Here is a 111,977-nt window from a genome sequence, read left to right on the forward strand (position 1 = left end):
CCGCCCCGCCCCCCCTTCGACCCCGCGCCGGGGGGGGGGGCCCCCCCCGCCCCCCCCCCCCCCCCCCCGGGCGCGGGGGCGCCCCCCCCCCCCCCCCCCGGCGGGCGGGGGGGGGGGGGGGGGGGGGGGGGGGCCCCCCCCCCCCCCCCCCCCACCCCCCGCGGGCCCGGTACCCGTCCTGCGACGGAACCTTCAGGCGGACACCTCCGAGCGGTCCCCGCCCCACAACGTGTGGAACGACCCGTCACGATCGGTCCGCCGGTACGTGTGCGCACCGAAGAAGTCCCGCTGCCCCTGCGTGAGCGCCGCGGGCAGCCGCTCCGCACGCAGCGCGTCGTAGTAGGCGAGGGCCGCGGAGAAGCCGGGCACCGGCACGCCCTGCCGGGTCGCCGCGACGATCACTTCACGCCAGTCGTCCTGGGCGTCGGCGATCTCCCGGGCGAAGGTGTCGTCGGAGAGCAGGCTCGGCAGGTCCGCGCGGGTGTCGTAGGCGGCGCGGATACGGTCGAGGAAGGCCGCGCGGATGATGCAGCCGCCCCGCCAGATCGAGGAGACCGCGCCGAGGTCGATGTCCCAGTCGTACTCCTCGCGCGCCGCCGCGATCTCGTGGAAGCCCTGGGTGTACGACACGATCTTGGAGGCGTACAGCGCCTGCTCGACCCGGTCGGCGAAGGCACCCGCCTCGGCCTCGCTCAGCGCGGTCGCCCTGGGCCCGGAGAGCCCGCGGGAGGCGTCGCGCAGCTCGGCGTGACCGGAGAGCGAGCGGGCGAAGACCGCCTCCGCGATGCCGGACACCGGGACACCCAGGTCGAGGGCGATCTGCACGGTCCACCGGCCCGTGCCCTTCTGCTCCGCCTGGTCCACGACCACGTCCACGAAGGGCTTCCCGGTCGCCGCGTCCACGTGCGACAGCACTTCCGCCGTGATCTCGATCAGGTACGAGTCCAGCCGGCCGGTGTTCCAGGTACGGAAGATGTCCGCGATCTGCGCGGGCTCGTACCCGGCGACGTCGCGCAGCAGTTGGTAGGCCTCGCCGATCAGCTGCATGTCGGCGTACTCGATGCCGTTGTGCACCATCTTCACGAAGTGCCCGGCGCCGTCAGGACCCACGTGGGTCACACAGGGCGCCCCGTCCGCCGCCTTCGCGGAGATCTTCTCCAGCATCGGACCGAGCGAGTCGTACGACTCCCTGGGGCCGCCGGGCATGATGCTCGGCCCGTTCAGCGCGCCCTCCTCGCCGCCGGAGACGCCCATGCCGACGAAGTGGATGCCCTTCTCGCGCAGGTCGCGCTCCCGGCGCCGGGTGTCCGCGAAGTGGGCGTTGCCGCCGTCGATGATCATGTCGCCCGGTTCGAGAAGCGGGGCGAACTCCTCGATCACCGCGTCGGTCGGCTCACCGGCCTTCACCATGACGACCAGCCTGCGCGGCCGCTCCAGCGCCGCCACGAAGTCCTTGGCGGTCTCGGCCGCGATGAAGGTCCCCTCGCTCCCGAACTCCTCCACCAGGGCGTGCGTGCGGGACGCCGTCCGGTTGTGCAACGCGACCGTATAGCCGTTGCGAGCGAAGTTGCGGGCGAGATTGCGGCCCATGACCGCGAGTCCCGTGACGCCGATCTGGGCTGAAGTGCTCATACGGTGTGGCTCCTCAAGGATCCCGGGGATCCGGTTGTCGGTGGTGCCGTTCGTGCTCGCCAGTATTGCCCTTGTGGCCATCCTGACGTGCCGGTTCGCCGACCGCACGTCCGAGGGTGTGCGGCCGTTCCGCAGGCAGATACGCACGGAGAGCCCCACCTGCCTCAGCGCTCGCACAACCGCGATTGATTCCCGGTCGCCCGGGACGGCAGTGCGGCCGATTGCCGCCTTGTGGTGGCCTGTTCGCAGCGCTTACTTTTGCCCCTCCTGACGCATGTCGAGGGGGACTTCATGCCCATACGCGGCCGGCACCGCCGGTATCAGCCGAACAGGATCAACCGTGCCTCACTGACCGTCACGGCGGGCGGCGCCGGCATGGCGATCCCGTTCATCGGCGCCGGTGGCGCCGCGGCCGCGGACGTGGAGACCTGGAACAAGGTCGCCGCGTGCGAGTCGACCAACGACTGGAACATCAACACCGGCAACGGCTACTACGGCGGGCTCCAGTTCACCCAGTCCACCTGGGAGGCGTACGGCGGCACGCGCTACGCGCCCCGAGCCGATCTGGCCACCAAGGACCAGCAGATCGCCGTTGCCGAGAAGGTGCTGGACGGACAGGGCCCCCAGGCCTGGCCGGTCTGCTCGCAGCGGGCCGGGCTGACCCGCGACGGGAAGACCCCGGACATCAAGCCGTCCGCCACCCCGGACGTGAAACGGGCCTCCACCCCGGACGTGCAGCCGCAGACCACGCCCCAGTCGCGGGCCGGGACCGCCGAGATGTACACGGTCGTCCGCGGCGACTCGCTCTCCGCGATCGCCGACGCCCAGCGGGTCAGGGGCGGCTGGCGGGGGCTCTACGAGGCCAACCGCAGGACCATCGGCGCGGACCCCGACCTGATCATGCCCGGACAACGGCTGAAGGTCAGCGGCACCACGAAGACCGCCGGCAACAACACCAGCACGAGCACCAGCACCAGCACGACGTCCACGCCCGACAAGACCACCGAGGAGAAGGCGACCAAGAGAGACTCCCTGGTCGCTCCCGTGAACGCCTCCGCGGGGACGCCGTACCGCAAGACGGGATCCTCCTGGTCGAAGGGCTACCACACCGGTGTCGACTTCGCGGTGCCCACGGGGACCTCGGTGAAGGCGGTCGGCGCGGGCAAGGTCGTCACCGCCGGATGGGCCGGCTCCTTCGGCTACCAGGTGGTGATCCGGCACGGCGACGGCCGCTACACCCAGTACGCGCATCTGTCGGCGATCTCGGTGAAGAGCGGGCAGACCGTCGGCGGCGGCCAGCGCATCGGACGCTCTGGGTCCACGGGCAACAGCACGGGCCCGCATCTGCACTTCGAGGTGCGGACGGGGCCCGGCTTCGGTTCGGACGTCGACCCGCTGGCCTATCTGCGGGCCGGCGGGGTCAGGATCTGACCCGGCGGGGTCAGGATTTGACGCGGGACCGGTGCCGGTCGATGAGCGGCGCCGGGATGTAGGGACCGCCGTAGAAGGGGCCGTAGAGGTTCAGGGAGTCGTCGGGGATCGACGGCTCCCGGTCCTCGGGGGCGTTGTCCGCGGCCGGAGCCGGGATGACCACCCCCTCCGGGACGGTCGCCGGTGCGGACGACACGAGCACGGCGTCGGGCGCGGGCACGGTGTCGAGTATCGGCGCGGGCACCCGCAGCGCGTCGGACGGTGACGAGGGCACAAGGACCTGGTCGGAGGCCGGCGAGGAGATGATCACGCTCGCCCGCAGCGCCGCCGTCTGCTGCTCGGGCAGCCGGGCGAGGAGTTCCTCGGCCAGATGCTCGGCGGAGACCGGCTCGGTCCGCGCCGGGACCGTCTCGTCCTCGGCGTGGGTGCGCGAGATCCGCTCGGTGGTCAGCAGGATCAGGCCGCCCGCCGCGACCACGCCACAGGCGAGCGCCAGCACGGTGCCCGTGGTGCCGTAGCGGAAGGTTTCGCCGAACATCGTGATGCCGACCGCGGCCGCGACCACCGGGTTCACGACCGTCAGGGTCGCCAGCGGGGCCGCGAGGCCGGCGCCGCGGTAGGAGGCCTGGGACAGCATCATGCCGGCCGTGGCCAGGACGCCGATCACCGCCAGGGACGGGATGTCGCCCGTGGTGACCCCGCCGGTCCAGTCGACGGCGACGGTCTTCGTGAACACCGAGGACATGCCGAACGCTATGCCGGAGGCGGTCGCGAGCAGGATGCTGCGCACCGCGGGGTGGCGGTGCGCGGCCCGGCCCGCGATCATCAGCGCGATCACGGCACCCGCGGTGACCACGGCGACCAGCACCCGCTGGGCGGTGTCCAGCGACTGCGCGTCGGAGGCGCCCACCAGGGAGAGCAGACCGGCCAGACCCACCGTCGCCATGATCGCGCCCCGCCAGGCGGTCGCCCCGGCCCTGCGGCCCACGAACACGGCCGCCATCGGCAGCGCGAACACGATCGTCAGGGCGCCCAGCGGCTGTACCAGGCTCAGCGGGCCGTAGGCGAGCGCCACCACGTGCAGCAGTCCGCCCAGGCCGTTCAGCGCGACCGCGGCCCACCAGGCCGGCCGGCGCAGCGGAGCGTACTGTTCGTCGGGGTCGGACACCGCGACCTGCTCCTGCACGATGGCCCCGGCCGCGTAGGCGACCGCGGAGACCAGCGACAGCAGCACGGACAACGCGAGGGCACTCATGAGCTGCTCCTCTGCGTGAGGCGGGGGCGGTCTGCCCGTCGCGACGAACGGTCGGCTTCCATAGCCAACACGATGCCCGGAAAATTCCTTCCCGTCGTCGTACCTGAGCAGGCAATGAGTCCTACTGCCGATGGAGTACGACGGGTCCCGTGTCCTCCCCAGGATGGGTGACACCCCTGAGGGGCGCACCTCCTTTTCCTTGGTACTACTGCTCTTCGTGGACCTCGACCCCCAGCTCGCAGCCCTGCGGCCCCTCGGCGGCTTCTTCGTCCTACCCACGACCGGAACCCCGAGACCGCCCCTGACGACCCTGGCACGGGCGTACGAGGACGGGGCCTCGGGCGGGGACACAGGCGCCCTGGCCTTCCGTGTCCGCAAGGTCGCGACCGCCCTGCACGCCCCCGAGGAGCGCGTCGCGGCCTCGATCGCACAGCAGGGACTGGCGGCCCGGCTGTGGTCGGTGACGCTCGGCTGCGCCGCCCTGTACGGCCGGGTGCCCGACCTCGACCCCCGGCTGCTGCACTGGGACCCGGACGGCAGCGCCCCCGACGACCTGTGGCTGTCCGCCGTACGACCGCTGCCGGCGGACCCCTCGACCCTCGCGGACCTCGTCCTGCACGCGCACCTGGAGCCCCTCGCGCGAGCCCTGCGCGCCCGCCACCGTGTCGCCCCGGGACTGCTGCGGGGCAACGCGGCCTCCGCGCTCGCCGGCGCCGCCCGTCAGCTGGCCGGATGGGCGCGCGCGAACGGCCGCGAGGAGGCCGCCGCCCGCGCCTTCGACCTCACCTCGGACCTGCTGGGCCACCCCCTCCTCGCCGGCACCGGCACCCTCACCGGAACCACCTTCCGGCGCCGCAGCTGCTGCCTCTACTACCGGCTGCCGGGCGGGGGCGTCTGTGGCGACTGTTGCTTCCCACGACCCCCGCGCTCTTCCCCGCGCGCCGCATCTGGGTGACCATGAAGTCCGAACAGCTGCTGAGAACAGGGGGTTCCGGGTGCGAGTGGGCCTGTTGACCCGGGAGTACCCGCCGGACGTCTACGGCGGTGCGGGTGTCCATGTCGAGTTCCTCGCCCGGGAGTTGAGGTCCCTCGTCGATCTGGACGTGCACTGCTGGGGTGAGGTGTCCCTGGCGGAGAAGGCGGCCGGCGTGATCCGCCACCGGCCCTGGTCCACGCTGGACACCGCCAACGACGCGCTGCGCACCTTCTCCGTGGACCTCGCCATGGCCGCCGGCCTCGAAGGCCGCGAACTGGTCCACTCCCACACCTGGTACGCCAACCTCGCCGGCCACCTCGGCAAGCTCCTGTACGGCATCCCGCACGTGATGACCGCTCACTCGCTGGAGCCCCTGCGCCCCTGGAAGGCCGAGCAACTCGGCGGTGGGTACGCCCTGTCGAGCTGGGCCGAGCGCACCGCGATCGAGAGCGCCGACGCCGTGATCGCCGTCTCCGGGGCCATGCGCGAGGACATCCTCGGCTGCTACCCGACGCTGGATCCGGCCAAGGTCCACATCGTGCACAACGGCATCGACACCGCCCTGTACCGGCCCGACCACGGCACCGACGTGCTGGACCGGATCGGTCTCGACCGCGGCCGGCCCATCGTGCTGTTCGTCGGCCGGATCACCCGCCAGAAGGGCGTGCCCCACCTGCTGCGCGCGGTACGGGACATCGACCCGGCGGCCCAGGTCGTGCTGTGCGCGGGCGCCCCCGACACCCCCGAGATCGACCAGGAGTTCCGGGAGCTCTTCCAGGAGCTCGACCGGGTCCGCGAGGGCGTGCACTGGATCCCGCAGATGCTGCCGCGCCCCGAGGTGATCCAATTCCTCACCCACGCCACGGTCTTCGTCTGCCCCTCGGTGTACGAGCCGCTCGGCATCGTCAACCTGGAGGCGATGGCCTGCGGAACGCCCGTCGTGGCCTCCCGGGTCGGCGGTATCCCCGAGGTCGTGGACGACGGCAGGACCGGGGTACTCGTCCCGGTGGACGACGACTTCGAGGCGGGCCTCGCGCGGGCGCTGGACTCGGTGATCGGTGATCCGGAGAAGGCACGGCGGATGGGCGAGGCCGGAAGGGAACGAGCGGTGGGCGAGTTCGGCTGGGAGGCCGTCGCCCGGCGCACGGTGCGGCTCTACGAGGAGATCGTCAAACAGGCGTAGGGCGACCCGCACAGGGGCAGGCATGGGTCAAACCAGGGTGAGGGGAGCGGCCATGCGTCGTGGTGGTCCTTCAGTGCTCGGAATCGTACTCGCGGGCGGCGAAGGCAAACGCCTGATGCCCCTGACCACGGACCGCGCCAAACCGGCGGTCACCTTCGGAGGAACGTATCGCCTCGTCGACTTCGTGCTCTCCAACCTCGTCAACGGCGACATCCTGCGCATCTGCGTGCTCACGCAGTACAAGTCGCACTCGCTGGACCGGCACATCACCACCACCTGGCGGATGTCGAGCCTGCTCGGCAACTACGTCACACCGGTCCCCGCCCAGCAGCGCCTCGGCCCGCGCTGGTACCTGGGCAGCGCGGACGCGATCCTGCAGTCCCTGAACCTGATCTACGACGAACGCCCCGAGTACGTCGCGGTGTTCGGCGCGGACCACGTGTACCGCATGGACCCGCGCCAGATGCTCGCCCAGCACATCGAGTCCGGCGCGGGCGTCACGGTGGCCGGTATCCGCGTGCCGCGCGCCGAGTCCCCGTCCTTCGGCGTGATCACCCCGGGCTCGGACGGCCTCACGGTGGAGCGGTTCCTGGAGAAGCCGGCCGACCCGCCGGGTCTGGCGGACGACCCGGAGTGCGTGTTCGCGTCGATGGGCAACTACATCTTCACCACCAAGGCCCTGATCGAGGCGCTCCAGCGGGACTCCGAGGACGCGAACTCCGTGCACGACATGGGCGGCTCGATCCTCCCGCAGCTCACCGACCGGGGCGAGGCCCAGCTCTACGACTTCAGCGCCAACCACGTCGCCGGCGAGACCACCCGCGACCGCGGCTACTGGCGGGACGTGGGCACCCTGGACGCCTACTACGACGCCCACATGGACCTGATCGCCGAGCGCCCCGCCTTCAACCTCTACAACCGGCAGTGGCCCATCTACACCCACTCCGGCCAGCTCTCCCCGGCCCGCTTCAACGCCGGCGGCATCGCCAGCGAGTCCATCATCAGCGCCGGCTGCCTCATCCGCGGCCAGGTCACCCGCTCGGTGCTCTCGCCCGGCGTCGTGGTCGACCCGGGAGCCGTGGTCCAGGGCTCGGTGCTGCACGACAACGTCAAGATAGGCCGCGGCGCGGTGGTGCGCGGTGCTGTCCTGGACAAGAACGTCGAGGTGCCTCCGGGCGCGACGATCGGCGTCAACCCGGAACGGGACACCGAGCTGTACACCGTCTCCAAGGGCGGGGTGATCGCGCTGGGCAAGGGTCAGCTGGTGTCGTAGCGATTGGTACGGTCCAGGGGCCTCCGGGTCCCTGGACGTGCGACGGAATCCGTGTTGTCATGCCAACTTCAGTCCATGACAACGTTGTTGTGGAGGTTTCCGTGCGCACCAGACGTCTCAGAGGCCGACTGGCCTTACTCCTCACCGCACTCCTGGGCTTCACCAGCCTCACCGGCCTGACCGCCACGCCTGCCTCGGCCGACGATCCCGTCGAGCCCCGCGGTCTCAAGGGCGAGTACTACACCCAGTCCGCACCCGGCGCCTTCGACTTCCACGAGCTGAAGGCCACCACCTTCGATCCGACCCTCGACTTCGACACCCTGGAGCCCCGCCTCGCCGCCGCGACCGGACGCTCGGACGACGTCAGCGTCCGCTGGACCGGCAGGCTGGTCCCGACGGCGACCGGACCGCACACCTTCTCGGTCATCGGCGACAACGGCTTCCGCCTGTGGATCGGCGGACAGCTCCTCATCGACCACTGGGTCGACGACTGGGACCGCGAACAGACCGCGGAACCGGTCGAGTTGACCGCCGGTACCGCCTACGACATCAAGGTCGAGTACTTCGAGCACTACGGCGGCTCCAACCTCCACCTCCGCTGGACCCCGCCGGGCAGCGCCAAGGAGGCCGTCCCGCAGTCGGCGTTCCGCCTTCCCGAGGGCTACGCCTACGACGGCCCCGTCGCGACCACCGTCCTGGGCACCGGCCGTACCGTCAGGCTCGACTTCGCCCAGCCCCTCGCGGCACCCCCGGCCGGCCTGACCGGCCACCTCGAAGCGGTGATCGGCGGCGCCAAGTGGCCCCTGGACCGCGTCACGCGGGACCCCGCCGACCCCCGGTCCCTTCTCGTCGCCCTCGCCGAACCCGTCGTGGGGAACAAGACCGGCACCGCGCGCGGCAGCGCCGACCTGCGCTACGACGGCGCCGGCGGACTGACCGGCGCGGACGGCGACGCCGTCGGGGCGTTCTGGAGCAGCGGACCCAACCGCTCGACGTATCAACTGCGCACACCGTGGGCCGACGAGGTGGGCGCGGACAACGCCCACCCGGAGTATCCGCGCCCGCAGCTGACCCGCACCGAGTGGCGCAGTCTCAACGGCCGCTGGCAGTTCGCCGCCGCCGAGGCGGGGGAGACCCCGCCCGTCGGCCGCACCCTGCCCGAGCGCATCCTCGTCCCGTACCCCGTGGAGTCCCAGCTCTCCGGCATCGAACGGCACGAGGACCGCATGTGGTACCGGCGCACCTTCACGGTCCCCGCCGACTGGCACATCGGATCGGACCGGCGGCTCCGGCTCAACTTCGGCGCGGTGGACTGGCGGTCCGAGGTCTACGTCAACGGCACCAAGGTCACCGAACACCGGGGCGGCTACGACAGGTTCAGTGCCGACATCACCGACGCGCTCAAGCCCGGCCGGACGCAGGAGCTGATCGTCGGCGTCCACGACCCGACGGACGCCGCGAACGGCGAGAACCCGCCCCTCGGCAAGCAGCGCCTGGACCCGAGCGGCATCTGGTACACCCCGTCCTCCGGCATCTGGCAGACGGTGTGGATGGAGCCGGTGGCCCGCGACCACGTCGACTCGCTGAAACTCACCCCGGACCTCACCCGCGACCGGGTCGTCGTGGAGGCCAGGGGAGTGCGGGACGGCGTACCGATCACGGCGACGGCGTACGACGGGAAGCGCCCGGTGGCCACGGCCCGCGGCCGCACCGGCGGACCGCTCACCCTGACCCTCGCCGACCCGCACCTGTGGTCGCCGGACGACCCCTTCCTCTACGGCCTGAAGGTGACCGTCGGCACCGACCGCGTCGGCAGCTACTTCGGGATGCGGTCCATCGCGGTCGAGCAGGTGAACGGCGTGCCGCGCACGGTCCTCAACGGCGAGCCCGTCTTCCTGATGGCCACGCTCGACCAGGGCTTCTGGCCCGACGGCCTGCACACCGCGCCGACCGACGAGGCCCTCGCGTACGACCTGAAGGTCCACAAGCGGCTCGGCTTCAACTCGGTGCGCAAGCACATCAAGGTCGAGCCGGACCGCTGGTTCTACTGGGCCGACCGGCTGGGCCTGCTGGTGTGGCAGGACATGCCGTCGATGACCGCGGGGGTGAACCCGAGCGCCGAGGCGCGGGCCCAGTACGAGCGCGAGATGAAGGAGATGATCGACGAGCACATCAGCAGCCCGTCCGTCGTGATGTGGGTGACCTTCAACGAGGGCTGGGGCCAGTACGACGTCGGGCGGGTCGCCGAGCAGGCGAAGGCCTGGGATCCGACCCGTCTGGTCAACAACCAGTCGGGTCTGAACCTGGGCGCCGACGGGGGCGCCGGCGACCTGATGGACGAGCACGGCTATCCCAGCCCCGCCCTGCCGCCCCGCCCGGACGGCAGACGCGCCCTGGTCAGCGGCGAGTACGGCGGCCTCGGTCTCGCCGTGCCCGGACACGCCTGGTCCGTGCAGCAGTCGTACGTCGACGTCGACCCGGCGACCTACACCGACGACTACCTGGCCAAGCTGGACGAGGTGCGCGCCCTGGTCTGCCGGGGCAGCAATGGGGCCGTCTACACGCAGATCGCGGACGTGGAGGGCGAGCTCAACGGTCTGCTCACCTATGACCGGAAGGTCCTCAAGCCGGACGTGGGCCGGCTGAGGGCCGCGCACGAGGCGCTGATCCGGGACGCGTCCCGGGCCACCCCGTCGGGCTGCCCGGCGGACCTGCGCTGATGTGATCTCTGGCGCCCCATGAGTCCCGCCCTTCCCGGCAGTGTCCCGAGGGGCGGGACTTAATCTGCTGTTAACTGTGCGTAGCTTGATCGTACTTGACCGTAATCGCCTGAGGGCGATTGACTGCTTGCTCACCCGTCGTCGACGCGAGGCAAGCCATTGACGTCCGACCTGCTCGCACCACTCGACCTGGCGTTCTGGAACATGGAATCCGCCGAGCACCCCATGCACCTGGGCGCGCTCGGCGTCTTCGCGGCCCGCTCACCCACCGCCGGCGCCCACGCGGCCGACCTGCTCGCCGCCCGCGCCGCCGCGGTGCCCGGACTGCGGATGCGGATCCGGGACGTGTGGCCGCTCGGCCGGCCGACCGCCTTCGGCGGAGCCGCCCGCGAGCCCGCCCCCGAGTTCGACCCCCTCGACCACGTCACGCTGCACGCCCCGACCGCGGACTTCCAGGCCGAGGCCGGCCGCCTGATGCAGCGGCCCCTGGACCGCGAACGGCCGCCCTGGGAGGCCCACGTGCTGCCGGGGGAGGACGGTGTCTCGTTCGCCGTCCTGTTCAAGTTCCACCACGCCCTGGCCGACGGCCTGCGCGCGCTGGCCCTCGCCGCCGCCGTCCTGGACCCCCTGGACCTGCCCGCGCCCCGGCCCCGGCCCGCCGAACCGCCCCGCGGACTCCTCCCGGACGTGCGCGAACTGCCGCGACTCGTGCGCGGCGCCCTCTCCGACGTCGGACGGGCCCTCGACATCGGCGCCTCCGTCGCCCGCTCCACCCTGGACGTCCGCTCCTCGGCCGCGCTGACGGCCCCGTCCACCGGCAGCCGCCGCACCGCCGGGGTCGTCGTCGACCTCGACGACGTGCACCGCGTCCGCAAGGCCGTCGGCGGCACCGTCAACGACGTCCTGATCGCGGTCGTCGCCGGCGCCCTGCGCCGCTGGCTGGACGAGCGCGGCGACGGCAGCGACGGCGTCGCGCCCCGCGCCCTGATCCCCGTCTCCCAGCGCCGCCCGCGCACCGCCCACCCGCAGGGCAACCGGCTCTCCGGCTACCTGATGCGGCTCCCGGTCGCCGACCCGGACCCGCTCGGCCGCCTCGCCACGGTCCGCACCGCCATGGACCGCAACAAGGACGCGGGACCGGGCCGGGGCGCCGGCGCCGTCGCCCTGCTCGCCGACCACGTGCCGGCCCTCGGCCACCGGCTCGGCGGCCCGCTGGTCGGCCAGGCCGCCCGGCTCTGGTTCGACATCCTGGTCACCAGCGTGCCGCTGCCCAGCCTCGGCCTGAAGCTCGGCGGCAACCCGGTCACCGCGGTCTACCCCTACGCCCCGCTGGCCCGCGGCCAGTCCCTCGCGGTGGCGATCTCGACCTACCGCGGACAGGTCCACTACGGCCTCGTGGCCGACGCCGGAGCCGTACCGGACCTGGACCGGTTCGCCCGGGCCCTGTCCGAGGAGGTGGAGACGCTGATCACCGCCTGTGAGCCTTGACGGTCACGGGTTTTGGAGGACCGGCCCGGCGCTCCGTAGAATTCCCCGTTCGACAGCGGGTGCGATCGGAGCGCCGCTCGGGTGATCAGGGAAACGGCAGCGCGATGACGGTGACAGAGGACGGCTCGGCGGCCATGGACGAGGTCGTGTACGGGCCCGGCATCGACCCGGAGCGGCTCGCGGTCTGCCTCGCCGTGCTGGAGGAGCTCGACAAGCTGGAGGTCGACCACCCCGACGCGATCGCCGTGCGCCGGGCCACCGCGGGCGTCTACCGCACCGTCAAGCAGCGCCGCCGCCAGGAGCGCCGGGCCGCCAAGACCGCCCACGACAAGGCGGTCACGGAGGCCACGGCCACCGGCTCCGCCCAGCGCATCGACGACGAGACCGAGGGCATCCTGCCGTCGTCGGTCACCGAGGAGGGCCGCCTCGCGGGGATCCTCCAGCGGCCGCGCTCCTGCTACACCTGCAAGACCCGGTACGTCGAGGTCGACTACTTCTACCACCAGCTCTGTCCCGACTGCGCCCGCCTGAACCGGGGCAAGCGCGACGCCCGCGCCGACCTGACCGGCAAGCGCGCCCTGCTCACCGGCGGCCGCGCCAAGATCGGCATGTACATCGCGCTGAGGCTGCTGCGCGACGGCGCGCACACCACGATCACCACGCGCTTCCCCAAGGACGCCATCCGCCGCTTCAAGGCCATGGACGACTCCGGGGACTGGATGCACCGCCTGGAGGTCGTCGGCATCGACCTGCGCGACCCGGCGCAGGCCGTCGCCCTCGCCGACCAGGTCGCCGAGGCGGGCCCGCTCGACATCCTGATCAACAACGCCACCCAGACCGTACGCCGTCTGCCCTCCGCCTACGCCGCCCTGGTCGAGGGCGAGAGCGCCCCGCTGCCCGCCGGTGAGCTGCCCGCCCACCACGTCATCGGCGCCTTCGGCTCCGGCGCCGTCGACGGCCTGGCCGCGCTGCCCGTCGGTATCTCCGGCCTCGACGCCCAGCAGGTCGCCGACCTCGCCCTGGTCGCCGGCAACGCCAGCGTCGAGCGGCACCTCGACGGCACCGCCATCGACGCGGGCGGGCTCGTGCCCGACGTCGTCGACACCAACACCTGGGTGCAGACCATCGAGCAGATCTCCCCGGTGGAGCTGCTGGAGACCCAGCTGTGCAACTACACGGCGCCGTTCATCCTCATCAGCAAGCTCCGCCCGGCCATGGCCGACGCCGCCGGGAAGGCGCCGAGCGGACGCGCGTACGTCGTCAACGTCTCCGCCATGGAGGGCGTCTTCGGCCGCGGCTACAAGGGCGCGGGGCACCCCAACACCAACGCCGCCAAGGCGGCCATGAACATGGTCACCCGGACCAGCGCCCAGGAGATGTTCCAGTCCGACGGCATCCTCATGACCTCCGTCGACACCGGCTGGATCACGGACGAGCGCCCGCACTACGACAAGCTGCGCCTGGCCGAGGAGGGCTTCCACGCCCCCCTCGACCTCGTCGACGGCGCGGCCCGCGTCTACGACCCGGTCGTACGCGGTGAGGCGGGTGACGACGTGTACGGCGTCTTCCTGAAGGACTACGTGCCGGGCAAGTGGTAGCGGCTGCGGGTCCTACGGGGTGATCCGTGCCCTGCGGACGTTCGTCCCGCCGTCCACCAGCAGGTCCGCCCCGGTGATCCACTCCGCCGCGTCGGAGCACAGCCACAGCACGGCCCGCGCCACGTCCTCGGGTTCGCCGATCCGTCCGAGGGGCAGGCCGGACGCGATCTCCGTCTCTCCCGGCTCCCACACGAACCGTGCCATCTCGGTCCGTACGAGGCCGGGCGAGACCGAGTTGACCCGTACCCGGGGCGCGAGTTCTCCCGCCAGTTGCCCGGTGAGGTGCAGCAGCGCGGCCTTGCTGGTGTTGTAGGCGCCGATGCGGGGGCCGACGTGCCGGGCGCCCTCCGTGCAGATGTTGACCACCGAGCCGCCGTGCTCGGCCATCCAGCCGCGCCACGCGCACTGCACCAGCCGCAGCGGTGCCTCCACGTTCACGGCGAACGCCTCGCCCCACTCCTGCGGGTCGATGTCCATCAGCGGGCCGTACGGCTGGTTGGTCGCCGCGTTGTTGACCACGATGTCGACCCGGCCGAACTCGTCCAGCGCGAGGTCCGTGAGCCGTCGCAGGTGGTCCGGGTCGGCGACGCTGCCGGCCAGCCCGACCCCGTCCAGGCAGGCGGCGGTCCGGCGTACGTCGTCGGGGTCCCGGGCGGTGACGCACACCCGTGCTCCGGCCGCGGCCAACTCCCCGGCCACGGCGTACCCGATACCGCGGGTGCCCCCGGTGACGATGGCGGCCCTGCCCTTGAGGTCGTACGACGACGTCATCGGCGTACCGTCTCATGACGGGCCGTCAGTCAACAGACTCCAGGCGGGAGTTGCGTCCCGCGACCAGCTCCAGGACTGTGCGCCAGTCCTCCAGGACCCCGGCGTCGAAGGCGGCGGTGCGAGCCTCCTCGACCGCGTGGCGCAGGCGCAGCAGGTCGTCGTCGGCGGGGCCGGGGGCGGAGTGGTCGCGGACCAGGCGGGCGACGCGGCCGCCGAGCAGGGGGCGGACGGCGTCGGCCGCGCGGTGGGCGTGCCGGGCCTGGTCGCCGGGGCCCAGCAGCGGGCCGATCGAGTGGACGAGACCCGCCACCTGGAGTTCCTTGTCGGCCGGACGGGACCGGCGCAGCAGCGCGGCGGTCCGCAGCGCCCCGCACTGGCCCCGGCAGACGTACAGCAGATCCATCAGCTCTTCGACACTGCGCAGCTCCATGCGCCAGTCCTCCCGCCGGACAAGCCCTGCCGTCCGGAAGCAGATCATGGCCGGCTTTCCATTCGGCCAACGGGACCTGAACTGCGTCGTCTGTTCGCCGGCGTAGGCCGAGCGGAGGAATCACAAAAGCGGCATCATGAGGCGAATACTGACGATTCAACCCAGCTGAACACGGACGACTCCGGATAGTTACCCTTTGTTTTCAGCCCGATCGAGCGCACTCGCGCTCATTTGGTTAATCTGTAGCGGACGGACAGCAGTACGGGGTCCTACCCAACACCCACGGTCCGTCATGGGACTCGCCCGTTCACCACGGCCTGTTCTCGTACGAGGAACCGGCGCCACCGCGTCCGAGCTGTCTCAAGCAAGACCCGAGCGGGCGTCGACGACCAGGCCGGAGCATGGGCAGGTACGCCCCGAGGGTGACCCGACACATAAGGAGTGCGCGGTGACACCGGAGAAGACGAATCGCGAACAACGCCCCAAGGAACGCACGGAGCGTGCCGGCCGCAGGCCCGGGGAGATCGGCAGCCTCGACGTGTGGGCCCGCTCCGCCCCGATCCGCCTGGCGGGCTACGAGGACGACCTCGTCGAGCCCCACATCCTGCCCAGCGTGGACTGACCCACCGAGACCCCCGGGGCACCCCGAGGGGACCTGTCGCGATCGCCGACCGCATGGGCGTGCGAAACTCACGCCCATGCAGATCAGAGAAGCCGTGGCCGAGGACTGGCCGCGGATCTGGCCCTTCTGGCACCGGATCGTCGCCGCCGGCGAGACCTACACCTGGGACCCGGACACCTCCGAGGAGGCGGCCCGGGCCCTGTGGATGGCCCCGGCCAAGCGCGTCTACGTCGTGGAGGACGACGGCGGAGCCGTCGTCGCCTCCGCCTACCTCACCCCCAACTACGGCGGGCCCGCCGCCGGTATCGCCAACGCCGGCTTCATGGTCGACCCCGACCAGGGCGGCCGGGGATACGGCCGCGCCCTCGCCGAGCACGTCCTGGCCGCCGCCGCGGCCGCGGGCTACCGGGGGATGGTGTTCAACGCCGTCGTGGAGACCAACCCGGCCGTGAAGCTGTGGACCTCCTTCGGCTTCACGATCCTCGGCACGGTCCCGGACGCCTACGACCATCCCCGGCACGGCCGGGTGGGCCTGCACATCATGTACAAGGCCCTGTAGTCGGCTACAAGGCCCTGTAATCCGCGCTCCCTTTGCCCTGGCCCTCGCCCTCAGTCGAGCGGTGCCGTCCGCCGCCACGGGTGCCGCTGCTCCAGCTCCGCCGCCACCTCCAGCAGATCGGCCTCCGACCCCGGGCGCCCCACCAACTGGACGGCACAGGGCGCGCCGGAGGGCAGGGTGCCGAAGGGGACCGCCATCGCGGGCCAGCCCGTCAGGTTCCACGGCGGGGTCAGCGGCGAGTAGGTGGTGTTGGCCAGCAGATTGCGCAGCCAGCCCCGCTCGTGCCAGGGCGCGGCCTGCGGGGAGCGGCGGGCCAGCGCCGGGGTGAGCAGGATGTCGTACTCCTCGAAGAACGGCTCCAGGCGCCGGCGCAGCGCCTCCCGTCCGGTGCCGGTGCGCACGGTGTTCACGAAGCGGCGCCCGACGGCCGCGTGCACCCGGGTGCGCCGCGTCAGCAGCCGCCGGTCGAGGGCGTCGGCGTCCACGGCGGTGCCGGCCGTCCAGTGGGCGAACGAGGTGAGGCTCAGCGACATCGGGTACGGCGGATCGGCCCGGCGCACCCGGTGCCCCGCCCTCATCAGCACACCGCCCGCCTCCCGGGCCGCGGCCGTGTAGGGCCCGGTGACCGCCACGCCCGCGATGGGGCTGCGCAGGGAGACGGCGACGCGGTGCGTGGTGTCCGTGTCCCGCGGGGCGAACGAGGCGTCCGCGATGACCGACAGCACCAGGCGGGCGTCCTCGACGGTCGTCGCGAGGGGCCCGTTCTCCGACATGCCGAACCAGGTGCTGGTGCCGGGCGGCACCACGTCGGGCCCCGGCTTGATGGTGACCAGGCCGCAGTTGGCGGCCGGGATGCGCAGGGAGCCCATGCCGTCGTTGCCGAGGGCGACCGGCACCAGGCCCGCGGCGACCGCGGCCGCGCTGCCGCCGGACGAGCCACCGGCCGTGCGGGAGGTGTCCCAGGGATTGCGGGCGGTGCCGTGGACACCCTCCGAGGTGCCCCAGACGCACAGCTCCGGCACGTTGGTCAGGCCCACGACCACCGCGCCCGCCGCCCGCAGCCGGGCCACCGTGGGATGGTCCTCGGCGGCCGGTGCCTCCGGGGTCGCGGCCGACCCCACGCGCATCGACTCGCCGCGCACCGCGAGGTTGTCCTTGACGGCGACCGGCACTCCGGCCAGGGGCAGTTCGCCCAGATCTCCGCGGGCCGCCACCGCGTCGGCCTCGGCGAGCGCCGCCTCGGCCCGCACCGTCCGGAAGGCACCCACCCGGCCGTCGAGCCGCTCGATCCGCGCGAGGTGCTCGGCCACCACCTCCCGGGGCGTGGCCCGCTTCTCCCGTACGGCTGCGGCGATCTCGGCGGCGGTCCGGCCTGCCCAACTGGTCACGGGCGCTCCTTACTGGCGAGTAATCCTTCAGGGAGAACTGTGCCGCACTCCTTGGATATTCGGACCGCTCTTGTTGGACTTTTGCCGCGGCTGCCCCGAGTGTGCACCCACTGAACCGCAGGTCATCCGATCAATAGCCCAACTCCCGCCTCTTCGCATCCCATTGACAGTCCCTGGAGGCCGCTCAATCATCAGCCATCCGATGATTGGGGGCCCACTCTTGAACACGGGCAGAAGAGGATGGCTGCGGTCGATCGGGATCGCGGCGCTGCTGACCATGGGCGTGGCGCCGACACCGGCCGTCGCGCAGGAGGAACAGAAGCCGCCGGTCACGGTGCCCGCCCTGACCGACTGGGCCCCGGAGTCCGGGACCTACGCCTACCGCAACGGGACCCGCATCGTCGCCGACACCGGTGCCGAACGCCGGGTGGCCGGCACCCTCGCCGACGACCTCCGCGCGGCGGGCCACGGCACGGTGCCGGTGGTGCGCGGCGGGGCCCGCGCCGGTGACATCGTCATCGACGTCCGGCCCACCGAGTCCGCCCTCGGCACCGAGGGCTACGCACTCCACGCCGGCAAGCGCCTGTCGGTGACCGGCGCGACCGAGACCGGCGCCTTCTACGGCACCCGCACGCTCTTGCAGCTGCTGGCCCAGGGCGACCGGATCCCCGCCGGACGGACGGTGGACGTGCCGCGCTACAAGGAGCGGGGCGTGGGCGTGTGCGCCTGCTACATCCACGTCTCCCTGCCCTGGCTGGAGAACCTCGTCCGGGAGATGGCGTACCACAAGCTCAACCAGCTCCTGCTGGAGCTGAAGGTCAAGAGCGACGCCCATCCCGAGGCCAACACCTGGGGCTACTACACCAAGGACGAGATACGCCGGCTCGTCGCCCTCGGCGAGAAGTACCACGTCGAGATCATCCCGGAGATCAACTCCCCGGGGCACATCGACCCGTGGATCGAGAACCGTCCGGACCTCCAGCTGACCGACTCCGACGGCACCAAGCAGCCCTCACGGCTCGACATCACCCAGCAGGCCGCCTTCGACTACTACACGAGCCTGATGGACGAGTACGCCCAGGTCTTCACCGCGAAGTCCTGGCACATGGGCGCCGACGAGTACATGCTCGGCTCCGACTTCGCCAAGTATCCGCAGATCCTGAAGTACGCCCAGGCCAAGTACGGTCCGGACGCCACTCCGCAGGACGCCTTCGTGGACTTCGTCAACCGCGTCCACGACCACGCGGCGGGCAAGGGCGTCGACCTGCGCATCTGGAACGACGGACTGACCGGCGCCAACACCGTCCCCGTGAAGACCGACACCACGGTCGAGCACTGGCTGAACGTGGCGGTCAAGCCCGGTGAACTCGTCGCGCGGGGCTACCGGGTGATGAACGCCGCCTACTCGCTCTACCTCATCCGCGGCGGTTTTCACAGCGACACCGCGTCGCTGTACGACCAGAGCTGGGACCCGCGCAGTTTCGAGGGCGAGAAGCTCACCTCCGCGCAGGGGATCACCGGCGCGAAGATCAGCCTGTGGCCGGACAACGGGCGCGGCGAGACCGAGAACGAGGTCGCCGTCCGGCTCTGGCCCGCCCTGCGGCACATCGCCCAGGCCACCTGGGGCGACCCCCACCCCGACGCCACGTACGCCGGGTTCGTGGAACGCGGCACGGCGGTCGGGCACGCGCCCGGATGGCGGGACCTGACCCGGGTGCCGGTGGCGGACGGGACGTACGCCTTCGGGAGCTCCTTCACGGCCTCGGTGCACCGCACGGCGGACGGCTACGCGACCCTGCGGTCGGCGGCCGGCTGCCTCGCGATCAGCGGCGGCAGGCTCACCCTCAACGTCCCGCTCCAGCCCGGCGTCGAGGCGACCTGGGACACCTGCGACGCCACGAACACCCTGCAGCGCTGGGAGGTGCAGTCCGCGGCGGGCGGCGGCTACCGGCTCGTCAACGCGATCACGCGGATGGCGCTCACCGTCACGGACGACGGCCGGATCGCGCAGTACCCGCCGGACCAACGCCCGCCCGCCGTCTGGCACCTGACCTGAGGAGAGTCCCGCCATGACCGTCTCCAGACGCCTCTTCGTCACCGCCGCCACCTCCCTCGCCGTGACCGCCGGCACGGCATCGCGGGCCTCCGCCGTGCCCTCGGCGGCGGCGGAGGACCCCCGCTACCGCATCCCCGTCTCCCCGGACGACACCGAGGCCGACCTCGTCCGCAAGGCCTCCCAAGTCCGGCCCACCGCACGGCAGATCGCCTGGCAGGCCCTGGAACGCACCGCGTTCCTGCACTTCGGGGTGAACACCTTCACCGGTCTGGAGTGGGGCACCGGCGACGAGGACCCGGACGTCTTCCAGCCGGCCCGCCTCGACACCGACCAGTGGGCGCGCGCCCTGAAGGACGGCGGCTTCAAGCTCGCCATCCTCACCGTCAAGCACCACGACGGCTTCGTCCTCTACCCCTCCCGCTACACCAAGCACACGGTGGCATCGAGCAGTTGGCGCGACGGACACGGCGACGTGCTGCGCTCCTTCGCCGACTCCATGCGCCGCCACGGTCTCAAGGTCGGCGTGTACATCTCGCCCGCCGACGAGAACCAGTACCTGCACGGCGTCTACGCCAACGGCAGCGCCCGCACACCGCGCACCATCCCCGCCCTCGTCCTCGGCGACGACCGTTCGCCGGACCGCTTCCACACCCTCGACGCCACCGACTACGGCGCCCACATGCTCAACACCCTGTACGAGGTGCTCACCGAGTACGGGCCCGTCGACGAGGTGTGGTTCGACGGCGCCCAGGGGCACATCCCGCCCGACAAGGTGGAGAGCTACGACTGGGACAGCTGGTACACCCTCGTCCGCGCCCTCGCCCCGGACGCGGCCATCGCCGTCACCGGACCCGACCTGCGCTGGGTCGGCAACGAGAGCGGCATCGCCCGCGAGGACGAGTGGAGCGTCATCCCGGTCAAGGAGAACCAGTACGGCCGCACCGACTGGGCGCTGTCCTACGACACCCCCGACGAGGGCAGCCGCGCCGCCCTGGTGAAGGCGCGGCCGGCGACGGACCACCTCCAGTGGTGGCCCGCCGAGTGCGATGTCTCCATCCGCGACGGCTGGTTCTACCACGCCGACCAACAGCCCAAGTCCGTCGACTGGTTGACGGAGATCTACTTCGGCTCGGTGGGGCGCAACGCCGTGCTGCTGCTCAACGTCCCACCGGACACCGACGGTCTGCTGCACGACACCGATGTGGTCCGGCTGCGGGAGTTCCGGGAACGTGTCGAACGCGAACTGCCCGAGGACCTGGCCGCGGGCGCCCGCACGCTCAGGGAACCGGGCCGCGTCACCGTCGACCTCGGCGGCGAGCGGGAGGTGGACCGCATCCGGCTCGCCGAGGACATCCGGCACGGCCAGCAGGTGGAGGGCTTCGTCGTCGAGGCGTGGCGCGACGGCGCCTGGACGCAGGTCACGTCGGCGGGCACGATCGGCGCGAGCCGGATCCTGCCGCTGCCGTCCGCCGTGCGCGCCCGGCGCTGGCGGCTGAGGGTGACGCGGGCCCGAAGTGCCGTACGGATCAAGGAGTTCGGCCTGTACCGCTCGCGGGTCTGAGGGACCGGGTGGTCACCGGGGCGCGTCGGCGATCCGGTGACCACCTTTCAGCGCAGATGCTGGGCGAAGAAGGCCATCGTGGTGTCCATCGAGCGCCGCCACTGCGGATAGAAGGTGTGCCCCTCGCCCTGGTAGGTGCGCAGCCGGACATCCTTGCCGGCCTTCTCGAACGCGGCCGCGGTCTGCCGGGACCAGGCGATGGGGCAGGTGTCGTCGGCGGTGCCGTGATGGATCAGCAGGGGCTCGGTGACCCGGTCGACGTAGGTGACGGGGGAGGCCTCCCGCCAGAACTCCGGGTTCTTCTCGGGCGTGCCGTGCGTGGCGTCGATCCGGGCGACGAGCGGATCGCCCTCGGCACGCTGGAAGTGGTCGATGTTCTCCTCGGGGCGCGAGCTGACCGGCGCGAAGGCGACGGCCGCGTCGAACAGGCCCGGGGCCACCACCAGCGTGTTGTAGACGACCCCGCCGCCCATCGACCGGCCCAGCAGCCCGACGCGGTCGGCGTCGATCTCCGGGCGCCCGGACGACTTCAGCGCCTTCGCCGCGCCGATGACGTCCTCGGTGTAGCCGAGCCGGAGGTTGACGTCGTTGTCCGGGTCCTTGTCCGAGCGGGCGTGGTTGCGGTAGTCGGTGTGCAGGACGATGTAGCCGTTGCGGGCGAGGAGGTCCTGCTCGCGGTTCAGGCCGCGGCCGGTGGTGTAGACGGCCGGGTCGATGTAGCCGTGCGCGAGGACCAGCGCCGGGAACGGCCCCCTGCCCTCGGGGATGTTCATCAGCCCGGAGATCGTCAGCCCGTTCGCCTCGTACGTCACCTCGTAGCTGGTGTAGTCGGAGGTGCGGGTGATCACGTCGCCGAGCTTCAGGGCGGAACCGGTGTGCTCGCGCTGGATCAGGGCCGGGATCGACACCGGGTTCACCGGCGTACGGGTGGGGGAGGGCGTCGCGGAGGGGGTGCGGCTCGGGGCGCTCGTCGACGGGGACGGGGTGCCGCGTGCCGCCTCGTCGCCGTCACCGCCGTCCGTGCAGCCGGCGGTGACCGCGAGCAGGAGCGCGGCTGTGGCACAGGCCGTTGCTGGACGTGACCGCATACGGCCATTGTCACCCGGGCCGGTGTCATCGGGGTCGACTTTCCGTCGAGTCTTCAAGCACCGCGCTCAGGCACCGCCGCTGCGCGCCACCCCTGTGCTGTCCCGTTCGATGAGCCGCGGCACCGGCACCCGGACGGTGCGGGCCGGGCCGCCGTCCAGCAGGGCCATCAGTTCCGTGGCCGCCGTACGCCCGAACTCCACGCTGTCCCGGGACAGGGCGGACAGCCACGGCTTGACCATGCGGCACAGCGCCGAGTCCTCCCAGGCCACCACCGACACGTCCGCGGGCACCGAGAAACCCAGCTCGGCCGCGGCGGCGACCCCGGCGACGGCCATCACGTCGTTGTCGTAGACCAGGGCCGTCGGGGGAGCGGGGGCCTCCAGGACGCGGCGGGTGACGGCGGCGCCCGCCGCGTCGGAGTAGTCGGTGGTCACCGACTCCACCTCGCCGAGACCGCGCCGGGCGGCCTCGGCGCGCAGCGTGCGGATCCGGCGTTCGGTGTGCGCGAGGCCGGCCAGGCCCGCGATGTGCACGATCCGCCGGTGGCCGAGCCGGTGCAGTTCGTCCACCACCGAGGCCATCGCGCCCGCGTCGTCCGCCCACACCGTCGACAGACCCGGGTGGCGTTCGTCCGGGGCGCCGCCGATCACCACGGCCGGCAGCCCCAGCTCGTCGAGGAGGTCGGGCCGCGGATCGGCGGAGCGCGGATCCACCACCAGGACGCCGTCCACCCGGTGCTCGGCCCACCAGCGCCGGTAGACCGCGCACTCGTCGGCGACGTCCTCCACCACCTGGAACAGCAGCCCCAGATGACGTTCCGCCAGCACCTCCTGGATGCCCGAGACGAGTTGGAGGAAGAACGAGTCCACGCCCAGCGTCTCGGCGGGCCGGGCCAGCACGAAGCCGACCGTCGCCGCGCCCTCCCCGGACAGCGCGCGGGCCGCGGTGCTGGGCCGCCAGCCCAGCTCCTCGGCGACCCGCCGTACCCGGTCCCGGGTCTCCTCCGAGACCCCGGGCCTGCCGTTCAGCGCGAAGGAGACGGCGCTCTGCGAGACCCCGGCATGCCGCGCGATGTCCTTCATCGTGGGCCGCCGGGCCGGTGACCTCTTGCCTGACAAGTTGCCTGACAAGGCATTTCTCCATTCCCGCGAACATTCCCGCGCCAGTGTGCACTAATGCGGTTCAGCTCGTCCATCCTAAAGCGCATTAGTAACTAATCGAATTAGCTGCGCGACAGCCATTGACGGGCCCTGAGCCAGCCGTGCAAGGTCTGCCACGTCTGTCACACCAGTCCGCTGAGGAGGACGGTCCACGGTGCCTGTTTCCCGCAGAACCCTGACTGCCGCTTTCACTTTCTGTCTCGCCCTGTCACTGAGCGGATGCGGCTCGGGAGGCGACGGCGGCGGCTCCACCGACGCCTCCGGCAAGGTCGAGGGCGACATCACCTTCCAGACCTGGAACCTGAGGGCCAACTTCAAGCCGTACTTCGAGGGCCTGATCGCCGACTTCGAGAAGAAGTACCCCGGCACCCACGTCAAGTGGGTCGACCAGCCCGCCGAGGGCTACGCCGACAAGATCAGCGCCGACGCCGCCGGCGGCACCCTGCCCGACGTCGTCAACGTCTCGCCCGACCTCGTCGCCCCGCTCGCCAAGGCGGGCCTCGCCCTCGACCTGGACAAGGCCGCCCCGCAGTACCGGAAGGAGTACCTGGCCGGCGCCTGGGCCAGCCACCGGATACCGGGCATGAGCGGCACGTACGCCTTCCCCTGGTACCTCAACACCGGGCCGCTGTTCTACAACAAGTCCCTGTTCAAGGAGGCCGGCCTCGACGCCGAGCGGCCGCCGAAGACGTACGACGAACTGTTCACCCAGGCCCTGGAGCTGGCGAAGAAGAGCGACGGCAAGGTCGCCACCCTCGCCAACGTCCCCACCATCGAGGACTTCGGCCGCTACGGCGTCGAGCTGATGAACAAGCAGGGCACCGCCTTCGCCTTCAACGACGCCAAGGGGGTCGAACTCCTCACCGAATACAAGGAGTTGTACGACGCCAAGGCCCTCGACCCGCAGGCGCTGACCGCGACCCCCGAGTCCTCCGGCAAGAAGTTCCTCACCGGGGCCGTCGCGATGAACCCCGGCAGCGCCCTGGACCTCGGCAACTTCAAGAAGCAGGCGCCCAGCCTCTACAAGAACATCGGCATCACCGACCAGATCACCAGCACCGGCCACGTCAACATGTACGTGATGGGCGTGATGGTGAACGCCCAGACCAAGAAGACGCCCGCCGCCGTCGCCTTCGCGCACTACGTCACCGACGCGGCGCACCAGATGTCGTTCGCCAAGCAGGTCGCGATCTTCCCGTCCACCGCGGGCTCGCTCGACGACCCGTACTTCACCAAGGAGGACGGCACCGACGAGACGCGGGTGCGGGTCGCCGCCGCCAAGTCGCTGAAGACCGCCGTCAATTACACGCCCGTGCTGTTCAGCGAGCAGATGAAGACCGCGCTGCGCAACGAGGTCGCCAAGGCGCTGCAGGGCAAGCAGAGCCCCGAGGAAGCGCTCGACAACGCTGTCAAGGCGTGCGACACGCTGCTCCAGCAGCAGGGATGACCATGTCGTCGTCCACCGTGTCCCGGGCGCGGGGCGGAAACGGAGTACGGGACGGAAACGGACTGCCGGGCGGAGGCGGGGTGCGGGGCGGCAGCCGGGTCCGGCGCCAACTGCCCACCAGCCCCTGGCTGTTCGCCGCACCCGGACTGCTGATCATCAGCGCGTTCATCCTGTACCCGTTCGTCTCCACGCTGGTCAACGCCTTCACCGACCGGCGCACCCTGATCCCGGGGGAGTTCGTCGGGCTCGCCAACTTCCGCGAACTGCTCCACGACGACATGTTCTGGATCGGCCTGCGCAACAGCACGCTGTACGTCCTCGGCGTCGTCCCCGCCCTGGTGATCCTGCCGCTGCTGCTCGCGCTCCTGGTGCAGAAGAACATCCCCGGCATCGCCTTCTTCCGGTCCGCCTTCTACACCCCGGTCGTCGCCTCGATCGTCGTGGTCGGACTGATCTGGGTGTGGCTCCTGGACGAACGGGGCCTGGTCAACTCGGTGTTGGAGACGATCGGCGTCGGCCGGATCGGCTTCCTCAGCGACCAGTGGCTGCTCCTACTGAGCGCCATGGCCGTCACGGTCTGGAAGGGCCTCGGCTACTACATGATCATTTACCTGGCGGCGCTGGCGAACGTGCCGCGCGAACTGCACGAGGCCGCCGCCGTGGACGGCGCGGGTGCCGTGCGGCGCTTCCTGACGGTGACCGTGCCCGCCGTGCGCTCCACCATGGTGCTCGTCGGGGCGCTGTCCTCCGTGGCCGCCTTCAAGGTGTTCTCCGAGGTCTACCTGATGGCCGGCCCGAGCGGCGGACCGGCGGGCGAGGACACGACCCTCGTGATGCTCGTCCAGCGCACCGGCACCGGTCTGACCGGCCGCGTCGGCTACGCCTCGGCCATCTCCGTCGTCGTCTTCGTCGTCACCGTCGCCCTGATGCTGCTCGTGCTGCGGGCGGACCGGAGGGACGAGTCATGAGCGTCACGGAAAGGGTCCGGCCCGCGCCCGCCGTGGTGAACGGACCCCGGATCACCGACGAGCACGGCCGGCGGGTCCGGGTGTGGGAACTCGTCCTGCGCTACGCGCTGTTGCTGGCCGTGCTCGCCCTGACCGTCGGCCCCTTCGTGTGGCAGCTGTCCACCTCGCTGAAGGGTCCCACCGAGGACATCTACAGCTCCCCGCCGACCTTCCTGCCCGAGCACCCCACCGTGCACAACTACGAGCGGGTCGCCGACACCATCCCCGTCTGGGACTACGCGCTGAACTCCCTGAAGGTGGCCACCGCCAACGTCGTCACCAACTGCGTGGGCGCGGCCCTCGCCGGATACGCGCTCGCCCGGCTCCGCTACCGGGGCCGCCGCGCGGCCACCCTCGCCTTCATCCTGGCGATGCTCGTGCCCGTGGAGGGCATCATCATCGCCCAGTTCACGACCATGCGGGAGCTCGGCCTCAACAACACCCTCGTCGGCGTGGTCCTGCCCGGCTGCATCGGCGCCATGAACGTCCTGCTGATGCGCAACGCCTTCCTCAACCTGCCGTACGAGATCGAGGAGGCGGCCTACGTCGACGGCGCCAACGTCTGGCAGCGGTTCCTGCGGATCGCGGTGCCGTCGGTCAAGGGCACCCTCGCCGTCGTGGCGATCTTCGCCTTCATGGGCGCCTGGGACGACTTCCTGTGGCCGCTGATCGTGCTGAGCGACCCGTCCCAGTTCACGCTGACCATCGGCCTCAACTACCTGCACGGCACCTTCGCCAACGACGAACGCCTCGTCGCCGCGGGCACGGTGATCGCCGTGGCACCGCTGATCGTCCTCTTCGCCTGCCTCCAGCGGTACTTCTTCCGCGGGGTGGGCGAGGGGGCGGTGAAGGGCTGAACTCCCTTGTACGAGAAGGACTCCGTTGTGCGAGAAGGACACCGTATGCCTCCTGCCGTGCGCTTCGGCGTCAACTACACCCCCAGCGTCGGGTGGTTCCACCACTGGCTCGACTTCGACCTCGACTCCGTGCGCGCCGACCTCGACTCCATCGCCGAGCTGGGGCTCGACCACATCCGCATCTTCCCGCTGTGGCCGTACTTCCAGCCGAACCGCACCCTGATCCGCGAACGGGCCGTCGCCGACCTCGTGCGGCTCGCCGACGCGGCGGCCGAGCGCGGACTAGACGTCAACGTGGACGGCCTGCAAGGGCACTTGAGCAGCTTCGACTTCCTCCCGGCCTGGACGCGGACCTGGCACCGGCGCAACCTGTTCACCGACCCGGACGTCGTCGACGGCCAGGCCGCCTATCTGCGCACGCTGGCCTCGGCGCTGGCCGACCGGCCCAACTTCATCGGCATGACCCTCGGCAACGAGGTCAACCAGTTCTCGGCGGGCCCGCACCCCGACCCCGACCGGGCGTCCGAGGCGCAGATCGACGCCTGGCTGGACCGCATGCTCGCCGCCTGCGAGGAGGGCGCCCCCGGCAGGCTCCACCTGCACGCCGAGTACGACGCCACCTGGTACCAGGACGACCAGCCGTTCACCCCGGCACAGGCCGCCCGTCGCGGCGCCGTCACGGCCGTGCACTCCTGGGTCTTCAACGGCACCGCCCAGCGCCACGGCCGTACCTCGGTCCCCACCGAGCACCACGCCGCCTACCTCGTGGAGCTCAGCAAGGCGTGGGCCGACGACCCGCACCGCCCCGTCTGGCTCCAGGAGGTCGGCGCCCCCGCACCGCTGGTCCCGGCCGAGCACGCCGCCGCCTTCACCGAGGCCACCGTCACGCACGCCCTGGACTGCCCCGACCTGTGGGGCATCACCTGGTGGTGCTCCCACGACGTCTCCCGCGACCTCGCCGACTTCCCCCAACTGGAGTACGGCCTCGGCCTGTTGACCAACGACCGAAAGCCGAAGGAGGCCGCCCGGGTGCTGGAGCGGGCGGCGCGTTCCGGTTCGTACCCGCCCGAGACCCGTACGACAGCACTGGTCGTCCCCGCCGATCCCGCCGTCCGCTCTCACTGCGCCCCGGGCGGCCCCGTCTTCGACGCCTACTTCCGGCTGGCCGCAGACGGCGCCCGCCCCACCACCGTCCTCGACACCCGTGCCACCGACCGGGACCACCTCTCGGCACGCGGCATCACCGAGGTCGTCACCCCCGATCAGGTACTCCCCACCCGTCAAGGAGGAACCCGTTCGTGAACCCCACCAGACGCACCGTCCTGCTGGCGGCCGCCGCCCTGCCCCTGGCGACCTCGCTGCCGGCGGCGGCAGCCACGAAGGCCGCCGCGCTCCAGCCGTACGCCTCCTACTGGTTCCCCGACTCCCTGCCCACCGGCACCCCGGGCGCCGGCATCACCTGGCGCAGCCTCAAGTCCTGGCGGGCGGCCACCGATCCGGACCTCGCCTTCAACGCCGCCTCCGTGCCGCTCGCCGACCGCTTCACCCCGGTCCCGGCGAACCCGACGGCCCGCGCCGGGCAGGCCCGTATCCAGTCGCTGGTCTCCTTCGGCCCGACGGCGGGCAACCCCTCCCAGGGCGCGGCCACCGCCGACTACTACGCCCTGACCCACTGGGCCTACATCGACGAACTGGTCTTCTGGGGCGGCTCCTCCGGCGAAGGGCTCGTCCTCGCCCCGAACGCGCCGATCGTGGACGCCGCCCACCGCCACGGCGTGCCCGTCCTCGGCAACATCTTCCTGCCGCCCGCCGCCTACGGCGGACAGCTCCGGTGGACCCGCGACCTGGTCCAGCAGGACGCGGCCGGCCGCTACCCGCTGGCCGCCCAACTCGTCGCGGTGGCACGGGCGTACGGCTTCGACGGCTGGTTCGTCAACGCCGAGACCGGGGGCGGGGACGCCGCCCTCGGGGCGGCCATGCTCGGCTTCCTGCGCGAGCTGAAGTCGCTCGCCGCGGCCGCGGGACAGCGGGTGACCTGGTACGACTCGATGACCGTGGACGGCGCGGTGAGCTGGCAGGGCGCGCTGAACACGCGGAACCAGGCCTTCTTCGAGACCGCCGACGACATGTTCGTGGACTTCCGCTGGTCGGCGAGCAGTCTGGTGTCCTCGGGCACGCGCGCCGAGCAACTGGGGCGCAGCCGCTACGCGTTGTGGGCTGGCGTCGACGTGGAGGCGAACGGCTGGAACACCTCCGAGAACTGGGACGCCATCGTGCCGCGCGACAAGGCGCACGTGACGTCGATCGGGCTGTACCGGCCGGAGTGGACGCGCAACCAGCTGCCCTCCGACGGCCGGTCACCGGGCGCCTTCCACGCCGCCGACGACCGGTTCTGGACCGGCCGCTCCCTCGACCCGTCCCGCCCCGACGCCACCGACAGCTGGCGGGCGCCCGCCGTGTCGGTCGCGGACCGCTCGACGGTGACCTCGGTACCGTTCGCGAGCGTGTTCAACACCGGGCACGGGCTGAGATGGTACGAGGACGGGACCGTCACCTCGGACGCGCCCTGGAACCACCTCGGGCTCCAGGACCGGCTGCCCTCGCGACGGTGGGTGGTGCGCACGGAGGGGCGGCGCCCCGCGGTGTCCTTCGACTTCGCGGACGCCTGGCGGGGCGGCAGCAGCGTGCTGGTGGACGGTGAACCGGACGCGCCCGTCACCGTGGACCTGTACGCCGCACGGCTCCCGGTCTCCGGTGACACGGTGGTCGAGCTGACGCACCGCACGGATGCGGGGGCGGTGCGGGTCGAGCTCGCCGTGGCGACCGCCGAGCCCGGCTCACCGGGCTCGCCACCGCCGTACGCCTACTTCCCCGTGAACACGGCCGGCTCCTGGCAGACGTCGACGGTACGACTCACCGGGCTCTCCGGGACGGTCCACGCGCTCGGCGTGCGGCTCACCGCGACCGACGGCCCCGTGACGTGGCGGCTGGGCGGTGTCGCCGTCCGGCAGGGGGCCGGCACGCCCGCCGGACCCGCCGCACCCTCCGGGTTCCGGATCACCGACGCGAGCGGCGGCGACCTGCGCCTCGCCTGGAACACCGTGCCCGGCTCCGGAGCCGGCGGCTCCGGCATCAACGGCTCCGCGACCAGCGGCTCCCGCTCAGGCGGCGTACGCCACTACACCCTCCACCGGCTCCTCCCCGACGGCACCCGGCGCTTTCTCGGCGGTACCTGCCAGTCCGCCTTCTTCGTCGGCGGGCTCCGACCCGAACAGGGCGAGCGGGCGGCGCGGTTGGAGCTGCGTGCGGTGGGGGAGCTGTACACGTCGTCGGCCCCCGTGGCCGTGACCCACCCCTGGTAACCACCACCCTCAGCCTTGGAGCACCCCGCATGCATGACGACCGCAACCTGGTGGAAGCCCGACTGAAGCGCGTCCTGGAGGAGCGCATCCGGCCCGCCATTTACCCCGAGTCCGTACCGCTGGACGTGGCCGTGTGGCACGCGCCCGGAGAGCCGGTGCCGGTCGCCGAGGGACTCGCCGCCGAGCCCGAGCCGATCGCGGTCGGTGCCCGGTGGGGCGCCCCCTGGGGCACCAGCTGGTTCCGCGTCACCGGGACCGTCCCCGAGGCGTGGGCCGGGCGGACCGTGGAGGCGATCCTCGACCTCGGCTTCGACGAGAACATGCCCGGCTTCCAGTGCGAGGGCCTGGTCTACCGGCCCGACGGCACCCCGGTGAAGGGCCTCAACCCGCGCAACCAGTGGGTGCGCGTCGGCGCCCCCGTCGAGGGCGGCGAGGAGGTGCGCCTGCACGTCGAGGCCGCCTCCAACCCGGTCATCCTCGACTACCACCCCTTCCTGCCCACGCGGTTGGGCGACAAGGAGACCGCCGGCAGCGAGCCGCAGTACACCCTCGCCCGGATGGATCTCGCGGTGTTCGACGAGGTCGTCTGGCAGCTGGTGATCGACCTGGAGGTGCTCGGCGAGCTGATGGCCGAGCTGCCGGTGGAGTCGGCGCGGCGCTGGGACATCCTGCGGGCGGTCGAGAAGGCCCTGGACGCCGTCGATCTCCAGGACGTCAACGCGACGGCGGCGCAGGCGCGGGCCCGTCTGGAGACGGTCCTGTCCGAGCCCGCCGTCCCCTCGGCCCACCGCATCAGCGCTGTCGGTCACGCGCACATCGACTCCGCGTGGCTGTGGCCGCTGCGGGAGACCGTCCGCAAGGTGGCCCGGACCACCTCCAACATGACCGCCCTGCTGGAGGACGAGCCGGAGTTCGTCTTCGCGATGTCCCAGGCCCAGCAGTGGGCCTGGGTGAAGGAGCACCGGCCCGAGGTGTGGGCGCGGGTGAAGAAGGCCGTGGCGGACGGACGGTTCGTGCCGGCCGGCGGCATGTGGGTGGAGTCGGACACCAACATGCCCGGCTCGGAGGCGATGGCCCGTCAGTTCGTGCACGGCAAGCGGTTCTTCCTCGACGAGTTCGGCGTCGAGAACGACGAGGCCTGGCTGCCCGACACCTTCGGCTTCGCCGCCGGACTGCCGCAGATCATCAAGGCGGCCGGTTCCAAGTGGCTGCTCACCCAGAAGATCTCCTGGTCCCAGACCAACAAGTTCCCCCACCACACCTTCCGTTGGGAGGGCATCGACGGCACCCGGATCTTCACCCACTTCCCGCCCGTCGACACCTACAACTGCTCCATGAAGGGCAGCGAGATAGCCCACGCGGCCCGCAACTTCAAGGACAAGGGAGCCGCCCGCCACTCCCTGGCCCCCACCGGCTGGGGCGACGGAGGCGGCGGCACCACCCGCGAGATGGTCGCCAAGGCGGCCCGCCTGCGCGACCTCGAAGGCTCGGCGACCGTTGTCTGGGAGACCCCGCAGGAGTTCTTCGAGAAGGCCGAGGCCGAGTACCCCGAACCGCCCGTCTGGGTCGGTGAGCTCTACCTCGAACTCCACCGCGCGACCCTCACCAGCCAGGCCAGGACCAAACAGGGCAACCGACGCAGCGAACACCTCCTGCGCGAGGCCGAGTTGTGGGCGGCCACGGCTGCCGTGCGCACCGGATTCGCCTACCCCTACGAGCAGGTGGACCGGATCTGGAAGACGGTGCTGCTGCACCAGTTCCACGACATCCTGCCGGGGTCCTCCATCGCCTGGGTGCACCGCGAGGCCCGCAGGACCTACGAGCGGGTCGCCGAGGAACTCGGCGCCGTCATCGACGCGGCCCAGCACGCCCTGGCGGGGGAGGGCCCGATCCCGCTCGTCTTCAACGCCGCCCCGCACACCCGCGAGGGTGTCCCGGCGGGCGGCGCGAGCACCCCCGCCGTCGAGGGGCGGACCACCCTCGCCGACCGCCCCGGCGGCGGACACATCCTCGACAACGGCCTGCTGCGCGTCGAGATCGACGCCGACGGGCTCGTCGTGTCGGCGTACGACATCGAGGCAGACCGCGAGACGATCGCTCCGGGCCGGGCGGCGAACCTGCTCCAACTCCACCCGGACCTCCCGAACATGTGGGACGCCTGGGACGTCGACGAGTTCTACCGCAACACCGTCACCGACCTGACCGACGTGGACGAGATCGCGGCGGGTGACGACGGTGCGTCGGTGCGCGTCGTCCGGTCCTTCGGCTCCTCCCGCGTCACCCAACGGCTGTCGCTCGCACCGGGTGAGCGGCGGCTGCTCCTGGACACCGAGGTCGACTGGCACGAGACGGAGAAGTTCCTCAAGCTCGCCTTCCCGCTCGACGTGCACGCCGAACGGTACGCGTCCGAGACCCAGTTCGGGCACTTCCACCGGCCCACCCACACCAACACCTCCTGGGAGGCCGCCAAGTTCGAGGCCTGCAACCACCGCTTCGTCCACCTGGAGGAACCGGGGTGGGGCGTGGCGATCGTCAACGACTCGACGTACGGCCACGACGTGACCCGTACCGTCCGCACGGAGGGCGACCGCGGGACGACCACCACCGTCCGGGTCTCCCTGCTGCGCGCCCCGCGCTTCCCCGACCCCGAGACCGACCAGGGCGTCCACCGCTTCCGGCACGCCCTGGTGCCCGGCGCGTCCGTCGGGGACGCGGTGCGGGAGGGCTGGCGGATCAACGTCCCCGAGCGGCGGGTCACCGGCGCCCGGGAGGTCGCGCCGCTGGTCTCGGTCGACGCGGACGCCGTCGTCGTCACCGCCGTGAAGCTGGCCGACGACGGCAGCGGAGACGTGGTGGTGCGCTTCCACGAGGCCCACGGAGGGCGGACCCGCGCCACGCTCACGGCGGGCTTCGAGGTCGGCGGCGTCACGGCCACCGATCTGCTGGAACGCCCGCTGACGGACGTACCGGCACCGGAGCGGGACGGGAACCGGGTCTCGCTGCGGCTGCGTCCGTTCGAGCTGGTCACCCTGCGGTTCACGAGGGCCTGACGCGCGGCCGGTTCCCCGGTCCCGCATCCGCAGATGGTTCCCCGGTCCTGGCGGCCGGGGAACCACCGGCGGCACAATCCCCTCGTGAAGATCACCGCGCGGGAACTGAACCGGGCCACCCTCGGCCGCCAACTGCTGCTCCAGCGTGAGCCGTTGACGGTGGCCGACGCCGTACGCCGGATCGTCGCGCTCCAGGCGCAGCAGTCCGCGTCCGCCTACCTCGCGCTGTGGAACCGGCTCACCGGCTTCGATCCGGCCTACCTGGACACCGCGTTCGCCGACGGCACGCTCGTCAAGGCGACCCTGCTGCGGATCACGCTGCACGCGGTCCACCGCGACGACCACCGCATGGTCCGGGACGCGATGCGGCCCACGCTGTACGCCTCCCGGCTCGGCGCCCGGTTCGCCGCCGCCGGGCTCACTCCGGCGGACGCCGCCCGACTGGAACCGGGGCTGCTGGAGTTCGCCGGGCAGCCGCGGTCCAACACCGAGATGAAGTCCTGGCTCGGGGAGCGGGTGGGCGTGGAGCGGCAGGAGGGGGCGTGGTGGGGGCTGCGCGCCTACGCGCCGCTGGTGCACGTGCCGACGGGCGGGCCCTGGTCGTTCGGCACGTCACCTTCGTACGTCGCCGCCCCGGAGGGAGGGTTCAGCAGCGAGTCCGAGCGTGGGACCGAGCAGGCGTTGGGTGAGCTGATCCTTCGGTACCTCAAGGCGTTCGGCCCCGCCACGGTGGCGGACGCGGCGCAGTTCGCCCTCGTGCGGCGGGCCCGCGTCCGTACCGCGCTGGCCGCGCTCGGCGACGCCGTGGAGCGGTTGGACGGCCCGGACGCGACCGTGCTCTTCGACGTCCCCGGCGCCCCGCGCCCGCCCGCGGACACCCCGGCCCCGCCCCGCCTGATGGCGATGTGGGACAGCGTCCTGCTGGCCCACGCCGACCGCGGCCGGGTCGTCCCGCCGGACTACCGCCGCCTGGTGACCCGCGTCAACGGCGATGTGCTGCCGACGCTCCTGGTCGACGGACAGGTCGCCGGCGTGTGGCGCCCGGCCGAGGGCGGCGGCATCGAGGCGACGGCCTTTCACGACCTGCCGCCCGAGGCGTGGGACGGACTCGCCGAAGAGGCCCGCTCCCTGACCGCCCTGCTCGCCGACCGCGACCCGCGGGTCTACAGCCGGTACGCGCATTGGTGGGCGAAGCTGCCCGCCGGTCAGGTACGCGTACTCCCCGCCTGACAGCGAACGCGGCCCCTTTCGCGGACTTCGCTCAGCTCACCAGCACGATCCTCCCGGGTGCGTGCCGCCTCTCGCTCAGTTCGTGCGCGGCCGCCGCTTCGGCGAGCGGGAACGCCGCCGCGACCGGCACCCGCAGCCGGCCCTGTCCGGCGAGCACGACCGCGCTCCTGAGGCCGTGCACCGCCATGGCGTCGGCGCCTCCGACGACAGCGCCCTTCTCGTCGACCGGTGCGGTGTGCGACAGGTGCACGCCGTGGGCCGCCGCGGTGAAGTCGGTGATCGTCACCACGCGCGCCGGGTCCCCGGCGATCGCGACCAGGTCGGGCAGGGCTCCTCCGGCGCAGTCGAACACGGCGTCCACCCCGTCCGGGGTCAGTGTTCGGACTCGTTCGACCAGCCCGGTGCCGTACGTCGTCGGTTCCGCGCCGAGGGAACGCAGGAAGGCGTGGTTGTGCTCGCTCGCCGTACCGATGACCCGCGCACCGCGGGCCGCCGCCATCTGGACGGCGATCGTGCCCACTCCGCCGGCCGCGCCCTGCACCAGCACGGTGTGCCCGGCGCCGACGGCGAGCCGGTCGAGGACCCGGGTGGAGGTCTCGACGCCGCCCGCGGCACCGCCCGCCTCCTCCCAGCTCCACGCGGCCGGCCGGGGCGCCCACGCGGACAGCACCGCGAACTCGGCGTTGGCGCCCCGTACGGTCATGCCGGCGATGCCGAACACCTCGTCGCCGACGCCGACGTCCGTGACCCCGGAACCGACCTCGTCCACCACCCCCGCGGCATCGAACCCGCTCCGGTAGGGGAAGGCCGTCGGCACCACGTCACGCAGCGCCCCGGAGCGCAGGCGCGTCTCTCCCACCGACAGACCGGACGCCCTGACGGCGATACGGATCTCCCCGGGCCCGGCGTGCGGGGCCTCGACCTCGGCGACATGGACGACGCCGGGCGGGCCGTACTCGGAAAACTGAACAGCTCTCATGGGCCGGGAACGTAATCGAGCAGCCCGTCCGTTCGGCCGAAGTGAGAGCGACGAGGGGCGAGATGAGGGACGAAGTGGGAACCAGGCTCCGTTCGGACGCCCGCGACAACCGCGAGCGCATCCTCGCCGTCGCCCGGCTCGCCTTCGCCACCGGGGGACCGGAAGTGCCGATCCGGGAGATCGCGCGGCGCGCCGAGGTGGGCGTCGCGACCGTCTACCGGCACTTCCCGACCAAGGAGGCGTTGATCACCGAGGCCTTCGCCGAGCAGATGGCGGTCTGCTCGGAGGTCGTCGAGGAGGGGTTGGCGGCGGCCGACCCGTGGCGCGGTTTCTGTCTGCTGATCGAGAAGCTGATGGAGATCGACGCCCTCGACCGGGGCTTCGCCCGCGCGTTCACCTCGCGGCTCCCCGAGGCGGCCGGGTTCGCCGCGGACCACGACCGGGCCCTGCGGATGCTGCTCGAACTGGTCCGGCGGGCCAAGGAAGCGGGCGACCTGCGGGAGGACTTCGTACCGGAGGACCTCAGCCTGGCGCTGATGGCGAACGAGGGCATCCGGGCGGAGTCACCCGAGCTGCGAGTGGCGGCCTCGCGCCGCTTCGCGGCCCTGATGATCCAGTCCTTCAGGGCGAACCCCGTCCCGGCACGGCTGCCACCGGCCGTCCGGCTGCCCCTGACCCGCTGGTAGCGCGGGCGCGGGGCTACCCCCCGAGCTGCGCCCGCAGCCAGTGCTCCACTTCCCCCACGTGCGCGGCCGCCGCCGCCCTCGCCGTGTCCGGGTCGCGGGCGACCAGCGCACGGTGGATCGCGGCGTGTTCGCGGCGGGTGCGGGCGAAGGCGCCCTCCTCCTGGTAGCCGCGCCAGACGCGGGCACGGAAGGTACGGGAGGACAGGCCGTCCAGGATCGCCGCCATGGTCTCGTTGCCCGCGGCGGAGACGATCTCGCGGTGGAAGGCGATGTCGTGGGCGAGGATCTCCTCCGGGTCCTCGGTGGCGTTCATCGCCGTGAGGTGCTTCTCGACCTCGGCCAGCTGGTCCGCGGTGATCCGGGCGGCCGCCAGCCCCGTGGCCGTCGACTCCAGGATGCGCCGTACCTCCAGGAGTTCCACCAGACGTGGGCCGCGCGACAGGTCGGCGACCACCCCGAAGGTCTCCAGCAGGTCGCCGGCCTCCAGCTGCGTGACGTAGATGCCGGAGCCGTGCCGGGCCTCCAGCACCCCCATCACCGTGAGCGCGCGGATCGCCTCGCGCATCGAACTGCGGGAGATGCCGATCTGCGCGGCCAGATCACGCTCGGTGGGCAGCCGCTGGCCCGGCTCCAGGCGGCCTTCGCCGATCATCGCCTTGATCCGCTCGATGGCGCGCTGCGTCACGGTGCCCTTCTGCGGGGCTGTCTCGTCCACGCCGTTCCTCCACTCACCGGGTGCGCCGCAGTCTAACCGGCGATGTGGTCCGACCACCATCATGTGGTCGGACCACCACGGGTCCACATGGCGAAAATATGCGGTAGGAGGGTGTTGTTCCGGGGAAGTGGTCTGATAAGTATGCGGTCATCTGCTCGCACACGCTCGACGAGGAGCAACCGGATGCCTGGCAGGACAGTGGGGAAGCGGAACAGGAAGCACACGATCGGCACGGTGACCGTCGCCGTCGGCGCCGCGCTCGCGCTCGCCGCGTGCGGCAGCACCAAGGACACCGGTGGCGCCGCCACCGCGGGAGGCGACGGCGACGGCAAGGTCGGGGTGATCCTGCCCCTGCTCACCTCGCCGTTCTGGCAGTCGTACAACGACTACGTGCCGAAGATGGCCACGTCCGAGGGCGTGGACGCGCTCAAGACGGTCAACTCCAACAGCGACCCGTCGCAGCAGATCACCGACATCAACAACCAGCTCAACCAGGGCGTCAAGGGCCTGGTCGTCGCTCCCCTGGACAGCGCCGCCATCGAAGCCGGCCTCGACCAGGCCGAGCGCAAGGGCGTGCCGGTCGTCGCGGTCGACGTGGCGCCGGACAAGGGCAAGGTCGCGATGGTCGTCCGCGCCAACAACAAGGCCTACGGCGAGAAGGCCTGCCAGTACCTGGGCAAGCAGATACCCTCCGGCAAGGTCGTGCAGATCATGGGCGACCTCGCCTCGGTCAACGGCCGCGAACGCTCCGAGGCCTTCCGCTCCTGCGTGAAGACCAACTTTCCCAAGCTGAAGGTGCTGGAGATCCCCGCCAAGTGGGAGTCCGACACCGCGGCCGCCAAGCTCGACACCCTGCTCAACGCCAACCCCGACCTCAAGGGCATCTACATGCAGGCCGGCGGCGTCTACCTCGCGCCCACTCTGCAGACCCTGAAGTCCAAGGGAATGCTGAAGAAGGCGGGCCAGTCCGGCCACATCGCCATCGTCTCCAACGACGGCATCCCGCAGGAGTACGACGCCATCCGCAAGGGCGAGATCGACGCCACCGTCTCCCAGCCCGCCGACCTCTACGCCAAGTACGGCATGTACTACATCAAGGCGGCGATGCAGGGGAAGACGTTCAAGCCCGGACCCACCGACCACGACTCGACCATCGTCAAGCTGCCCAGCGGCATCCTGGAGGACCAGCTCGCGGCCCCGCTGGTCACCAAGGAGAACGTCGACGACCCCGAGCTGTGGGGCAACACGGTCCAGTGAGCACCCAGCCGACCTCCCCGGCCACACCGCTCGTCGAGGCCCAGGGCATCGTCAAGCGGTACGGCCCCACCACCGCCCTCGCCGACGGCAGGCTCACCGTCCTGCCCGGCGAGTCCCACGCCCTCGTCGGCCGCAACGGCGCCGGCAAGTCCACCCTCGTCACCCTGCTCACCGGCCTCCAGGCACCCGACGAGGGCACCGTCCGCTTCGACGGGGAGCCCGCGCCCGCGCTCGGCGACCGGGACGCCTGGCGCCGCAAGGTGGCCTGCGTCTACCAGAAGCCCACCGTCGTCCCCGAACTGACCGTCGCCGAGAACCTGTTCATCAACCGGCAGCCGCTCAGGCGCCGGTTCATCAGCTGGCGCCGGCTCAAGGCCGAGGCCACCGAACTCCTCGACGCCTGGGACGTGCGCGTGGACCCCGAGGCGCGCACCGCCGACCTCAAGGTCGAGGACCGCCAAATGGTGGAGATCGCCCGGGCGTTGAGCTTCGGCGCCCGCTTCATCGTCCTCGACGAGCCGACCGCCCAGCTCGACAACCGCGAGATCGAACGCCTCTTCACCCGCATGCGCGCCCTGCAGAACTCCGGGGTCACCTTCCTGTTCATCTCGCACCACCTCCAGGAGGTCTACGAGGTCTGCCAGACCGTCACGGTCCTGCGCGACGCCCGCTGGATCACCACGGCCCCCGTGGCCGACCTGCCGCGCACCGCCCTCATCGAGGCCATGGCGGGCGAGAGCATCGAGACGATCGCCGAACAGGCCGTCCAGGAGCGGCAGGTCGACGACAGCGCCCCCGTCCTGCTCGACGTGCGCGGCCTGACCTCGGACGTGTACGCCGACGTCGACCTCACCGTCCGCCGCGGCGAGGTCGTCGGCCTCGCCGGATCCAGCGGCAGCGGCAAGATCGAGCTCGCCGAGTCCCTCACCGGACTGCACACCCCGAGCGGCGGCACGGCTCAACTGGGCGGCAGGAGACTGCCGTTCGGGAACGTGTCGGCCGCGCTGAAGGCCGGCGTCGGTTGCGTCCCGCGCGACCGGCACGTCCAGGGCCTCGTCGTCGGCATGACCGTCGGCGACAACGCCACCCTCAGCGTCCTCGACCGGCTCGGCCGCGCAGGGTTCGTCGGCACCGAGCGCAGGCGGCACTTCGCCACCGAGCTGATCGACCGCCTCGACATCCACACCGAGGGACCCGACCAGCCCGTCTCCGACCTGTCCGGCGGCAACGCCCAGAAGGTCGTCATGGCCCGCGCGCTCGCCTCCGACCCGAGCCTGCTGGTCCTGATCAACCCCACCGCGGGCGTCGACGTGAAGTCCAAGGAGTCCCTGCTCGCCCGCATGGACAGCGCCCGCGAGGACGGCACCGCCGTCCTCGTCGTCTCCGACGAACTCGACGACCTCCGGCGCTGCGACCGCGTCCTCGTCCTCTTCCACGGCCGCGTGGTCGCCGAGCATCCGGCGGGCTGGCGCGACCACGACCTGATCGCCTCCATAGAAGGAGTGGCTCATGGCTGATACGAAGGCTCCGCCGGTCACGCCGGCACGCGTCGCGAGCCCGAACTCGGCCAGGACCGTGCTGCTGCGCCGCGCCCGCGAACTCGCCCTGGTCCCCGCCCTGGTGCTGCTCCTGGTGCTCGGCGCCGTGGTCAACGACTCCTTCCTCACCGAACGCAATCTGATCTCGATCCTCGGCGCCTCCGCCGCCCTGGCGATGGTGGTGCTGGCCGAGTCCCTGGTGCTGATCACCGGCAAGTTCGACCTGTCCCTGGAGTCCGTCGTCGGCATCGCGCCCGCGGTGGCCGCGCTCCTCGTGCTGCCCGCGGCGCAGTCCGGCTGGGGCACCGAGTTCCCGGCCGCGTTCGCCCTGCTGTCGATGCTCGTCGTCGGCGCGGCGATCGGCGCCTTCAACGGCGTGCTGGTCGTGAAGTTCAAGCTGAACGCGTTCATCGTGACGCTCGCGATGCTGATCGTCCTGCGCGGTCTGCTCGTCGGCGCCACCAAGGGCAAGACGCTGTTCGGCATGCCCGACAGCTTCTACTCGCTGGCCACCACGACCTTCCTGAACGTCCCGATGTCGGTGTGGCTCGCCGCGATCGCCTTCGGGGTCGTCGGGCTCGTGCTGAAGTACCACCGCGTCGGACGCGCCCTGTACGCCATCGGCGGCAACGCGGACGCGGCCCGCGCGGCCGGCATCCGGGTCGACCGCGTGATGCTCGGCGTGTTCGTCGTCGCCGGTGTCCTCGCCTCCGTCGGCGGTCTCCTCCAGACCGGCTACGTCGGCGCGATCAGCGCCAACCAGGGCCAGAACATGATCTTCACCGTGTTCGCCGCCGCCGTCATCGGCGGCATCAGCCTCGACGGCGGCAAGGGCACCATGTTCGGCGCCCTGACCGGCGTCCTGCTGCTCGGTGTCGTGCAGAACCTGCTCACCCTGGCCCAGGTCCCGTCGTTCTGGATCCAGGCCATCTACGGCGGAATCATCCTGGTCGCCCTCATGATCGCCCGTGTGACCACGGGCCGCGCCCAGGACTGAACCCCTGCCCCCTACTGAAAGGCACTCCGTGTCCCCGACCTCCGGCCCCTCCGGTCGCGTCTCCGCGCTCGAGACCTACGACATCCGCTTCCCCACCTCGCGCGAGCTCGACGGCTCCGACGCGATGAACCCGGACCCCGACTACTCGGCGGCGTACGTGGTGCTGCGCACCGACGCGGCCGACGGGCACGAAGGACACGGGTTCAGTTTCACCATCGGGCGGGGCAACGAGGTCCAGGTCGCGGCGATCGACGCGCTGCGCGGACACGTGGTCGGGCGGTCCGTCGAGGAGCTGTGCGCCGATCCGGGGACCCTGAACCGCGACCTGATCGGCGACAGCCAGCTGCGTTGGCTCGGCCCCGAGAAGGGCGTGATGCACATGGCGATCGGCGCGGTCATGAACGCCGTGTGGGATCTGGCCGCCAAGCGCGCCGACAAGCCGCTGTGGCGGCTCCTGGCCGACGCCGAGCCCGAGTGGCTGGTGAGCCAGATCGACTTCCGGTACCTGACGGACGCGCTCACCCCGGACGAGGCGCTGGAGATCCTGCGCCGGGGACGGGAGGGCGCGGCCGAGCGCACGGCGCGGCTGCTGGAGCGCGGCTATCCCGCCTACACCACCTCCGCGGGCTGGCTGGGCTACGACGACGAGAAGCTCACCCGGCTCGCCGCCGAGGCCGTCGCCGCCGGCTTCCGCCAGATCAAGCTCAAGGTCGGTGCCGACCTCGACGACGACATCCGGCGCTGCCGTGTCGCCCGCCGGGTCGTCGGCCCCGACATCCGCATGGCCGTCGACGCCAACCAGCGCTGGGACGTCGCGGAGGCGATCCGCTGGACCAAGGCGCTCGCCGAGTTCTCCCCGTACTGGATCGAGGAGCCCACCAGCCCCGACGACATCCTCGGCCACGCGGCCGTCCGCCAGGCGGTCGCCCCGGTGAAGGTCGCCACCGGCGAGCACGTGCAGAACCGGGTCGTGTTCAAGCAGCTCCTCCAGGCCGGCGCCCTCGACGTCGTCCAGATCGACGCGGCCCGCGTCGGCGGCGTCAACGAGAACCTCGCGATCCTGCTCCTCGCCGCCAAGTTCGGCGTACCGGTCTGCCCGCACGCGGGCGGTGTCGGCCTGTGCGAACTCGTCCAGCACCTGTCGATGTTCGACTACGTCGCGGTCACCGGCACCACCGAGGACCGGGTCATCGAGTACGTCGACCATCTGCACGACCACTTCCTCGACCCCGTGGTGATCCGCGAGGGCCACTACACGGCCCCCACCGCGCCGGGCTTCTCGGCCGCCATGCGCCCGGAGTCCATCGCCCGGTACACGTTCCCCGACGGCGCCTTCTGGGCAGAAGATCTCGCCGAGAAGAACCAGAACACCGAGAAGGAGCAGGCGGCATGAGTGACTTCGACGGACTCAAGGCCCTGGTGACCGGCGGCGCCTCCGGTATCGGCCGGGCCACCGCGGAGCTCCTGGCCGCGCGCGGCGCCCAGGTCGCCGTCCTCGACCTGGACCCGTCGTCGGTCGAGAAGCCGCTGCTCGCCTACCGGGCCGACGTCACCGACGACGCCTCGGTGCGCGAGGCCGTCGCCGCGGCCGCCGCCGACCTGGGCGGACTCGACGTGGTGGTCAACAACGCGGGCATCGGCGCCCAGGGCACCGTGGCGGACAACGACGACGAGGAATGGCACCGCGTCCTGGACGTCAACGTCGTCGGCATGGTGCGCGTGGCCCGCGCCGCCCTGCCGCACCTGCGGGAGTCCTCGCACGCGGCGATCGTGAACACCTCCTCGATCGCCGCCACCGCGGGCCTGCCGCAGCGGGCCCTGTACAGCGCGACCAAGGGCGCCGTGTACTCCCTGACCCTCGCGATGGCCGCCGACCACGTCCGCGAGGGCATCCGCGTGAACTGCGTGAACCCCGGCACGGCCGACACCCCGTGGATCGGCCGCCTGCTGGCCCAGGCCCCCGACCCGGCCGCCGAACGCGCCGCCCTGGAGGCCCGCCAGCCCACCGGCCGCATGGTCAGCGCCGACGAGGTCGCGGGCGCCATCGCGTACCTCGCGAGCCCCCTGTCCGGCGCCACCACCGGCACCTCCCTCGCCGTCGACGGCGGCATGCAGGGCCTGAGGCTGCGCCCGGTGGGCCAGTGAGCACCCTCGGCGGCAGCGGCGTCGAGGTCAGCCCGCTGGCCTTCGGCGCCGCCGTGATCGGCAACCTCTACACCGAGGTGAGCGAGGAGCAGGCGCACCAGGCCGTGACCGCCGCCTGGGAGCGGGGCGTCCGCTACTTCGACACCGCCCCGCACTACGGCCTCGGCCTGTCCGAGCGGCGGCTGGGGGAGGCCCTGCGGCAGCACTCCCGGGCGGAGTACACGGTCTCCACGAAGGTGGGCCGCCGCCTGGAGCCGTCGGGCGCGGGCGGCGACGACCTGGCGAACGGCTTCGCCGTCCCGGCCACCCACCGCCGCGTCTGGGACTTCACCGCCGACGGCGTACGCCGCACCCTGGAGGCGAGCCTGGAGCGCCTCGGCCTCGATCGGGTGGACGTGGTCTACCTCCACGACCCCGACGACCACGCCGAACAGGCCTTCCGGGAGGGCTATCCGGCGCTGGAGAAGCTCCGCTCGGAGGGCGTGGTCGGCGCGATCGGCGCGGGCATGAACCAGGCGGAGATGCTCACCCGCTTCGTCCGCGACACCGACGTCGACGTGGTGCTGTGCGCCGGCCGCTACACCCTCCTCGACCAGAGCGCCCTGGCCGACCTGCTGCCCGCCGCCGTCGAACGCGGCGTCTCGGTGGTCATCGGCGGCGCCTTCAACTCCGGCCTGCTGGCGGACCCGAGACCCGGGGCGACGTACAACTACGCCCAGGCACCGGGTGAGTTGCTGGACCGAGCCCTGCGCATGAAGGCGGTCGCCGAGCGGCACGGCATCACCCTGCGCGCCGCCGCCCTGGCCTTCTGCGCGGCCCACCCGGCCGTCGCGAGCGTCCTGGCCGGTGCCCGCTCGGCGGCCGAAGTCCACGACTGCGCCGACCAGTTCGCGACACCGGTGCCCGCCGCCTTCTGGCATGAGCTGCGGGACACCGGACTCCTGGCCACCGAGGAGCCGTCATGAGAATCGCCCTGCACACCAAGGTCCGCGCCGACCGCGTCGCCGAGTACGACGCCGCGCACCGCGAGGTCCCCGTCGAACTCACCGACGCGATCCGCGCCGCCGGTGCCACGTCCTGGACGATCTGGCGCAGCGGCACCGACCTCTTCCACCTCCTGGAGTGCGAGGACTACGCCCGGCTCCTCGCCGAACTGGAGAAGCTCCCGGTCAACGTGGCCTGGCAGGCCCGGATGGCCGAACTCCTCGACGTGGTGCACGACTACTCCGACGAGGGCGCGGCTGCCGGCCTGCCCGTCGTGTGGGAGCTGCCGTGACCGTGGACGCCCACCACCACGTGTGGGACCTGTCCGTCCGGGACCAGGACTGGATCGGGCCGGACAGCCCGATCCGCCGCGACTTCACCGTGGCGGACCTGGCACCCGAGGCCCGCGCGGCCGGGGTCGACCGCACGGTCCTCGTCCAGACGATCACCGTGCCCGAGGAGACCCCGGAGTTCCTGGCCCTCGCGGCCGCCCACGCCCTGATCGCGGGCGTCGTCGGCTGGACCGACCTCACCCGCCCCGACATCGCCGACGAACTGGCCCGGCTGCGGGAGCTGCCCGGCGGGCGGTACCTCAAGGGCATCCGCCACCAGGTCCAGGGTGAGCCGGACCCGGACTGGCTGCTGCGGCCGGACGTACGCCGCGGCCTCGCCGCCGTCGCCGAGGCGGGCTTGGTCTACGACCTGGTCGTCCTGCCGCACCAGCTACCTGCCTGCGCCAAGGCGGCCGCGGCGCTGCCTCAACTCACCTTTGTCCTGGATCACTTGGGCAAGCCGCCCATCGCCTCCGGCGCCCTGGAACCCTGGGCGGCCGACGTCCGCGCTCTGGCCGCGCACCCCAACACCGTCTGCAAACTCTCCGGCATGGTCACCGAGGCCGACCCCGCCTCCTGGACCGTCGACGACCTGCGCCCGTACGCCGACGCGGTGCTGGACGCCTTCGGCCCGGCCCGCCTGATGTTCGGCTCGGACTGGCCGGTGTGCACGCTCGCGGCCGGCTACGGCGACGTGCTGGACGCCGCACGGCAGTTGGTCCCGGCGCGGGAGCACCGGCAGGTCTTCGAGGACACGGCCGTCCGCGTCTACGATCTCTGAACCTCCCCCGTCAGCCGCGTCGGCGGCAGGTACTCGCGCACATACGTCCGCTCCCAGCACGCGCCCGTCTCCCGCAGCTCCCGCCAGGTCGTGTACCGGTAGCGGAAGAGACGGGCGCGGATGAAGCGGGGCGGCGCGTCGGGCGGGAACGGGGAGCGGCGCAGCAGCCTCAGGGTGGCGCGGTCGTTCTCCAGGAGCCGTTCGACCAGCGCGCCGAACCACGACCCGGCGTACGCGGGCGACAGCGCGGCGAACCACATCATCCAGTCCAGGCGCAGATGGTAGGGCGCGAACTGGCGCGGCCAGCGCCGTGGATCGCCGGGCTTGCCCCTGAACTCGTACTCCCGCCAGTCGGAGTCCTCGCGCGGTACGTCGTCGGCCGTGCCCTCGACGACCACCTCGTAGCGGATCCGGCTGACGCTGCCGAACGCGCCGTAGGTGTTGACCAGATGGAGCGGGTCGAAGGAGCGGTTCATGATCTGCCGGCGGGAGATCATGTTGCGCATCGGGCGGTAGCTGAGGGTCAGGAGCAGCGCGGCGACCGCGAGGACCACGACCTCGTACCAGAGGGGGCCGTCGGGCACCGGTCGCGCGTCGGCGGGGAACCGCACCGCCGACAGGGCCAGCACGATCGTGATCCAGTTCAGCCAGGAGAAGTTGCCCGAGAGGATCAGCCACAGCTGGGTGACGATCATCAGTGACGCGGCGGCCGTGGCGACGGGCTGCGGCGCGAACAGCAGGAACGGGACCACGAGTTGGGTGACGTGGTTGGCGGCCACCTCGACCCGGTGCACGGGGCGGGGGAGATGGTGGAAGAACCAGCTCAGCGGCCCTGGCATGGGCTGCGTCTCGTGGTGGTGGTCGAGGCAGGTCAGCTTCCGCCAGCACGCGTCGCCCCGCATCTTGATCAGGCCCGCGCCGAACTCGACGCGGAAGAGGATCCAGCGCAACAGGAACAGAACGAGGAAGGGCGGCGCCACCTCGTCGTTGCCGAGGAAGACCGCGAGGAAACCCACCTCCAGGAGCAACGACTCCCAGCCGAAGCCGTACCAGGTCTGCCCGACGTTCACGATCGACAGGTACAGCACCCAGGGCACCAGCCACAGCACCATCGCGGCCCACAGGGGCAGCCGGGAGTCCAGGCCCGCGAGCAGCGCCACCGACACCGCGCAGCCCGTCCACGCGCAGAGGGCGAAGAAGCGGTCGGAGTAGTGCAGGTGGAACAGACTCGGGGCCCGCCTGAACGGCATCCGCGCCACGAACCGGGGGATCGGCAGCATCCCCCGCTCCCCGAGCAGCGCGCGGAACTGAAGGGCGGCCGTCAGGAACGCCACCAGGTACACGCCGGCCAGGGCCCGCTGGAAGACCAGCCGGCTCGTCCAGTAGTCGGGTGCGGTGAACCAGTCCACGGCCGTGCGCTCCTTCCTCCTCCAGCCTCACCCCCCGAACCCGGTGTGACTCTCCGTGTACCTCCTCTGCGCTTGCGTAACCCAAGTGAGTGAAGCAGACAATGGTGGCGAAATGTCCGGGACCGACGGGAGAACGTGGTGCGGACACCCACCGGAACCCTCGTCACGGCCTGCACGCTCTCGGCGGCACTCCTCCTCGTCGCCGGCTGCGGCGGCGACGAGGACCAGAACAGCGGGTCGCCCGGCGAACCGAGCGGCGAACTCCTCCTCCAGCCGGTCGCCGCCCCGGGGCCCGACCCCTTCACCGAGTCCACCGCGACCTCGACCGCCACCCCGCCCCCGGTCACCCGAACGCAGCAACCGGCTCGGCCGGGCCCGCCGACGGCCCGGTCCCTGTCCGGCGGGACGCCCGGTCTCTACGGCGGCATCGCACGGGTCGGCAGCTGTGACGTCGACCGGCAGATCGACCGCCTCACCCGGGACCGGGACCGGGCCCGCGCCTTCGCCCGGGTCGAGGGCATCGACCGGACGGCCGTCCCGGACTACCTGCGCGGCCTGGCCCCCGTCGTGCTGCGCGCCGACACCCGGGTCACCAACCACGGCTACCGCGACGGCCGGACCACCGCCCACCACGCCGTCCTCCAGGCCGGCACGGCCGTCCTGGTCGACAACCGGGGCGTGCCGCGCGTCCGCTGCGCCTGCGGCAACCCGCTCACGCCGGCGACGGCGACACGAGGTAGCCACGGGGCCGGCGGACGCGCCTGGGCCGGCTACCGGACCGACCAGGTCGTCGTCGTCACCCCGACCCCCCGGGCCGTCACCGACCTCACGATCATCGACAGCGCCCGCACCACCTGGATCGAGCGGCGCGTCGGTCATGACGTCCGCCACGACCGGGTGGTGCCGGATCCCGAGCCGGTCGCGCCGACACCTACACCTGCACCGACGCCGGCATCGACACCGGCAGCGAGGCCGGCTGCCTCCTACGACGGGGCCGACCTGGAGGCGATGCCCCCGATGCCTCTGTCGCCCCCGTCGCCCCCGGCATCCCCGACGAGCGAGCCGACCGAGCCCGATGCCTGGACCACGGTCCCCGATGACCCCGCCCACGATGACCCCGCCCACGATGACCCCGCCCACGATGACCCCGCCTATGAGGATCTCGCCCACGAAGAGCCTCCCTATGAGGAGCCCGGCACCGCCCCGGACCCCTCCGGCCACGAAGACATCGGCCCCGAGACCGTCCCGGAGACCCCCGACCTGCCCGACGGCGGCGGTCTGATCCCCGACGCGACGGACCGCTGACGGCCGCCCGTAACCGAACCCGTCTCCCCACTCGAAGAATCAGACAAACCCTGGCAAGGTGGGCCCCATGGTTGATCGGGGAGCGAGCGCCCTGTCACTCCCGGACGACTGGCCCGCCCACCCGGATCCGATCCTGGCGCTCAACCGCATGGGCAGTTTCGACTGGGACCTGGACACCGGTCTGTTCCACATGGACGCCCAGGCCCACGAGGTCTTCGACCTGCGCCCCGACGAGTACGACGGACACCCCACCTCCCTGGCGGTCCGGGTCCCGACCGCGGAGGGCCTCCGGCTCGACGCGCTCGTCTCCCAGGCCATCAAGGACGGCAGCGAGAACTACGGCACCTACTTCCGGCTCCGCTGCCGGGACGGCTCGCTGCGCTGGACCCACACCCAGGGCTACATCCGGCGCGACGAGACGGGTCGGCCACGCCGGATCGTCGGCATCGTCCGCGACGCCACCCAGGAACTCGGGGAGCTGGAGTCCCGCCGGGAACAGGCGGCCCAGGACGAGGCCCGCCGCCGGCAGACCAACGTCGTGCAGCTCACCACGGCCGCCCTGGCCCACGCCCGCACCGTGGACGACGTGATCGACGTCCTCAAGGACACCCACGGCCTGACCCACCTCGGTGCCGCCAGCCTGGTCTTCGGCCTGGTCGAGGCGGGGCGTATCCGGCTGGTCGCCGAGGGGCCCGAGGGCAGCTTCGTGCCGGGCACCCGGGTCACCCGCATCGACGAGCCGTACCCGATGAGCGAGGTGGTCCGCACGCTCAGCCCGCGCTTCATCGAGACGCCGGAGGAGTTCGCCGAGCGCTATCCCGTGCTGTGGCCGCACATCACCGACCTGGACATCACCGCGGCCGCCTATCTGCCGCTCATCGCCGAGGCCCGTCCGATCGGCGCCATGGGCCTGCTCTACAACGACCGGCACGGCTTCTCGTCCGAGGACCGCAACGTCCTCATCGCGCTCGGCAGCAGCATCGCGCAGAGCCTCCAGCGCGCGATGTTCTACGAGCAGGAGAAGGACCTCGCCACCGGCCTCCAGCAGGCCATGCTGCCGCGCTCCATCCCCAGCGTCCCCGGCGCCGACGTCGCCGTCCGGTACCGCTCGGGCTCGCTCGGCCGGGACATCGGCGGCGACTGGTACGACCTGATCCCGCTGCCGGGAGGCCGGGTGGGCGCGGTCATCGGCGACGTCCAGGGGCACGACACGCACGCCGCCGCCGTCATGGGCCAGCTGCGGATCGTCCTGCGCGCCTACGCCGCCGAGGGGCACACCCCGGCCGCGGTGATGGCCCGGGCCTCCGTCTTCCTCCACGAACTGGACACCGACCGCTTCGCGACCTGCCTGTACGCGGAGGCCGACCTGGCCACCGGAGTGGTCCAGGTCGTCCGCGCCGGTCACATCGACCCGCTGATCCGCCGCCCGGACGGCGGCTGCCGCCGGATTCCGGTGGCGGGCGGACTGCCGCTCGGCCTGTCCGCCGAGTTCGGTGCCCTCGACTATCCGGTCGCCACCCTCGAACTGGACCCGGGCCACACCCTCCTGCTGTGCACCGACGGTCTGGTCGAACAGCCCGGCGCCGACCTCGACGACGGCATGCGGACCCTCGTGGCGCTGATCGAGACCGGCCCCCACGACGTCCGGGACCTGGCCGACCGCCTCATCGACGTGGCCGCCGAACGCGGGGGTGACGACGACGTCGCCCTGCTCCTGCTGCGCCGCCGCGGCCTGGACGCCCCGCGGTCGGGCGGGCGGCTCCAGCAGCACGTGGCGCCCGGTGACCCCGAGGCCCTGATCGAGGCCCGGCACATGATCCGTGCCGCGGTCGGGGCCTGGGGTGCGCGCGAGCGCTCCGACGAGGTCGAACTGGTCGCCGACGAGCTGATCACCAACGCCCTCATGCACACCGAGGGCTCCGCGATCGTCACCCTCCGGGTCCTCACCGGCAGCGAGCGCAGACTGCGCGTCGAGGTCGAGGACGCCTCCAGCGCCCTCCCGCGGCGCCGCGAGGCGGGGGAGTCGGGCGTCTCCGGGCGGGGGCTGCTCCTCGTCGACCTGCTCACCGACGTGTGGGGCGTGGAGGCGCGGGGCGGCGGCAAGTGCGTGTGGTGCGAGTTCGTGGTGGGGAAGCGGAGCTGAGCACTCCGCTCCGCGGTGGCACTCTGGACGTATGCCGGAACTTCCCGAGGTCGAGGCGCTCAGGGACTTTCTCACCGAGCACCTCGTCGGCCACGAGATCGTGCGGGTGCTGCCCGTCGCGATCAGTGTCCTGAAGACGTACGACCCTCCGCCGACGGCCCTGGAGGGCCACGAGGTCACGGCCGTGCACCGGCACGGCAAGTTCCTCGACGTGGAGACGGCGGGCGGCCCTCGCCTGGTGACCCATCTCGCCCGCGCGGGCTGGCTGCACTGGAAGGACCGGCTCCCGAGCGGCATGCCCCGCCCCGGCAAGGGACCCCTCGCCCTCCGAGTCGCGCTGGAGACCGGCGAGGGCTTCGACCTCACGGAGGCGGGCACCCAGAAACGGCTCGCGGTGTACGTCGTCCAGGACCCCCAGCAGGTCCCGGGCATCGCCCGTCTCGGCCCCGACCCCCTCGCCGACGACTTCGACGAGGCCCGCCTGGCCGCCCTGCTGAAGGGCGAGCGCCGCCAGTTGAAGGGCGCCCTGCGCGACCAGTCCCTGATCGCGGGCGTCGGCAACGCCTACAGCGACGAGATCCTGCACGCCGCGAAGATGTCCCCGTTCAAGCCGACGTCCTCCCTGACCCCCGAGGACATCACCACCCTCTTCCGGGCCATGCGCGCCACCCTGACCGACGCGCTCTCCCGCAACAGTGGCCTGGCCGCGGCCCGCCTCAAGTCCGAAAAGAAGTCCGGCCTCCGCGTCCACGGCCGCACCGGCGCCCCCTGCCCCGTCTGCGGCGACACCATCCGCGACGTCTCCTTCGCCGACTCTTCCCTCCAGTACTGCCCCACCTGCCAGACGGGAGGCAGGCCCCTGGCGGACCGCAGGATGTCACGGTTGCTCAAGTGACTACCGGGGATCGAGCGTCACCAGGTGTTCGCCGGTCGCCGTGCGGACCTCGTAGCGGGCGATCTGGTCGGGGTGGAGGGCGGCGCCGCCGCGCATGGTGTGCGGGGTGGCGTCGTGGTCGGGGACGTTCCAGCCGGTGACCGTCTGTTCGGAGCCGTCCTCGCCGATGACCACGAGGTGGCAGGCGCGGGGGCCGGCGGCGTCCTTGACCTTGAGTTCGACCTCGCTGCCCCAGGCCTCGTCCTCGCTGGTGATCTGGGCCCAGACTCCGGAGCGTTGGTCGGTGGCGGTGATCTGCACGGCACTGTTGGCATCGCTCGCGAAGAGCACCGCGGCGGGCCCGGCGACGGCCATCACCACGGCCGCGGCCACCGCGTACAGCACGCGCCGGCGCCCCGCCCGCTGCCGCGCCGCGACCTCGCCGAGCAGCCGGTCCAGCAGCCGGGGGCCGGGCTGGGCCATGGGGTGCACCACCCGGGGCGTGGCCCGCCGGTAGAGCATCATCTGCCGGGACACCGGCCCGAACTCGGTCACCTGTGCCGAGCACCGGGGGCACTCCATGAGGTGGTCCTCGAAGCGGAAGGCGTCCGCCTCGTCCAGCACGCCGAGCGCGTACGCGCCGACGTCGCGATGCCTCTCCAGGGACCTCATGCCGAATCCTCGTGCCTTTGGGTGCGGGTGGGGTGACTCCTTGCTCCCACCGGTACGCACCAGCCAGCCGAATCACTCAAGGCACTCGCCGAATCGTAATCAAGGGATTCGGAGCGGCCGGGCCCGAGGATTGGTCCGAGTCGAAACGAATCCGGAAGAGAGTCGGAACGACCTAGAAGATCGGAACGACCTAGAAGAGATGGATGGCGAGATGCCCCAGCGGCAGCCCGAGCTGCCAGGCGGGCGTCCAGACCTTCGGCCCCTCGTCCTCCCCGATCACCGGACCACCGCCCGGCACCGCGTTCAGATCGGGCGCGAGCAGCTCCGTCTCCTGCAGCCAGCGCCAGGCGGCCTCCGCCAACTCCAGGTCCGGCGAGGGCCCGTCGGCGGCGATCGCCTCGGCCGCCAGCGCAGCCATCCGCTCGCACACCCAGTCCTGCCACGGCTGGTCGTACGCCGTCAGCGACAGCCAGTTCTCCAACTGGGAGACGACCTGGATGCCGGACAGCTCGCCCTCGGTGTCGGACAGGAAGACGGTCAACGCCAGCGCGTCGCGCCCGGCCCGGAACTCGAACGACGTCGGGGGCATCAGATCCCCCGACCGCAGGAGTTCGTCGGCGATGTACTCGGCGTACAACCAGGCCATGGGGACGGTCAGTTCGCCGTCCGCGCCGTCCGTGCTCTCTCGACCTCTGTGCAGCATCCCTTCCTGCCTTCCTCCGGTGCGTGCGCGTCGCCCGTCGCCGGGCCCCCAGTCCGGAACACGGATGGGGACAGCCGATTACTCAACCGGGGTACTCAGCAACTCGCTTTACGGAGGTTTGACTCATTCATGGGTTTCACCGCAGGTCGGCCGCGTATCCCGGAAGCACCCGGCGCAGGGCGCGCAGCGCGTAGTACGCGCGGGACTTCACGGTACCGGGCGGTATCCGGAGGATCTCCGCGGCTTCCGCCACACTCGCCCCCTGGAAGTACACCAGCACCAGTACTTCACGGTGCTCCGGAGTGAGTGTCTTCACAGCCTCGCGCACATCGAGCGTCGCGGCGGCCCGCTCCGCGTGGTCCGCGCACACCCGCGCGTTCTCCAGGACCGCGTCGCCGACCTCCGCAGGACGCGCCTGCCGCGCCCGCCGCGCGTCGATCGCGAGCCGCCTGCCCACGGTCAGCAGCCAGGGCCGTACGGACTCGAAGTCGTCGGCGCGCAGCGCCTCGGGGTGCTGCCAGGCGCGTACGAGTGTCTCCTGCACCAGGTCCTCGGCGCGCTGTCGGTCACCGTCGCAGAGCCGGAGCAGCAGCGCGAAGAGGGGCCGGCCGTGCTCGCGCTGCAGTGCGGCGAGCTCGTGCTCGGCGGTCGTCCCGTTCGTGAGAGTGGTTCCGGCCGTCATGGCCGTATGGCATAACAGGGGGCCGTTTCTGGACAGGGCGGGGGCGCATGTCTGCGACGGACGGTCGATCGCGTCGGCGAACGGTTCGATGAACGGTCCCCTCCGCCTCGTGGGCGGGCCGGACGGGCTAACGGGAGGGCCGGGCCCGTTTGAGGGCGTCTTCAGCTTCGTACCTATTTGTGAGTAAATATGATCACAGTGGGGTGAGCTGATGATTGCACGCAGGCAGCAAGTGGCCCTGGCTCTCACGGTCCTTCTCGCGACGGGCGCCGCCTGTCAGGGCAAGGACCACGACCCACCCGCCGAGCCGGGACGTCCGGCCCCGTCCGCCGCCGGCCCGCCCGGCTTCACGCTCGTCGCCTCCGGAGACGTCCTCCCGCACAGCTCGATCATCGACCGCGCCCGTTTCGACGGCGGCGGCCGCGGCCACGACTTCCGCCCGATGCTCGCGGGGATCGAACCGGTCGTCTCCCGCGCCGATCTGGCGCTGTGTCACATGGAGACCGTGTACGGCGCGAACGGCCACTACACGGGCTACCCCACCTTCAAGTCCCCGCCCGAGGTCGCCGAGGGCCTCGCCGCGACCGGCTACGACGGCTGCTCCACGGCCTCCAACCACAGCCTCGACGACGGTGCCGAGGGCATCCGCCGCACCCTGGACGCCATGGACCGGGCCGGCGTACGGCACGCCGGTTCGGCCCGCACCGAGCAGGAGGCGCGCACGGTCACGGTGCTGCCCGCCGGGCCGGCGAAGGTGGCCCACCTCTCCTACACCTACGGCACGAACGGCTTCCCGCTCCCGCAGGAGCAGCCCTGGGCCGTCAACCTGATCGACGAGAACCGGATCCTGGCCGACGCCCGCGCGGCCCGGCAGGCGGGCGCCGACGTGGTCGTGGTGTCCCTGCACTGGGGCACCGAGTGGCAGGACGCGCCCGACGACCGGCAACTGTCCCTGGCGCGCTCCCTCACGGCCGCCCGCACCGGCGACCGCCCCGACATCGATCTGATCCTCGGCACCCACGCCCACGTCCCGCAGGCGTACGAGAAGGTCAACGGCACCTGGGTGGTCTACGGCATGGGGGACCAGATCGCCGGCGAGATGTCCAACCACCAGGGCGCCCGCGACCCGCGCGGCAACCAGTCCACCCTCGGCCGCTTCACCTTCGCCCCGCCCGCCCGGCCGGGAGAGCGCTGGAAGGTCACCAGGGCGGAGTTCGTCCCGCAGTGGTTCGACGTCGACGCCGGCCGGGTGGTGAACCTCAACCAGGCGCTCGCCGCGGGCGCCGACGTGAGCGCCGTGCGCGACCGCATCCGCGAGGTGGTGCTCAGCCGGGGCGCCGCGAAGGACGGGCTCACGATGGGGAGGTAGCCGCCGGCGGCCGGGCTCGGTGGGTTCGGCGTCCATGCGGCGGCCGCGGTCAGTCGGCCTCCACGTGGTCGAACGTCCGCAGCATCTCCTTGAGCACGCGCTTGCACGCGCGCAGTTCGGCGTCGGTCAGATCCCCGCCCACCTGCCGGTTCAGCTCGTGCTCGCGCGTGAGGATCGTGGTGATGACGGTCTCGCCCTCGTCCGTGATCCGGATCAGCGAGGACCGCTGGTGCGCGGGGTTGGGAGTGGTCTCCACCCAGCCCCGGGCCAGCGCGTCGTTCACCATGCGCTGCACGAACTGCCGGGTCAGCGTCATGACCCGGCCCATCTGAGGCACCGTCATGGGCCCGTATCTGTGCAGCAGGGTCAGGACGGAGCGCACGCCGACGGACACCCCCTCGACCTCTTCGCCCTGTTCGAGCTTGCGCAGGCCGCGCCGGTAGAGGGCGCCGATCAGGTCGAACACCTCGCTGACCCGGTGGCCCAGTTCGTCGGGTGGCAGTGGTGCGTCGATGTCGTCCACCCGGCCATCATGACACCTTGGTTGCCAAAATCTTCTGAAGATGACACCTTGGTTGTCATGACCGATGCTTCGGAACTGAGCTTCTTCACGTCCACCGACGGCGACCTCGCCTACCGCGACACCGGCGCGGGCGACCTCGTGGTCCTGCTTCACTCCGGTTACGTCGACCACCGCCTCTTCGAGGCGCAGATACCTGCCCTCGCCGCCGGCCACCGCGTGATCGCGGCGGACATCCGGGGCCACGGCTGGTCCGCCAACGCGAGCCGGCCCTTCCGGTGGGCCGACGACCTCGCGGGCCTGCTCCGGCATCTCGACGCCGGGCCCGCGGTCCTGGTCGGTGTGTCGATGGGCGGGGCCGTCGCGAGCGACACGGCGATCGAGTACCCGGAACTGGTCCGCGGGATCGTCCTCAGCGGGGCCACGACCAGCGACTTCCAGTACGCGGACGAGTGGACCCTGGAGGTCGTCGCCGAGTCCGCCCGCACCCTGAACTCCGGCGACATCGAGGCCTGGCTGAAGGTGTTCCTGCGGGGCGCCGCCGGCCCCTACCGCACGGCCGACGACCTCGACCCGGCCTTCCGGGAGCGGCTGTGCGAGATGGCCCTGCACACCATCGCCAAGCACACGCCCGGAGAGCGGAACTGGCACGTGCCCATGACCGACACCTGGCCCCGCGTCCCGAAGATCGACGTCCCCGTACTCACCGTCAACGGCGCCCTGGACTCACCCACCCTCCTCCCCGACGCGGAGCGCTTCGCCCGCACCGTCCCGAACGGCCGCGCGGTCGTCGTGGAGGACACCTCGCACTTCCCGAACGTGGAGAAGCCCGAGGAGTTCAACACCCTGCTCCTCGACTTCCTCCGCGCCGTCTAACGGTCGGCGAGCGCCGACCGCCGGTACGAGCAGCCGAAGCAGACCACCAGCCTCGCCGATCGGCAGGCGGTGTCGAGCGCGGCGAGACGCCGCTCGCCGCGCTCCGCCGCGAGTTGCACGAAGAGGTGGGGCTGGCCGTCGACACGGACCCGCCGCATGTATGGCACCAGCAGGTCGTCGCCCCCGGCCACGCGGCAGGCTACGACGGAGTGGTCAACGACTATGTCCTGGTCCGCACCGCATCGTTCCCGCCACGCGGAGCGATGTCGGACGACGAACTCGCCGCCGAGCACATCGACGGCTTCCGCTGGTGGCGCCTTCGGGACATCGCGGACTACCGCGGTTCCGAACTGTTCTCACCCCGCGACCTGGCCACACCGCTGGCGGCGCTGATCGCCGAAGGCGTTCCGGCCGCACCGGTGCCGCTCGGTCTGTGAGACAAGTGGCTGAACAGGACGTCGTCCTGCTCCTGCGACCGCCCCCGACGGGCGAGCCAGGGCGTCCCGGAGCGCCGCCGGCGGTGGGCTCCGCGGACCACACGTCCCGAGCGCTCAGGGCACCACCGTCACCGGCCACCGCCCCGCCTTGACCAGTCGTACCGCCACCGAGCCGACGATCCGGTGCCCCGCCTGCTCGGAGGCGCCGACGACCACCGCGTCGGCCTTGAGGTCGTCGGCGGCCTTGACCAGGCCGCTGTAGGGGTCGCCGCGGAAGGTGTGGAACTCCCAGCGGATGTCGAATATCCCCTTGGTCTGCTCGGTGGCCTCCCGGAGCTGGGCCACGAGGTCCTCGGCGATCGCGTCGGTGGTCTCGGCGACCGGCGCCCCGGCCGCCGCACCGGCCGCGAGGACCGGCTGCACGTACACGACCGCGAGGAGCGCGTGCTGGCGTCGGGCGAGGCCGCCGGCGTAGGCCGCGGCGCGGATCGAGGAGTCGGAGCCGTCGACGCCGACGACGATGACCTTGGGACCGTCGGTGCCCCGCTCGAACTGGTGCGAGTGCTGTTCCGTCACGGCTGCGAGGCTATCGGAATCCGCAGGTCCCGCCGCCGTCCGGGACCGCTCGACGGGCGGGGCCGCCGGGGTGTTCCTACAGTCGGAACATGAGTGCCACCGTGCAGGCCGCGCCGGCGAAGGACACGGGCCCGACGAGGCCACCCGGACACGCCTTCCTCAGCAGGGTGCCGGAGGGCTTCGCGGCCTTCTTCGGCGCCCTCGGCCTGCTGTGCGTACTGCTCGCCCTCGTCCCGCCTCTGCGCACCCTGCTCCGCCCGGCCGTCCGCCTCCTCGACCAGATCCTGGTACCCGTCAGCGCCAACCTCGCCTACGCCGTCTTCCTGTTCCTGCTCGCCGGCGCGACCGCCGCCCGCAAGAAGATCGCCTGGTGGCTGGTCGTGGTCTACCTGGGCCTGCTCGTGCTGGCCGACGCCCTCGGCGTCGCCGTGGGCCTGTACGCCGACTCGATCCCCTCGCTCGTGGTGTGCGCCCTCGCCCTGGCCCTGCTGGTCGTGGCCCGCCGAGAGTTCTACGCCGCCTCGCGCCGGGCCGCCGTACGCCGGGCCCTGGCCGTCCTGTTCGCCGGGCTGGTGGCTGGGATCCTGGCCGGCTGGGGGCTCGTGGAGCTCTTCCCGGGCACCCTGCCGCGCGGCCAGCGACTGGCCTGGGCCGCCGACCGGGTGTGCGGCGGCCTGATCTCGGGCGGCGCCTTCGACGGCCGCCCGTCCCGCGCCCTGTTCTTCCTCCTCGGTCTGTTCGGCGCGCTCGCCCTGCTGAACGCCGCCGCGACCCTGTTCCGCTCCCAGCGCCTGGAAGCGGCCCTGCATGGCGACGAGGAGGACCGTATCCGCGCCCTCCTGCGGCGCTACGGCGATCAGGACTCCCTCGGCTACTTCGCCACCCGCCGCGACAAGGCCGTGGTGTTCTCGCCCAGCGGCAAGGCGGCCGTCGCCTACCGGGTCGAGGCCGGGGTGTGCCTGGCCGGCGGCGATCCCGTGGGCGACCGGGAGGCCTGGCCGCACGCCATCGCCGCCTGGCTGGAGATGGCCCGTCGGCACGGCTGGGCGCCCGCCGCGATGGGCGCCTCCGAGGACGGCGCCAAGGCCTTCGCCCGCGCCGGACTCGGAGCTCTGCAACTCGGCGACGAGGCCATCGTGCAGGTCGCCGACTTCGACCTCGACGGCCGCGACATGCGCGTCACCCGGCAGGCCGTCCGCCGGGTCCGCCGCACCGGGGCGACCTGCCGGATCCGCCGTCACTCCACCCTCACCGACGCCGAGATGGAGGAGGCGATCGACCGGGCCGACGCCTGGCGCGACACGGAGACCGAACGCGGCTTCTCCATGGCCCTGGACCGCCTCGGCGACCCGGCCGACGGCGACTGCCTGCTGGTGGAGGCGGTGAGCGAGGACGGCCGCCTCCTCGCCCTGCTCTCCTTCGTCCCCTGGGGCCGCGACGGCGTCTCCCTGGACCTGATGCGCCGTGACCGCGGCGCCCCCAACGGCGTCATGGAGTTCATGGTCGCCGAACTGTGCGCGGCGGCACCCAAGGCGGGCATCCGCCGGATCTCGCTCAACTTCGCCGTGTTCCGCTCCGCCTTCGAGGAAGGCGCCCGCATCGGCGCCGGACCGGTCCTCAGACTCTGGCGCCGCCTGCTGCTGTTCTTCTCCCGGTGGTGGCAACTGGAGGCCCTGTACCGCTCCAACGCCAAGTACCGCCCCGAGTGGTACCCGCGCTTCCTCTGCTACGGCGACGCCGGCGCCCTCGCCCGCATCGGCCTCGCCTCCGCGATCGCCGAAGGCTTCGTCTCCGTACCGTCGTTGCGCAAACTCTGGGGAAAGGGGCACCCGAAGGGCGGGCACCGGCCGGCCACCACCGAAGGCCTGCCGTCGCTCTCGGCGCTCGGCCTCGACGGAGGGGACGAGGCCGGGGCCGCACGGCCGGACGCGGACCTGCCCGAGCAGGTCCGCGTCCGGCACCGCACCCTGGACCGCCTGCGCGCCGACGGCACCGATCCCTACCCGGTCGCCGTCCCGCACCGCACCCACGCCCTCGCCGAGGTCCGCGCGGGCGAGCAGGTCACCGTCGCGGGCCGGATCATGCGGGTGCGCGACTTCGGCGGCATCGTCTTCGTGACGTTGCGCGACTGGTCCGGGGACCACCAACTCGCCCTCACCCGCGACCGGTCGGGCCCCGCCCTCGACCGCTTCACCGCCGACACCGACATCGGCGACCACATCACGGCCACCGGCCTCGCGGACACAAGCGACAAGGGCGAGCCCACCGTCTTCGTCACCTCCTGGCAGCTCACCGGCAAGTGCCTGCGCCCGCTGCCCGACAAACGCCGGGGCCTGACCGACCCCGAGGCCAAGGTCCGCATGCGCTACGTCGACCTGGTCGCGAGCCCCGACGCCCGCGACGTGGTCCGCGCCCGCTCCACCGCCGTACAGGCCCTGCGCCAAGGCCTGCTGGAGCGCGGCTACCTGGAGGTCGAGACCCCGATGCTCCAGCAGATCCACGGCGGCGCCAACGCCCGCCCCTTCACCACCCACATCAACGCCTACGACCTCGACCTCTACCTGCGCATCGCCCCCGAGCTGTATCTCAAGCGGCTGTGCGTCGGCGGTCTGGAGAAGGTCTTCGAGATGGGCCGCACCTTCCGCAACGAGGGCGTCTCCCACAAGCACAACCCCGAGTTCACGATGCTGGAGGCCTACCAGGCGTACGCCGACTACGACGTGATGCTCGACCTCACCCGCGAACTGATCCAGGGCGCCGCGACCGCCGCCCTCGGCTCGCCCGTCGCCCGCAGGGACGGCACCGAGTACGACATCTCCGGGCCCTGGCCGGTCAAGACGGTCCACGGCGCGATCTCCGAGGCACTGGGGGAGGAGATCGACGCGGACACGCCCCTGGAGCGGCTGCTCCGGCTGTGCGACCGCGCCGGCGTGCCGTACACGACCGACGACGGCCGCGGCGACGTCGTCCTCGAGATGTACGAGCGGCTCGTCGAGGAGCGCACCCAACTGCCCACCTTCTACAAGGACTTCCCGACCGATGTCTCCCCGCTCACCCGCCAGCACCGTCTCGACCCACGGCTCGCCGAGCGCTGGGACCTGGTCGCCTTCGGCACCGAACTCGGCACCGCCTACTCCGAGCTCACCGACCCCGTCGAACAGCGCCGCCGCCTCACCGCGCAGTCCCTGCTCGCCGCCGGGGGCGACCCCGAGGCGATGGAACTGGACGAGGACTTCCTCGACGCCCTCGAATACGCCATGCCGCCCACCGGAGGACTCGGCATCGGCGTCGACCGGCTGGTCATGTTCCTCACCGGCCTGACGATCCGTGAGACCCTGCCGTTCCCCCTGGTGCGACGCCGCTGACGCCTCGTCATGGGCCGGACGGGTGGAATCGTGCCGCCGCCCCGGTGTCGCTGTGGTGCGTCGGGGGAGTGATGGGCGACTGATGAGTCATGAAGAAGGATCAGTTGCTCTCACGGCTGCCGTCGTCGCTCCCACGGCTGCCGTCCGCGGCGGTGTTCACGCGGCGCCGGGTGCTGCTCGCGGGGGCCGGCACCGCAGCCGTCGGCGCGGCCGGTACGGCAGGTCTGCTGTCGCTGGGCCAGGGCGCCGAACCGGCCGCCCCCGCCCCCGCCGCCGGGCCCCCGGCGCACCGCGCGGTCAAGCCCTCCGCCTACCGCCTCCAGCCCCTGACCGGATACGGACCGCCCCGGACCGCCCCGGCCCGGACCGTCGTCCGGCACGAGCCCTTCCTGCGCATGTCGGGCCGGGGCCGCTCCATGGTGCTGACCTTCGACGACGGCCCCGACCCCCGCTACACCCCGGACATCCTGGACACCCTCGCGGAGTACGACGTCCGCGCGATGTTCTTCGTCTGCGGGGAGATGGCCGCCGACCACCCGGACCTGCTGGCCCGCATGGCCGACGAGGGGCACGTGGTCGGCAACCACACCTGGTCCCACCCGCTGCTGACCCGCCTGAGCCGCGGCCGGATCCGCTCCGAGATGGAACGCACCTGCGAGGTCATCGAGGAGGCGTACGGCGAACGCCCCCAGTGGTTCCGCGCGCCCTACGGCGCCTGGAACCGCGCCGCCTTCCAGCTCGGCGCCGACCTCGGCATGGAACCCCTGGCCTGGACGGTCGACACCCTCGACTGGACCACCCCCGGCACCCGCACCATCGTCGGCCGGGTCGAGCACGGCGCCGCCCCCGGTGTCGTGGTCCTCTCGCACGACGCCGGGGGCGACCGCACCCAGAGCGTCCGGGCGCTGCGCGACTATCTGCCGCATCTGCTGGATTCCGGCTACCACGTCACCGTCCCGAGACGGCATCACGCATAACCGGAGAACACGACGCCGGTCCGGTCGGGGAACGCTCAGCGAACCTCGACCAGACGGGCGAAAGCGACGACATTCCCGTCGTAGCCGTTCTGTTTGGAGAAACCGCCTCCGCAGGTGATGACCCGCAATTCGGGGGCGCCTTTCGAACCGTAGACGCGGTCGCCGGGGAAATTGTTCTTCGCGAAGACCTCGATACCGTAGATCTCGAACACGGCCGTCTTTCCGTCCTTACGGGCGACCTCGACGCGATGCCCCTTCTTCAGGGCCCCGAGTGCGTAGAACACGGCAGGTCCGCGGCTGTTGTCGACATGGCCGACCACCACGGCGGTGCCCTTCTCGCCGGGCGAGACCGCACCGGTGAACCAGCCGGCCAGGTTCGGGTCCTCCGGCGGCGGTGCGCCGACCCAGCCGTCCGCGTCCAGGCCGACCGCCATGACCGGCGCGTCCACCCGGATCGCCGGGATCCTGACCCGGTCGGGCACCGCGTACGGCAGGGGAGCGGGACTGTTCAGGAAGGTGCCGGGCGTGGCACGGCTCTCGGCGGCGGCCGCGGACGCGGGCTGCGGGGGCCCCACGTCGAACTCGCCCGAGCCGTTCCGAATGAGCGCGAGGCCGGTCAGCAGAACAAGCGCTATCACGCCCCAAGGAGCGCGCTTCTTCCGCGGCTCCTCCTCTTCGGCCAGGTCGGCCAGTTCGGACGCAGTCATTCGACTTCCCCTCTCGACGCGGCCGTCGCCACGTCATTCGCGCATACGAGAACGCTAAGTCCCGCACGTGCAACCGGCGACGGGACGGACGCGAACGGGTGGCCCCTGCCGCGCCCGGTGCGCCATCCGAGTTGCCGCCGACAGGAATTTTCTGACGGTCCGTGACCTGCGGTGATATCCGATTGTGTGGTTGTCGTTCGGCGTGTCGTCTCACCAGGACGGCCCATTGCCGAAATGCGGGCCTGTGCAGGGCATCTGAGGGTTTTTCCGGGAGGCGCTTTCTCGCCGATCCACCGGGGACCGTTCCCGGGGCGTCTCCCGCGGAGGAACAACATGCGTACTCATCGTGCCCTGGCGGCCACGGGCGCCGCGGTGGCCCTTCTCGGGTTCACCGCGCCGACGGCCGCCGCGTGGGATCAGCCGACCAGCGTCAGTGTTCTGCCGAGCGTGATCGCGCGCGGGGGCCAACTCCAGATCACCGTCACCGGTTCCGCCTGCACCCTGGCGGGCAGCACGGTCAGCTCGAACGCCTTCCCGACCACTCCGCTCGTGTCGCAGGGCGGCAGCGGCAACACCTCCACGGCGACGGCCACGGTCAACGCGAACGCCGGCCCCGGCGCGTACAGCGTCACCACGAACTGTGAGGGCAAGGCCAAGACGTTCACCAACGCCTTCACCGTCATCGGCGGTGTCCGAGGCGGTATCGGCGGCAGCAGCTCCACCGGGGCGACGCCGACCGACATGGCCATCGGCGGCGGACTCGTCGCCGCGGCCGTCATCGGCGGTGGGGTGTTCTGGATGCGCCGCCGGTCCGAGAAGAGGATCTGACCACCCCTCGACGATCCCGATCCGCTCGCGGAGGCAGCCGAGCGCACGTGAGACAGGCCGTCGCCCCGGACCCCATCAGGGAATCCGGGGCGACGGCCTGTGCGCTCAGGCGTCGTCCGCGCCGGTGCGGCGGCGCGAGAAGTGGTACGCCGCGCCGACCGACCCGGCGATGAGCGCCGCTCCGAGGCCGATCTCCTTGAGGTCGAAGCCGGCGAAGCTGCCGCCCTCACCGGCGTGCACACCCCTGTTGTAGGGGGGAACCGGCATCGGGGTGGGGACCGGGCGGCCGCCGGCGATGGTGAGGTCGGCGTTCTGCCAGAACGTCCCGCAGTGGAACGTCACCTCGTACAGGGCGCCCGGTTTGGCGTCCCAGTCGACCACCGCCGTCGCCGACGACTGGCCCTTGCGGATGGTCACGTCGTCGAAGACACCGGAGGAGACCAACACGTCCTGGTCGCATCCCGTGGCACGCAGGGTCACCTGCCCGCCCGCCGCGATGGTCTGGGGCAGGACGCCGACCCGGAAGCCCGAGCTCTCGCCGCTCGCGTGGGCGGCGGGGGCGGTGAAGGCCAGGGCGCAGGCGCCCAGCAGTGCGGCCGAAGCGACGCGTATCGCGCGCATGGTGGTTCCTCCGGTCCCCGAGGAGCAGCTGCGGACCTCTTCCGCTCGCGCCTGAAATGCACCTCGATGACCGAAACGCTAGGAACATGTGTGCGTCCGCGCGATCGCAGTCGCGCGAATGGGGCAAGCGTGTGCGCCGCTCAGGGGATCCACGCTCCCGCGGCCGGGGGACGGTGGCGGAGTGTCGGCCGTCCCCCGGCGGCCGGTGTGCTGGGGGCGGGCCGGCGCGGGTGTGGTGAGGGTGCGATGAGGGGTCGTCAGCCCTTGGCGTCCGGGAAGAGGTTCAGGAACGGCTCGGCGGACGCGGCGATGCTGTGGCTGTAGGGGGTGTCGAAGGCCCAGATCAGGAAGAGCAGGAAGGCGATCAGCGCGGAGAACAGCCCCGCGAGGACCAGCTCGCGCACCGTACGGCGGATCTGGAGGGCGAAGATCATGCCGACGGTCACCGCGCCGCCGCCGATCAGCCCGAACCACACCACGCCCGGCATGGTCGCCCCGGTCGACTCCGCCCGGGCGTTGCGTGCCTGGTCGGCGGTGGCCACCTGGTCCAGCAGGGGCTGGTAGGCCTGGGCCTGGAAGTCCGTCGTCGGCTCGTAGTCGGTGACGTCGACGCGGATCTTCTCCAGGAGTTCGCCGCCGCGTTCGGTGACCTGCTTGTGGTCGGCCATCGCCTTCCACTCGGTGGTGACGACGTGTCCGACATAGACGTTGACATCGTCGCGAATGCGGTCGCGGACCTCGGGCGGATAGACCCGGACCCGCTCCGAGATCTCGTGCAGGGCCTGGGCCTCCGTCTGGACGTGGTCCTGGGCGGTGCTGCGGGCCTCCCAGACACCGGCGATGGCCAGGCCCAGGACGATGGCGTACACCACGCCGATCCACATCGTCATGTACTCGATGACGTCCGGCGTCTCGTTCGGATCCTCGTCCTCGGGCGCCGTACGGTGCCGCACGATGGTGATGATCACCACCACGGCGCACGCGGCCACCATCGCGAGGGTGAGAACAAGCCATTCCGGCAAGAGTGCCTCCAGGATCGGCGCTAGCGGGGCCGCAGCGCGGCGACGGCGATCACCGCGGGAGCGGTGATGAGCAGGACGTAGACGACGGGTGACGTGGTCCCGTTGGACGGCCGTTCAGGGGACTTCGCCGTCCGGTAGCGCGGATAGCTGACCGGGCTGGGGGTGGGACGTGGGGTGGGCTCGGCCGACGGTGTCGGTGTCGGTGTCGGTTTCGGCGGGGGAGCGGGCGGCCGGACGGGAGCCGGAGCCGGGGCGGGCGGCGGAGTCGGCGTGGGCGTCGGCTGCGGGCGGGGCGGTTCCGGGCGGGGCGCCGGTGGTGGGGGTTCGGGCGTGGGCGTGGGGCGCGGCTCGGGCGGCGTGGGTTCGGGCGGTGGGGTGGGCGTCGGGGTGGGGCTGGGCGTGGGTGGGGGAGTCGGTGTCGGCGTGGGGGTTGGGCAGGGCGGGGGAGGGGGTGGCGGTGGCGGACAGAGCGGCGGAGTCGGCCAGGTGAGGGTGCCGGCGGCCACCACCACCTCCGCTCCTTGCGGGCCTGCCGAGATGTGGACGCACGTGGAGGCGTCGGCGGCGGCCACTCCGGCCGACGGCCCCACCAGCAGCCATGCCAGCGTCGCCAGGGCCAACACCCTTATGGCGGGGGCGGATCGGGTCGGTTCGGGTCTGTGCACGACGAAGATCCTGGGGCCTGGTGTGCCGTCCTACGCCCGAGCGGGACCGGATTGGTCCGAAAGGGGGAAAGGCGCCGTCGGAGGTTTGACCGGCGGCTGTCCGTGCCCAGCAGGGCGTACGCGTGTGCGAGGAGAAGCGGGTGAGCCACAGGGTCCGAAAAGAAATATGCGGGACGGTTGAACGCGAACCGGCCTCCCATGCGTACCCATGGTCGTGCGGCGGCACAGAAGGGCGCTGCAACAGCCTTGGAATTATGGGGAGTTGACGATGAAGACCTCCTGGCGGAGCGCCTCACTCGTGATTGGCGCCGCGGCGATGATGGCGCTGACGACAGCGTGCGGCCAGGAAAGCGCACCGTCGACGGGCAGTCAGAACGTGGGGGCCACGGCCGCCGCGGGTGACTACGGCATCGGCGGCACCGGGATCGGAACCGGTGCCGGTGCGGGTGGCGAGGCGCAGTCCAGCAGCACCACCGGGCCCCAGGCGGCCGGCGCCGGCCAACTGAACGTGTCCACCAACGAGGAACTCGGCAGTGTCCTGACGGACAGCAAGGGCCTGACCCTCTACCGCTTCGACGAGGACACCGCCGAGCCGCCGAAGTCGAACTGCGACGGCGACTGCGCGACCGCCTGGCCGCCGGTCCTCGCGGACGACGTCGCGGCCGGCGAGGGCATCGACAAGGCACAGCTCGGCGAGGTCACCCGCGCCGACGGCACCAAGCAGCTGACCATCGGCGGCTGGCCGGCCTACCGCTACGCCAAGGACACCAAGGCCGGGGACGTGGCCGGCCAGGGCGTGGGCGGCAAGTGGTACGCGCTGGCCCCCGACGGCAAGAAGGCCAAGGCCTCCGCCGCGGGCTCCGGCACCGACCTGCCCGGCCTGTCGACCCGGAACGACCCCAAGCTCGGCGAGATCGTCGTCGACAAGAACGGCCACACGGTCTACCGCTTCATGAAGGACTCGCCCTGGCCGATGAAGACGGCGTGCCTCGGCGAGTGCCTGCAGAAGTGGCCGGTCATCGCCCCGGTCGACGCCGAGGACACCAAGGGCATCGATCTGAAGGGATCCGGTCCCAGGGGGCAGGGCTACGTGGTCTTCGACCGCCCCGACGGCATCAAGCAGCAGACCATCGACTGTGTGCCGATCTACACCTTCGCCAACGACAAGAAGCCCGGTGACACCAACGGTCAGGGCGTCGGCGGCACCTGGTTCGCCATCGCGCCCGACGGAAAGCCGGTCGGCGCGCCGGCCCAGTAGGACCAGCAGGCACGACACATCCGGACCACCGGTCCGCCCCCTCCGCGCCGCACGGAGGGGGCGGACCGGTTTGCCGTCGTTCACCACAACTCTCCGACTCCTGGCTTCTGTCCGGAACATTCGGAACACCCCGAAATTACCCGGGGATTTCTCGTAGAGAAAAGACAGAGGCTTCATGGAAGATGTTGCGGGGCATCAACACGGCACGTGCCGCAGGCAGTGACCGGGAACGGATGGTCAATTTCCGTTTCCGCTCGCTCCTTTGGCGGGCGATCAGTAGCCTCAGCTCGAACACCGGATCGCCTACGCCTGGAGAGATAGATGGAGCGTCCCGCCTGGGCCCCACGAAGCATCGACATCTCGGTGCCGAGCGTCGCGCGAATCTACGACTACTACCTGGGCGGTTCGCACAATTTCGAGGTCGACCGACAGGCGGCCCGCAAGGCCATGGACTTCATGCCGGGACTTCCCAAGATCATGCAGGCGAACCGGGCGTTCATGCGCCGCGCGGTGCGCCATGCCGCGGACGAGGGAATTGATCAATTCCTCGACATCGGCTCCGGCATCCCGACCTTCGGCAACGTCCACGAGGTGGCCCAGCGGGTCCGCCCCGGCGCCCGTGTCGTCTACGTCGACCACGATCCCGTCGCCGTCGCCCACAGCGAGGCGGTCCTCGCGGGCAACGCGGACACCGGGGTGGTCGCCGCGGATCTCCGCAAGCCGAAGGAGATCCTCTCCAGCCCGGCCGTACAGTCCCTGATCGATCTGAACCGGCCGGTCGCCCTGCTTCTCGTTGCCATACTGCACTTCGTGGAAGACACGGACGACCCGTACGGGGCGGTGGCCGAACTGCGCGACGCGTTCGCGCCCGGCAGTCGGCTCATCCTCACGCATGCCTCGTACGAGGGAATCCCGCTGTCGGCGGAGCGGGCGGAGGGCACGGTCGCCGTATACAAGGACATTCGCAATCCGCTGATCATGCGCTCGCGCGAGGAGATCGCGCGGTTCTTCGAGGGGTACGACATGGTGGAACCCGGACTGGTGCCGATGCCGCACTGGCGGCCGGAGACCCCGCCGGAGGACGAGGATCCCTACGCCTTCTCCGGATTCGCCGGCGTGGGGCGTACGGCGTGAGCGCGGAACCGGACGGGCCGGAGGACAGACTGCGGCGGTTCGCGACGATCTGGAGCCGGGCGGTGTTCCCGGTGACCTCGACGTCCGCGACCCGGCCCGAGTTCGAGGAGCAACTGCTGCCGCTCGCCCGGCGGTTGAGCCAGGCGCTGCGGGCCAGGACGTTCGACGCGGACGAGGCGAAGGCGGTGGGCGCCGCCCTGGTCGACGCGCACTGCACCGACCCGGACGCGCTGTCCCGGACCCTGGACTGCGTCGACGCCTACCTGGTGCTCTACTGCGGCGAGGACGGTCCCACCGAGGACCTGCGGGCCCGCGCCGCCCGGATCCAGCACGCCATGGCCGCCGGGTTCGCGCAGGCCCTGCGCGAACGGACCCTGGCCGAACAGGAGGCCATCGCGCAGGCCGCCCTGAGGGCGCAGGGCGTGGTCGCCCAGGCGCTGCACGCCACCGAGGCCCGCTTCCGCGCGGTCTTCGAGGGCGCCGCCATAGGCATTGGCATCGCCGACCTCGAAGGCAACATACTGCAGGTCAACGGCGCGCTGCTGCGCATGTTCGGCCTCTCCGAGCAGAGCATGCAGGCCCGCAAGGTCCAGGACTGGACCCACCCCGAGGACGCGCCGCAGACCTGGAGGCTCTACGACGAGCTGATCCGCGGCGAGCGTGAGCACTACCACGTGGAGAAGGCCTTCAACCGGCCCGACGGAACGGTCCTGTGGACCAACCTGACGGTCTCCCTGCTGCGCGACCCCGACGGCAACCCGCAGTACCAGCTCGCCCTGATGGAGGACACCACCGAGCGCCGCCTGCTCAACCTCCGGCTGCGCTACGAGGCCACCCACGACGCGCTCACCGGCCTGCCCAACCGCACCTTCTTCTTCGAACGCCTGGAGAAGGCCCTGGGCGCCGGCCAGGGGCAGCGGTTCGGCCTGTGCTACCTCGACCTGGACGGTTTCAAGACCATCAACGACAGCCTCGGCCACGCGGCCGGCGACCGGCTGCTGGTGGAGGTCGCCGACCGGCTCCAGTCCTGCACGACCGCGCCCGGCGAGATGGTCGCCCGGCTCGGCGGCGACGAGTTCGTGGCGCTGACCACCGGGACCGACACCGAGCGGGAGGTCGACGAGCTCGCCGCCCGTATCATGAACGCGATGGTCGCCCCCATCAGCGTCGACGGCCGTGAACTGACCGTGCGCGGCAGCATCGGCATCGTCGAGGGCCCGGCGGGTGAGCGCAGCCCGGCGGAGGTGCTGCGCAGCGCCGACATCACCATGTACCGGGCCAAGTCGGCCGGCGGCAACCGCTTCGAGCTCGCCGACCCGGAGGCCGACGCCCGTGCCATCACCCGGCACGGCCTGACCACCGCGCTGCCGACCGCCCTGGACCGGGGCGAGTTCTTCATCGAGTACCAGCCGCTGGTCCACCTCGGCGACGGCAGCGTGCGCGGCGCCGAGGCCCTGGTGCGCTGGCTGCACCCGCAGCACGGCGTGCTCGGCCCCGACCGGTTCATCCCGCTCGCCGAACACACCGGACTGATCGTGCCGTTGGGCCGCTGGGTCCTGGAGCAGTCGGTGCGCCAGGCCCGCGCGTGGCGGGAACGATACGGCGACGGTACGGCGGCCGGCCCGCTCCGCATCAACGTCAATCTCTCGCCCTGCCAGCTCACTCATCCCGGTCTGGTCCAGGACACCGTCGACATCCTGGAGCGCACGGGCGTCGATCCCGACGCGCTCTGCCTGGAGGTCACCGAGTCGGCGCTGATCGGCGCGGACGACGACCTGCTCAAGCCGCTGCGGCAGCTGGCCGAGATGGGTGTCGACATCGCCCTGGACGACTTCGGCACCGGCTACTCCAACCTCGCCAACCTGCGCCGCCTGCCGGTGAGCATCCTCAAGCTGGACCGCTCCTTCACCCAGAGCATGCAGCAGTTCCCGGCCGACCCCGTCGACCTCAAGATCGTCGAAGGGATCGTGTCGCTGGCCCACAGCCTTGACCTCGCGGTGACGGTCGAGGGCGTCGAAACCGGCGCCCAGGCCGAGCAGTTGCGGATACTGGGCTGCGACACGGCCCAGGGCTGGTACTACGCCCGCCCGGGCCCGCCGGACCGGCTGCACGAGTTGGCCCTGGTGGACGCAACGGGCTGAGGGACAGCGCCCCTACAGGGGCGCGGGGAACTGCGCGAGCAACCACAGCAGACCCGCGCCCCTCGACGGACGGAAGGCACCCCACCGCTACGGCCTGGCTCACCGCTCCAACAGCATCCGCTGAAGCTCCCGCGCGGCCCGCGGCGGAGCCACATCGCTGCGGTGGGCGAGAGCGATGGTCCGGTGCAGGCCGGGCCGGGCCAGAGGCGTCACCCGCAACCCGTGCCCGGACCGCGCGGCCACCATCCGGGGCACCACCGCAATACCCAGCCCCGCCCGGACAAACCCCAACACCGCGTCCATCTCCCCGCCCTCCACCGCGAAATCCGGCTCGAACCCAGCGGAGCGACACGCGGCGACGGTCAGTTCGCGCAGGTCGTAGCCGTGCCGGAACATCACCAGGCGTGCGCCCTCCAGGTCGGCGACGCGGACGGTGCGGCGGCCGGGACCGCCCGGCGCGGGTGCCTCCGGGGAGGAGACGACGACGAGGTCCTCGCGCAGCAGCTCCACCGTGGTCAGAGCGGGGGAGGGCGTGGGCAGCGGGAGGACGACCAGGGCCAGGTCGAGGGCGCCGCGGGCCAGCTCCCGTACCAGGTCGTGGGAGCCGCCCTCCTCGATCAGCAGCCTGATGCCGGGATAGCGGTCGTGGAAGGCACGCAGCACGTCCGGCAGCAGACCCGTGCACAGGCTCGGTGTCGCGCCCAGCCGGATCCGGCCGCTGCGCAGCTGCACCAGCTCCAGCACCTCGTGCCGTGCGGTGTCCGCGTCGGCCAGGATGCGCCGGGCGAGAGGGAGCAGGGCCTCTCCGGCGTCGGTGAGCGAGATGTTGCCGCGCGCCCGCAGGAACAGATCCGCGCCCAACTCCCGCTCCAGCGCCTTGATCTGCTGGGACAGGGACGGCTGGGCCACGTGCACGAGCTCCGCGGCCCGGGTGAAGTGCCGGGTCTCGGCGACCGCCACGAAGTACTGGAGCTGCTGGAACTGCATCCACCCACGATAGCTCCTTGATAGCCACTGGCTATGGAAACGAGCTGGACCATGTCTTGGACCGATCGGGACACCGGCCCGTAGCGTGCTGTGACATGGCTCTGGCAACACGGACGGACCGACGGCCGTCGATGGCGCGCACCGTGTGGGACTCCTCCGTCGGCAAGAAGACCGTGATGGCGGTCAGCGGTCTGATCATGCTGCTGTACCTGGTCGTCCACATGATCGGAAACCTGAAGATCTTCTTCGGGGCGGGCGAGTTCAACCACTACGCGCACTGGCTGCGCACCGTCGGCGAGCCGTTCATGCACTACGAGTGGACGCTGTGGCTGGTGCGGATCGTGCTGGTCGTCGCCGTCGTCGCGCACGCCGTCTCCGCCTACCAGCTCAGCCGCCGCGACATCAGGGCGCGGCCCAGCAAGTACGTCCACAAGAAGCCCCGGGCCTCCTACGCCACGCGCACCATGCGCTGGGGCGGCATCATCCTCGGCCTGTTCATCGTCTGGCACATCCTGGACCTGACCACCGGCACCGTGCACCCCGGCTTCCAGTCGGGCCACCCCTACCAGAACGTCGTGGACACCTTCTCCACCTGGTACGGCAACGTCATCTACATCGTCGCGATGCTCGCGCTCGGCCTGCACGTCCGGCACGGCTTCTGGAGCGCCGCCCAGACCCTCGGCGTCGGCAGCCGCGCCCGCGACCGCGCCCTGAAGGCCGTCGCCAACGCCCTCGCGCTGCTGCTCACGGCCGGGTTCATCGCCGTACCCGTGGGCGTCATGACCGGATTGGTGAGCTGACATGAGTACCTACGCCGACTACACGACCGGCGAGCCGGTCGCCGACACCAAAGCCCCGGCCGGCCCCGTCCACGAGCGCTGGGACACCCGCCGCTTCGAGGCCAAGCTCGTCAACCCCGCCAACCGGCGCAAACACACCGTCATCGTGGTCGGCACCGGCCTCGCGGGCGGCTCGGCCGGCGCCACCCTCGCCGAACAGGGCTACCACGTCGTCCAGTTCTGCTACCAGGACTCCCCGCGCCGCGCCCACTCCATCGCCGCCCAGGGCGGCATCAACGCGGCGAAGAACTACCGCAACGACGGCGACTCCGTCCACCGGCTGTTCTACGACACCGTCAAGGGCGGCGACTTCAGGGCCCGCGAGTCCAACGTCCACCGCCTGGCGCAGATCTCGGTGGAGATCATCGACCAGTGCGTGGCCCAGGGCGTGCCCTTCGCCCGGGAGTACGGCGGGCTGCTCGACACCCGCTCCTTCGGCGGCGTCCAGGTCTCGCGGACCTTCTACGCCCGCGGCCAGACGGGCCAGCAACTGCTGCTCGGCGCCTACCAGGCCCTCAGCCGGCAGATCGCCGCCGGGAACATCGAGCTGCACCCGCGCACCGAGATGCTCGACCTGATCGTCGTCGACGGACGGGCGCGCGGGATCGTCGCGCGGGATCTGGTCACCGGCCGCGTCGACACCTACTTCGCGGACGCCGTCGTCCTGGCCTCCGGCGGCTACGGCAACGTCTTCTACCTGTCGACGAACGCCATGAACTCCAACGCCACCGCGATCTGGCGGGCCCACCGGCGCGGCGCCCACTTCGCCAACCCCTGCTTCACCCAGATCCACCCCACCTGCATCCCGCGCACCGGCGACCACCAGTCCAAGCTGACGCTGATGAGCGAGTCGCTGCGCAACGACGGCCGGATCTGGGTGCCGAAGGCCAAGGGCGACACTCGGCCGGCGAACCAGATCCCCGAGGACGAGCGCGACTACTACCTGGAGCGCATCTACCCCTCCTTCGGCAACCTGGTGCCGCGCGACATCGCCTCCCGGGCCGCGAAGAACGTCTGCGACGAGGGGCGCGGGGTCGGCCCCGGCGGACAGGGCGTCTACCTCGACTTCGCCGACGCGATCAAGAGGATGGGCCGGGGGGCCGTCGAGGCCAAGTACGGCAACCTCTTCGACATGTACCAGCGGATCACCGACGAGGATCCCTACGAGGTGCCGATGCGCATCTACCCGGCCGTGCACTACACGATGGGCGGCCTGTGGGTCGACTACGACCTGCAGACCACCGTCCCGGGCCTGTTCGCGATCGGCGAGGCCAACTTCTCCGACCACGGCGCCAACCGCCTGGGCGCGAGCGCCCTGATGCAGGGCCTGGCCGACGGCTACTTCGTGCTGCCGGCCACCATCAACGACTACCTCGCCCGCAACCCGCACCACGAGTCGGTCACCGCCGAACACCCCGTCGTCCAGGAGGTGCTGGCCGAGACCGAGGACCGGCTGAACCTGCTGCTCACCGTCGACGGCGACCGCACCCCCGACTCCTTCCACCGTGAACTCGGCGAACTCATGTGGGAGTTCTGCGGCATGGCCCGCAGCGACGCCGGGCTGCGCAAGGCGCTGGAGCGCATCCCGCAGATCCGCGAGGAGTTCTGGCGGCGGATCAAGGTGCCGGGCACCGGCGAGGAGTTCAACCAGTCGCTGGAGAAGGCCAACCGCGTCGTCGACTACCTCGAACTCGCCGAGCTGATGTGCCTCGACGCGCTGCACCGCGAGGAGTCCTGCGGCGGTCACTTCCGCGAGGAGTCGCAGACCCCCGACGGTGAAGCGGCCCGCCGCGACGAGGAGTTCGCCTACGCGGCCGCCTGGGAGTTCACCGGCACCGGCGAGGCCCCCGTCCTGCACAAGGAAGACCTGGTCTTCGAGTACGTCCACCCCACTCAGCGGAGCTACGCATGAAGCTCACCCTGCGCGTCTGGCGGCAGAAGAACGCCGACGCCGACGGTGCCATGTCCACGTACGAGGTGGACGGGATCTCCTCCGACATGTCCTTCCTGGAGATGCTGGACACCCTCAATGAAGAACTCATCCTGTGCGGTGAGGACCCCGTCGCCTTCGACCACGACTGCCGCGAGGGCATCTGCGGCGCGTGTTCGCTCGTCATCAACGGCGACGCGCACGGCCCCGAACGCACCACCACCTGCCAGCTGCACATGCGGTCCTTCCAGGACGGCGACACGATCGACATCGAGCCGTGGCGGGCCTCCGCCTTCCCGGTGATCAAGGACCTGGTGGTGGACCGGTCGGCGTTCGACCGGATCATCCAGGCCGGCGGCTACATCACCGCGCCCACGGGAGCCGCCCCCGAGGCCCACGCCACGCCGGTGCCCAAGCCGGACGCCGACTTCGCCTTCGAGCACGCCGAGTGCATCGGATGCGGGGCCTGCGTGGCCGCCTGCCCCAACGGCGCGGCGATGCTGTTCACCTCGGCCAAGGTCAACCACCTCAACGTGCTGCCCCAGGGCGCGCCCGAGCGCGAGACCCGGGTCCTGGACATGGTGGCCCAGATGGACGAGGAGGGCTTCGGCGGCTGCACCCTCACCGGCGAGTGCGCCACCGCCTGCCCCAAGGGCATCCCGCTGGTGTCCATCACCGGCATGAACAAGGAGTGGCTGCGGGCGACCCGAAAGGCCGCCAAGCGCTAGCCGCAGGCCGCCGAGCGGCCCTGATTCCCCACAGACGTTCGCCGACGAGGTGCGGACGGGCGGGACCGGACGTGGTGCTCAGTTCCGGTCCCGCCAAGCCTCGTCGGGCGGCCCCGCCGAGGACAGCGCCTCGTCGATCAGCGCGAGCCGCTTCTCGTCGTCGAGGATCGCGCGGTAGTCGCCGTACGGCGAGAGGCGGGCGTCCTGGTCGCGGAGGGTGCGCAGGGCGGTGCGCACCGCAGGGCTCGGCGGGCCGAGGCGGATCAGAGCACGCAGCGCCTCGTCGAACACGCCGTAGTACTCACGGTCGGCGGCGAACTCCAGGATCTCCTCCTCCAGGACCGCACGGCAGGATTCCGTTTCGCCCGTGATCGACCACAGGGCGATCGCCGCCTGCCTCCTCGTCCATCCCTCGCTGTTCTCCAGGACGTACCGCACGCGGTCGGCGTACGGCGCGGCCCGCGGGCCGAGGTCGATGAGGTCGACGAGGCCGCCGACCGGGAGACCGTCCGGCGCCTGCCCCTCGACGGGCAGCGACTCGCCGACGGCCCGCAGGTGCTCCTCAGGGTCGCCCGCGCCGATGCGCCGGAGTACTTGACGCAGCCACGGTCGGTTCTCCGGCGGTTCCAGGTTCAACCGCTCCCGCACGACGGGGGCGGCGCAGGCGGCGGCCGGTCCCAGGGCGGCCAGCGCCTGCGCGGCGGCATGCCAGGGCGGGGCACCGCTCACGCAGGCCATGACCTCCGGCAGGGCGGGCAGCGCGTCCGGGCCCCAGACCTCCACGACGGCCAGCAGATCCGTCCGCGGCGCGTCCTCGCGCCGCAGTTCCGCCCGGATCGTCGGCAGCAGGACGTCCGCGTGCGCCCGCAACGGCCCCAGCACGTCCACGATCTCGGGCCGCCGGGGGCCGCCACCGGCCCAGGAGCGCCCCAGCTCCTCGCGGTACGGCGTGCACAGGCTCTCGACCAGACCGGGCAGCGCCCGCGGGTCGTCCATCCGGGCCAGCGCCCACCGGGCGTGCTCCCCGACCGTGCCGTCCAGCAGGACGCCCTCGCCGGGATCGTCGAGCAGGGCCGCGAGCCGGTCGGCGTACGCGGCGGCGCGGGGACCCGCCGCGGCGAGGACGTGGGCCGCCGTCAGCCGCACTTCGGCGTCCGCATGGTCCAGCCGGCCGCCCGCGAGCGGGAGCAGGGCGGCTTCGACGGACCGGTGGGAGGTCAGCGACCGCCAGGACCACTCCATCACCGTCCGCAGCAGGTCGGCGTCCCCGGCCGGATCGGCGGCCCCGGCCAGCCCGAGCAGGAACCGGGTCACCGTCGCGGGTTCGCCCTCGAACAGGGCCGCCGTCCAGTGGGCGACGTCCTCGCGGCTGAAGGGTTCTTCGACGTCCGGGACGTACCAGACGGCCTCCCAGCGCGACCGTACGGCGGGATCGGTGAGATCCCGCACCAGCGAGTCCAGCTCCCGTACGGCGATCTGGGGCTCGCGGCGGGCGAGCGCGTGGACCGCCGCGACCCGCAGCACGGGGTCGGAGTCCCGCAGCAGCCCGGTGAGGATCGTGCGGACCTCGGCGTCGGCGGCGACGTCACCCAGCGCGAACAGCACCGGCAGCCGGACCGTCGGGTCCGGCTCGGTCCGCCAGCGCCACAGCAGCGGACCGACCCCGTCGGCCAGGGGCACCGCCTCCCGTCGTACCCCCGGATCGGGGTCGGCGAGCAGGGCCGGGACCGTGTCGCGCGCGTGCTCCCAGGCGACGGCCCAGCCGGTCTCCGCCGGATCCGGTGCCCGGGACAGGTGGACCAGCAGTTCGACGAGGGTGCGGCGGGCACCCGTACGGGGATCCGCGGCGAGCGCGACGACGAACGGCAGCGTGGCCGTGCCCAGGGAGGACGCCCCGCTCACGGGGTCGGCGAGGGCGGAGAACAGCGGTCGGCAGTCCGGCTCGGTCGACTCCGGTCCCTTGCGCACCAGCCGCCGCAGCACCCGGCGGACCTCCTTGGCCGGAACGTTCGGATCCGCCGACTCCAGCAGCTGCCACGGCACCGCGTCCAGCGCCTCGGCCGACAGCTCCACCACGCGCATGCCCCCGTCCCCGTGATCGGCTCCCGAAGAGAGACGACAGCCCCGGCCGACGGGTTGCCTCTCCCCGGTCACCGGGGGGACATCGGCCCGTCGGCGGAGTCGGAGCTCCCCGACACCTTGCCCGAGGCGTTCAGCCGCCGCACATCCACACTCCTGGAACCCGTCACGTACACGCCAACCGGTGTCGGAAGAACAGGGTTGGCGGCACCGCTCGCCGCCTCCGGCCCGACCAGGAGAGTGCCATGACCGGCGTTTCCACGCTCGACCGTCCCCTGCAGTCGACCGCACCCGTCCGTTACACCGTCGGCCTGGCCCGGGACGAGGCCGACGTGCGGGCCGCGCAGCGGCTGCGCCACGAGGTGTTCGCCGGGGAGATGGGTGCCCTGCTGGCCACCGCGCAGCCCGGACTCGACGTCGACCCCTTCGACGCGTACTGCGACCACCTCCTCGTGCGGGACGCGGAGACCGGGCAGGCCGTCGGGACCTACCGGCTGCTGCCTCCGGAGCGCGCCGCGGTCGCCGGACGGCTGTACTCCGAGGGCGAGTTCGACCTCTCCCCGCTCGCCCCGATCCGGCCCGGACTCGTCGAGGTCGGCCGCTCCTGCGTGCACCCCGACCACCGCGACGGCGCGGTCATCAGCCTGATCTGGGCCGGGATCGCCCGCTACATGGTGGACGGCGGCCACGAGTGGCTGGCCGGCTGCTGCTCCATCCCGCTGGCCGACGGCGGCGCCCTGGCCGCCGGCACCTGGGACCGGGTGCGGGACAAGCACCTGTCGCCCGAGGAGTTCCGGGTACGGCCGCTGCTGCCCTGGGTTCCCGAGGTCGCGCCGCCCGCCGGGCGCACCGAACTGCCCGCGCTGCTGCGCGGCTACCTCCGCCTCGGTGCCTGGGTCTGCGCGGAGCCCGCCCACGACCCGGACTTCGGGGTCGCCGACCTGTACGTCCTGCTGTCGATGCGCCGGGTCAACGCCCGCTACCTGCGGCACTTCCTCTCCCTCGTCCCGTCCTGATGAGCGTCTGGCTGCCCGGCGCGCCCTGCACCCCGAGGGCGTGCGTGGAGCCGGCGGGATCCGCCACGGCCGCACCACGGGCCGTCCTGCGGATCATGGCGGTCACGGCCCTGGTGCTGACCGGGGCCGTGCTGTCGCCGCTCGGCGGGAGGATCCCCGCCGGGGCGGTGCGGCGGTGGTGCCGGTGGATCGTACGGGCCGCAGGGGTCCAGGTCCGTGTCACCGGCACCACCGCCGCAACCGGGGGCCTGCTGCTGGTGGCCAACCACATCTCCTGGCTGGACATCCCCCTGCTCGCCGCCGTCCGCCCGGCCCGGATGCTCGCCAAGCGGGAGATCGGCCGCTGGCCGGTGGCGGGGCCGCTGGCCGCCCGCGGCGGCACCCTGTTCATCGACCGGGACCGGCTGCGGGCGCTCCCGGACACGGTCGCCCGCATCGCGGGGGCCCTGCGCGCCGGGCAGGCCGTCGCGGTATTCCCCGAGGGCAGCACCTGGTGCGGGCGCGCCCAGGGGCACTTCCGGCGTGCCGTGTTCCAGGCCGCGCTGGACGCGGGCGTCCCGGTCCAGCCCGTCCGCATCGGCTACCGCACCGGACGGGGCGAGGCGAGCACCGTGCCCGCCTTCGTCGGCGACGACTCCCTGCTCGCCTCCCTGTGGCGGGTGGCGAGGGCCCGCGGGCTGGTCGCCGAGGTCGAGGTCCGCGAGGCCATCGCGCCCGGTGGCCACCCCGACCGCCGTTCCCTCGCCCGCGCCGCCGAACACTCCGCCCTACCGAGGACGCATCAGCCGCAGATCCTCACCCCAGGCGTCCAGCACCGCCCCGTGGCCCTGGCGCCGGGCCGCCGCCTCCACCCGGGCGAACAGCCGCCGCTGGACCGCCACCTCGCCGCTCGCCGAGACACGGTCCACGGCCCGCAGCAGGGCACCGGTGTCCCAGCCGGGCAGCGGATGCCGGGCCAGCTCCCAGCGTAGGTACCTGTTGTACGGCCGGGGGCGCCGGTCCAGGGCGAAGAGCACCTCCAGCAGGGGGCCCAGACTGTCGGTCGCGTCGAGCCGGGCGGCGAGCGCCTCACCGTCACGGTCGTTCTTGACCGAGCGGTAGAGGCAGTTGGCGTAGGCGTCGAGGCGCTCGTCGGCGGTCCGGAACGCCTCGTCGGCGCCCAGGCGGGCCTTCGCGGCCAGGATGTCGGCGATCCCTCCGCCGAGGCGGTCCAGCACGATCCGCGCCCGGGCGAGGGCGTAGCGCTCGAAGCCGGGCATCCCGGCTGCCCGGAACGCGGCGAGCGGGACGACCACCAGGTCCAGGCGCGGTGTGCGGTGACCGGTGAAGCGACACAGATCCGTGGCCGCGCCGTCCGCGAGGACGACGTACAGGTCGTGGTCGGAGTGCTCGGTGGCCATGCCGTCGTGGGCCCGGGAGCCCGTGAGGACGAGGCCGACGACGGCCGGGTCGGCGGTGGCGAGCCGGACGAACGCGTCGTAGGTGAGGTGGGGCTGCTGCTGCGTGGGCATGCGTGATCTCCGGGAGGACGGCGGTGGGTATGCCTGCCGGGGAGGTCCGGGCGCCCGCTTCGTCCGCGGCGGTACGCGCCGCCGCGCGGAGGATCAACGCACGCGCAGATGCTACGGCGCTCAAGGCGCCGGTGGGCAATGGGTTTTGGTGGGGCGGCCTCCGTCGGCCCGGCGGGATTTCCGGCGACGGGGTGTTGCCGCATCCGCCGCTACCGCACCGCGCGCGCCAGGTAGGCCGCCGTGGCACTCTCCTCGGCCAGGGCCACGTCCGCCGGAGTCCCCGCCGCCACGATCCGTCCGCCCCGGTCACCGCCGCCCGGGCCCAGGTCGATCACCCAGTCCGCGCCCGCGACGACCGCCATGTCGTGCTCGACCACGACCACGGTGTGCCCGGCGTCGACGAGCCCGTGCAGCTGCCGCATCAGGACCTCGACGTCCGCCGGGTGGAGACCGGTGGTCGGCTCGTCCAGGAGATAGAGGGTGTGGCCGCGGCGGCCGCGCTGCAACTCGCTCGCCAGCTTGATGCGTTGGGCCTCCCCGCCGGACAGCTCGGTCGCCGGCTGGCCCAGCCGCAGATAGCCGAGGCCCACGTCGAGCAGGGCGGCGAGGCTGCGGGCCACGGCCGGGGTGTCCGCGAAGAAGTCCGCCGCCGCCTCGACGGTCAGGTCCAGCACCTGCGCGATGTTCCGCCCCCGGTGGGTGACGTGGAGCGTCTCGGGGTGGTAGCGGGCCCCGCCGCAGTCCGGGCACGGCGAGTAGGTGCTCGGCAGGAAGAGCAGTTCGACGGTGACGTAGCCCTCGCCCTGGCAGGTCTCGCAGCGCCCGCCCGCCACGTTGAAGGAGAACCGGCCGACGCCGAAACCGCGCTCACGCGCCCCGTCGGTGGCCGCGAACACCTTCCGCACGACGTCGAACAGGCCCGTGTAGGTGGCCAGGTTGGAACGCGGGGTGCGCCCGATCGGCTTCTGGTCCACCGAGACGAGCCGCCGCACGCCCGGCAGGTCCTCGGAGATCTCGCCGATGAGCGTGGATTTCCCGGACCCCGACACGCCCGTGACCGCGGTGAGCATACCGAGCGGGAACTCGGCGGTCACGCCCCGGAGGTTGTGGCGGGTGACCGGACCGACCTTCAACTGGCCGCGAGGCGTGCGCACTTGGCGTACAGCAGCGGGGGAGCGGTCGAAGAGGAAGCGGGCCGTCGCCGACTCGGCCACGCCCGCCAGCTCGGCCACCGGCCCGCTGTGCAGCACCCGGCCGCCGTGCTCCCCGGCCCGCGGCCCCACGTCCACGACCCAGTCGGCGCCGCGCACGACATCGAGGTGGTGCTCCACCACGAACACCGAGTTCCCGGCCGCCTTCAGCCGCGCCAGCACGGTCAGCAGCGCCTCCGTGTCCGCCGGGTGCAGTCCGGCGGACGGCTCGTCGAGGACGTACACCACACCGAACAGCCCGGACCGCAGCTGGGTCGCGAGCCGCAGTCGCTGGAGCTCGCCCGCCGAGAGGGTGGGGGTCGCCCGGTCCAGGCCGAGATGGCCCAGGCCGAGTTCGACGACCGGGCCGATACGCGCCCCGAGGTCCTCGATGAGAACCCGGGCCGTCTCGTCCCGGGCCTCGTGTGCGACGAGCAGGTCGGCCAGCTCGGTCAGCGGCAGGGCCGCCAGCTCGGCGATCGTACGGCCGGCGAAGGTCACCGCGAGCGCCTCGGGCCGCAGCCGGCCGCCCCCGCAGACCGGGCAGGGCGCGCTGGTCAGGAACCGCTCGGCCCTGGCCCGCAGAGTGGCGCTCCGGGAGTCCGCGAACGTCTTCATCACATACCGTCGGGCGCTCATGTACGTGCCCTGGTACGGCCGTTGGATCCGCTCCGCGTCCCGGACCGGGTGCACGGTGACCACCGGCTGCTCGTCGGTGAACAGGATCCACTCGCGCTGCTCGGCCGGCAGCTCGCGCCAGGGCCGGTCCACGTCGTACCCGAGCGCGTCGAGGATGTCCCGCAGGTTCTTGCCCTGCCAGGCCCCGGGCCAGGCGGCGACCGCCCCCTCCCGGATCGACAGCGACGGGTCGGGGACCAGCGACTCCTCGGTCGTACGGTGCACCCGCCCGAGCCCGTGACACTCCGGGCAGGCCCCGGCCGCCGTATTGGCGGAGAAGGCGTCCGAGTCCAGCCGCTCCGCGCCCGGCGGGTAGTCGCCCGCCCGGGAGAACAGCATCCGCAGCGAGTTCGACAGGTTCGTGACCGTGCCGACCGACGAGCGCGACGTCGGCGCCGCCCGCCGCTGCTGGAGCGAGACCGCGGGCGGCAGCCCGGTGATCTCCCCCACCTTCGGCGCCCCGACCTGCTGGATCAGCCGCCGCGCGTACGGCGCCACCGACTCGAAGTACCGCCGCTGCGCCTCCGCGTACACCGTCCCGAACGCCAGCGACGACTTCCCCGACCCCGACACCCCGGTGAACACGGCCAGCACATCCCGCGGGATGTCCACGTCCACCCCCTTGAGGTTGTGCTCACGGGCGCCGCGGACGCGGACGTACGGGTCGTGGGGGCTGTGCGGGTCGTACATGGGCAAGGACTCTAGCCGGAGGTGATCGAGGCCAGCCTCCGGTAGGAGTCCAGCAGGGCCGCCCGGTCGTACGTGCTGGTGGTGACCAGGACCTCCTGGGCGCCGGTCTCCTTCAAAAGCGTCTCCAGCTCATGGGCGACCTCGTCCTCGGTGCCGGCGAGGTGGCCGGTGAGGCCGGACTCGTAGAAGCCGCGCTCCTTGGCGGTCATGGGGAGGGAGCCGACGCGGTCGGCGGGTGGGAGGGGCGGGAAGGTGCCGTGGGTGCGGGAGTGGGCCATCGACCAGGCCTCCGGGATCAGCAGGCGCCGGGCCTCGGCGGGGGTGGCGGCGACGGCGATCGTGCCGGAGATGACGACGTAGGGCTCCGCGGCCCAGGGGGAGGGGCGGAAGTGGGTGCGGTAGTGGTCGATGCCGCGCTGCATCTTCTCGCGGTTGCGGAGGTCGCCGATGACCATCGGCAGGCCCGCGCGGGCGGCGATCGCGGCGCCCTCGCCCATGGCCAGCACGAACGGCGGCACGGTGAGGCCCTCGGCGGGCCGGGCGTGGACCCCGGTGGGGGAGGTACCGCGGAACCAGCCGAGGAGTTCGTCCAGCTGGCCGGCGAAGTCGTCGGCCACGTCCTTGTCCCGGCCCAGGGCCTTGCGGACGCCGTCGGTGAAGCCGACCGAGCGGCCCAGGCCCATGTCGATCCGGCCGGGGAACAGCGACTCCAGCACCCCGAACTGCTCGGCGACGACGAGGGGTTGGTGGTTGGGCAGCATCACGCCACCGGTGCCGACCCGGATCGTGCGGGTCGCGGAGGCGACGGCGGCGGCCAGCACGGTCGGCGCGGAACCGGCGACGCCGGGCACGCCGTGGTGCTCCGACACCCAGAACCGGTGGTAGCCGAGCTCCTCCAGCTCCCGCGCCAGGCGCACGGTGTCGCGCAGCGCCTCCGCGTTCGTGCCGCCCTCGCGGGTGCGGGAGCGGTCGAGGACGGAGAAGTGGGTGGCGGCGATCAGGGAGCTCACACAGGGTTCAACGTATGACGGGCGGCCGCATTCCCGCGGCCCCCGTGTGCTGACCCCGGAAAACCGGGTGACGGCGATATGTGCAGGTCAACACAATGGGCCGGGTGACCACCCACCACGTCCTGCTGTCCGGCATCGTCGGTTCGACCGCGTACGGCCTCGCCCACGCGGGCTCCGACGTGGACCGGCTCGGCATGTTCGCCGCACCCACCGAGGCCCTGCACGGGCTGCACCCGCCGAGGGAGTCCCACGTCACCACGGCACCGGACCGCACCCTGCACGAGGCGGCGAAGTGGTGCCGGCTCGCCCTGGGCGGCAACCCGACCGCGATGGAGCTGGCGTGGCTCCCGGACGACCTGTACGAGGTGCGCACACCGCTGGGCGAGGAGCTGATCGGCATCCGCGCGTCGTTCCTGAGCGCCAAGCGCGTCCGGGACGCCTACCTGGGGTACGCCACCCAGCAGTTCAGGCGCCTGGAGGGCCGGGGCAGCGACCGGCGCACCGCCAAGCACGCCCGGCACCTGAAGCGGCTGTGCCACCAGGGGCTGGAGCTGTACGCCACCGGGCGGCTGGAGATCCGGGTCGAGGACCCGGAGGAGTACCACGCCTTCGGCGAGCGCGTGGCCGCCGACCCGGCCGCCGCGCTGCCCGTGCTCAGGCACTACGAGACGGCCTTCGACGAGACCCGCACCGTGCTGCCGGACCAACCCGACGAGGCGCCTGTCGAGGCATGGCTGCGCAGGGTGCGGGCCCACTTCTACACCGCTGTGGCCTGCGCCTCGTGCTCGTGCTCGCAGGCCTCGTCGATGCCGTAGGTGTCCCAGGCCGGGAACGGATCGTCGGTGGGCAGCGGTTCGCCGGGGCGCACGAGGCACTCGGTGAGGGCCGCCCGCAGCCGCTCCGCGTCCAACTGCGTCCCGATGAACACGAGTTCCTGCGCGTAGGGGCTGTCCAGGTCGCGCGCGGCCGACGGCTCGAAGCGGGCCACCGCACCGGCCTGGGACCACAGCCCGGTCACGTGCGGGCGGGTGGCGAGGGTGAAGAACCCCTTGGACCGCAGGATCCGCCCGTATGCGCCGCTGTCCAGCTCCTCGGTCACGAATGTCCACAACCGGCCCGGATGCAGCGGGAGTTCGGAGCGGAAGACGGTGGACGAGACCCCGTACTCCTCCGTCTCCGGGACGTGGTCGCCGTTGAGCTCGCGCACCCAGCCGGGCGCCTGCTGGGCGCGTTCCAGGTCGAACAGCCGGGTGCCCAGCACCTGGTGGAGATCCACCCGTCCGTGCTCGGCCCCGACGATCCGGGCGGCCGGGTTGAGTCGTGCCAGAGCCGCCCGCAGCCGGTCCGCCTCCGCGGAGTCGACCAGGTCCAGCTTGTTGAGCACGATGACGTCCGCGAACTCGACCTGGTCGACCAGCAGATCGCTGACGGTGCGCTCGTCGTCCTCGAACGGGGCGAGGTCGCGCTCGGCGAGTTCGTCGCCGGTCTCCAGCTCTGGCAGGAAGTTGGCGGCGTCCACGACCGTGACCATGGTGTCCAGGAGGGCGAGGTCGTCCAGCGTGGCGCCGTCGTCGCGGGCGAACGCGAAGGTCGCGGCGACGGGCATCGGCTCGGAGATGCCGGACGACTCGATGAGCAGATGGTCGAAGCGGCCCTCGCGGGCCAGCCGGTCGACCTCCTCCAGCAGGTCGTCGCGCAGGGTGCAGCAGATGCACCCGTTGGTCATCTCGACCAGGCGTTCCTCGGTCCTGGACAGGGCCGCCTCGCCGCCGCGCACCAACGCGGCGTCGATGTTGACCTCGCTCATGTCGTTGACGATCACGGCGACGCGCAGGCCCTCGCGGTTGGCGAGGACGTGGTTGAGCAGGGTCGTCTTGCCCGCCCCGAGGAAGCCGGAGAGGACGGTGACGGGCAGACGGCTGTCGTACGGCATCCGGTCCTCAGCCCTCCGGGCGCAGCAGCCCGCGCTCGTACGCCTTGACCAGGTTCTGCGGGACGAGATGACGCACGCCGTCGACGGTGACGGGCACCAGCGTGGGCGTGGCGGCCTTCCACTGCGCGCGGCGGTGGCGGGTGTTGCTGCGGGACATCTTCCGCTTGGGAACAGCCATGGCGATCCTCCTCGATGGACGGGCACCGAGGACGCTACCTGAAAATGGATCCCATTAACAATTGAAGGGGCCCGATCCCTGCCGTGCCTCTCATCGGCGGGAGCGCACGCGCGCGTCCCGGGGCGGCTTGATGAACTGGAGCTCCAGCGTCGCCGGAGGCGCGGCGAGACCGGGACCCCCCGCGGCCGCCCACCGCACCACCTCCTCGGTGCTGTCGTCGTCCGACACGAACCCGATCCAGGTGGCCTTCCCGCCGGCCCGGCGTCCCGCCGCCGAGGGGCGCACGACGATGACGTCCGCCTGGTCGCACGGGCCCAGGCAGTCGGTCGTACGGACCTGGAAGCCGTGCTCGGCCGCACCGGCGCGCAGCAGCTCCAGCCGCCAGGCCGGGTCGGTGCCGGGCTGCTTGCGGGCGTTGCCGCAGCAGCAGCCCCGGCAGACGACGAGGGTGCAGGAGGCGGAGCCGGTCAACGACGTACGGGACGAGAGAGCCATGGGAGAAGCATGCGGGAGGCGGTGATCACCGGAGGGAACCGGGGTCCCCGCCGCAGCCGCCCGCCGCGTCAGAACCGCGCCCCGATGGTCGCCCCGTTGCGCGGCACCAGGAACGAGGGTGCCGAGGGCAGGGAGCCGTCCGCCTTCCGCGCGCCGGTGAGGGGAGCCGGGTCGGTGCTCAGGACCGAGGAGGCGTTCCATGTGCCGCCCAGGTCCCAGGAGTTGCCGGTGGAGACGGTCGCCGAGCCGAGCGCGGCGGCGGTGGCGTCGGCGACGGAGAGATTGCCGGTGAGGACGGACCGGCCGCCCGAGGTGTCGACGTCGAAGCCCGTACGGGCGTTGGCCCAGGTGGAGTTGCGGCTCAGGGCGAGGGCGCCCGCGTTGCCGTTGTCCGTGACGCCGTGCGCCGCGTTCTTGAAGGCGACGCTGCCCCGGAGGGTGTGCGCGACCGCCGGGGCCGGGCTGCCGCCGCCGAGCTTGAAGCCGTTGCCGTCGCCCGCGAAGTCGGGGAAGTTCCACCGGTTGACGCCGTTGCCGTACGCGATCGTGTTCTCGATGACGACCGGCGAGGCGAACTTCCAGTTGTCGAAGCCGTCGTCGACGTTGTTCCACAGCCGCGCGCCCCGCACGACGTTGCCCGTGCCGCTGCCCTCCTTGATGGCGAGGCCGTCCGCGCTCTCGCCGTTCTTGCGCGGGTCGCGGTTGGCGTAACTGTCCAGGTTCAGGATCTGGTTGTCGCTGGAGGCGCCCTGGAGCTGGAAGCCCGACTCGTAGTTGTCGTGGGTCCGCAGACGGGCGAAGACATTGCCGTTGCAGCCGTCGCAGTACACCCCGTACGGGCCGTTCACGATCTCCAGGTCCGAGATCCGCCAGTACGACGCCTCCATGTGGACCGCCCCGCGCTCGGCCCGCGGAATGCTGCCGCCCACGGGCGTGTGGCTCGCGGGCAGTCGCTCCCCGTCGATCACGACCCGCTCCCCCTCGTAGGCGCCGAGGGTGATGGGCTGGGAGGCGGTGCCGGACGTGGTGACGGTGATGTTGTCGGTGAGCGCATAGGTCCCGCCGCGTACGGCGATGGTGTCACCGGGCTTCGCCAGGTCCACGGCCCGCTGCACGGTCCGCAGGGGCTGCGCGAGCGTCCCCGGCGCGGAGTCGCTGCCGTTGGTGGCGACGACCAGGGTGGTGGGCGCCGCGGCCGCCTCGGTCACCGGTAACGCCGTCATCAGTACGGCACTCACTGCCGCCGCCGTCCAGATCGCCGTGTTGCGCATGGGGCCTCCCGCCTCCGCCTGCCTGCCGTGCCTGTTGTGTCGCACAGCAGTGGCCGCCGGGGGCGGGGAGGTTGCCGGGTGGCCCGGGTGGCCCGGGTGGCCCGGGTCGGCCCGGTGGCATCCCCTCGGTCAGGGCGCGGTGCGAGGCGCCTGGTTCGCCGGAGCGTCGAGACGGGCGTACTCCCACGGGTCGTGCGCGCTGAAGACGGTGACCTGTCCCGTCGGGGCGTGGTGGAGGTCGCGCAACCGGTCGCGGGTCGCGAGGCGGGCCGTGCCGTCGGTCTGCGCGCCCAGCTGGACGGGTTCGAGGGCGGGGTGGGAGAGCGGCGGGGTGTGCTCTATCTCGCCGTGGTACATGTACGCGTCGCCCGCGTGCAGCAGCCACCGTCCGTCCTCGTCGCGCACGGCGACGCCCGCATGTCCGGCGGAGTGTCCCAGCAGCGGCACCAGCAGCAGCTCGCACTCCAGGCCCTGCGGACGCGCCACGCCCGGGATGCCGAACCAGTCCGTACGCCCGTCCACGCGAGCCGGCGTCAGCAGCGGGCCGTGCGCCCGGTGCGCCGGCATGAACCGGTCGAGGCTGTGCCGGTGGTGCGGTGCCGTGGGGTCGGTGACGGCACCGTACTCGTCGGGATGCACATGGACCCGTGCGTGGGGGAAGTCCGGCAGCCCTCCCGTGTGGTCGCGGTGCAGGTGGGTGAGCACGATGTGCCGCACGTCCTCGGGCGCGTACCCGAGCCGCACGACCTGCCGCAGCGCGGTCTCCTCGGGGTCCAGTGCGGGCCGAATGTAGGCCACCCAGTCCGCGCCCAGGGAACGTTCGGGATGCCGTAGGTCTGCGGTGCCGAGGCCGGTGTCCACGAGGACCAGGCCGTCGGTGTCCGTCTCGATGAGCAGGCAGTGGCAGACGGCGGCGACGGGATCGCCGCTCGCGAGGCCCGCCGTGCGGGCTTCGCCGAGGTAGGGAATCCCGCGCAGAGAACCGCAGTTGAGATGATGGATGCGCACAAGGGCCTCCTGGTGGGAAGCGGGTGGGCTGTTCGCGACCGACGGTAGGAGGGGCCTTCGTGACTCACCAAACGGTTGGGCACGCGTCGGCGGGCGACCGCGACGGACCGTTGGCGGACTGCCCGGACAGCGCTCTCGTCCCGCCCGGTCACGAACCGCGCTGCCCGGTCGACATCACCCTCGCCGTGCTGGGCGGCCGGTGGACACCGCTGGTGCTGCGCGAGTTCCTGCGCCGCGGTGCGGCCACCTACTCCGAGCTGTCAGCGGCCCTGCCCACCCTCTCGGACAAGGTGCTCTCCGACCGGCTGGCCCAGTTGACCGGTGCGGGCGTCGTCGAACGTCACCGCACTCCTGGCTGGCCGCCCCGGGTCCACTACGTCCTGACCGGACAGGGCCGGGCGTTGGAGCCGGTGATGCGTGGCATGTGGGAGTGGGGCACGGCGCGGCGCGACGCACTCGGCGGGGCGGCGGGCCGGTCCGGCACGGCCTAATCTCGACGCCATGACCGACAGCAAGCCACCCCTCGCCGTCTTCGACCTGGACAACACCCTCGCCGACACGGCCCACCGGCAGCGGTTCCTGGAGCGCGCGCCGCGGGACTGGGACGCCTTCTTCGCCGCCGCACCGCAGGATCCGCCGATCCCGGAGGGCATCGCGCTGGTACTGGAGAGCGCCGAGGAGTGCGAGGTCGTCTATCTCACCGGGCGGCCCGAGCGCTGCCGGCGCGACACGCTCGACTGGCTGGCGGCGCAGGGAGTGCCCGAGGGGCGGGTGTACATGCGGCGCAACGACGACCGACGGCCCGCCCGGCGCACCAAGCTGGAGATCCTCAAGCGGCTCGCCCGTACCCGGGAGATCCGGGTGCTGGTGGACGACGACGAGCTGGTCTGCGAGGACGCGGAACGGGCCGGTTTCACCGTCGTACGGGCGCGCTGGACCGCCCCTTCCGCCGCGCTGAAGACCGCGCAGGAGCGGGAGGGGCGGACCTGAGGGTGCCTGAGGGCCTCAGGGGCAGTACCCCGCGGTGGGGGTGGACCTTCAGTCGGACTCCTTCAGTCGGACTCCTCCAGGCGGAAGCCGACCTTCAGTCCCACCTGCCAGTGCGCGACCTGACCTTCCTCGATCTGGCCGCGCACCTGGGTCACCTCGAACCAGTCCAGGTTCCGCAGCGTCTGCGAGGCACGGCTGATCCCGTTGCGGATCGCCTGGTCGACGCCCTCGGGCGACGTGCCGACGATCTCGGTCACGCGGTACGTGTGATTCGTCATGGTTCCACCGTGCCCCAGGCGGCGGCGCGGCGCGAGCCGTCCGTCAGCGCGCCACGCTCAGTGACAGCGCGAAGCGGCCCTCGTCGTCCGTCCACCAGTGGGCCAGTTCCAGCCCGGCCGCGGACAGTTCGGCGCGTACTCCCTCCTTCCGGAACTTCGCCGACACCTCGGTGTGCAGCTCCTCGCCGGCCGCGAAGTCGACGGCGAGGTCCAGCGCCGGGATCTTCACGGTCTGCGCGGTACGGGAGCGCAGGCGCATCTCGATCCACTCGTGCTCGGCGTCCCAGAGGGCCACGTGGTCGAAGGTGTCGGGATCGAAGTCGGCGCCCAGTTCGCGGTCGACGACGGTCAGGACGTTCTTGTTGAACGCGGCCGTCACCCCGGCCGCGTCGTCGTACGCCCGGACCAGGACCCGTTCGTCCTTGACCAGGTCCGTGCCGAGCAGCAGGGCGTCGCCGGGGGCGAGCATGCCGCGTACGGAGGACAGGAACGCGGCCCGTTCCACCGGGACCAGGTTGCCGATCGTGCCGCCGAGGAACGCCACCAGCCGGGGGCCGGGGGTGTCCGGCAGCGTCAGCCGGGCGGTGAAGTCGGCGATGAGGGCGTGCACCCGGAGGCCGGGCCGCTCGGCGACGAGTGCCTGCCCGGCCTGGGTGAGCGCGCTCTCGCTGACGTCGACCGGGACGTAGGTGTCCAGGCCGGTGAGGGCGTCGATGATGTGCCGGGTCTTCTCCGAGGAGCCGGAGCCCAGTTCGACCAGGGTGCGGGCGCCGGTCGCCGCGGCGATCTCGGCGGACCGGGCGAGCAGGATCTCCCGCTCGGCACGCGTCGGGTAGTACTCGGGCAACTCGGTGATCTGCTCGAAGAGTTCGCTGCCATGGGCGTCGTAGAACCACTTCGGCGGCAGGGTCTTCGGGGTGTGCGTCAGGCCCTTGAGGACGTCGGCGCGCAGGGCGGCCTCCGTGGCGTCCTCGGGCAGGGTGCGGGTGAGAAGGAACGGACTCACGTACGGGGCTCCTTCGAGGGTGCGGATGCCAGGGGGTCGCTCGGCTCCTTGAGCGGTGTGAGCAGCACGTCGGTGCGGCTCGCCGCGAGCAGGGTGCGGTCGGGCACCTCCCGCCAGTGCGGGTCGTCGTCGTAGGGCTCGGAGGCCACCACGGTGCCGCGGCCCGGGTGCGACAGATACCAGAGGGTGTCGCCCCAGGCGGTCGCGGTGATGGTCTCGCCGTTGGTCAGCAGCAGGTTGAGCCGGGACGCGGGGGCCGCCTCGGCGACCTCCAGGACCGTGTCGGCCAGCGCCTGTCCCTCCTCGTCGCCGCCGCGCAGCCGGCCCAGCACCAGCGCCCACACGAACGCCGAGTCGTTGCGGGCCTCCATCGACAGCAGGTCCGCCGCGGGCAGTGTCGGGGCGAGCGACGCGAGTGAGCGGGGCCAGCCGGCCACCGCGCCGTTGTGGCTGAACAGCCAGCGGTCCGAGGCGTACGGCGCCGCCGCGGCCTCCGCGTCGGCGCCCGCCAGGGTCGCGTCGCGTACGGCGGCGAGGACCGCCGAACTCCGTACGACCCGGGCCAGGTCGGCGAACGACAGGTCCGCCCAGATGGGCCCGGCCCGCCGGTAGCGTGCCGGTGCCGGGTCCCCCTCGGCGTACCAACCGACCCCGAAACCATCGGCGTTGACCGTTCCGTACCGCTGCCGCCTGGGTGCCCACGACTGGCGGTACAGGCTGTGCGGCGGCTCGGTCAGGATCCGGCCGAGCGGTTCCGGGGGGCCCAGGTAGGCCAGGTGACGGCACATCAGACGGCCTCCGAACGGGCCGTGCGGAACCCGGAGAAGATCTGCCGCCGGATCGGATAGTCCCAGTTGCGGAACGTGCCCCGGCAGGCCACCGCGTCCACGGCGAACGAACCGCCGCGCAGCACCTTGTGGTCGGGGCCGAAGAACACCTCCGAGTACTCCTTGTACGGGAACGCCTGGAACCCGGGGTAGGGCTCGAAGTCGCTCGCCGTCCACTCCCACACGTCACCGATCAACTGCCGTACCCCGAGCGGCGATTCGCCCTCCGGGTAGCTGCCGGCGGGCGCCGGGCGCAGATGCCGTTGGCCGAGGTTGGCGTGCTCGGGCGCCGGGTCGGTGTCACCCCAGGGGTAGCGCATGGAACGGTCGCCCGCCGGGTCGTGGCGGGCGGCCTTCTCCCACTCGGCCTCGGTGGGCAGCCGCCGCCCGGCCCAGCGGGCGTAGGCGTCGGCCTCGTACCAGGACACGTGCACCACCGGCTCGTCGGCCGGGACAACCTCGGTGACGCCGAAGCGGCGGCGCAGCCACTGTTTGCCGTCCCGGCTCCAGAACAGCGGGGCCTTGATGGAGTGCCGGCGGATGTGGTCCCAGCCCGCCGGGGCCCACCACCGCTCGTCCTGGTAGCCGCCGTCCTCGATGAACCGCTGGTAGGCGCCGTTGGTCACCGGGGTGGTGTCGATCCAGAACGGCGCCACCTCCCGCCGGTGCGCGGGGCGTTCGTTGTCCAGCGCCCACGGCTCGGTGGAGGTGCCCATCGTGAACGGGCCGCCGGGGACCAGGACTTCGGCCGGGCCGGTGAACAGCGGGACCGGGTCCGGGTCCGGGGCGGTCAGGGCCTGCGGGCCCTTGCGGAGCTGATGGGTGATCAACATCGTCTCGTCGTGCTGCTGTTCGTGCTGCGCGATCATCCCGAAGGCGAAACCCGCCTCGGTCAGCCGCGTCCCGTGGAACGCGGCCCCCTCCAGGACGTCCAGCACCCGACCGCGTACGTCGGCCGCGTACGCGCGGGCCTCCGCGGGCTTGAGCAGGGGCAGCTTGGGCCGCTCCGCGCGCGGGTGCTCGAAGGCGTCGTAGATGCTGTCGATCTCGGGCCGTATCGCCTCCTGTCCGGCGACGGTCCGCAGCAGCCACTGCTCCTCCTGGTTGCCGATGTGGGCGAGGTCCCACACCAGCGGTGACATCAGCGGCGAGTGCTGGGCGGTGAGGTCGGGTTCCTCGACGCAGCTGGTGAGCAGCGTCGTGCGGTCCCGGGCGGTCACCAGGGTGTTCAGCGCGCGCTCACGGAAGGTCTCGGGGTCGGTCATGTACGGACTTCCTTCCCACGCGGACCGACCGTCCGGTCCAGCAGATCGTCGGCGGGGCAGCGGCCCCGCATCACATAGCGGTCCAGGTACGCGGCCACGGCGCCGGTGACCTCGGCGGTGGCGCCGAGCCGGGGCAGGGCCTCCAGAGCGGCCGTGAAGCACGTCATGGCGGCCTCGTGCAGTTCCGGATCGGCCAGCCCGTGCCGGGCCGCCTCCCGCCACAGCGGATTGTGCGGCGCGGGCAGTGACAGCGCCCGCTCGGCCAGCGGTTTCACGGCCCGGTAGGCCGTCTCGGCGGCCTCCGGGTCGTCGAACAGCGCCGTCGTCACGGCGAGTGGCACGATCCACCCGTCGGCGCCGGGCTGCGCGTCGATCATGCGCAGTTCCAGATGGCCGCGCGGCCTGACCGGCGGGAACAGGGTCGAGACGTGGTAGTCGAGATCCTCCCGGGTCGGCGGCCTCGGCAGTCCGGTCCTGGCCCACTCGCGGAAGACCAGCCCGTCCGGGACCTCCCAGGGGCCGCTGTCCCGTCGTATGCACATCACCGGCGCGTCCAGGACGTGCCGGACCCAGGCGGTACGGGCGTCGGTGTCCAGGGTGGGGCCGCCCGCCCGGCCCGCGCCGATGTCCGTCCACAGCCGCTGCCGGGTGGACAGCCAGCCGGTGGGCTCGGAACCGGCCAGGGGCGAGTTGGCGAACGCGGCCACCAGGACCGCGCCCAGCTGGTGCGCCAGCCACCAGCGCCGCCCGAGGCCGAGCGGGCCGGGCTCCTCGTGGCCGGCGTCCAGACAGACCTGGACGGAGGCGGAGGTGCACATCATGGCGCGGCCGGCCGGGCCGGTGCGGTCGAGACAGACCTCCATGGCGTCGTAGCGCGGCTCGCGCAGGAACCGGCGGGGCGGATGCCAGGGGTCGTTTCCGACGCCGACGAGACCGAGACCGTCCTTGGCGAGAATCTCGCGGACGGTGTCCAGATCGGCGGACACGGTACCGATGCACTCCATCAGGGAGGCGGCGGGCGGGGAGCTCAGCTCCAGCTGGCCTCCGGGTTCGACGGTGAGCGCCGAATCCAGGTGCACGGTCCGCAGTGCGGCGTAGGCCGCTGCGAGTCGTTCGGGTGTCACGGGGAGCCGCGGCGCGCGCAGCTCGTGGATGATCCATTCCACCTCGACGCCTACCGTACGAGGGGGTCCCGTCTTGAAGCAGATGCCCCGGACCAGGGCTTCCACCTCGGCTTCGGTCAGAGCGGTACGGCGCTCCGTACAGTCGCTCGGTGTATCGGACATGTAGGGATCCTCCTGAGATTCCACCATGCCGTCGGTCCGGCTTCCGGTGCGCCGGACCGACATCGCTCGTCCCACCCAAGACCTTCGTCCCGTTCCGCACAAGGGGGCACATCGTCGCAATCGGGGCCGATGATCTCCGTTTCCCGCATGTTTTCGAGGCGTTTTCCGACTGTGCCGGGGCCGGGAAATTCCGTTGCGGCCCATGACCAGAATCGCTCAGGATGCCTGCATGAGCACGACGGGGGAGAGCGCGCCGGGGGACGGCGCGACGGTGAGGACCGCGGGGCGCGCGGTCACGGCGCGTACGGGGGTCGCGCCATGAGCGCGCGCCTGCGCGGCATCGCGCACGAGACGGAGCGGATCGTGGCGGCGGGGTCCTACCGTGCGCCGGACGGGCGCGAGGTGTCCCTCGCGGAGGCGGTCGCAGTGGCCCGGGACGGTACGCGGATGTACGGGCCGGGCCCGGTGGACGTCGCGCCGTCCGCCGCCGAGGCCACGCTGATCGAGGTCACCGGCGAGAGCAGCCTGGAAGCCGCCCGGCGGCTGGCCGGACCGGTCGCCGTCCTGAACTTCTCCTCGGCCCGCAATCCCGGCGGCGGTTACCTCAACGGCGCCCAGGCCCAGGAAGAGGCCCTGTGCCGGGCCTCCGCGCTGTACGCCTGCCTGATCGGCGTCCGGGAGTTCTACGACCACCACCGCGCCCACCGCGACCCGTTCTACACCGACCGCGTCATCCACTCACCGGCCGTGCCGGTCTTCCGCGACGACCGCGGCGGCCTCCTCGACGAGCCGTACACCGCCGGCTTCCTGACCGCCGCCGCGCCGAACGCCGGGGTGGTGCGGCGCACGGCTCCGGAACGGGAACGCGAACTGCCCCGCGCCCTCGCGGTGCGGGCCGAACGGGTCCTGGAGGTCGCCGCCGCGCACGGCTACCGGCGGCTGGTGCTGGGCGCCTGGGGCTGCGGGGTGTTCCAGAACGACCCCGCGCAGGTGGCGGGCGCCTTCCGCGACCTGCTCGGGCCCGGCGGACGCTTCGCCGGGGCCTTCGAGCACGTGGTGTTCGGGGTGCTGGACCGGACGCGGGGCGCGGTGGTGCGGGAGGCGTTCGTACAGGCGTTCCCGTCGCCGGAGTGCCAGCTCCAGCGGTGAGCGTGGGCCGAGCGGTGAGCGTGGGGCGAGTGGGGCGGCGAGTAGGGCGTGACGGTGAGGCGGCTCAGCTCCAGCCGTAGCGCTCGTGAAGCCGGTGCCTGACCAGGTTGAACCGCCCCCGGTCCAGGGCGCAGGCCTCGCGGCGCATGCCCTGCTCGTGCAGGCGCAGGATGCGGTCGACGTCCACCCACGAGTCCCGCCCGGACCGGTCCCAGGGCCCGCTGCCGATCGCCACCCACTCCCGGTCCCCGTCGTGCCGCTTGCTCGACAACTGCACGGCGAGAAAGGTCCCGGCCGCCTCCCGGGCCACCACCAGCACCGGCCGGTCCTTGCCGCGCCCGTCGTTCTCCTCGAAGGGCACCCAGGTCCACACGATCTCCCCGGGGTCGGGGTCGCCGTCGTGCGCGGGGGAGTACTCGGTGCGCACCCTGCCGACCTGGCGGGGGTCGGCCTCGGTGGTGGCGGTGCGGCCGAAGCGGCCGGGGACGTTCTCGTCCGTGTCATGGGTAAAAGCGGTCACGGGGGCACCTTAAGGGGTGCCCCCGTGACCGCGACGCGTCAGTCCTCCTTGATCGGTACCTTCTGGGCGGGCGGTGGCACCACCCCGTTCAGTGGCGAAGTGCCGTTCCCCGCCTGCCCGTTCTGGTTCATCGACTGCAGCAGCTGGCGGGCCAGCCCCAGTCCCGTACCGCCCATCGTCAGCGCCTTGGCGAGCATGTCCGCCATGCCGTCGGCGCCGTTGAGGACCACCATGTTGTCGACGTTGCCGAACGCGGACGCGCCCGCCCTGACGATCTCCGGCCAGTTCTCGGCGAGTTGCTGGGCGACGACCGCCTCCTGGTTCTCGGCGAGCGCGGCGGCGCGGGCCTTGATGGCCTCCGCCTCCGCGAGCCCCTTCGCCTTGGCCGCCTGGGCCTCCGCGAGCCCCCTGGCCTGAGCCGCGGCCGCCTCGGCCTCACCGGTGGCCCGGGTGGCCGCCGCCATGGCGCTGCCGCGTGCCTTGGTCGCCTCGGCCTCGGCGCCCGCGGCCGCCTTGACCCGGGTGGCCTCGGCCGCCGCGGCGAGCTCGGTCTCCTTGGCCTTGGCCTCGGCGGCCGAGATCCGCGCGTCGCGCTCGGCCTCGGCCAGCGTGCGCTTCTCGTAGGCCTGCGCGTCCGCGGGCTTGCGGACGTCCGCCTGGAGCTGCTGCTCGCGCCGGTGCGCCTCCAGTTCGGCGACCCGGGTCTCCTGGACCACGACCTCCTGCCGGGCCGCCGCGTCGGCGAGCGGTCCGGCCTGCTGTGCCTTCGCGCCCGCCTTGTCCCGCTCGGCCTGGTAACCGGCCTGGAGGATCTCGCTGTCCCGGGTGGCCTCGGCCATCCGCGCGTACGAGGCCTGCTCGGCCTCGGTGGCCAGCCGGTTCGCCTCCGCCTGCGCGATCCGCGCGTCCCGCTGCACGGCCGCCGCGTGCGGCATCGCCAGGTTCTGGATGTAGCCGGTGGGGTCCTCGATCTCGTGGATCTGCAACGAGTCCACGATCAGCCCCAGCTTCTCCATCTCCGTCCCGCAGGCCGCCCGGGTCTGCCCGGTGAGCTTCTCCCGGTCGCGGATCATGTCCTCGACCGTCAACCCGCCCACGATGGACCGCAGATGACCGGCGAAGACGTTGTGCACCCGCTCGGACATCAGCTTCTGCTGGTCGAGGAAACGCCGCCCGGCGTTGGCGATCGACACGAAGTCGTCGCCCACCTTGAAGATGACCACGCCCCGCACCTTGAGCGGAATGCCCTGGTGGGTCACGCAGTCCACGTGCAACTCGGTCTCGTTCAGGTCGAGCGACAGCTTGCGCACCGCCTGCACCCCGGGCAGCACCATCGTGCCGCGCCCGGTGACGATACGGAAGCCCATCCCTTCCTCAAGGCCCTCGGTCCGGTGCTTCGAACCGGAGATGATCAGAGCCTCGTTGGGTTCGGCGACCCGCCACATCATCTTGAACAGACCGATCACGACGAGAACGGCGAGAACCGCCGCCCCCGCAACGACGCCGACAACCATCGGCATTCGCCCCCTTTGCATGGTGCCCTGTCGGCACCGAACGAAAGGGAGTGTGCGCCTGTACGACGCCGGGGGACAGGGACCGCCCCATCCTTGTCGAAAGCTTGACACATACCGCTCTCACCTGCGGGGGAGCAGGCTCAATTGTCGTACGCGGCTGTGACATAGACCGTTCTGGGCGGCAGATGCTCCACCACCATCACCACCGTCCCGGACTCGATCCGGTCCTTGCCGGAAGCGGGGTAGGCGAGGAAGTGCTCGGCGCCGCCCCGCACCCGGACGATCACCTCGCCGACCAGCCCGGGCCCGACCGTCCCGGTGACCCGCCCCATGAGCCCGACCATCGACGCGTCGTCCATGGCCACAGGGTACGGGCAGAACCCGTCACGCGGCCGGGGATTGCGTGACCAGGTGCTCCGGCGGCCACGCCTCGTGCCAGCGCAGTTCCGCCTCCAGCTGCGCGGCCAGGGAGAGCAGCAGCGGCTCGCTGTTCGCGGGTCCCAGCAGCTGCGCGCCGACCGGCAGGCCGCCCGCGACGAAACCCGCGGGGACGTTGACTCCGGGCCAGCCCAGCACGTTCCACGGCCAGGCGTACGGGCACGCGGCGATCATCGCCCGGTCGGTGGCCAGCCCGCCCAGGCCCAGCATGGCGCCGACGCGCGGCGGGGGAGCGGCCGTCGTCGGCGCGAGGACGACGTCGTACGACGTGAAGAACCCTCCGATACGACGGTGCAGGACGGCTTCGGCGCGCCGCGCCGCCCGCAGCGGTGGACCGCCGAGCAGTCCGCCCAGCCGGGCGGCGTCCCGGGTGCGGCGGTCCAGGAGTGCCGGGAAGGGGGCCTCGCGGACCCGTTCGGCGAGACCGGCGGTGGCGCGGGGGATGAAGGTGAGCCCGATCTGCCCGTAGGGAGGATCGGCCTCCACGACCGTGTGTCCCAAGTCGGCGAGCTTCTCGGCGAGTTGGACGACCCGTGCGCGCACCTCCGGTCGGAGCCGGGCGGGCAGTGCGGTGAAGGGAGGCTTCAGGGCGAGGGCGATGCGCAGCCGGCCGGGCTCGCGGCCGACCGCCGCCAGGGCGTCGATGGCCGGCGGCCGGTGCGGATCGCGCTCGTGGTTGCCGCTCGCCGCGTCGAGGAGCAGGGCCGCGTCGGCGACCGTACGGGCGAGGGTGCCGTTGACCGTGATGCCCTGGAAGGACTCGCCGCGCGGCCAGGTGGAGATGCGGCCGCGCTGCGGCTTGATGCCGACCAGATGGGTCCAGGAGGCCGGGATGCGCACCGAGCCGGCACCGTCCGAACCGAGCGCGGCCGGCACCAGACCGGCGGCGACGGCGGCGGCCGAACCCCCGGACGACCCGCCGGGGGTGTGCTCCGGACTCCACGGATTGCGGGTCGCGCCGAAGGCGGGCCCCTCGGTGAACGGCCACTGCCCGAACTCGCAGGTGTTGGTCTTGCCGACGATCACGGCCCCGGCCGCCCGCAGCCGCCGTACCGCCTCCCCGTCCTCGGCGACCGCCGGGAACTCGCCCCGGCAACCGAAGGCGGTCGGCTCGCCCGCCATGTCCATGTCGTCCTTGACGGCCACGGGCACGCCGAGCAGGGGCCTGCGCACCCCGGCGGCCAGTTCCCGGTCCGCCGCCTCGGCCTCGGCGAGCGCGGCCTCGGCCCGAACGACCCGAAAGGCGTTGAGGGTCGACTGCGTGTCAGCGATCCGGGCCAGTGTCCTCTCGACGAGCGCGCGGGAGGTGACGGCACCGTCGGCCAGTGCGCGGGCGGTCTCCACCAGGCCGGCGGAACGGTCGAGCGTCATGCGCGGACACCTCCGGAAGCCATCGAGGGGGGCATTGCCTACCGAACGGTAACGTCCTAGAGGGCCGCGGCGGAACGCCCCTGCCCGGAATGCCGCTTCGGCGCAGGCCACAGTGGCCTCACCGTGCTCACCAGGTCATGCGCAAAGCATTGACGGGCCCACACCTCGGCTCTACCTTCTGATCGACTTCCCGAACTTGGTTCGGTATTTCGGACGCAGAGCCGCGTCCTGTCCGAGGGAGAGCCGCCCGTGACCACACAACCCCCCACGCCGTCCCGCCGCACCCTGCTGCGTGCCATGGCGGTCCTGCCCGCCTCGGCCGTCCTGCTGGGCGAACTGCCGGGACTGGCCGGCACGGCCCTCGCCGCCGCGCCGCCGAGCGGCTCCGCCACCCGCTACACCATCGTGCCGTTCCTCAACAGCAACGACGGCACCGTGAACGTCTACCAGTCCGACGACGCCACCGACTTCCGGCTCGCCAAGGCCTCCGCCTACACCCCGCCCAGCAACAGAATCCGCGACGCGAGCATCTTCAAGCACACCAACGGCTCCTACTACATCACCTACACGACCCACACCTGGCAGGACGTCAGCACCACCATCGGCTTCGCCCGCAGCACCGACCGGGTCAACTGGACCTTCCTGTACGACTACACGGTCCCGATCGCCAACCTGTCCCGCGCCTGGGCGCCGGAGTGGTTCGTCGACAGCGACGGCAGCGTGAACGTCATCGTGTCCTGCTCGACCACCAACGACGAGTGGATCTTCACCCCGTACCTGCTGAAGGCGACGAACTCGGCGCTGACGTCCTGGAGTTCACCGGTCGCGCTGTCCGGCATCGGGGCGAACCACATCGACACCTACATCGTGAAGATCGGCTCGACCTACCACGCCTTCACCAAGAACGAGACGACGAAGTACATCGAGTACGCGACCGCCTCCAACCTCACCGGCCCCTACACGATCTCCCGGACCGGCGACTGGGCCGGCTGGGGCAGCTACCGCGAGGGCCCGGCGCTGGTGCAGCTCGACAACGGCGGCTGGCGGATCTTCTTCGACGGCTACGGCGACGGCACCTACTACTACAGCGACAGCTACAACTCCTTCGCCACCTGGTCCGCCCCGGCGGCCCTGCCCGCCGTCTCCGGCACTGCCCGCCACTTCACGGTGATCAAGGAGACGGTCTCCGGCGGCCCGGCCCTGGCGAAGAACGTCACCCGTTCCTTCCGCTCGGCCAACTTCACCACCCGCTACTGGCAGGTCCAGTCCTCCCTCCTCAACCTGCCGGTCGTCAGCAGTTCCAGCACCACCGCCACGAAGCAGGCCGCCACTTTCACCGTCGTCCCCGGCCTCGCCGACGGCAACGGCTACTCCTTCCGCGACCCCTCCGGCAACTACCTGCGCCACTGGGACTTCCGCGCCCGCTTCGACCCCAACGACGGCACGTCCACCTTCGCCAGGGACGCCACGTTCATCGCCCGCACCGGCACCGCGTCCGGCTCGCTCCGCTTCGAGTCGTACAACTACCCCGGGTACTACCTGCGCCACTACAACTACGAACTCCGCGTGGAACGCACGGACGGCACGGACCTGTTCCGGCAGGACAGTTCGTTCGTACCGGTGGCGGCCTGGGCCTGAGCCGCACGCCGTCGGACCTGGTGGATCGGCCGGATGACCGGATGAATCCACCAGGTCCCGCCCCGGCCCGTGGGGAGCAGAAGTGTCAGGCCCGGTAAGCCACGAGGGCCATCATTCCGGCTTCGCCGTGGTAGGCGTTGTGGCAGTGGAGCATCCACTGGCCGGGGTTGTCCGCGTCGAAGACGACGGACACCGTTTTCTTGGGCAGGACGATCGTGGTGTCCTTGCGCGGGCCGTTGCCGCCGAGTTGGTAGGTGTGGCCGTGCAGGTGCATGGGGTGCCACATGTCGGTGGTGTTGACGAAGTCGAGGCGGACGCGCTCGCCCTCCTCGACCAGGAGCGGATTCGCGGTCGGGTCCGTCATGTCGTACCGCTTGCCGTTGACGGCCCAGTCGTACTTGTCCATGCCGCCGGTCAGTTCGACGCGGTGGACCCGGTCGGTCTTCTTCGCGTCCAGTCGGACACCGTCGGCCGGGCGCAGCTGTGCGGCGGTCAGGATCGTGCCGTCGAGTTCGGCCGGCCGTTCGGTCGGCTTCGGTGCTCGGCCCGAGCCGGTGCGTACAAGGGCCATGCCGGCGGCGTTCCTGCCCTCGGCGAGGGCGACGAGCGGGAAGACACCGTCGTCGAGGGTGACCAGGACGTCGTATCGCTCGCCCATGCCGATGAGCAGGGCGTCGACCTGCTGGTGCTCGACGGGAAAGCCGTCGGTGTGGGTGATGGTCAGCTTGTGGCCGCCGAGCGCCACCCGGTAGGCGGTGTCGCCGCCCGCGTTGATGATGCGCAGGCGTACGCGCCGGCCCGGCTTGCCGGTGTAGACGTCAGGGGCCGCCGGCACTCGTCCGTTGATCAGGTGGTACGGGTACTTCACGTCTCCGGCGTCGCCGCCGAGCAGGTCGCTTTCGGCGCCCATGAGCATGAACTTCATCGACATGCCGTCGTCCGAGGAGCCGGACGCGGACGGTGAGGGGCTCGCCGCGTCCGCGCCTTCGCCGCTCATGTCCCTTCCGCCCATGTGCCCCATGCCGTGGCCGGAGGAGGAAGAGCCGGACGAATCGCCGGAGCCGCCCATGTCCATGCCGCCCATGCCCCGCCTGACTTCGGCGAACGCCTCGTCGGGCGTACCGGTCACGCCGTCCAGCCAGTCGTCGAGGACGACGACCCACTCGTCGTCGTACGACAGAGGCTCCCGGGGATCCTCGACGATCAGCGGGGCGTACAGGCCGCGGTCGAGCTGGACGCCGACGTGCGGGTGGAAGAAATACGTGCCGGGGGCGTCGGCGATGAACCGGTAGGTGAAGGTGGCTCCGGCCCGCACCGCCGTCTGCGTGACCGGCGGCACGCCGTCCATGTCGCTGCGCAGCGCCAGGCCGTGCCAGTGGATGGATGTCGGCGTCCTGTCCGGCAGCTGGTTGGACAGTTCGGCGGCGAGGGTGTCGCCGGCCGAGACGCGGATCTCCTTGCCGGGGGCCTGGCCGCTGAAGGCCCAGGACCTGGCCGTGGTGCCGCCGCCCAGGTCGAGGACGGCGGGCGCGGCGGTCAGGTCGAGGCGGTGCACCTTGCCCGTGCCGGCCCGCTGCTTCTCGGTGCGGGTGACCTGGGAACCGGAGGGGTTGACGAGGGAGGGGCTGGTGGAGCTGTCGCCGCTGCAGGCGGCGAGTACGCCGGTGCCTGCGGCGCCCAGTCCGGCGAGCAGGACGGAGCGACGGTTGAGGCTGTTCACGAAAGGTCCTCTTCTCAGTGCGCAAAGGGGCGTTGTGGCTGTGTCCGGACACGGCTCGCTCGCGTCGCGGGGACGCGGGAAGCCGTTGGGCACGGCCTAAATGCGCAGCTGGGAGAGGACGGCCAGGTCGGGTGGCGCACGGCTGACGGACCGTGTGAGGTCCACGCCGGCCACCGTGGCGTACTGGAGGGGGACAGCCGGGATCGGTGATTCGGACGGTGCCGCGATCTGTACGGAGGTGACGTTCGCCGTCGAACAGTGCTGCATGACCATCGAGGAGCAGGCCGCACCGTCCGGGCCACCGGTCAGCGTGTTCTGCCCGGCCGAGCCCGTCCGCGTGTGCGGGGCGGACATCGGCGCCGAGTGGTGCATCGCGTGGCCGGCCATCGCGGATGCCGAAGCGACCGGGGCGCGCTCGGACGTGACAGAAGCCGAGACGTCCGGGATGTGGGAGAGGTCATGGTGCACGAGCAGGGCGAGAGCGGCGCACAGCGTGACGAACATGCCGCGCACCCGGCGGACGACTCCGCCGGTGGGCAACCACGGGAACTCCCGCACCGTCATCGCGCGCTTCCGATATCTGCTGTGAACCTGGGTCGCTGCAATATACCCCACGTGGGTATACCGCGCTCGGCGGAGTCCGCCCACGAGGCGTGTGCGGCCAAGGGGCGGAGACGATGCCTCAGTGCACGTGCGGCCCGCCGGTCATCTGTGGTGTGCCCCGCGGTACGAGACCCAGCGCCACCACCGCGCTCGTCGTGGCGGCGACGGTGGAGACGACGGCCACGCCGATCGAACCGCCCACCTCGTGGAAGGTGTTGAGGACTCCGGACGCGAGGTCCCGCCTCCTGGTGTGTCCTGACCGTCACACGGTCATCATCAGCAGCATGGCGGACATGGTGCCGCCCATGCCGACGTGAGCGGCGAGGGCCGCCTCCGGCGCGGCGCCGATCCGGCGGCGTCGGCCGCCGTGGCGACCACGCTCCGCGGTGCGGGTCTTGTCCCACGCGGAGAGCGTCAGCGACGCGAGGTGCACGACGACCGTGTCAGGCATGGTGAGCAGCCAGCGGGCCCAGCTGCGGCGCCGGCCGCTCTCGCGGCTGTCGGCGAGGCTGTTCCGCTTCGCGCCGCGGGCGCGCTGCCACACGGACGCGGCGATCGACAGCAGGAAGTAGACGGCGAGCGCGGCGATCACCCAGCGCCAGATCGCGGACGACGAGGTGTCGGCCCCGGCGGTGGCGGCATGGGCACTGCCCGGCATGTTCATCCCGGGCATGGACTCCATGCCGCCCGTGTGCCCCGTTCCGGCGGAGTGCTGCGTGTCCACCGGGTGTTCCGTGCCTGCCGCGTGGTCCATCCCCGGCATTCCCGCCATGGCGTGACCGTGGCCGAGGGCGAGTACCGGACCGGAGGAGGTGCTGGTCATCGCCAGCGTCATGATCACCATGCCCAGGCTGCCGACGATGAGGTGCACCCAGTGGCGGCCGTACGTCCAGCCGCGCTCGCGCGTGTGCTTGACGGCCAGTGCGACGGCGCCGAGCCCCAGGACGGTGAACGCCGCCGACCACCACATGCCGAACTCCGCGTACCAGGCCACCGTCGCGGGCAGGGCCATCGCGGCCATGGACAGGCCCATCAGCAGGTCACCGCCCGCCGCGAACCGGGCCTCGCCGCCGGTGGTCATCACTCGGACCGCGCTCACAGCGGCGACGAGGGCGGCGACCACCGCAATGGACCAGCTCAGAGCCAGAGTTCCCACGTCCACCCTTCCCGTTCGCCCCGCTGTGTCACTTCGAGGCCTTCAACTGCTAGGCCCCTTAGTACGTATCGGAGTGGAAGAGTGCTCACCGGTTCCGTGGGTTTCGCGCCGGGGCGTCCTCGCTCGTGCGAGCCGACGTTGGCTGCACGGGGCATCGCGTGCAGGGAACCCGGTGAGACCGGCTGCCGTACCCGGCGTGTCGGCTCAGGGGCGTGTGGCCGCGAAGTACGGCATGTAACTGAGCGGGGTGATCTCGATGTTCTTGCCGGTGCGCGGCGCGTGGACGGCCTTGCCGTCGCCTATGTAGATGCCGTTGTGCTGGCTGCTGTTGTACCAGTAGATGATGTCGCCGGGCTGCAGGTCCGACTTGGCGACCTTGCGTCCCGCCGCGTACTGCTCCTGGACGGTGCGCGGCAGAGAGACGCCGGCCGCGCGCCAGGCCGCTCCGGTCAGTCCGGAACAGTCGTAGGAGTTCGGCCCGGTCGAGCCCCACTCGTACGGCTTGCCGAGCTGGGCGTAGGCGAACTCGATGGCGGCACGGGCACGTCCGCTCGCCGGTCCGTTGTACGTGGCCGCGCTGTCGCTGGTGCCGGCGGCCCGGTCGGCCTCGGCGTCCTTGGCCTCCAACTCGGCGCGCTGTTCGGCGGTGAGGCTGTTCAGGAGCTGTCGGGCCTCGCGGAGCTTGCCCTGGATCTCTTCCTTCTTGCCGCTGAGCCGCTTGCGGGCCTTCTCCGCCTCGCTCAGCTGCTTCACCGCCTCGGCGCGAGTCTGGGCGAGAGTGCGCTGCTTGGCCTCCAGACTGCTCAGCAGGGAGACCTGGCGCGCACTCATGCGGTCGACTCTCGCCGCCTTGTCGAGGTAGTCGTCCGGGTCGGTGGAGAGGAGCAACTGCACGCTCGGGTCCAGGCCGCCGTCGCGGTACTGGGCGGCGGCCATCGGGCCCATCCGGTCGCGCAGTTCGTTGATCTCCTGCTGCTGCCCGGCCACTTGCTCCTGGGTCCGCTTGGCTTCCTTCTGGAGCTTGTCCCTCTCGACGAGGGCGGCGTTGTACTCCTCCGTCGGCGCCTCGGCCGCCTCGTAGAGCTCCTCGACCTGCTGGCGCACCTCGTCGATGGACGGTTTCGGTGCGGCCTGGCTCTGGGTCGGCAGGAGGGAGACGGTCCCCGCCGTCGCGGCCAGAACGGTGAGCCGGGAGCGGCTCGGCGGCTTCGGTCTGCGGTGGGATCCCATCCTGCGGCAGCTCCTCTGTTCACCTGCGGGGTGCGGCACGAGCCGTCCTCGGCCATGCCGTTGGCGTCGATCAACTTTGGGAGCAACTTAGTAGATTCGTAGTTAGCATCGCAATCCTGTCCGGGAAACCGCAGGGATCGCCCTGATCAGCTGATGCCGTGCACGCAGCCCAGGAACAGCGGGATCAGTGGCACCGCCGCTGCTGCCACGGCCACGGAGCCCCGCAGTGCGGCGTGCGGCCGCCGCTGCGGCGTGAGCAGCCGCCGCAGACGGATCAGCGCACTCGGACCGCCCACCGCGAAGGCCCCCGCGGGCGCCGCACCGGCGGCCATGTCGTACATCGCGGCGGCGAGCACCTCGCGGGGCTGCCGACGCAGCGCCCGGTCGTCGGCGATCATCTCCAGGAGTACGGCCGTCTGCTGCCTGCCGTGCCGGGCCAGCGGAAGCGGGCCGAAAGTCTTCGCGAACGCCATGCCGGCGGCGAGGGCCAGATGGTGACGGCCGGCGATGTGCGCGCGCTCGTGTGCGAGGACGGCGTCGAGTTGCCCGGCGGACAGCAGCCGCAGGGCGCCGGCGCTGACGACGATGCGCGGCCGGTGTCCGGGAAGGCAGTAGGCGGCGGGCAGTTCGTGGTCGAGGACGGTGGCGCCGAGCCGTGCGGAACGGTGGCCGACCAGGTCCAGGACCTTCCGGTGACGGGACCGGGTGCGCCGGCCCCGCAGCACTTCGAGGACGAAGAAGCCGAGGACCAGAAGCACCACAAGGGCGGGCGGAACCACCGCCAGTCGCGTGGCCACCGTGGGGTCGGGGGCGCCGGTACCGGTCGTCAGGCCGCACGAGTGCAGCAGGCCGATCAGATCGGCGTGCAGGTGCTCGGTCGGAGCGGCGAGCTGGTACGCCGCCAGCGCGACCGTCACGGTGAACGACGCGGACAACGCCAGCCAGGAAGCCACGGCGAGGGCGGGCGCGCGATACGGCCAGGCGCTGCGCAGCAGCAGCCGCGGGGCGAGAACCCCGACCGCGCCGGCGTAGCCGAGCAGCACGGGAGCCGCGTTCACGGACCGTCCTGCCGGTCGGCGGTGGCCAGCGCCTCGCGCAGGGCGCCGACTTCCTCGGGGCTCATCTGCTGTACGAAGTGGGCGAGGGCCGCGGGGCGGTCCTCGCTGGCGCCGAGCGCCTCCTCCATCAGCGCCGCCGAGTACTGCTCGCGCGTGCGGATCGGCGAGTAGACCCAGGCGCGGCCCTGCTTCCCGCGCAGCAGCCAGCCCTTGTTGTAGAGGATCGTGGCCACCGTGTTCACGGTGGTGTAGGCGAGCGGCCGCTGCTTGTTGATGTCGTCGACGATCTCCCGCACCGTCGCGGGACGCCGCCAGCGCCACAGACGGTCCATGATCTCCGCCTCGAGTTCCCCCAGCCGCCGCATGGTCGCTCCCTTGTCGCCGTACTACGCAGCCACATAGTAGAACGTTCCTCCGGCCGATCCGCGACGGGTCGCGGCCGGCGGCCGTCGCTCCCTCACCGGAGCAAACAGGTCATTTGCTTGGCGCGTTTACGCGCCGTTCCAGGGGAGTTGGTGGATCAAACCCCGCGGGCCGCTAGTATCACGGCGTGATTACGGCCTGGTCGCTCCCGCGTATCGTGCGGACCCGCGTTTCTGCGGGTCCGCTGCTGCGCGTAGTGGGCCTGGCCGTGCTGCTGTTCGGCGTCGTGTTCACGCACGCGGTGAACGTCGAGAGCGCTACAGGACACATGGTGACCAGCGCGGCGGCGCCTGCCTCGGCGTTGCCCGACGACGCCCGCGACGCCACAGGCACACAGGCGATGCCCCGCCTTGTCGCGGCGGGCGGCGGACATGATCATCACGGCTCGTCGCATCCGGGCGAGCAGTGCCTGTCCGCCCAACCGCATCTGGGCCCGGTCCTCACACCGCCGTGCTTTGCTGCATCGTTCAGCGAATCGGCTGCTTCCGGGCGGGTCGCGGTACAGCGGGGCCTCAGCGACTCGGCGGTTGCCGTCTCGCCGTCAGCAGCCGTCAGATCATCCGTGGTTCAGCAGGTCTAGGACTCGGCTTCTCCCTTTCGTCCGGTGGCCTCCGCCCCGCCCGCTCGCCAAGGGGCAGGGGGGCGTTCGCCGGAGTCCCGGCGCGACAAGGACCGGATCCCGTGCCCGCCGACGTGGATCCCCGGCCCGCATCGTCGACGCCGTCCTACCCCCACCCATGCCTGCTGTCCTCCTTTTGTGCCATGGCTGCGGTCGTGGCACAAAGAGGCGGTGGACGCACGGAGGACCTGTGCCGACACACTCCTGTACGCCCGCGTATGCCCCGCGGGCCCGATCCCCATATCGACTCCGACGGCTCCTCCTTCTGATCCGCTGCGGCCTGCTCCTGGTGGTCGGGCTGTGCGCCCTCACCCACGGGCCGACCCGAGACGATCACCGGCCGGTTTCCGCCACCACTGCGTCGGCGGCGTCAGCGGCGGGCGATGCGGCGCCGCACGGACCCCACCGACACCACGAGAACGAGGAGTGCGCGCCGGGCGGAGTCGTCCGTACGACGACCCAGGCAGCGGAGCAACCGCCCGCCGACGCAGGGATTCCGGCGCTCGCCGGCTCCCTGGCGGTTCTCGGGGTGCGGCCCGTGCCTCGTCACCCGTACCAGCGGCGAAGGACACGCGCGGGACGGACAGCACTCGCCCGCACCTCCCGGTGGCGCATCTAGACCTCCCGCCCGCAGCCGTCCGCACCGACCGGCTGCCGTGCGACGCCTCCACAGGCCCGGAGCGCCCTTCCGCCGTGGAGCCGTGGCGCGAGATGAGCACGCCCCACGCATTCATCGAGCGAGAGCGAAAGAGATGCAGTCACCGACGAACACCCCCGTCACCTCGGACCGATCCGCCCTGTCGGGCCTGGTGGGCAACACACCGCTGCTGCGGGTGTCCGAGCCGCTGACACCCCCGGACCGCGGCTTCTGGGCGAAGCTGGAGGGCTTCAACCCCGGCGGGATCAAGGACCGGCCCGGCCTGCACATGGTGGAGCGGGCCCGCGCACGCGGCGAGCTGCGGCCCGGCGCCCGGATCATCGAGTCCACCAGCGGCACCCTGGGCCTGGGCCTGGCCCTCGCCGGAATGGTCTACGGCCACCCGGTCACCCTGGTCACGGATCCGGGCCTGGAGACGTCCATGACCCGGCTGCTGACCGCCTACGGTGCCCAGGTCAACGTGGTCTCCGATCCCCACCCCACCGGCGGCTGGCAGCAGGCCCGCCGCGAGCGCGTCCAGTTGCTCATGGAGCGGCACCCGGGCTCGTGGTGCCCGGACCAGTACAACAACCCGGACAACACCACCGCCTACACCCCGCTCGCCCTGGAACTGGCCACCGAACTCGGCCACATCGACGTCCTGGTGTGCAGCGTGGGCACCGGCGGCCACTCCGCCGGCGTCTCCCGGGTCCTCAAACAGCTGTATCCCGAGCTGAAGGTGGCCGGGGTGGACACCATCGGCTCCACGATCTTCGGGCAGCCGTCCCGGCCCCGGCTGATGCGCGGCCTGGGATCGAGCATCTACCCCCGCAACGTGGCCTACGACACCTTCTCCGAGGTGCACTGGGTCGCCCCGGCCGAGGCGGTGTGGGCCTGCCGGCAGCTGGCCGGCTCGCACTACGCCACCGGCGGATGGAGCGTGGGGGCGGCCGCCCTGGTCGCCGGATGGCTGGCCCGCACCATGCCCGCGGACACCCGGATCGCGGCGATCTTCCCGGACGGCCCGCAGCGCTACCTCGGGACGGTGTTCGACGACGACTACTGCGCCGCTCACGGACTGCTCGACTCCCCACCCGCGCTTGAGCCGGACGTGATCGGGCGCGTGGACGAGAAGGAGGTCGTCCGCTGGACCCGGTGCACCACTGTGGTCGACCCGCTCACGCTGACCGATCCGTCCGAGGAGGCCGAGCCGCTCGGCACGGCGGATCAGGCGGGCCAGGCGAAGCGGGCCGGCGAGGATGCCGGGCTGGGGCCGTGCGACGCGGCGGAGGAGAACCGGTGAAGGGCACCCTCGCACAGGTCCGCACGTACGAACGCAGTGTTCAGTTGTTGATGGTGAACCAGTTCACCATCAACCTCGGCTTCTACATGCTGATGCCCTACCTGGCCGCCCACCTGTCCGGCACTCTCGGGCTGGCCGGCTGGGTCGTCGGACTCGTCCTCGGCGTACGCAACTTCAGCCAGCAGGGCATGTTCCTCGTCGGCGGAACGCTCGCCGACCGGTTCGGCTACAAGCCGATGATCGTGGCCGGCTGCGTGCTGCGCACGGTCGGCTTCGCGACACTCGGCCTGGTCGACTCGCTGGCCGCGCTGATCGCCGCCTCGGCGGCCACCGGTCTCGCCGGAGCGCTGTTCAACCCGGCCGTCCGGGCGTATCTCGCGGCCGACGCCGGGGGGCGCAGGGTCGAGGCGTTCGCGCTGTTCAACGTCTTCTACCAGGCCGGCATCCTGCTGGGCCCGCTGGTCGGGATGGTGCTGACCGGCGTGGACTTCCGCATCACCTGCCTGGTGGCCGCCGGGATCTTCGCGCTCCTGAGCATCGTGCAGATCCGCGCCCTGCCCGCCCGGCGGGCCGAGGACACGCAGAAGAGGAAGGAGCGGGGCCGGGAGAGCGTGCTCGCCCAGTGGCGCGGCATCCTCGCCAACCGGCCGTTCCTGCTCTTCTCCTGCGCCATGATCGGCTCGTACGTCCTCTCCTTCCAGGTCTACCTCTCCCTCCCGCTGGAGGTCCGCCGGCTCGGCGGGGACGGTGAGTTCGGCACGGCGGCGGTCGCGGTGCTCTTCGCGGTCTCCGGCCTGAGCACGATCGTCGGCCAGACACGGGTGACCGCCTGGTGCAGGGCCCGCTACGAGCCCGGCCAGGCACTGACCCGGGGCCTGGCGGTCATGGGGCTCGCGTTCGTGCCCCTGCTGACGGCCACCGCCGTCCCCGTCCCGGACTCCGGGGCGGGCCTGTGGCTGCTCGCCGCGGTGCCGCCGACGCTCGCCGCCCTGCTGCTGGCCTTCGGCACCATGATCGCCTACCCCTTCGAGATGGACACCATCGTCCGGCTCTCCGGCGACCGACTCGTCGCCACGCACTACGGGCTCTACAACACCATCTGCGGTATCGGCATCACCCTCGGCAACCTGCTGACCGGCGCCGCTCTCGACGCGGCCCGCGCCGCGGGCATGCCCGCACTGCCGTGGATCTCCCTGTCCGTCCTCGGACTCGCCTGCGCGGCCGCCCTGTACGGCCTGCACCGCACAGGCCGCCTGGCGACTCCGACACCCGAGCCGCAGCCCGTCACGGCCTGACCCATCTGGGGTCTCCGGAACCAGGGGCGGGTGCCGTACAGCACCCGCCCCTGTGGGGCAGAGTCGGCCGCTTCGACCGGCCCCGCGGACGTGCCCGCGGGGCCGGGGCACCGGGCAGCCGCCGGGGCGGGACATGGATGGCAGGCCCGCCCCCGCATCCCGAACACATCCCACCGCGGCGGCCCCTCGGCCGTGCACCTGCGGGTCGACCGACTCGCGCCGGTCGATGCCGTCCGTGTCGTCGCCTCCCCGCTTCCCGGGTCCGAACGAGCCCTTGCTGCATACCCCCTAGGGGTATATGTTTCCGATGTGGTGCTCGGGGACCGGGCCCCACTGGACGGGATGGGGATGAAGGCCATGGACCACAGGGCGCACCACACCGACACGGCGCACGAGCACGCCACCCACGAGACTCACCACGCTCCCGCGGGCCATGCGGCTCGGCACGACGGGCACGCGCACGGGGCCGCGTCGTGGGGGATGGCCGCAAAGGCGACGCTGCACTGCCTGACCGGCTGTGCCATCGGCGAGATCCTCGGCATGGTCATCGGCACCGCCCTGCTGTGGGGCGACGTGCCCACCATGGTCCTGGCGATCTCGCTGGCGTTCCTCTTCGGCTACTCCTTCACCCTGTTCGCGGTCCGCCGGGCGGGCCTGGACCTCAAGTCCGCGATCAAGGTCGCGCTGGCCGCCGACACCGTCTCGATCGCGGTGATGGAGTTCGTGGACAACGCGATCATCGCCCTCACACCGGGTGCGATGGACGCCCACCTGTCGGACGGGCTGTTCTGGTCCGCCCTGCTCGGCGGTTTCGGGGTCGCCTTCCTGATCACCACGCCGGTGAACAAGTGGATGATCGGCCGCGGCAAGGGCCACGCTGTCGTCCACGCCCATCACTGACCGGCCTCACCCAGTCGGTACATGCTCGCCACGTACCCGGCCGATCTCGGTGACGTCGATCGCGAGAAGCTCACGAAGGGCGTCGAAGAATGCGGCTGGCGACGGGGTCGAACTGGCCGTGTACACACGCCACAGCGCTCTGTCGGTCGTCCGGGCGTGCCGCGCCTGCACCTCGTGCTCGATGCTCGCGATCTGTGACACCGTCATGTGCGACATGTCCACGAGCACGTCGAGTTCGCCGCGCCTTCGCGACCATGGCCGCCACCGTTTCGGGCCGGGTCAGGTCCCCGGTGACGAGAGCGAGGTCGTGATCAGCCCTCGGTGGTTTCCTTCCGGAGGTGTTCGCCTCGGCCAGGCACTGGCCGCTGCACGGGTGGTAGAAGCGCTCCGCGTCGGTGGGCTGTGTGGTGACGTCGGTGATGGTCATGATCGTGTTCCTTGGCTGTTGGTGAGGGCTGCGGGGCGCTGCGGGCGCTGGCGGCGGGCCATCCAGCCCATGAGCCGGACCATCGAGCGGCGTGACAGGAGCTTGCCGAGGAGGGCGAGCGGCCGGCCGTTGGTGACCACCGACGGGGGCGCGGACCGGCGGTCGAGCGTGTCGAGGGCGATCTTCACGACCTGCTCGGGGGTGGCCCGCTTCGTGCCGTAGTCGGCGGTCTGGCTGCCGGCGACGTCGAAGAACTCGGTCCGGGTGGCGCCGGGGTTCACGGCCAGGACGCGCAGGTTGGTGCCGCGGGTCTCCTCCCACAGCGATTCGGTGAAGCTGAGCACGAAGGCCTTGGTGGCGCCGTAGACACCCATGTACGGGGTCGGCTGGAAGCCAAGCAGGCTCGCGACGTTGATCAGGACGCCGGTGTCGGCGACGGACAGCGGGCCGATGTAGGCGCGGCTGAGGTCGACCAGCGCGCTGACGTTCAGCGCGATCATGCTCTGCAGGCGGTCGGGGTCCCCGTCGGTGAACGCGTCGTGGGTGCCGAAGCCGGCGTTGTTGACCAGTCCGGTGGCGTGGATGCCGCGGGACTCGAGTTCGGCGCGCAGCGTGCGGCCGGCGTCGGGCCGGCCGAGGTCGCGGGCGACGGTGGTGACCGTGACGCCGTGGGCGCGGGTGAGTTCGGCGGCCAGGCTCTCGAGGCGGTCCGCGCGGCGGGCCACCAGCACGAGGTCGGCGCCGCGGCGGGCCAGCTGGCGGGCGAATTCGGCGCCGAGGCCGGAGCTGGCGCCGGTGACGATGACGGTCTGGCGGCGGTAGTCGATGTCGCTCATGACGTTCACTCTACGCACGCTTTTGCACTGAGTGCAAGTAGATGCATGGAGTGCGATGACATACCATCGGTGCATGGCTCAGAAACCGACACCCATTCGGGAACAGACCCGCTCCGTGGTCCGATCACTGCTGGCCCGGACCGCTATCGAGCTGTTCGCCGCCAAGGGCTACGACGACACGACCCTCGACGAGGTCGCCGCCGCCGCGGGTGTCTCCCGGCGGACCCTGTTCAACTACTTCCGCGCCAAGGAAGACCTCGCGCTCAGTGGTCTGGACGAACAGGGCGAGCTGATCGCCGCGCGCCTCGCCGAGCGCCCGGCCGACGAGGATGCCTGGACGGCGCTGCGCACGGCGTTCCAGGCGCTCGAGGAGATCGACATGACGGCCGAAGGGCGCCTGGAGTTCATCACGCTGCTGTTCGGCAACGACTCCCTGCGCGCCGGACACGCCGAGAAGCAGGCCCGCTGGCAGGACCTGTTCGCGCCGCTGATCGAGCCGCGGCTGCCCGACTCCGACCGCCGCAGCCTGCAAGCCCGCGCGATCGCGGCCGCGGCGATCATCTGCCTGCAGGCGGCCAACGAGGAATGGGTACGCCTGGGCGGACGGGCCGACATGTTCGACCTCTACGACACCGCCGTAGAGGCCATCCGCCGCCCCACCTGAAACCAATGGGCCGGCCGGCTGCTCCAGCTGATCTGTCTCCAGGGAGAGGCGCCGTTCACGGCGTGTGATCGGCGCGGCGGAGGACCGGGCGCAGGGTTTCGATGACGTCCGGGTCGTCGACGGTGGAGGGGATGGGTTCGTCGTGGCCGTCGGCGATGCCGCGCATCGTCTTGCGGAGGATCTTTCCCGAGCGGGTCTTGGGCAGGGCGGCCACGACCGTGACGTCCTTGAGGGAGGCGATGGCGCCGATGCGGTCGCGTACGAGCTGGACGAGTTCGGCCTCGACCTCGCTCGGTGCGCGGTTGCTGCCGGCTTTCAGGACGACGAAGCCGCGCGGGATCTGGCCCTTGAGTTCGTCGGCGACGCCGATGACGGCGCATTCGGCGACGTCGGGGTGGGCGGCCAGGGCCTCTTCCATGCTGCCGGTGGACAGGCGGT

General features: G+C 71.8%; 102 protein-coding genes. 54 read left to right on the plus strand and 48 right to left on the minus strand.

Translation table 11 applies throughout. The features are described from left to right. Positions 1-192: 192 nt before the first annotated feature. Positions 193-1,632, minus strand: a complete 1,440-nt coding sequence (gene gndA, locus K4B79_RS43750) for an NADP-dependent phosphogluconate dehydrogenase (RefSeq protein WP_232033029.1) — start codon at positions 1,630-1,632, stop codon at positions 193-195. A 291-nt stretch (positions 1,633-1,923) separates the two neighbouring features. On the opposite strand from gndA, the gene K4B79_RS43755 reads away from it, so the two are divergent. Then, positions 1,924-3,063 carry a transglycosylase family protein gene (locus tag K4B79_RS43755; protein WP_232033030.1) on the plus strand — a complete coding sequence of 380 codons (1,140 nt, stop codon included), beginning with the start codon at positions 1,924-1,926 and terminating at the stop codon, positions 3,061-3,063. Positions 3,064-3,073: 10 nt separating this feature from the next. On the opposite strand, the gene K4B79_RS43760 is transcribed toward K4B79_RS43755, so the two are convergent. Continuing rightward, on the minus strand, positions 3,074-4,318 hold the full coding sequence (locus K4B79_RS43760) for a DMT family transporter (RefSeq protein ID WP_232033031.1): 1,245 nt from the start codon (positions 4,316-4,318) through the stop codon (positions 3,074-3,076). A 163-nt stretch (positions 4,319-4,481) separates the two neighbouring features. Here K4B79_RS43760 and K4B79_RS43765 point away from each other — a divergent pair, with 163 nt between their 5' ends. The 6 genes from K4B79_RS43765 (at position 4,482) to K4B79_RS43790 (ending at position 13,556) form a co-directional block, all read left to right on the plus strand. Continuing rightward, entirely contained in the window at positions 4,482-5,273 is a 792-nt protein-coding gene (locus tag K4B79_RS43765) for a (2Fe-2S)-binding protein (RefSeq protein ID WP_232033032.1), read from the plus strand. 40 nt (positions 5,274-5,313) lie between these two features. Continuing rightward, entirely contained in the window at positions 5,314-6,477 is a 1,164-nt protein-coding gene (gene glgA / locus K4B79_RS43770; protein ID WP_232033033.1) for a glycogen synthase, read from the plus strand. A 52-nt stretch (positions 6,478-6,529) separates the two neighbouring features. Further along, positions 6,530-7,750: a glucose-1-phosphate adenylyltransferase gene (glgC, locus tag K4B79_RS43775; protein ID WP_232033034.1), complete on the plus strand. Its 1,221-nt coding sequence runs from the start codon at positions 6,530-6,532 to the stop codon at positions 7,748-7,750. A gap of 101 nt (positions 7,751-7,851) precedes the next feature. Next, positions 7,852-10,470 carry a PA14 domain-containing protein gene (locus K4B79_RS43780; RefSeq protein WP_232033035.1) on the plus strand — a complete coding sequence of 873 codons (2,619 nt, stop codon included), beginning with the start codon at positions 7,852-7,854 and terminating at the stop codon, positions 10,468-10,470. Positions 10,471-10,629: 159 nt separating this feature from the next. Further along, positions 10,630-11,958, plus strand: a complete 1,329-nt coding sequence (locus tag K4B79_RS43785; RefSeq protein WP_232033036.1) for a wax ester/triacylglycerol synthase family O-acyltransferase — start codon at positions 10,630-10,632, stop codon at positions 11,956-11,958. Between the two features lie 104 nt (positions 11,959-12,062). After that, entirely contained in the window at positions 12,063-13,556 is a 1,494-nt protein-coding gene (locus K4B79_RS43790) for an SDR family NAD(P)-dependent oxidoreductase (protein WP_232033037.1), read from the plus strand. 12 nt (positions 13,557-13,568) lie between these two features. On the opposite strand, the gene K4B79_RS43795 is transcribed toward K4B79_RS43790, so the two are convergent. Further along, complete coding sequence (locus K4B79_RS43795; protein ID WP_232033038.1) at positions 13,569-14,327, minus strand: SDR family oxidoreductase; 759 nt, start codon at positions 14,325-14,327, stop codon at positions 13,569-13,571. Positions 14,328-14,352: 25 nt separating this feature from the next. Then, positions 14,353-14,757, minus strand: coding sequence for a hypothetical protein (locus K4B79_RS43800; RefSeq protein ID WP_232033039.1), 405 nt, complete (start codon positions 14,755-14,757; stop codon positions 14,353-14,355). Between the two features lie 448 nt (positions 14,758-15,205). Here K4B79_RS43800 and K4B79_RS43805 point away from each other — a divergent pair, with 448 nt between their 5' ends. Together K4B79_RS43805 and K4B79_RS43810 are read left to right on the plus strand one after the other, a co-directional pair. Beyond that, on the plus strand, positions 15,206-15,379 hold the full coding sequence (locus K4B79_RS43805; protein WP_107406738.1) for a hypothetical protein: 174 nt from the start codon (positions 15,206-15,208) through the stop codon (positions 15,377-15,379). A 76-nt stretch (positions 15,380-15,455) separates the two neighbouring features. Next, a complete protein-coding gene (locus K4B79_RS43810) occupies positions 15,456-15,938 on the plus strand; it encodes a GNAT family N-acetyltransferase (RefSeq protein WP_232033040.1) in 483 nt (160 codons plus the stop codon). Positions 15,939-15,988: 50 nt separating this feature from the next. Here the strand turns inward: K4B79_RS43810 and K4B79_RS43815 are convergent, their stop codons facing one another. After that, on the minus strand, positions 15,989-17,326 hold the full coding sequence (locus tag K4B79_RS43815; protein WP_232033041.1) for an amidase: 1,338 nt from the start codon (positions 17,324-17,326) through the stop codon (positions 15,989-15,991). Positions 17,327-17,528: 202 nt separating this feature from the next. Here K4B79_RS43815 and K4B79_RS43820 point away from each other — a divergent pair, with 202 nt between their 5' ends. Together K4B79_RS43820 and K4B79_RS43825 are read left to right on the plus strand one after the other, a co-directional pair. Next, positions 17,529-19,382 (plus strand): family 20 glycosylhydrolase, encoded by a 1,854-nt coding sequence (locus tag K4B79_RS43820; protein WP_232033042.1) that lies wholly within the window; start codon positions 17,529-17,531, stop codon positions 19,380-19,382. A gap of 13 nt (positions 19,383-19,395) precedes the next feature. Further along, the gene (locus K4B79_RS43825; RefSeq protein WP_232033043.1) at positions 19,396-20,943 is read left to right on the plus strand and encodes an alpha-L-fucosidase; all 1,548 of its coding nucleotides are present in this window, start codon (positions 19,396-19,398) and stop codon (positions 20,941-20,943) included. Positions 20,944-20,990: 47 nt separating this feature from the next. Here the strand turns inward: K4B79_RS43825 and K4B79_RS43830 are convergent, their stop codons facing one another. Both K4B79_RS43830 and K4B79_RS43835 read right to left on the minus strand, forming a co-directional pair. Next, positions 20,991-22,031, minus strand: a complete 1,041-nt coding sequence (locus K4B79_RS43830; RefSeq protein ID WP_232033044.1) for an alpha/beta hydrolase family protein — start codon at positions 22,029-22,031, stop codon at positions 20,991-20,993. Positions 22,032-22,097: 66 nt separating this feature from the next. Then, positions 22,098-23,114 (minus strand): LacI family DNA-binding transcriptional regulator, encoded by a 1,017-nt coding sequence (locus tag K4B79_RS43835; RefSeq protein ID WP_232033122.1) that lies wholly within the window; start codon positions 23,112-23,114, stop codon positions 22,098-22,100. Positions 23,115-23,346: 232 nt separating this feature from the next. Here K4B79_RS43835 and K4B79_RS43840 point away from each other — a divergent pair, with 232 nt between their 5' ends. The 7 genes from K4B79_RS43840 (at position 23,347) to K4B79_RS43870 (ending at position 34,145) form a co-directional block, all read left to right on the plus strand. Next, positions 23,347-24,639: an ABC transporter substrate-binding protein gene (locus K4B79_RS43840; RefSeq protein ID WP_232033045.1), complete on the plus strand. Its 1,293-nt coding sequence runs from the start codon at positions 23,347-23,349 to the stop codon at positions 24,637-24,639. 2 nt (positions 24,640-24,641) lie between these two features. Next, a complete protein-coding gene (locus K4B79_RS43845; RefSeq protein ID WP_232033046.1) occupies positions 24,642-25,607 on the plus strand; it encodes a carbohydrate ABC transporter permease in 966 nt (321 codons plus the stop codon). Next, positions 25,604-26,503 (plus strand): carbohydrate ABC transporter permease, encoded by a 900-nt coding sequence (locus K4B79_RS43850; RefSeq protein WP_232033047.1) that lies wholly within the window; start codon positions 25,604-25,606, stop codon positions 26,501-26,503. Before K4B79_RS43845 ends, K4B79_RS43850 begins: the two co-directional genes overlap by 4 nt. A 45-nt stretch (positions 26,504-26,548) precedes the next feature. Beyond that, positions 26,549-27,805, plus strand: coding sequence for a glycoside hydrolase 5 family protein (locus K4B79_RS43855; protein ID WP_232033048.1), 1,257 nt, complete (start codon positions 26,549-26,551; stop codon positions 27,803-27,805). Beyond that, on the plus strand, positions 27,802-29,865 hold the full coding sequence (locus K4B79_RS43860; RefSeq protein ID WP_232033049.1) for an endo-beta-N-acetylglucosaminidase: 2,064 nt from the start codon (positions 27,802-27,804) through the stop codon (positions 29,863-29,865). The genes K4B79_RS43855 and K4B79_RS43860 overlap by 4 nt, the downstream gene beginning before the upstream one ends. Before the next feature lie 29 nt (positions 29,866-29,894). After that, positions 29,895-32,915 carry an alpha-mannosidase gene (locus tag K4B79_RS43865; RefSeq protein WP_232033050.1) on the plus strand — a complete coding sequence of 1,007 codons (3,021 nt, stop codon included), beginning with the start codon at positions 29,895-29,897 and terminating at the stop codon, positions 32,913-32,915. An 84-nt stretch (positions 32,916-32,999) separates the two neighbouring features. Continuing rightward, complete coding sequence (locus tag K4B79_RS43870; protein ID WP_232033051.1) at positions 33,000-34,145, plus strand: winged helix DNA-binding domain-containing protein; 1,146 nt, start codon at positions 33,000-33,002, stop codon at positions 34,143-34,145. A gap of 31 nt (positions 34,146-34,176) precedes the next feature. Here K4B79_RS43870 and K4B79_RS43875 read toward each other — a convergent pair whose 3' ends face one another. Then, a complete protein-coding gene (locus K4B79_RS43875) occupies positions 34,177-35,124 on the minus strand; it encodes an NADP-dependent oxidoreductase (RefSeq protein ID WP_232033052.1) in 948 nt (315 codons plus the stop codon). Positions 35,125-35,198: 74 nt separating this feature from the next. Between K4B79_RS43875 and K4B79_RS43880 the strand changes: the two genes are divergently transcribed. Continuing rightward, positions 35,199-35,810 carry a TetR/AcrR family transcriptional regulator gene (locus K4B79_RS43880; protein ID WP_445276268.1) on the plus strand — a complete coding sequence of 204 codons (612 nt, stop codon included), beginning with the start codon at positions 35,199-35,201 and terminating at the stop codon, positions 35,808-35,810. Positions 35,811-35,823: 13 nt separating this feature from the next. On the opposite strand, the gene K4B79_RS43885 is transcribed toward K4B79_RS43880, so the two are convergent. Beyond that, a complete protein-coding gene (locus tag K4B79_RS43885) occupies positions 35,824-36,525 on the minus strand; it encodes a FadR/GntR family transcriptional regulator (RefSeq protein WP_232033054.1) in 702 nt (233 codons plus the stop codon). 183 nt (positions 36,526-36,708) lie between these two features. Between K4B79_RS43885 and K4B79_RS43890 the strand changes: the two genes are divergently transcribed. Genes K4B79_RS43890 through K4B79_RS43925 form a run of 8 tightly spaced genes read left to right on the plus strand, consistent with a single transcriptional unit; the run spans position 36,709 to position 44,559 of the window. After that, positions 36,709-37,782 carry a sugar ABC transporter substrate-binding protein gene (locus K4B79_RS43890; protein WP_232033055.1) on the plus strand — a complete coding sequence of 358 codons (1,074 nt, stop codon included), beginning with the start codon at positions 36,709-36,711 and terminating at the stop codon, positions 37,780-37,782. Beyond that, positions 37,779-39,299 carry a sugar ABC transporter ATP-binding protein gene (locus K4B79_RS43895; RefSeq protein WP_232033056.1) on the plus strand — a complete coding sequence of 507 codons (1,521 nt, stop codon included), beginning with the start codon at positions 37,779-37,781 and terminating at the stop codon, positions 39,297-39,299. Before K4B79_RS43890 ends, K4B79_RS43895 begins: the two co-directional genes overlap by 4 nt. Further along, positions 39,292-40,317, plus strand: a complete 1,026-nt coding sequence (locus tag K4B79_RS43900) for an ABC transporter permease (RefSeq protein ID WP_232033057.1) — start codon at positions 39,292-39,294, stop codon at positions 40,315-40,317. Before K4B79_RS43895 ends, K4B79_RS43900 begins: the two co-directional genes overlap by 8 nt. Before the next feature lie 28 nt (positions 40,318-40,345). Next, positions 40,346-41,710 carry an L-fuconate dehydratase gene (locus K4B79_RS43905; RefSeq protein ID WP_232033058.1) on the plus strand — a complete coding sequence of 455 codons (1,365 nt, stop codon included), beginning with the start codon at positions 40,346-40,348 and terminating at the stop codon, positions 41,708-41,710. Next, a complete protein-coding gene (locus tag K4B79_RS43910; protein WP_232033059.1) occupies positions 41,707-42,462 on the plus strand; it encodes an SDR family NAD(P)-dependent oxidoreductase in 756 nt (251 codons plus the stop codon). The genes K4B79_RS43905 and K4B79_RS43910 overlap by 4 nt, the downstream gene beginning before the upstream one ends. Next, positions 42,459-43,427, plus strand: coding sequence for an aldo/keto reductase (locus tag K4B79_RS43915; protein ID WP_232033060.1), 969 nt, complete (start codon positions 42,459-42,461; stop codon positions 43,425-43,427). The genes K4B79_RS43910 and K4B79_RS43915 overlap by 4 nt, the downstream gene beginning before the upstream one ends. Further along, on the plus strand, positions 43,424-43,738 hold the full coding sequence (locus tag K4B79_RS43920; protein ID WP_232033061.1) for an L-rhamnose mutarotase: 315 nt from the start codon (positions 43,424-43,426) through the stop codon (positions 43,736-43,738). The genes K4B79_RS43915 and K4B79_RS43920 overlap by 4 nt, the downstream gene beginning before the upstream one ends. Further along, on the plus strand, positions 43,735-44,559 hold the full coding sequence (locus K4B79_RS43925) for an amidohydrolase family protein (protein ID WP_232033062.1): 825 nt from the start codon (positions 43,735-43,737) through the stop codon (positions 44,557-44,559). Before K4B79_RS43920 ends, K4B79_RS43925 begins: the two co-directional genes overlap by 4 nt. Here K4B79_RS43925 and K4B79_RS43930 read toward each other — a convergent pair. After that, positions 44,547-45,968 carry a lipase maturation factor family protein gene (locus K4B79_RS43930; protein ID WP_232033063.1) on the minus strand — a complete coding sequence of 474 codons (1,422 nt, stop codon included), beginning with the start codon at positions 45,966-45,968 and terminating at the stop codon, positions 44,547-44,549. The genes K4B79_RS43925 and K4B79_RS43930 overlap by 13 nt on opposite strands. Before the next feature lie 138 nt (positions 45,969-46,106). On the opposite strand from K4B79_RS43930, the gene K4B79_RS43935 reads away from it, so the two are divergent. The 3 genes from K4B79_RS43935 (at position 46,107) to K4B79_RS43945 (ending at position 50,311) form a co-directional block, all read left to right on the plus strand. Next, positions 46,107-47,273, plus strand: a complete 1,167-nt coding sequence (locus tag K4B79_RS43935) for a DUF6777 domain-containing protein (protein ID WP_232033064.1) — start codon at positions 46,107-46,109, stop codon at positions 47,271-47,273. 67 nt (positions 47,274-47,340) lie between these two features. Further along, positions 47,341-49,416 (plus strand): SpoIIE family protein phosphatase, encoded by a 2,076-nt coding sequence (locus tag K4B79_RS43940; RefSeq protein WP_232033065.1) that lies wholly within the window; start codon positions 47,341-47,343, stop codon positions 49,414-49,416. Positions 49,417-49,447: 31 nt separating this feature from the next. Then, positions 49,448-50,311: an Fpg/Nei family DNA glycosylase gene (locus K4B79_RS43945; protein WP_232033066.1), complete on the plus strand. Its 864-nt coding sequence runs from the start codon at positions 49,448-49,450 to the stop codon at positions 50,309-50,311. On the opposite strand, the gene K4B79_RS43950 is transcribed toward K4B79_RS43945, so the two are convergent. From K4B79_RS43950 to K4B79_RS43960, 3 genes are all read right to left on the minus strand, one after another. Beyond that, entirely contained in the window at positions 50,312-50,962 is a 651-nt protein-coding gene (locus tag K4B79_RS43950) for a zf-HC2 domain-containing protein (RefSeq protein ID WP_232033067.1), read from the minus strand. A gap of 190 nt (positions 50,963-51,152) precedes the next feature. Continuing rightward, positions 51,153-51,665 (minus strand): hypothetical protein, encoded by a 513-nt coding sequence (locus K4B79_RS43955; protein ID WP_232033068.1) that lies wholly within the window; start codon positions 51,663-51,665, stop codon positions 51,153-51,155. 136 nt (positions 51,666-51,801) lie between these two features. Further along, positions 51,802-52,347, minus strand: a complete 546-nt coding sequence (locus K4B79_RS43960; protein ID WP_067443144.1) for a sigma-70 family RNA polymerase sigma factor — start codon at positions 52,345-52,347, stop codon at positions 51,802-51,804. A 211-nt stretch (positions 52,348-52,558) separates the two neighbouring features. Between K4B79_RS43960 and K4B79_RS43965 the strand changes: the two genes are divergently transcribed. Next, positions 52,559-53,716, plus strand: coding sequence for a CapA family protein (locus tag K4B79_RS43965; protein WP_232033069.1), 1,158 nt, complete (start codon positions 52,559-52,561; stop codon positions 53,714-53,716). Positions 53,717-53,765: 49 nt separating this feature from the next. Here K4B79_RS43965 and K4B79_RS43970 read toward each other — a convergent pair whose 3' ends face one another. Then, the gene (locus tag K4B79_RS43970; RefSeq protein ID WP_232033070.1) at positions 53,766-54,239 is read right to left on the minus strand and encodes a MarR family winged helix-turn-helix transcriptional regulator; all 474 of its coding nucleotides are present in this window, start codon (positions 54,237-54,239) and stop codon (positions 53,766-53,768) included. 57 nt (positions 54,240-54,296) lie between these two features. Here K4B79_RS43970 and K4B79_RS43975 point away from each other — a divergent pair, with 57 nt between their 5' ends. Beyond that, positions 54,297-55,112, plus strand: a complete 816-nt coding sequence (locus K4B79_RS43975; RefSeq protein WP_232033071.1) for an alpha/beta fold hydrolase — start codon at positions 54,297-54,299, stop codon at positions 55,110-55,112. Here K4B79_RS43975 and K4B79_RS43980 read toward each other — a convergent pair. Further along, positions 55,109-55,270: a hypothetical protein gene (locus K4B79_RS43980; protein ID WP_232033124.1), complete on the minus strand. Its 162-nt coding sequence runs from the start codon at positions 55,268-55,270 to the stop codon at positions 55,109-55,111. The two genes, K4B79_RS43975 and K4B79_RS43980, sit on opposite strands and share 4 nt — an antisense overlap. Between K4B79_RS43980 and K4B79_RS43985 the strand changes: the two genes are divergently transcribed. Further along, a complete protein-coding gene (locus tag K4B79_RS43985) occupies positions 55,226-55,549 on the plus strand; it encodes a hypothetical protein (RefSeq protein ID WP_232033072.1) in 324 nt (107 codons plus the stop codon). The genes K4B79_RS43980 and K4B79_RS43985 overlap by 45 nt on opposite strands. Positions 55,550-55,663: 114 nt before the next feature. Here the strand turns inward: K4B79_RS43985 and K4B79_RS43990 are convergent, their stop codons facing one another. Then, complete coding sequence (locus K4B79_RS43990) at positions 55,664-56,125, minus strand: universal stress protein (RefSeq protein ID WP_067443148.1); 462 nt, start codon at positions 56,123-56,125, stop codon at positions 55,664-55,666. Between the two features lie 89 nt (positions 56,126-56,214). Here K4B79_RS43990 and lysX point away from each other — a divergent pair, with 89 nt between their 5' ends. Continuing rightward, entirely contained in the window at positions 56,215-59,490 is a 3,276-nt protein-coding gene (lysX, locus tag K4B79_RS43995) for a bifunctional lysylphosphatidylglycerol synthetase/lysine--tRNA ligase LysX (protein WP_232033073.1), read from the plus strand. Positions 59,491-59,579: 89 nt separating this feature from the next. Continuing rightward, positions 59,580-60,467: a polysaccharide deacetylase family protein gene (locus K4B79_RS44000; protein ID WP_232033074.1), complete on the plus strand. Its 888-nt coding sequence runs from the start codon at positions 59,580-59,582 to the stop codon at positions 60,465-60,467. Positions 60,468-60,502: 35 nt separating this feature from the next. Here K4B79_RS44000 and K4B79_RS44005 read toward each other — a convergent pair whose 3' ends face one another. Further along, positions 60,503-61,174, minus strand: a complete 672-nt coding sequence (locus tag K4B79_RS44005; RefSeq protein WP_232033075.1) for a class F sortase — start codon at positions 61,172-61,174, stop codon at positions 60,503-60,505. 333 nt (positions 61,175-61,507) lie between these two features. Between K4B79_RS44005 and K4B79_RS44010 the strand changes: the two genes are divergently transcribed. Then, positions 61,508-62,002, plus strand: coding sequence for a hypothetical protein (locus tag K4B79_RS44010; RefSeq protein ID WP_232033076.1), 495 nt, complete (start codon positions 61,508-61,510; stop codon positions 62,000-62,002). A gap of 105 nt (positions 62,003-62,107) precedes the next feature. Here K4B79_RS44010 and K4B79_RS44015 read toward each other — a convergent pair whose 3' ends face one another. The 3 genes from K4B79_RS44015 to K4B79_RS44025 all read right to left on the minus strand — a co-directional run bounded on the left by K4B79_RS44015 (position 62,108) and on the right by K4B79_RS44025 (position 64,194). Continuing rightward, positions 62,108-62,623, minus strand: a complete 516-nt coding sequence (locus tag K4B79_RS44015) for a hypothetical protein (RefSeq protein ID WP_232033077.1) — start codon at positions 62,621-62,623, stop codon at positions 62,108-62,110. Between the two features lie 257 nt (positions 62,624-62,880). Beyond that, entirely contained in the window at positions 62,881-63,645 is a 765-nt protein-coding gene (locus tag K4B79_RS44020) for a bestrophin-like domain (RefSeq protein WP_232033078.1), read from the minus strand. A 114-nt stretch (positions 63,646-63,759) separates the two neighbouring features. Beyond that, positions 63,760-64,194: a hypothetical protein gene (locus K4B79_RS44025; RefSeq protein WP_232033079.1), complete on the minus strand. Its 435-nt coding sequence runs from the start codon at positions 64,192-64,194 to the stop codon at positions 63,760-63,762. A 384-nt stretch (positions 64,195-64,578) separates the two neighbouring features. Between K4B79_RS44025 and K4B79_RS44030 the strand changes: the two genes are divergently transcribed. The 3 genes from K4B79_RS44030 to K4B79_RS44040 all read left to right on the plus strand — a co-directional run bounded on the left by K4B79_RS44030 (position 64,579) and on the right by K4B79_RS44040 (position 68,843). Further along, positions 64,579-65,568, plus strand: coding sequence for an SCO0930 family lipoprotein (locus K4B79_RS44030; RefSeq protein ID WP_232033080.1), 990 nt, complete (start codon positions 64,579-64,581; stop codon positions 65,566-65,568). A gap of 321 nt (positions 65,569-65,889) precedes the next feature. Continuing rightward, positions 65,890-66,702, plus strand: coding sequence for an SAM-dependent methyltransferase (locus K4B79_RS44035; protein ID WP_232033081.1), 813 nt, complete (start codon positions 65,890-65,892; stop codon positions 66,700-66,702). After that, positions 66,699-68,843, plus strand: a complete 2,145-nt coding sequence (locus K4B79_RS44040) for a putative bifunctional diguanylate cyclase/phosphodiesterase (RefSeq protein ID WP_232033082.1) — start codon at positions 66,699-66,701, stop codon at positions 68,841-68,843. The genes K4B79_RS44035 and K4B79_RS44040 overlap by 4 nt, the downstream gene beginning before the upstream one ends. A 99-nt stretch (positions 68,844-68,942) precedes the next feature. Here the strand turns inward: K4B79_RS44040 and K4B79_RS44045 are convergent, their stop codons facing one another. Further along, a complete protein-coding gene (locus tag K4B79_RS44045) occupies positions 68,943-69,830 on the minus strand; it encodes a LysR family transcriptional regulator (RefSeq protein ID WP_232033083.1) in 888 nt (295 codons plus the stop codon). A gap of 131 nt (positions 69,831-69,961) precedes the next feature. Here K4B79_RS44045 and K4B79_RS44050 point away from each other — a divergent pair, with 131 nt between their 5' ends. The 3 genes from K4B79_RS44050 to K4B79_RS44060 are packed head-to-tail and all read left to right on the plus strand — an operon-like array spanning position 69,962 to position 73,327. Continuing rightward, positions 69,962-70,630, plus strand: a complete 669-nt coding sequence (locus K4B79_RS44050; protein WP_232033123.1) for a succinate dehydrogenase — start codon at positions 69,962-69,964, stop codon at positions 70,628-70,630. Between the two features lies 1 nt (position 70,631). Continuing rightward, on the plus strand, positions 70,632-72,581 hold the full coding sequence (locus K4B79_RS44055; protein ID WP_232033084.1) for a fumarate reductase/succinate dehydrogenase flavoprotein subunit: 1,950 nt from the start codon (positions 70,632-70,634) through the stop codon (positions 72,579-72,581). Further along, a complete protein-coding gene (locus K4B79_RS44060) occupies positions 72,578-73,327 on the plus strand; it encodes a succinate dehydrogenase/fumarate reductase iron-sulfur subunit (RefSeq protein WP_232033085.1) in 750 nt (249 codons plus the stop codon). Before K4B79_RS44055 ends, K4B79_RS44060 begins: the two co-directional genes overlap by 4 nt. A gap of 78 nt (positions 73,328-73,405) precedes the next feature. Here the strand turns inward: K4B79_RS44060 and K4B79_RS44065 are convergent, their stop codons facing one another. Continuing rightward, positions 73,406-75,409, minus strand: a complete 2,004-nt coding sequence (locus K4B79_RS44065) for a HEAT repeat domain-containing protein (protein WP_232033086.1) — start codon at positions 75,407-75,409, stop codon at positions 73,406-73,408. A 242-nt stretch (positions 75,410-75,651) separates the two neighbouring features. Here K4B79_RS44065 and K4B79_RS44070 point away from each other — a divergent pair, with 242 nt between their 5' ends. Together K4B79_RS44070 and K4B79_RS48785 are read left to right on the plus strand one after the other, a co-directional pair. Then, positions 75,652-76,422: a GNAT family N-acetyltransferase gene (locus tag K4B79_RS44070; protein ID WP_232033087.1), complete on the plus strand. Its 771-nt coding sequence runs from the start codon at positions 75,652-75,654 to the stop codon at positions 76,420-76,422. Then, the gene (locus tag K4B79_RS48785) at positions 76,422-77,393 is read left to right on the plus strand and encodes a lysophospholipid acyltransferase family protein (RefSeq protein ID WP_232033088.1); all 972 of its coding nucleotides are present in this window, start codon (positions 76,422-76,424) and stop codon (positions 77,391-77,393) included. The genes K4B79_RS44070 and K4B79_RS48785 overlap by 1 nt, the downstream gene beginning before the upstream one ends. A gap of 749 nt (positions 77,394-78,142) precedes the next feature. Here the strand turns inward: K4B79_RS48785 and K4B79_RS44080 are convergent. Then, the gene (locus K4B79_RS44080) at positions 78,143-80,491 is read right to left on the minus strand and encodes an ATP-binding cassette domain-containing protein (protein ID WP_232033089.1); all 2,349 of its coding nucleotides are present in this window, start codon (positions 80,489-80,491) and stop codon (positions 78,143-78,145) included. A gap of 11 nt (positions 80,492-80,502) precedes the next feature. Beyond that, positions 80,503-81,501, minus strand: a complete 999-nt coding sequence (locus K4B79_RS44085) for an LLM class flavin-dependent oxidoreductase (RefSeq protein WP_232033090.1) — start codon at positions 81,499-81,501, stop codon at positions 80,503-80,505. A gap of 104 nt (positions 81,502-81,605) precedes the next feature. On the opposite strand from K4B79_RS44085, the gene K4B79_RS44090 reads away from it, so the two are divergent. After that, positions 81,606-82,316: a nucleotidyltransferase domain-containing protein gene (locus K4B79_RS44090; protein WP_232033091.1), complete on the plus strand. Its 711-nt coding sequence runs from the start codon at positions 81,606-81,608 to the stop codon at positions 82,314-82,316. Here K4B79_RS44090 and K4B79_RS44095 read toward each other — a convergent pair. From K4B79_RS44095 to K4B79_RS44115, 5 genes are all read right to left on the minus strand, one after another. Continuing rightward, on the minus strand, positions 82,259-83,434 hold the full coding sequence (locus tag K4B79_RS44095) for a GTP-binding protein (RefSeq protein WP_232033092.1): 1,176 nt from the start codon (positions 83,432-83,434) through the stop codon (positions 82,259-82,261). The genes K4B79_RS44090 and K4B79_RS44095 overlap by 58 nt on opposite strands. A gap of 7 nt (positions 83,435-83,441) precedes the next feature. Next, entirely contained in the window at positions 83,442-83,612 is a 171-nt protein-coding gene (gene rpmF / locus K4B79_RS44100; protein ID WP_010043581.1) for a 50S ribosomal protein L32, read from the minus strand. Positions 83,613-83,702: 90 nt separating this feature from the next. Continuing rightward, positions 83,703-84,107 (minus strand): (2Fe-2S) ferredoxin domain-containing protein, encoded by a 405-nt coding sequence (locus tag K4B79_RS44105; RefSeq protein WP_232033093.1) that lies wholly within the window; start codon positions 84,105-84,107, stop codon positions 83,703-83,705. A 68-nt stretch (positions 84,108-84,175) separates the two neighbouring features. After that, on the minus strand, positions 84,176-85,378 hold the full coding sequence (locus tag K4B79_RS44110; RefSeq protein ID WP_232033094.1) for a right-handed parallel beta-helix repeat-containing protein: 1,203 nt from the start codon (positions 85,376-85,378) through the stop codon (positions 84,176-84,178). Between the two features lie 129 nt (positions 85,379-85,507). Then, complete coding sequence (locus tag K4B79_RS44115; RefSeq protein WP_232033095.1) at positions 85,508-86,386, minus strand: MBL fold metallo-hydrolase; 879 nt, start codon at positions 86,384-86,386, stop codon at positions 85,508-85,510. 59 nt (positions 86,387-86,445) lie between these two features. On the opposite strand from K4B79_RS44115, the gene K4B79_RS44120 reads away from it, so the two are divergent. Together K4B79_RS44120 and K4B79_RS44125 are read left to right on the plus strand one after the other, a co-directional pair. After that, positions 86,446-86,877, plus strand: a complete 432-nt coding sequence (locus tag K4B79_RS44120; RefSeq protein ID WP_232033096.1) for a winged helix-turn-helix transcriptional regulator — start codon at positions 86,446-86,448, stop codon at positions 86,875-86,877. A gap of 10 nt (positions 86,878-86,887) precedes the next feature. Beyond that, on the plus strand, positions 86,888-87,376 hold the full coding sequence (locus K4B79_RS44125) for a phosphatase domain-containing protein (RefSeq protein ID WP_232033097.1): 489 nt from the start codon (positions 86,888-86,890) through the stop codon (positions 87,374-87,376). A 62-nt stretch (positions 87,377-87,438) separates the two neighbouring features. On the opposite strand, the gene K4B79_RS44130 is transcribed toward K4B79_RS44125, so the two are convergent. Genes K4B79_RS44130 through egtA form a run of 5 tightly spaced genes read right to left on the minus strand, consistent with a single transcriptional unit; the run spans position 87,439 to position 92,038 of the window. Continuing rightward, positions 87,439-87,654: a dodecin gene (locus K4B79_RS44130; protein WP_232033098.1), complete on the minus strand. Its 216-nt coding sequence runs from the start codon at positions 87,652-87,654 to the stop codon at positions 87,439-87,441. 43 nt (positions 87,655-87,697) lie between these two features. After that, positions 87,698-88,660 carry an L-histidine N(alpha)-methyltransferase gene (egtD, locus tag K4B79_RS44135; RefSeq protein WP_232033099.1) on the minus strand — a complete coding sequence of 321 codons (963 nt, stop codon included), beginning with the start codon at positions 88,658-88,660 and terminating at the stop codon, positions 87,698-87,700. Beyond that, positions 88,657-89,448, minus strand: a complete 792-nt coding sequence (gene egtC / locus K4B79_RS44140; protein ID WP_232033100.1) for an ergothioneine biosynthesis protein EgtC — start codon at positions 89,446-89,448, stop codon at positions 88,657-88,659. Before egtC ends, egtD begins: the two co-directional genes overlap by 4 nt. Next, complete coding sequence (egtB, locus tag K4B79_RS44145; RefSeq protein WP_232033101.1) at positions 89,448-90,752, minus strand: ergothioneine biosynthesis protein EgtB; 1,305 nt, start codon at positions 90,750-90,752, stop codon at positions 89,448-89,450. Before egtB ends, egtC begins: the two co-directional genes overlap by 1 nt. Continuing rightward, positions 90,749-92,038: an ergothioneine biosynthesis glutamate--cysteine ligase EgtA gene (gene egtA / locus K4B79_RS44150; RefSeq protein WP_232033102.1), complete on the minus strand. Its 1,290-nt coding sequence runs from the start codon at positions 92,036-92,038 to the stop codon at positions 90,749-90,751. The genes egtB and egtA overlap by 4 nt, the downstream gene beginning before the upstream one ends. Before the next feature lie 318 nt (positions 92,039-92,356). Between egtA and K4B79_RS44155 the strand changes: the two genes are divergently transcribed. After that, positions 92,357-93,187 (plus strand): TIGR02452 family protein, encoded by an 831-nt coding sequence (locus K4B79_RS44155; protein ID WP_232033103.1) that lies wholly within the window; start codon positions 92,357-92,359, stop codon positions 93,185-93,187. A 64-nt stretch (positions 93,188-93,251) separates the two neighbouring features. Here K4B79_RS44155 and K4B79_RS44160 read toward each other — a convergent pair whose 3' ends face one another. The 4 genes from K4B79_RS44160 to K4B79_RS44175 form a co-directional block, all read right to left on the minus strand. Further along, entirely contained in the window at positions 93,252-93,707 is a 456-nt protein-coding gene (locus K4B79_RS44160; RefSeq protein WP_232033104.1) for a type II toxin-antitoxin system PemK/MazF family toxin, read from the minus strand. A gap of 38 nt (positions 93,708-93,745) precedes the next feature. Next, positions 93,746-95,227, minus strand: a complete 1,482-nt coding sequence (locus K4B79_RS44165; protein WP_232033105.1) for a flotillin family protein — start codon at positions 95,225-95,227, stop codon at positions 93,746-93,748. A gap of 134 nt (positions 95,228-95,361) precedes the next feature. After that, positions 95,362-95,580 carry a hypothetical protein gene (locus K4B79_RS44170; protein WP_232033106.1) on the minus strand — a complete coding sequence of 73 codons (219 nt, stop codon included), beginning with the start codon at positions 95,578-95,580 and terminating at the stop codon, positions 95,362-95,364. Positions 95,581-95,605: 25 nt separating this feature from the next. Continuing rightward, positions 95,606-97,030, minus strand: a complete 1,425-nt coding sequence (locus K4B79_RS44175; RefSeq protein WP_232033107.1) for an amidase — start codon at positions 97,028-97,030, stop codon at positions 95,606-95,608. Between the two features lie 249 nt (positions 97,031-97,279). Here K4B79_RS44175 and K4B79_RS44180 point away from each other — a divergent pair, with 249 nt between their 5' ends. Continuing rightward, on the plus strand, positions 97,280-98,668 hold the full coding sequence (locus K4B79_RS44180) for a glycoside hydrolase family 43 protein (RefSeq protein ID WP_232033108.1): 1,389 nt from the start codon (positions 97,280-97,282) through the stop codon (positions 98,666-98,668). 85 nt (positions 98,669-98,753) lie between these two features. Here the strand turns inward: K4B79_RS44180 and K4B79_RS44185 are convergent, their stop codons facing one another. The 7 genes from K4B79_RS44185 to K4B79_RS44210 all read right to left on the minus strand — a co-directional run bounded on the left by K4B79_RS44185 (position 98,754) and on the right by K4B79_RS44210 (position 104,800). After that, positions 98,754-100,388, minus strand: coding sequence for a multicopper oxidase family protein (locus K4B79_RS44185; RefSeq protein ID WP_232033109.1), 1,635 nt, complete (start codon positions 100,386-100,388; stop codon positions 98,754-98,756). Between the two features lie 96 nt (positions 100,389-100,484). Further along, positions 100,485-100,952, minus strand: a complete 468-nt coding sequence (locus tag K4B79_RS44190; RefSeq protein ID WP_232033110.1) for a hypothetical protein — start codon at positions 100,950-100,952, stop codon at positions 100,485-100,487. A gap of 118 nt (positions 100,953-101,070) precedes the next feature. Beyond that, positions 101,071-101,193, minus strand: coding sequence for a hypothetical protein (locus tag K4B79_RS48130; protein WP_269464685.1), 123 nt, complete (start codon positions 101,191-101,193; stop codon positions 101,071-101,073). 60 nt (positions 101,194-101,253) lie between these two features. Further along, positions 101,254-102,147: a DUF5134 domain-containing protein gene (locus K4B79_RS44195; RefSeq protein ID WP_232033111.1), complete on the minus strand. Its 894-nt coding sequence runs from the start codon at positions 102,145-102,147 to the stop codon at positions 101,254-101,256. Positions 102,148-102,351: 204 nt separating this feature from the next. Further along, a complete protein-coding gene (locus K4B79_RS44200) occupies positions 102,352-103,377 on the minus strand; it encodes a C40 family peptidase (protein ID WP_232033112.1) in 1,026 nt (341 codons plus the stop codon). Positions 103,378-103,523: 146 nt separating this feature from the next. After that, a complete protein-coding gene (locus K4B79_RS44205) occupies positions 103,524-104,435 on the minus strand; it encodes a M56 family metallopeptidase (RefSeq protein ID WP_232033113.1) in 912 nt (303 codons plus the stop codon). Beyond that, on the minus strand, positions 104,432-104,800 hold the full coding sequence (locus K4B79_RS44210; RefSeq protein ID WP_232033114.1) for a BlaI/MecI/CopY family transcriptional regulator: 369 nt from the start codon (positions 104,798-104,800) through the stop codon (positions 104,432-104,434). Before K4B79_RS44210 ends, K4B79_RS44205 begins: the two co-directional genes overlap by 4 nt. A gap of 185 nt (positions 104,801-104,985) precedes the next feature. Between K4B79_RS44210 and K4B79_RS44215 the strand changes: the two genes are divergently transcribed. The 4 genes from K4B79_RS44215 (at position 104,986) to K4B79_RS44230 (ending at position 109,612) form a co-directional block, all read left to right on the plus strand. Beyond that, the gene (locus K4B79_RS44215; protein ID WP_232033115.1) at positions 104,986-105,438 is read left to right on the plus strand and encodes a hypothetical protein; all 453 of its coding nucleotides are present in this window, start codon (positions 104,986-104,988) and stop codon (positions 105,436-105,438) included. Between the two features lie 791 nt (positions 105,439-106,229). Beyond that, on the plus strand, positions 106,230-107,417 hold the full coding sequence (locus K4B79_RS44220; protein ID WP_232033116.1) for a PLP-dependent cysteine synthase family protein: 1,188 nt from the start codon (positions 106,230-106,232) through the stop codon (positions 107,415-107,417). Then, positions 107,414-108,712, plus strand: a complete 1,299-nt coding sequence (locus K4B79_RS44225) for an MDR family MFS transporter (protein WP_232033117.1) — start codon at positions 107,414-107,416, stop codon at positions 108,710-108,712. The genes K4B79_RS44220 and K4B79_RS44225 overlap by 4 nt, the downstream gene beginning before the upstream one ends. A 348-nt stretch (positions 108,713-109,060) precedes the next feature. Beyond that, on the plus strand, positions 109,061-109,612 hold the full coding sequence (locus tag K4B79_RS44230) for a DUF4396 domain-containing protein (protein WP_374208584.1): 552 nt from the start codon (positions 109,061-109,063) through the stop codon (positions 109,610-109,612). Between the two features lie 6 nt (positions 109,613-109,618). Here the strand turns inward: K4B79_RS44230 and K4B79_RS44235 are convergent, their stop codons facing one another. Beyond that, the gene (locus K4B79_RS44235; RefSeq protein ID WP_232033119.1) at positions 109,619-109,840 is read right to left on the minus strand and encodes a hypothetical protein; all 222 of its coding nucleotides are present in this window, start codon (positions 109,838-109,840) and stop codon (positions 109,619-109,621) included. A 195-nt stretch (positions 109,841-110,035) separates the two neighbouring features. Continuing rightward, positions 110,036-110,875 (minus strand): SDR family NAD(P)-dependent oxidoreductase, encoded by an 840-nt coding sequence (locus K4B79_RS44240; RefSeq protein ID WP_232033120.1) that lies wholly within the window; start codon positions 110,873-110,875, stop codon positions 110,036-110,038. Positions 110,876-110,948: 73 nt separating this feature from the next. On the opposite strand from K4B79_RS44240, the gene K4B79_RS44245 reads away from it, so the two are divergent. Continuing rightward, complete coding sequence (locus K4B79_RS44245; protein ID WP_232033121.1) at positions 110,949-111,539, plus strand: TetR/AcrR family transcriptional regulator; 591 nt, start codon at positions 110,949-110,951, stop codon at positions 111,537-111,539. Positions 111,540-111,594: 55 nt separating this feature from the next. On the opposite strand, the gene K4B79_RS44250 is transcribed toward K4B79_RS44245, so the two are convergent. Continuing rightward, positions 111,595-111,977: AMP-binding enzyme (locus K4B79_RS44250; RefSeq protein ID WP_445276269.1), on the minus strand; the 383-nt coding region annotated here is incomplete at its 5' end.

It is taken from the genome of Streptomyces lincolnensis (assembly GCF_021173675.1).
GTDB lineage: Bacteria > Actinomycetota > Actinomycetes > Streptomycetales > Streptomycetaceae > Streptomyces > Streptomyces lincolnensis_B.

What these genes read in the sequence shown, in the direction of transcription:
- gndA (WP_232033029.1), bottom strand. Translation starts at nt 1,632, where the DNA reads ATGAGCACTTCAGCCCAGATCGGCGTCACGGGACTCGCGGTCATGGGC.
- K4B79_RS43830 (WP_232033044.1), bottom strand. Translation starts at nt 22,031, where the DNA reads ATGCGGTCACGTCCAGCAACGGCCTGTGCCACAGCCGCGCTCCTGCTC.
- K4B79_RS43950 (WP_232033067.1), bottom strand. Translation starts at nt 50,962, where the DNA reads ATGAGGTCCCTGGAGAGGCATCGCGACGTCGGCGCGTACGCGCTCGGC.
- K4B79_RS43955 (WP_232033068.1), bottom strand. Translation starts at nt 51,665, where the DNA reads ATGCTGCACAGAGGTCGAGAGAGCACGGACGGCGCGGACGGCGAACTG.
- K4B79_RS44170 (WP_232033106.1), bottom strand. Translation starts at nt 95,580, where the DNA reads ATGGACGACGCGTCGATGGTCGGGCTCATGGGGCGGGTCACCGGGACG.
- K4B79_RS48785 (WP_232033088.1), top strand. Translation starts at nt 76,422, where the DNA reads ATGAGCGTCTGGCTGCCCGGCGCGCCCTGCACCCCGAGGGCGTGCGTG.
- K4B79_RS44045 (WP_232033083.1), bottom strand. Translation starts at nt 69,830, where the DNA reads ATGCAGTTCCAGCAGCTCCAGTACTTCGTGGCGGTCGCCGAGACCCGG.
- K4B79_RS44010 (WP_232033076.1), top strand. Translation starts at nt 61,508, where the DNA reads ATGCGTACTCATCGTGCCCTGGCGGCCACGGGCGCCGCGGTGGCCCTT.
- K4B79_RS43845 (WP_232033046.1), top strand. Translation starts at nt 24,642, where the DNA reads ATGTCGTCGTCCACCGTGTCCCGGGCGCGGGGCGGAAACGGAGTACGG.
- K4B79_RS43940 (WP_232033065.1), top strand. Translation starts at nt 47,341, where the DNA reads ATGGTTGATCGGGGAGCGAGCGCCCTGTCACTCCCGGACGACTGGCCC.
- K4B79_RS44055 (WP_232033084.1), top strand. Translation starts at nt 70,632, where the DNA reads ATGAGTACCTACGCCGACTACACGACCGGCGAGCCGGTCGCCGACACC.
- K4B79_RS43760 (WP_232033031.1), bottom strand. Translation starts at nt 4,318, where the DNA reads ATGAGTGCCCTCGCGTTGTCCGTGCTGCTGTCGCTGGTCTCCGCGGTC.
- K4B79_RS44080 (WP_232033089.1), bottom strand. Translation starts at nt 80,491, where the DNA reads ATGTACGACCCGCACAGCCCCCACGACCCGTACGTCCGCGTCCGCGGC.
- K4B79_RS44035 (WP_232033081.1), top strand. Translation starts at nt 65,890, where the DNA reads ATGGAGCGTCCCGCCTGGGCCCCACGAAGCATCGACATCTCGGTGCCG.
- K4B79_RS43820 (WP_232033042.1), top strand. Translation starts at nt 17,529, where the DNA reads ATGATTGGGGGCCCACTCTTGAACACGGGCAGAAGAGGATGGCTGCGG.
- K4B79_RS43765 (WP_232033032.1), top strand. Translation starts at nt 4,482, where the DNA reads ATGGGTGACACCCCTGAGGGGCGCACCTCCTTTTCCTTGGTACTACTG.
- K4B79_RS43855 (WP_232033048.1), top strand. Translation starts at nt 26,549, where the DNA reads ATGCCTCCTGCCGTGCGCTTCGGCGTCAACTACACCCCCAGCGTCGGG.
- K4B79_RS44200 (WP_232033112.1), bottom strand. Translation starts at nt 103,377, where the DNA reads ATGGGATCCCACCGCAGACCGAAGCCGCCGAGCCGCTCCCGGCTCACC.
- K4B79_RS44130 (WP_232033098.1), bottom strand. Translation starts at nt 87,654, where the DNA reads ATGACGAATCACACGTACCGCGTGACCGAGATCGTCGGCACGTCGCCC.
- K4B79_RS44175 (WP_232033107.1), bottom strand. Translation starts at nt 97,030, where the DNA reads ATGACGCTCGACCGTTCCGCCGGCCTGGTGGAGACCGCCCGCGCACTG.
- K4B79_RS44070 (WP_232033087.1), top strand. Translation starts at nt 75,652, where the DNA reads ATGACCGGCGTTTCCACGCTCGACCGTCCCCTGCAGTCGACCGCACCC.
- K4B79_RS44210 (WP_232033114.1), bottom strand. Translation starts at nt 104,800, where the DNA reads ATGCGGCGGCTGGGGGAACTCGAGGCGGAGATCATGGACCGTCTGTGG.
- K4B79_RS43800 (WP_232033039.1), bottom strand. Translation starts at nt 14,757, where the DNA reads ATGGAGCTGCGCAGTGTCGAAGAGCTGATGGATCTGCTGTACGTCTGC.
- K4B79_RS43835 (WP_232033122.1), bottom strand. Translation starts at nt 23,114, where the DNA reads ATGAAGGACATCGCGCGGCATGCCGGGGTCTCGCAGAGCGCCGTCTCC.
- K4B79_RS43850 (WP_232033047.1), top strand. Translation starts at nt 25,604, where the DNA reads ATGAGCGTCACGGAAAGGGTCCGGCCCGCGCCCGCCGTGGTGAACGGA.
- K4B79_RS44155 (WP_232033103.1), top strand. Translation starts at nt 92,357, where the DNA reads ATGAGCGCGCGCCTGCGCGGCATCGCGCACGAGACGGAGCGGATCGTG.
- glgC (WP_232033034.1), top strand. Translation starts at nt 6,530, where the DNA reads ATGCGTCGTGGTGGTCCTTCAGTGCTCGGAATCGTACTCGCGGGCGGC.
- K4B79_RS43910 (WP_232033059.1), top strand. Translation starts at nt 41,707, where the DNA reads ATGAGTGACTTCGACGGACTCAAGGCCCTGGTGACCGGCGGCGCCTCC.
- K4B79_RS44110 (WP_232033094.1), bottom strand. Translation starts at nt 85,378, where the DNA reads ATGCGCAACACGGCGATCTGGACGGCGGCGGCAGTGAGTGCCGTACTG.
- K4B79_RS43890 (WP_232033055.1), top strand. Translation starts at nt 36,709, where the DNA reads ATGCCTGGCAGGACAGTGGGGAAGCGGAACAGGAAGCACACGATCGGC.
- K4B79_RS44190 (WP_232033110.1), bottom strand. Translation starts at nt 100,952, where the DNA reads ATGACGGTGCGGGAGTTCCCGTGGTTGCCCACCGGCGGAGTCGTCCGC.
- K4B79_RS43810 (WP_232033040.1), top strand. Translation starts at nt 15,456, where the DNA reads ATGCAGATCAGAGAAGCCGTGGCCGAGGACTGGCCGCGGATCTGGCCC.
- lysX (WP_232033073.1), top strand. Translation starts at nt 56,215, where the DNA reads ATGAGTGCCACCGTGCAGGCCGCGCCGGCGAAGGACACGGGCCCGACG.
- K4B79_RS43945 (WP_232033066.1), top strand. Translation starts at nt 49,448, where the DNA reads ATGCCGGAACTTCCCGAGGTCGAGGCGCTCAGGGACTTTCTCACCGAG.
- egtA (WP_232033102.1), bottom strand. Translation starts at nt 92,038, where the DNA reads ATGTCCGATACACCGAGCGACTGTACGGAGCGCCGTACCGCTCTGACC.
- K4B79_RS44065 (WP_232033086.1), bottom strand. Translation starts at nt 75,409, where the DNA reads ATGCGCGTGGTGGAGCTGTCGGCCGAGGCGCTGGACGCGGTGCCGTGG.
- K4B79_RS43980 (WP_232033124.1), bottom strand. Translation starts at nt 55,270, where the DNA reads ATGCGGCGGGTCCGTGTCGACGGCCAGCCCCACCTCTTCGTGCAACTC.
- K4B79_RS44165 (WP_232033105.1), bottom strand. Translation starts at nt 95,227, where the DNA reads ATGCCGATGGTTGTCGGCGTCGTTGCGGGGGCGGCGGTTCTCGCCGTT.
- K4B79_RS44030 (WP_232033080.1), top strand. Translation starts at nt 64,579, where the DNA reads ATGAAGACCTCCTGGCGGAGCGCCTCACTCGTGATTGGCGCCGCGGCG.
- K4B79_RS43865 (WP_232033050.1), top strand. Translation starts at nt 29,895, where the DNA reads ATGCATGACGACCGCAACCTGGTGGAAGCCCGACTGAAGCGCGTCCTG.
- K4B79_RS44240 (WP_232033120.1), bottom strand. Translation starts at nt 110,875, where the DNA reads ATGAGCGACATCGACTACCGCCGCCAGACCGTCATCGTCACCGGCGCC.
- K4B79_RS44220 (WP_232033116.1), top strand. Translation starts at nt 106,230, where the DNA reads ATGCAGTCACCGACGAACACCCCCGTCACCTCGGACCGATCCGCCCTG.
- K4B79_RS44245 (WP_232033121.1), top strand. Translation starts at nt 110,949, where the DNA reads ATGGCTCAGAAACCGACACCCATTCGGGAACAGACCCGCTCCGTGGTC.
- K4B79_RS44060 (WP_232033085.1), top strand. Translation starts at nt 72,578, where the DNA reads ATGAAGCTCACCCTGCGCGTCTGGCGGCAGAAGAACGCCGACGCCGAC.
- K4B79_RS43920 (WP_232033061.1), top strand. Translation starts at nt 43,424, where the DNA reads ATGAGAATCGCCCTGCACACCAAGGTCCGCGCCGACCGCGTCGCCGAG.
- egtB (WP_232033101.1), bottom strand. Translation starts at nt 90,752, where the DNA reads ATGACCGACCCCGAGACCTTCCGTGAGCGCGCGCTGAACACCCTGGTG.
- K4B79_RS44050 (WP_232033123.1), top strand. Translation starts at nt 69,962, where the DNA reads ATGGCGCGCACCGTGTGGGACTCCTCCGTCGGCAAGAAGACCGTGATG.
- rpmF (WP_010043581.1), bottom strand. Translation starts at nt 83,612, where the DNA reads ATGGCTGTTCCCAAGCGGAAGATGTCCCGCAGCAACACCCGCCACCGC.
- K4B79_RS43975 (WP_232033071.1), top strand. Translation starts at nt 54,297, where the DNA reads ATGACCGATGCTTCGGAACTGAGCTTCTTCACGTCCACCGACGGCGAC.
- K4B79_RS44095 (WP_232033092.1), bottom strand. Translation starts at nt 83,434, where the DNA reads ATGCCGTACGACAGCCGTCTGCCCGTCACCGTCCTCTCCGGCTTCCTC.
- K4B79_RS43795 (WP_232033038.1), bottom strand. Translation starts at nt 14,327, where the DNA reads ATGACGTCGTCGTACGACCTCAAGGGCAGGGCCGCCATCGTCACCGGG.
- K4B79_RS44230 (WP_374208584.1), top strand. Translation starts at nt 109,061, where the DNA reads ATGAAGGCCATGGACCACAGGGCGCACCACACCGACACGGCGCACGAG.
- K4B79_RS43755 (WP_232033030.1), top strand. Translation starts at nt 1,924, where the DNA reads ATGCCCATACGCGGCCGGCACCGCCGGTATCAGCCGAACAGGATCAAC.
- K4B79_RS43900 (WP_232033057.1), top strand. Translation starts at nt 39,292, where the DNA reads ATGGCTGATACGAAGGCTCCGCCGGTCACGCCGGCACGCGTCGCGAGC.
- K4B79_RS43965 (WP_232033069.1), top strand. Translation starts at nt 52,559, where the DNA reads ATGATTGCACGCAGGCAGCAAGTGGCCCTGGCTCTCACGGTCCTTCTC.
- K4B79_RS43875 (WP_232033052.1), bottom strand. Translation starts at nt 35,124, where the DNA reads ATGAGAGCTGTTCAGTTTTCCGAGTACGGCCCGCCCGGCGTCGTCCAT.
- K4B79_RS44000 (WP_232033074.1), top strand. Translation starts at nt 59,580, where the DNA reads ATGAAGAAGGATCAGTTGCTCTCACGGCTGCCGTCGTCGCTCCCACGG.
- K4B79_RS44005 (WP_232033075.1), bottom strand. Translation starts at nt 61,174, where the DNA reads ATGACTGCGTCCGAACTGGCCGACCTGGCCGAAGAGGAGGAGCCGCGG.
- K4B79_RS44105 (WP_232033093.1), bottom strand. Translation starts at nt 84,107, where the DNA reads ATGGCTCTCTCGTCCCGTACGTCGTTGACCGGCTCCGCCTCCTGCACC.
- K4B79_RS43790 (WP_232033037.1), top strand. Translation starts at nt 12,063, where the DNA reads ATGACGGTGACAGAGGACGGCTCGGCGGCCATGGACGAGGTCGTGTAC.
- K4B79_RS44125 (WP_232033097.1), top strand. Translation starts at nt 86,888, where the DNA reads ATGACCGACAGCAAGCCACCCCTCGCCGTCTTCGACCTGGACAACACC.
- K4B79_RS44015 (WP_232033077.1), bottom strand. Translation starts at nt 62,623, where the DNA reads ATGCGCGCGATACGCGTCGCTTCGGCCGCACTGCTGGGCGCCTGCGCC.
- K4B79_RS43960 (WP_067443144.1), bottom strand. Translation starts at nt 52,347, where the DNA reads ATGACGGCCGGAACCACTCTCACGAACGGGACGACCGCCGAGCACGAG.
- K4B79_RS43825 (WP_232033043.1), top strand. Translation starts at nt 19,396, where the DNA reads ATGACCGTCTCCAGACGCCTCTTCGTCACCGCCGCCACCTCCCTCGCC.
- egtC (WP_232033100.1), bottom strand. Translation starts at nt 89,448, where the DNA reads ATGTGCCGTCACCTGGCCTACCTGGGCCCCCCGGAACCGCTCGGCCGG.